Below are 84,700 nucleotides of genomic sequence, written 5' to 3' on the forward strand. Positions count from 1 at the left end.
GTCGCAGCCTGCGCGCTGTTATCCACCGCACCAGAAACATTTACACCAGAAACATACCCTTTGCTGCCAACAACAAGCGTACCTTCCTTGTCCCCAGTAATCTTAATTTTGGCAAGTTCAAATGTGTGGACTTGCCTAACGGGTACTACGCAACAATTACTACACGAGACAAATTGTTGGCACAACATAAAACTTTATATTGATAGTATTATACTAACATAATTTATTGCTAAAATTAAGATTTAGGAAAGTTTAAAGTAATGGCAGATTCACCCATAGATTTTAAAACAATCAATGATGATGCAATCGCTACTGGAAGCGGTACATCATCTGACAGCACCGCAACCAGTTTCCATCATCATGATATGTCTTGGCGCTGGGTTGGCGGCGCCACAGGTGATTGGAACGATCCCGCTAACTGGACACTTTACGATGGCGCCAATAATCCAGTTACCACAGAAGGTTCCGTACCTCAGGCAGAACAAAATGCAGATGTTAGCCTGTCTCCGGCAAGTGGCGAAGATTCCGTTACAGTTATTGTGAATGCGCCCGATTACAATCAGATTCGCAGCCTGAGCGTTTGGCAGAATGCAACACTAAAAGTGACGGCTCAGGCTGGTTCCAGTATTGATGGCAATGTTTTTGCTACTGCTGGTTTCGAAAACGATGGTACAATTATTATCGATACCCCATCGAAGGTAGATTTCGGTGGCGTTACCATGAATCGCGATGATGGCACCATCACCATCATGAATAACCATGGCAACGTAATTTTTGATGACAGCAATCTGAATAGTGGCGGCACGGTTAACCTTATCAACGCGTCCTTGGGGTCTGCTGGACAGCCTGTGTGGGTGAGCGGTGGAACCGTTAATCTGCAACAGAATAGCAGCATCTTTATGAATTCGGCTGAATCTATTGCAACCATCAATGTTGATCCGGCAACAGTAAATACGCTTTACGTGCAGGATAATGGTTTTCTGCATGGCGGGGCTGGCGCGACCAATGCTCAGAATGTTGTTATCAACGGTATTTCTGAAAACACACGCTTCGGTATTTCTGGTCTGGCGTCTGCGCCTACATCTGCAACGTATGCAGAGAATAAGGATGGTTCTTATACGTTGACTGTTGATATGGCAGATGGCAGCAATCTGACATACAGCAACCTGCATATGGCAGATGGTTATACACCGCCTGCTACAGCCACTATTGTGCAGGATACAGCAGCTTCTGGCTGGGATATTGAAGATACATCATCTGCTTCTGCTACAGGTGCTTATACAGACAATACCTTGCACCAACAGCTAAGCGCCATTGCGACAAGCTCAACAAACGCTGGGGGAGATACCTCTCAGTATTCCAGTACGCCAACCAGCTATCACCAGCATGATATGTCTTGGCATTGGACGGGGACTACCAGTAGTGATTGGAATGATTCTTCCAATTGGGAGTTGCTTGATTCTAGCGGCAATAAAGTTGATACATCCGATGCAAGTGTCTGGACGAGCAACCCTGTTCCGCAGAGCCAACAGAATGCGGATGTGAATATCAGTTGGGAGGGTAATACCACTACGCCGCAAACTGTGGTGGACAATGCTCCAGATTACAACCAGATCCGTAGCCTGAGTGTTTGGCAAAACGGCACACTTAAAATTACGGCGCAAGGTGATTCTCAATATGTTGGGAATGTTTTTGCAACGGCTGGTTTTGAAAATAACGGAACGATTATCATTGATACTCCATCCAATGTAGAACTGGGTGGTGTTGCCATGAATCGCGATGATGGCACCATCACCATCATGAATAATCAAGGGCATGTAACCCTTGATAATGGTAAATTGGATAATGCTGGCACGCTTAATCTGATCAATGCCTCTCTGGGTACGACAGATCAACCTGTATGGGTGCAGGGCGGCACTGTAAACATGCAGCAGAATAGCACATTGTTTGCAGAACCGGGCATTAGCTACTCGGACAAAACCACCATTAACGTTGATCCAAATACTGTAAACACCATTTATATTGATGATAGTGGTGATAAAGGTGTTAAGGGCAACGTTCTGGTTAATGGTATTTCCAAAAACACGAATTTTGGTATTTCCGGTTTAACAGCAGAACCAACTTCTGCAATTTACACGAATAATGGCGATGGCTCTTATACGCTCAATGTTCAGTTGGCCGATGGGAATGTCGTTCAGTATGCAGATGTTGTGCCTGCCGATGGCTACGAACCCCCAGCGACAGCATCTATTGTGCAAGATGGAACAACTGGCTGGTTGGTTGAAGATGAGACCGTCTGTTTTCTGTCTGGCAGCATGATTCGCACAGCAAAAGGTGATGTTGCCGTAGAAGACGTTCAGATTGGTGATGAAGTTGTTGTCTTTGACTGGCAAAACAACCGTGAAATCAGCAGCCCAGTTGTTTGGGTTGGCAAGTCCCACGCCACGGTGCGTGCTGGCCTAGCAGATGATGAAGCGGGTTATCCCGTGCGTATTCTCAAGGATGCCATTGCCGATGGCGTTCCGTATAAGGATATGCTGATCACACCAGAACATTGCCTGTTCTTTGAGGACAGGTTTGTGCCGGTTCGTATGCTGGTAAATGGTGTTTCGATTTTCTTTGATAAATCCATCACATCTTACGATTACTACCACGTAGAAACGGTACAGCACTCTGTCGTTATCGCTGATGGCATGTTGACGGAAAGCTATCTGGATACCGGAAACCGTCGTTCCTTCCATCAGGTCGGCAAGGTTGCAACCCTGAATGGCATGACACGCACATGGGTAGACAATGCAGCAGCTCCGCTATGTGTTGATCGGGCTTTTGTTGAACCTTTGTTCCGCCAGTTGGAATTACGGGAAAATAGCGTGAGTGGTACCCATGTGAGGGAAGTTATTGTAGCACAAACGACAGATCCTGATCTGCACCTTGTCACCCAAACGGGTGCAAGCATTCGGCCGATGCGTGTGCAAGATGACAAATACAGCTTCATGCTGCCACCGGGCACGAAGTGTGTGCGGATTGTTTCTCGCGCCAGCCGCCCGGCTGATGTCATTGGTCCGTTTGTAGATGATCGCCGCTATCTGGGTGTTGCTGTAACCGATGTGTGCGTACAGACAGCTCGTAAGTTACAGATGATTACGGCTCATCTTCAAGCATCCAAGCCTGCTGGTTGGCATGATACGGATTGGAAAGATTGTGCATGGACAAATGGTGATGCCATTCTACCGTTGGACGGAAATATCACGCACAATGCAATGGCTATTCTCTCTATAACTATTCGTGCAGCAGGCCCTTATCTGGTTGGTAAAGACATGGAAAAGGCAGTGGCTCAGGCCATTTAAAATCCGTGAAGTATTTTAATAAACATCTTTAGTAGGTTTTATTGGTGCTGCTGAGTATTTCTCTACACTCAGCAGCACATACCGCATTGTTGGCATGTTAAAAATTAAATATTCTATAAATAATTATACACATTTTTGATGAAAATATAGAAAAATAATCATGATTTATTTTTATTAGCAATAATATTTGACAATAAATGGGAAAAAATTTCTGCACAAATCTCAGAATGTAGAAATAACTTTAAGGGATCGTAAATATGACTGACACGACTATTCCTGCTGGAATATCCTCACATGGTATCATTCTAAATGATGGTGATACACTGGATGTTTTCGGAACAGCAATATCTACTACCGCAAACGGTGGCAACATTACTGTTGAAAGTGGCGGCCTTGTTACATCTACATCATTGCCAGAAAATGATGATAGCTTTGCTGGTGCCATGTTGACCATTTCTGCTGGCGGCAGCGCAGTTGATACATCTGCCAGTATGGGCCAAATTGGGGTTATTGGTGGCACTGCTGATAATACCAACATTTCCGATGGTGCGGAGCTTTATGCTGCTAGCGGTGCAACACTTTCTGGCACGACCATTACCGATACAGCATCCGCCACAATCAATGCGGGTGCCAATGTTATAGATACCCTCGTTTCCACTACATCAACTGGGGGTAATACTACGGCTTTACTTGTAGAGAATGGCGCATCCGTTACCAGTACCACAGTAAGTGGTGAGGGTGAAATGATCGTGCACTCCGGTGCCATTGCGGTTGATACAACTGTGACAAGTGGAGTGATTCTGAACTCTGGCGTTCAGGAATCTGTGCGTGCAGAAAGTGGTGCTATACTCAGCAACACAGTTCTAAAAGCAGGAAGTTTAGATATTAGCGGTGGTGTTTCTGCAATATCCAATACGGTTACTGCTGGCGCTCATCTTAATGTTACAGGTGATAGTTCCGCTAAAGCTTTTGCGACGGATATTAAGATTAAAGCAAGGAACTCTTTTGTTTTTTCAGGAGTTTACGCTTTAATGAATATATCTAAATCGCACCGTAAAATAGGATATGCCCGCGTTAGCACGATAGGCCAGACTCTAGAACATCAAGTTAAAACCTTAAAGGAATACGGATGCCACCGGATTTATTGCGAAAAGGCAAGTGGAGCCGACACCAATCGGCTAGAACTACGCAAGCTCATTGAAAATCTGAGGGAAGGACAGTCCATTGTGGTCACACGCATTGATCGGCTGGCTCGCAGCACATTTGATCTATTCGCTATAGTTAAAAGTATTACCGATAAAAAAGCTCAGTTTTACTCTTTGGCTGAACCTTGGACCGACACAAGTACCAGCACCGGACGGCTTATGCTAGCTGTTCTCGGCGGTTTAGCTGATGTAGAAAGAGATCTCATCCGCACTCGCACCTCGGAAGGTCGTGCAAGAGCTATAGCTCAAGGAAAGAAAATGGGGCGCCCTCGGCGCATTACAGATATCCAACGCATAGAAATTATCCAAAAACGCAAAAATGGCGAAACGCTAGAAAAAATTGCAAAAACTTTTGGCATAAATTCAGGAACTGTTTCTCGTATCATATCTCACGCTAAAAAAAATAATCATCATCAAAATTTCCAGAACATGTCATCAGTTAATTTCAGTGATGGTTGAAACGGGTTGGTCGGCTGGCAAGGAATACTGATATGTTAGCCTGCCATAACACGCTGCGATGCCCGTAGACTGTTTGAACCCAACGAACAATCATCTTGCCCAATTGCTGCCAAACCCGTTGGATCTCAAACGCGCAACTGGTCACCGTGATCTGAAGTCACTGGATATTCTACTATCAGCCCATTTCTGAGGAAATTAATCGGCAGATCGAAAAAGCAGAACGTGTGCAAAACATGCTTTGCGCCGATGATGCCAGCAGCCCATAATCGTTGCTTCCATGCTGCGATCCGTCAATGCCTCCAAAAAACGCAACACGCTCTTCCAGAAGCATTGATGCAAGAAAAGCGAGACTGGCCCCAGCATGAGTGCATCTTACTGGAAAAAACTCTCATAAGTCTTTACATTTAGGCCCTATTGCTTCTTTCCACACTCCAAGCGACACTCAGCAACAGAAGCGTGCCAACACAACATAATACAAGTGATGGCAGCGTCTTCCCCAAGCCAAGAAAAATAAAGAAGCCCAGTAATATTGGCATTGTCCATTGTGCCGCACGCGCTATGTAGAGCCCGGATGCCATGATTGTTTCAGCTAACGCCACCATGACAAAAAGCTGACATCGTTCAACCAAATGACTGCCTAAAATTCGTATATGACCGCCCCAGAATGCGTTTATAACTGAGGAGCAGGCATGATTTGCAGGTAATTTGGCAACCACAAAGACTGGTCGCCCCATCTGCATCACTGCATAGCAGATCGGACAGGCTGAGGCGGTTGTGCTGCATCTTCTGCCAGCGCTTTGCTTTCTGTAACACCCAATCCCACAGATACACCCAAAGCAACAGCCACGCGCAGGCCCTTACCTTGTGAACTCGGGTGAGACAAATCTGATCGACTCATTTGCCGCACTCTTGGTGAACCCTAGCTTCTGCTCCACCTTAATGAGATAATAGGGACGAAACGTATAATTGATAATAATGCTTATATTCAGAAGCAAATGATTACCAAATCGTATGGGTGTGTGTTTGCTGCAACAGACTGTTACAGTGACCAAAAATATCTATGAACTAAAATTTGTAAAATAAATTTTAATTTTTCAATCTGTTAGCCAGATATCACTGTTTACATAAAGACATTTAACCATCTGAATCATACAGACACTTTGCAAAATATTAGGACATTCACGCTCAGATGATAGTGATTCTCACTTGCGTATTTGTGGGCGCTTTGTTATTTGCTGTTTGAGATATGCCGCGCGTGAGAAAGCATAGGGCACCTTTTTCTAATTACACCATTGGTTGTTCCCTATAGGTTCTTCCGCGCGTCGCTTCATTATCTGTATTTGCGAAAGCACTTGGTATCTTATGCCCTTATCAGAATCATCTAATCAGATTCCGCTTTCTTTCTCTCCATGGGAGATGTTCCTGAACGCAGGCTCTGTCGTGCAATGTGTCATGATACTTCTGGCTCTTGCCTCGCTTCTGACATGGACCATTTTTATCGCCAAATCTGTTGAGTTTTTAAGTGTTCGCAGAAAGCTAAAAACAGCAGAAAAAACGCTGGAAGAAGCTGGCACATTGGCTTTGGGAGAAAGAAGCACACGCCCAAACAGTATTGCCCACACACTGGTTATGGCTGCGGAAACTGAAAAAGCTGTTTCTTACGATATTCCCAATGATAACGAAGGACTTAAGGAACGTATTGTTTTACATTTAGAGCGTCTGGAAGCTGCTGAAGGGCGCCGCCTGATGCGCGGCACAGGCTTATTGGCCACCATTGGTGCAACATCACCCTTTATTGGACTATTTGGCACTGTGTGGGGCATTATGACATCTTTTACAGGCATTGCCGCCAGTAAAGCCACCAGCCTTGCTGTGGTCGCCCCAGGTATTGCAGAAGCCCTATTGGCCACTGCACTTGGGCTTGTAGCCGCCATTCCTGCCGTGGTGATCTACAACCATCTTGCACGCCAATCTGCATCCTGCAGGGCACAAGTGGCAGATCTGACATCCCTTGTAATGCGCTTGGTTTCTCGTGATCTTGGCCGCACGCACAAACTTGCAACAAGCGCCCAGATTACTCCCTTTGATATCAACCGTATGGTTGGAGAATAAACTATATGCGCCGTATCCAGCATGCTGATGAAAACCCGCATGAAGCAAGCGAGATCAATGTAACGCCTTTCATTGATGTCATGTTGGTGCTTTTGGTAATTTTCATGGTAACAGCCCCCCTCACCACAGTAAACGTGCCTGTAGATCTTCCTTCATCAACGGGAAAACCAGCTCCACGCCCGGAAAATCCAGTTTTTTTAACTGTAAATGCAGATCATGCACTGACACTTGGTGAAGAGAGTATCTCAACCGACAACTTGCCAAAAGCGTTAGAAATAGCAACCAGGAGCAACAAGGATGAACGCATTTTCCTGCGTGCAGACAAAACGATAGATTACGGCACACTGATGAGTGTGATGGATAAGCTTCGTTCTGCTGGTTATCTCAAGGTTGCTCTTGTTAATTTGCAAGGTCAGGCAGATGGCTCTGCTCCAGCCGCAAAGACCGAACAATGAGCGCAACAACATCTTTTTCCAATTGGAAAATTCACCAAACACGCAGAACCAGAAAAGAAGATACTTTCCGTTGGGGCATGTCTTTTTTGATTGTTATATCATCAGCAGGAATTGCCACTTTATCTTTCCTGCACATACCTCATACAATTCCGCCTATACCGGAGGCCCCGCCAGCGGCTATTGCTATTGATATGGCGCCAGAACCTGTTGCAATCCCTTCTCCACCCACAGATACACCACCTACCCCTCACCAAACAATTTCGGAATCAGCTCCTTCTCCTGTTGGTCCCGCTAAACTGGAGGCTCCTCCCGCACCTGCTCCACATCCACCCCTTCCAGTTCCCAAACCCGAAAAACTGCGTAAAATTATAAAAAAACACAAACCTACCGTAAATCTTAAAAAACCAAATTCTGACAAAACACTACCGGCGGAAAAAACAACAGTTCCCCCATCCTCCAAAGCGCCACCAAACCGAACACAGGCAGCGCCTATTGATGGGTCATCTTCTTCTCATGTTTCCCAAAGTCCAGCCACATGGCAAGGGGCTTTGCTGGCGCGGCTAGAGAAATATAAACGTTACCCTGCAGAAGCTATGTCTGCTCATCAGGAAGGTGCGCCCAGGCTACATTTTACCATGGACCGAAAAGGACATGTACTTTCGGCGCATATTGAAAAAAGCTCTGGCCATTCATTATTGGATAGCGAAGCCTTGGCATTAGTGCATCGTGCAGAGCCGTTACCTAGCCCACCCGAAAGCGTGGCAGGCGATTCCATTACCCTCACCGTGCCAATAGAATTTTATATGGAACACATACAGGATTAAAAATCACTTCTTTAATAATCATCTTTCAATACCTGTTCAGTGCGTTAAGAAAATACGCTCCTTATCCTATTTTCTGGCGCAAGAGCGCCCATTCTGCCTCTACGCTATCTGCAATGCGCCGTGCCACGGCAGATAAAGGGCGCGCACGATCATGCGCAAGCGCCAACCGCAAAGGAGAAACATGCGCCCCTGCCAGCGGGGTAAAGGCCATGTCTCCATTTTGAACCTCATCCATCACATCCAGATAACTGAGGATAGTAATCCCCAGTCCAGCCTTAACCAAAGACTTTATCATCTGCACATTATTTGCCCCGGAAATCACATTCGGGTTCACCAAAGTATCTGCCTCCAGTTTTCTAAAAACAGACGAAAGGGCCAATGGTTCTTCTGGCACAATCACTGGATATTCTGCACAAACTGAAAACCGAGTTGAAGAGTGCTGAGTGACTGGATGCTACGGCAGGCTTACCACTCCAAGTGGAAAAGAAAGCATTGAACGCACCTGCAAGTCTCGCAAATCTGCGGGGTCTAACAAAAATGCTAGATCTCCTTCTCCTGCAAAAAGACGTTCCCCCAATTCTGCATTATCATGGATATGGATGTTCAGAACAATTCCGGGATATTGTTCTTTTAGGCGCGCAGCAATGCTGGGCAAAAATACGCGCGCCAAAGCCTCTGGGGCCAAAATATCTATACGTCCACGGCGCATACCCTTTAAATCATCAATCTGGCGGTTCAGGCTTTCAAAATCCTTCGTCCACCGGCTGGCATGCGCATAAAATAACTCCCCCACCGCAGTTAAACGCATACCGGAAGAAAGGCGCTCAAATAACGGTGTGTGAAGGGCCTGCTCTCCCAAAAGGATATGTCTATCAATTGCAGAGGCTGCAATATGCAGATCTTCCGATGCTTTACGTATGGAGCCATGCCGTGCCACAGCCAAAAAATAGATCAGAAAGCGCGAAAAGGGATTCATTGACCTGTTCTCAATTTGAGAATGGATACTGCATGAAATAGATATATCCGATAATATACGCTTAATGAAACACTGTCTCCTAAAGGAACGGGAAACATTCCCTATTCAGGAGATTAAGCTGTGACATCCCCAGCCTGCGCCCGCCCCGCCGACACCAAACTCCCCCGCGAGCTCAGTTTTGATGCTGATGACTGGCTTATTCTGGCCTCATACTGGCATCCCATTGCCCTTGTGCGTGAACTGGAAGACAAGCCCTTAGGCATAACGCTACTTGATGCACCTTTGGTTGTTTATCGGGCTGGAGAAGAAATTGTTGTGGCAGATGACCTGTGCCCGCATCGTGGCGTGCCACTCAGCATGGGTAAGGGTAACGGCCAAACAGTTGCTTGCGCCTATCATGGCTTCCAATTTGGCCATCAAGGCCGATGTGTACGTGTTCCCGCCCACCCGAATAACGCCATTCCTTCCCGCCTGAACCTGCGGACTTATCCTGTGGTAGAAAGATATGGCTTGATCTGGACGTGCCTACGTCCCCAGGAAAATGCAGAGATATCTCTTCCGTCCATGCCACATTGGGATGAAGCAGGTTTCCAACACATCAACTGCCCTTGGATAGACATTGCCGGTTTTGCAGGGCGGCAGGTTGAGGGCTTTATAGACGTTGCTCATTTTGCATTTGTGCATACAGAAACTTTTGCTGACCCAGACAACCCTATAGTACCAGCATACATGCCCAAAATGACGCCCTATGGATTTGAGGCAGAATACCGCAGCAATGTCGACAACTACCCTATTGGACAATCAGAACGTGGCCGACCAGATTTTGAATGGCTGCGCCATTTTCGGGTGCATGTTCCTTTTACGGCACGCTGGAAATTCATTTTCCCGATAACGGCAGGCTGGTCATCATGAATGCAGCGTCCCCTGTTTCTGCCAAGAAAACGCGCATGTTTGCACCTATGTGTCGTAACTTTGATACCGACCTACCTTTGCAGGATGTTTATGATTTCAACCTGAAAGTTTTTGAGGAAGACCGCGCCTTGGTAGAAGCCCAGAAACCCGAAAACCTACCGCTTGACCCTTCTTTGGAAGTACATGTGGTGGCAGATCGCAGTTCCATTGCTTACCGGCGCGCCTTACGCACCATTGGCTTGAGCCAGCTCTTTACCGCATGAAAGGATAAGATCATGGCTCCTTCTTCCTCCGTGAAGATGAAGGTTATTCTGGTATTGACCTACCATTTTCATGTGAACACAGGAGCCAGATTGCCCAATGCAGCCTCAGCACGCACAGCCCCTTACCCACACTGAATGTCTAACATTCACAATAAAAATATGGTCAAACCCCGTATCATTACATCCATGTAATTATACCTCTATAATCTAGGACTTTATGCCTGAATATTCACCTTCCACATTGTTTACGCCTAGAAAACTCAAGAAAAAGAGATATACCCTCTCTTCCCAAACGATATAAACACGCGTTACCCTACGTGAGTCTGCGCGTATATTCTTGATATAACACTATATATTCCATCAGGATGCACCACAGGCACAAAAACAAGAACAGAAAGATTTTTAGGCGTGCTTCCATCATCTGCTCCCCTTTCCAGTTCACACCAACGCTTCCTTTACCTTCAGGTTCTGGTGGCTGTGGGTGCAGGCATTGCCGTAGGGGCAATGTTCCCCTCTGTTGCCACCGCACTTAAACCGCTGGGAGATGGGTTTGTTAAACTTATCAAAATGGTCATTGCACCTGTTATTTTTCTAACAGTGTGCACAGGCATTGCTGGCATGGCGGATCTTAAGCAAACTGGCCGCGTAGCTGGCAAAGCCATGCTGTATTTTTTGTGTTTTTCTACTTTGGCACTCGCCATTGGCATGCTTGTGGCTAACGTTCTGCAACCCGGTGCTGGGCTGCACATTCGCCCCGAAAGCCTTGATACAAGTTCTGTTACACAGTTTGTAAGTGCTGCCGCGCAGCATCATTCCTTTGCAGATTTTTTGTTGCAGATCATTCCTTCCACAACCGCCGGAGCATTTACATCGGGTGAAATTCTGCAGGTTCTGCTGGTTGCCATCCTGTTTGGCATCAGTCTGGCCAAAATGGGTAAAGCGGGGGAAGCCGTCCTTAATCTGTTTTACAGCCTGACAGAACTTGTTTTTGGGGTTGTACGTTTGGTGATGTATCTGGCACCTGTTGGGGCTTTTGGTGCCATGGCTTTTACCGTAGGTAAGTTTGGCCTGCATTCCATTCTGCACCTACTTGCCTTGGTGCTAACATTCTATCTTACAGCCATTCTGTTTGTAGGCGTTGTTCTGGGTGTTGTGGCACGATTGGCTGGTTTTAGCATTCTGCGGCTCTTGGTCTTTCTAAAAGAAGAGCTGTTGATTGTGTTGGGCACCAGTTCTTCTGAATCCGCCCTACCCGGTTTGATTGCCAAATTGGAAAGGGCTGGCTGCTCCCAAGGGATTGTAGGGTTAGTTGTACCCATGGGCTATTCTTTTAATCTGGATGGCACCAATATTTACATGACTCTTGCTGCGCTGTTTATTGCGCAGGCAACTGATGTGCACCTAAGCTTTCAGGAACAACTTGCCCTGCTGCTAGTTGCTATGGTGAGTTCCAAAGGTGCTGCTGGTGTAACAGGCGCTGGTTTTATTACTCTGGCTGCCACACTTTCTGTTGTACCCAGCGTGCCTGTGGGTGGCATGGCCCTTATTCTGGGTATTGATCGTTTTATGTCTGAATGTCGTTCCCTTACCAATCTGGTTGGTAATGCTGTTGCTGCTATTGTTGTCTCACGCTGGGAAAATGCGTTGGATGATACACAACTTCATGATGCCTTGCACACGCAACCACAAATTACAAAAACACCTTCCGTCTGATACCTCTTTTCCGTAGGTAGCTCCTCTGGCTGCCTACGGATTTCTTGTATTTGTAATTGAGAATAAACCTTGTTGTAACAGTGTAATTTTGTAAACTTTTTCTTGAGTATTCGTTATAACAGAAAAAAATCCTTGAATCTTTTTGATTGTAATTTAATTTCCATAATACGCGATAATAAAAACAAAAAGAAACGTGAGATCTGAAAAATGTTTGCTAAAATTACAAAATCTACTTTTTAAAGAGAAAGCACCCAGCCACCTTTCCCTTTAATCTTTGTATTTCTTTCCCCTTGTTTCAGAGATGCTCCGTTGCTGCATTCCACTTGTACGCAATGGTCGTTCTTGCGCCATGAGGATCGGACAATGCCCTCAACTTATATCATTTCAAATTCAGAACAAAAAACATCACGCTACCAGCAAGAGTGTTTGTCCGTTCTTCGCTTGCTTTATATCGGGACAGTTCTTTTCACATTTGATATTGCTTTTCACGCTACCTCTGCGCGCGCTCAACAGAATGAAACCACCAAGTCTTTTGAGAAACCTGAATTTTCTTCAAAACCTATCGTTAACGCCGAGATACCAAAAAAACACAAACGCCCGATAGCTGAAGAACGTCTGGACGCCCTGTTTGATACTGAAAGCCTTTCCTATCTGTTAAACCATAATAATACAGCGTTACGCAGGCAGGATATCAGTGCGGGGTATTTTGTTGCTGAACAGGCCTTTGGCAATCTGGCTCCGGGCCTTAAACCTTGGCGTGACAGATTAAGCGAACGCGGCTTTACCTTTGAGTTAACATATAAAGGTGAAGGTATAGCCAATCTTGCTGGCGGTCTTTCAAAAGGTATGGATTACACGCATGAAATTCGTGCCAGCATGTTGTTTGATCTCGGCAAGCTTACCGGTTGGAATCCGCTACAAGGGTGGTACCTGCATGGTATTGTTATGAACCGTGAAGGCCGACAAGTCGGCTGGGATCATGTTGGGGAAAGAAATGTACTTCTTACAGAAGTATGGAGTATTCACGGCCCCGCAGCAGCCCGCCTTGCCGATCTGTATCTAGAAAAATCTTTTCTCCACAACCGTATCAATATCAATGTCGGACGCATTTCACTTACACATACCTATTCTACTTCTATTTTACTGTGCACATTCATGACCATGTGCTCTGCACCCATGGCTATACGAGAACCGGCAGGTTGGAGCGTTTACCCCAAAACATCATGGGGAGGCACAGTGCGCTTTCGGCCAACGCATGATCTTATCCTGCGCACTGGTATTTATCGCATAGGCCCCAAAGCACGTGACAATACAGGTTGGGCATGGGGCGATGAGCCTTATACAGGTATTCAAACTCCCATTGAGTTAACGTGGGAACCGTTTTTTGGCACGCGCAAGCTTCCGGGCCATTACAAAATCGGTTTTGGGCATGACACGTCTCCTTACCCCGATATGGTTGGCACCATTCCCGCTGCTTTTGCGGGCTCTGTGCATCCGCACAAACTCAAACCGCGTGATACATTTTATATAGAGGCAGACCAGATGGTGTATCGCAGCCATGGCGAACATCAGATGGCTGGCGGATATGTGCTAGCTGGCTTCATTCATAACACGCCAAGTAACTCCACATTCTCAAACGAGTTCTACGCAGGGGCCTCCCTTTTGGGTATTATCCCCCACCGGCCTTTGGATCGTCTGGGCGTCATGTATTCCTATTACCAACTCAGCCCACGCTTGGCCTATGGGCAGCGTATGCAGGAAGCTGCGGGCGTTCCCCTTGGCCCCTATATCAATGGGCCACAAACACATTCTGCAATTCTGGAAGCATATTACGGCATTCCTGTCACACCGGGCTTGGTTATTACATCCGAGTTTGAGTACATGATGCGCCCCGGAGAAACCTCGGTTATTCCCAATGCTATTCTGGCAGGGCTTAAGGTTATTGCTGCCCTGTAAGGCAAAGCGAGGCGCAAAAACATCTCACCTGCCCTGCTTTTCTCATACTGGCACCAAACCTGCTTATTGCTAGAATATATATTCGAACAGATGGATGGTGCTGCGCAAGCGGCTTGAAAGGGAATGCCGTGTACGGATTTCTGCCTTAAATTGAAGCAGAATCTTTATAGTCGGCAGCTGCTCCCACAACTGTAAGGGGAGGTTTGACCTGCTGCCGGTCACGGCTAGCCACTGGCCGATAAACACGGCTGGGAAGGCAAAAGGTCTAACATACCATATCCCCAAGCCAGGAGACCTGCCTCCATCAGGCACATCATACCGGGCGGGATGAACCGGCAGCGGCAAAACAGGCAGTAACATGCATAAACATGCCTTTAGCTCATTTTTAACAGCACTGCTTCTTGCATGGAGCAATATACCCTCCAACGCTCATGCAGAAAGCGCCTCTATACCAGCCATAACCGGACAATGGATTACGGAAGACGGTAAAGGCGTATTCAATATCCACACCTGTGGCGATAAAATGTGTGGGAACCTTGTAGGGTTAAACCTAACGCAAGATGAAGAAGCTTCTGGCCGTAGAAAAACAGAATGTAACCTTCAGATGCTCAAAGGCTTCCATCCCATGGAAGACCGGCATGACCACTGGAAAGGTCATATCTTTGATCCTCAGAGCAAAAATACTTACGATGCCATTATATGGATAGCGGATGATGGTGCCCTGAAACTGCATGGTTTTTTAGGTTTGGAGCTCTTTGGTAGAACAGATACCTGGCAGCCGTTTCATGGCCGTATAGGCAACAACTGCCACATTAACCCCTAAGCATACCTGCTTCAACGAAGCATGAAATAACCTATTATTCCATTACAACAGCTTGCAAGCTCAGGCCGTCCCTATAAAACTACCCGTAATTTTGAACTCGATATTCTCCGCAATGTTTCATTCTGACAAGGCGGAGCCCGGTTTTGTAGGGAGAATCCGAAGAATGAGACAAACGCACGAGGGGCAGCCTGTGGCGGAGTGGTGTTCATCTCCTAACGCCATGCGCCTGAATAAACTGTTGCGCATGTCCCGTCGGGATGTGCTTTTAGGTGGTATTGGTCTTTCTGTTGCAGGCACAACAGGTGCGGCGCTTGCTAATACCGCGCCTGCTACACCAAACACTGAAGACCTCTCTCGCTTTATGCAGATATCCCAGCGACTGACAGATAGAGATACGCTAAACCCCCAGATTGGTGCGGCCCTATATGCCAATATCGTGCATGCCAATGCCGATCGACAGGATAAACTTAACGCCCTACATACTCTACTAGAGCGAGAAAAATTTACGACGGCATCTGCCTTTGCTCATGCAGCAGAAAAATCTGATCCCAAACTTAAAGATGTCATCCACGAAATTCTAACCGGCTGGTACCGAGGTATTGCGGATGGCAAAGTGGTGGTTTACCGCTCCGCCCTGATGTTCGACATCACCAAGGATGCCGTTTACCCCAAAACCTATGCAACAGGCGGCCCATTCTACTGGACAAGCAAGCCACCAGAAGTTGCACGCCCAAAAGGGCACCCTGCACTTTCTGCTTCCGCCCTTGTTATCGAACCGACCTGATCTTACGGGATACCCCGCTTTATGCCCTCCGAAGAAAATCTTTCAGCCGACGTTGTGATCGTAGGATCAGGCGTTGCAGGTAGTTCTATTGCCAACGAACTGGCGCGCGCCGGTATTTCCGCCATTGTGCTGGAAGCTGGCCCACGTGTTGACCGCCAGCATTTTGTAGAAAACTTCCGCAATCTGGAAAACAAACCCTCTTATCAGGGGCCATTTCCGGCTGTGCCTTGGGCACGGCATCCGCCTGATCAGCAAACCCCTAACGAGTATCTGCATACCTCCGGCCCAAATGCCGAAGCCTATCAGCAGGTTTACTTACGTATGATGGGCGGCACCACATGGCACTGGGCTGGGTGCGCATGGCGTTACCTACCATCAGACTTTGAACTCAAAACACGTTACGGTCAGGGCCGCGATTGGGCTTTGACTTACGATGATCTGGAACCCTTTTACTATCAGGCAGAAGTCATGATGGGGGTTTGCGGGCCAGATCCTGCGGTAGAAGATCTTGGGTCTCCTCGCAGGCAGCCATATCCTATGGATGCACTGCCCATTTCCTACGCTGCACAACAATTCCGCAAACTGATTCAGGAAAAAACGCCGTGGCGCGTGGTGCACGAACCACAAGCACGTAACACCCGCCCGTATGATAGCCGCCCAACATGTGAAGGGCATAATAACTGCATGCCCATCTGCCCTATTGGGGCCATGTATAACGGTAGCTATTCCGTTTACCATGCAGAAGCTGCCGGGGCTAAGTTTATCCCCAACGCTGTGGTGTATAAGATTGAGCGAGACAGCGCGAACAAGCGCGTAACCGCCGTGCATTACTTTGACCCCGACAAAGGGTCACACCGCGTTACGGGCAAATATTTTGTTATTGCTGCGCACTGCATTGAAACAGCTAAACTGCTGCTGCTTTCTGCTGATGAACAAAGCCCGGATGGTGTTGCCAACAGTTCCGGCCATGTAGGCCGCAACATGATGGATCATACCGGTGTACAGGTTACCTTCATTAGTGGCGATCAAGCCTTATGGCCGGGCCGTGGGCCGCTGGAAACCAACGTGATCGACAATTTCCGTGATGGAAACTGGCGCTCAGACCGTGGGGCCTACCTTGTGCACATGGTGGATGATAACCAAGTGGATCTGGCTACCCAGTTAGCTATTTCCAAAGGGTACGTTGGCCGGGAACTGGAAGAACAGATCCGTTACCTAGCTTCACACACTGTGCGGCTGTTCAGCCATAACGAAGCCCTGCCAGATCCCAACAACCGTCTGACACTCAGCAAAGATCATAAGGACATTCTGGGGATTCCGCACCCAGAAGTGTACTATAAGCTGCCCGAATACACTGTGCGCAGTTGTGAACACACACGCTATGTTTTCCGCGACCTAATCAAACTGATGCACGGTACGGATGAACAGTGGACACCGGGCTACTTCCCGCAGGATCATCCCGCAGGCAGCACCATTATGGGCACAGATCCCAAGGATTCCGTGGTGGATGGCCATTGCCGAACGCATGATCATGACAATCTGTTTATTGCCAGTTCCTCGGTTTTCTCAACCGTTGGCACCGGCAACATCACCCTGACTGTAGCTGCCTTGGCGCTACGCGTTGCCGATACGCTGAAAAAAGAACTTGCTCATGCCTGATTTTTCCAAAACCTTGCGCACCCTTCTTTCGGTAGGCACGGTGCTTGGTGTTTGCGCTCTTACCCAGCCACCTGTCCATGCAGAAGATGCAGCCCCGGATCAGGATGTTCTGAGCCGTGGTGCTTATATTGCCACTGCATCAGATTGTATTGCCTGTCACACCAAGCCCGGTTCGCAGCCATTTGCTGGTGGTCTAAAAATTGCAACACCTATGGGTGATGTGATTTCCACCAACATTACGCCAGATCCAGACCACGGCATTGGCAAATACACAGAGCAAGACCTTGAACAGGCCGTACGCCACGGTGTGCGCAAAGATGGCGCTTACCTGTACCCTGTTATGCCTTACGTTTCTTACGCAGGCATGACAGATCAGGATGTGCATGCACTTTATATGTGGTTCATGCACAGCGTAAAACCAGTTGCCAGTACCCCGGCAGAAACAACGCTGGTGTTTCCTGCCAATATGCGCAGCGCAATGGCGGCATGGAACTTTGTAACCACCAAGGAAGAGCCAGAAAGCGGAGATTCCAGCACATATGATCCGCTACGCCGCGGCAAGTATCTTACCAATGCGCTGGAACATTGCGGCACCTGCCATACGCCACGTAACTTCATGCTGAGTGAAAAGCAGGACAGATATCTGGCTGGCACGTCGCTTGATGGGTGGTACGCACCCAACATCACCACCAGCAAAACCGGCGGTATAGGCAACTGGAGCGAAGATGATATTGTTGCCTACCTGAAAACAGGCCATGCCAATGGTCATGCTCAAGCCGCAGGCCCCATGGCAGAAGCTGTGGAACACAGCACCAGCCACCTGACAGATCAGGATCTGCACGCCATAGCTACTTATATTCACCAAGTTCCAGCTATGGACGATGATATGGAACATCAGGCACGAGATAGCTTTGGCCAAGCTATAGAAGCACTGGATATCCGCCAGAGTGCCCCAACCCGAATTGATGATCTGACCGAAATGGACGGACAGCACGCATACGATGCCAACTGCGCGGCCTGCCATGGCCAGACTGGTACGGGCACGAAGGATCAATACGCACCTTCATTGTTCCATAACTCAACCGTGGGCAGCGCACGGCCAGATAACCTGATCATGACCATTCTGCACGGGGTGCAACGCAAAACCGAAGCAGGCGATGTATCTATGCCAGACTTTAGCGGTCATTCAGACGTGCAGCGTCTGAGCGATGCTGAAATTGCAAAGATCGTGAATTATGTGATGGCAACCTTTGGCAGCGGAGACCAGCACGTAACAGCAGATCAGGTTGCACAGTTCCATAAAGACAAATAACAGCCACACCACATATAGGCTGGTGAGACCACACACCAAAAAGGGCGGAGAGGTTTAAACCCCTCCGCCCTTTTTTACATGATCTTCAGGAAAAAACTGAAGCGTTAGAAAGAAGGCTTTTCGTGAAGAGCGGATACCAGACGTGTAATGGTATGTGCCTTCAAAGCTTCTGGCCCACCTTCCGTGCCATAACCAGAATCTTTCATGCCACCAAACGGCACTTCTGGCACGCCAATACCATGGTGATTGACAGCAACCATACCGGCTTCCAGCTTTTCGCCCAGCAGGCGCTCCGTGCGTTCACAACGCGTGTAAACATAAGCCGCCAAGCCATATGGTAGACGGTTGGCTTCCTTTACGGCGTCCGCCAGATCAGAATACTCATCCATAATGGCAATCGGGCCAAAGGGCTCTTCCTGCATAACCCGCATTTCCAGCGTTGGCTTCAGCACCAATGTGGGTGGGAAGAAGCACCCATTATTCGGCATGGAAATATCAGGCTGCCAAAGTTCAGCGCCTTTCTGGCGGGCATCATCCACCAGTTCGGTCAATGCTTTTACGCGGCGCTCATTCACCAATGGCCCCATGGTAACGCCTTCATCCAGACCATTGCCAATCTTAAGCGCGCTCATCTGGGCTTTGAACTTTTCAATAAAGGGCGCTGCAATTTCCTTGTGTAAAAGGAAACGTGTGGGAGCAATACACACCTGCCCGGCATTACGGAACTTGGCGGCTGCCAAACGTTCGGCTGCGGCATCCAGATCTGCATCCGGGCACACAATAACCGGGCCATGGCCACCCAGTTCCATAGTGACCGGCTTCATCTGCGCGCCAGCCAATGCGGCCAGATGCTTGCCGACAGGCGTAGACCCCGTAAAGGAAATCTTGCGCACAACCGGATGCGCAATCAGATACTCAGAAATTTCCGCTGGCACACCATACACCAGAGAAACCGCACCTGCCGGAATACCGGCATCACAAAAACACCGGATCAGTTCTGCCGGAGACGCTGGCGTATCTTCCGGAGCCTTTACAATAACCCCACACCCGGCTCCCAAGGCAGCACCCAACTTGCGTGCAATCTGGTTGATGGGAAAGTTCCACGGCGTAAAGGCAGCCACAACACCTACAGGGCGGTGCAGTACACGCTGTTCTACATAAGGGGCGCGCGGGGGCACCAATTCATCATTTAGGCGACGGCCTTCTTCACCAAAATATTCAATAACACCAGCCGCACCCTGAATTTCAATAATCGCTTGAGCAAGGGGCTTGCCCTGCTCTTCGCTCATAATACGGCCAATCTGCTCTGCCCGTTCACGCAGCAGATCTGCCGCCTTGCGCATAATCACAAAGCGATCCCACGCAGTAAGGTTACGCCATGCTTCGTAACCCGCCTGCGCACCCGCAACCACTTTTTCCAGATCAGTTTTGGAGGCATGAGCAACCTGCCCAATAATCTGGCCCGTAGCCGGATTGGTTACCGGAATGGTGCGACCATCTGCCGCATCTTGCCATTTCCCGGCCACCAACAGCTGCGTGCGTATTTCTTTTTCTGACATCTACATCTCTCAAGCAGAACGGGCAGACATCCACCATGGTGCCTTTGTCCGGATTTTTTTTGCTGACACCATTTTATGTACTGCCATGCAAGAAAAAAGAGGTCTATACACCCCAGCGCATAATGGCCTCCTACCCGGTTCAGTTCCATACCGGCAGGGCTATTATCCTTCAAACCCTCAGTTGTATCAGTAGAAAGCCCATGCTTTTCAAAACCCTGTCCGGTCAGACAATAATCGGGCTGTGCGCCTTATTTGCCGCCACTTTTACGGCCATTACCAGCGAAGTTGCCCCTGTAGGGTTGCTGATAGATATGGCGAATTCCTTCCATATTACGGAAGGTAAAGCTGGTCTGGCCGTAAGCGCATATGCGCTGGTTGTGGCACTGGCGGCGGTGCCGCTTACCATTCTTACAGCCAGAATCAACCGCAAGACACTCATGCTTTGGGCTCTGATTGGTTATATCGCCTCTAATCTGATTGCCGCTTTGGCTCCTACCTTTGCCATTTTATGCTTGGGCCGTGCCGTGGGCGGGGCTGCCCATGCGCTTATGATGTCCATTGTTTCTGCCTATGCTGCGCATCTGGTACCCCCTCGCATGACAGGACGCGCCATTTCGTTTGTGTTTGGTGGCACATCATTGGGGTCTGTTCTGGGGGTTCCCGGCACTGCTGCCATTGGGCAATTGGCAGGCTGGCGGGTTTCCATGATGGTGGTTACGGGTTTAGCCGCCATTCTAACCGTGTGCATCGCATTTTTTCTGCCCAAGGTGAATGCTTCCTCCAGCTCCGTGCATCTCCCTTCATTTCGCACCCCCGGTGTTGCTCGGGTTTTTGCGGTAGTGATTACCGTAAATACATTGTTCTTTTTGGGGCATAACCTTCTGTACACCTATGTTTCACCTCTGCTCATGTCTCATGGGTTGCCAGAAAGCGCGCTCAGCATTGCCCTGCTGGTTACAGGTGGCGTGAGTATTCTTGGGCTATGGGCTGCCGGACAGATAGTGGATTCCAAACCGGCACTTGGGCTACTGGTAGCTGGCCTGATTACCGCATGTGGCATGGGTGCACTCTGCGGTTCTCTCCTTAGCGGATGGAGCGCGGTTGCGGCTGTTGGCCTATGGTGTGCCGGTTATGCCGCCCTTATCCCGGTTATTATGTCTGGCGCTATCCGTAGCCGCGCCACAACGGCTGATATTGCCGGTGCGGCCGTAAACGCCAGCAGCAATGTTGGTATTTTGTTTGGCTCTGCCGCAGGCGGAATGATTCTGAACACAGCTGGACTTTCTGTTTTACCGCCCATGGCTGTTGGTATTGTTATAATGGCTACAGCATTAGGACTATGCAGCCCCGTTGCCTTCCCCCGCGTGTTGCATGATCATTCAGAATCTGAAAGCTGACACATAGCTGACAGTTATAAAGCTTTCCCTTTAAGCACCAGTGGCAGCCCGGCTGCCACAAAAACAACTTGCCCTGCCTGCGCCGCTATCCGCTGGTGCAGGCGCCCTGCCTCATCCCTAAAACGACGGGCCAAAGCGTTTTCCGGAACAATCCCCAACCCAACTTCATTGCCTACAAGAATGGTGGGGGCCAAGCGCTCCGGCAACACCTCCAGCAGATAGTGTGTTGCCTCCTCAATATTTTGGTCATCCAGCAACATATTGGTCACCCACAAGGTCAGGCAATCTACCAACACAGGCAGATGTGCATAGGTTTTTAACACCCATGCAATATCCAGCGGTTCCTCAACCGTTTGCCAACCCTGCTCTGTTCGGCTGGCCTTGTGGTGTTCAATACGCTCCTGCATTTCTGCATCAAATGCCCGACCAGTCGCCAGATAGATCCAAGGAGAAGGCAAGGCTGTCAGCATTGCTTCGGCTAAACCACTTTTTCCTGAACGTGCGCCCCCCAAAATCAGAACAGTGCCCTGCGCCCCTATTTCTGTTGGATTGAGAGATAGGACACTCATGGTATATGCGCCTCACTATTTTTGTTTGCTTACATCCTTATAACAGCACAAAATCAACGGCATGCCATCATCTCCTTCTTTTTCTAACGCGCCACTCTGCCTTGGTTCCATGCAGGAGCTCAGAAGCCTGTGTAGCAACTTGCCGCAGACAGATAAGATGGCCCAAAACGCCATTGCCCAGCGCGAACAGCAACTTACCAAGCCAGAAGGTAGCCTCGGCCGCCTTGAAGAACTTACAAGCTGGCTAGGGGGGTGGCAGAAACGTGCCTCACCAAAGCTGGAAAATGTGCAGGTTTTGGTTTTTGCAGGAAACCACGGCGTAACGCAGCAAGGAATCTCCCTCTGGCCTTCTGATGTTACAGCTCAAATGGTCAGCAATTTCCGTAACGGAGGGGCTGCCATCAACCAGATAGCCAAAACAGTTGGCGCATCCTTACACGTTATTCCTGTGCATGATCTGCAACCTACGGCCGATTTTACGCATGAAGCAGCCATGACAGAGCAGAATTTTTTGCAAGCTGTCACACTTGGCTACAACGCCGTGTCATCTCACTGCGATCTCTTGTGCTTGGGCGAAATGGGTATTGGAAACACCACTGCCGCAGCCACTTTGGCAGCAGCCTTGTTTGAGGAAAGCGGCATCATCTGGGCCGGACGCGGCACCGGTGCGGATGATGCCGGATTGAAACGTAAAGCCGCAGTTATTGACGCAGCACTTAGCCTGCATCGGCAAGCATGTTCTGATCCATTAGAAGCTGCACGCTGTGTTGGCGGATACGAACTGGCGGCTACACTGGGCGCCACATTGGCTGCCAGGCATAAGAGCGTACCGGTTCTGTTAGATGGCTTTGTTTGCACGGCTGCGGCCGCACCTCTTGCACGCTTGCACGCTGATGGGCTGGCCCATACCTGCCTTTCACATTGCGCGACCATAACAGGACAAACACATCGCCTTGCCTCTTATGTGAATCTAGAACCTCTTTTGGGATTGGGCCTCAGGTTAGGAGAAGGTTCTGGCGCAGCGCTTGCAGTTTCTATCATACGGGCAGCGCTTGCCTGCCACACAGGTATGGCTACTTTTGCAGAAGCCGCGGTAAGCCAGAAAACATGACCTCTTCTGGCCGCCTTTCTATACCAGATACATTACGTTTACATCTGGCCTGTGGTGTTGGGCTTCTTACGCGCATACCTGTTGGCTGGCTGTTGCCATCTGCTTACAAAAACAGTTCCGCTTCTTGGCCCTTGGCACAATCCATCTGGTGCTGGCCTCTTATTGGTGCAGGCATTGGAATATGTACCGGTGGCCTGTCCGCAGTATTACAATGTCGCCATATTCCGCCTCTGGCAGCCGCAGGCATAGCTTTAGGGATGCAAATTCTTGTAACAGGCGGTCTTCATGAAGATGGCTTGGCCGATACCGCGGATAGTTCTGGCGGCATGACACCTGAACGCAAGCTGGAAATTATGCGTGACAGCCGTATTGGAAGTTACGGTGTTCTGGCTTTATGTTTGGCAATCTTAATACGCGCGGGCGTGCTTTCATCTATACATTCCATCGCACTGGCTTGCCTGATATGTGGCATTGCTGGCTGTCTGGCACGTGGCGCATTTTTGGTTGTTACAAAAACAATTCCACCGGCCCGGCCTGATGGTCTGGCACGATCCCTTTACCCTTTGGCACAGCGTAATCTCACAATTGCTTTGGCTGGAATAATCTGTCTTTGCATTTTACTGACAGTATTTTTAATGCCAGCACCGCTTACGGTAGCATGTTTGCTAACATTTATAGTTTTTCCTATTCTACTGGCTTTGGCGGTAGCTTTGCTGATAGCCCGATATGCACAACGCAAACTTGGTGGCTACACAGGTGATATTCTGGGTGCCTGCGCCGTTATAACCGAATGCACGATCATGACAGCATTATCTGCGCTTTTTTATTAAAGCGTATGCCAAGCCTGCAAAGCTGCTTCTAACCTGCGCCATTGCACCTCGGAAGCTGGTAGCCCCATACGCAGCCAGTGCGCATTATAAGGAAAAATCCGGGTTACGATGCCTTGCTGACAAAGATGCTGCCATAACTCTGCTGCATGTTCACATTCAATTAACTCAAACAAAACAGCTTGGCCTTTATGGCTTAAGCCCGCTTTAGTCAGCAATTTTTTTAGGCGTGAACTGGCAGCATACAGTTTGGTTGATGTCTGTTTTAACCATTCCTTATCCTGCAAGGCTTGGCACCCAACTGCCAGCGCAATGGTGCTAACGGGCCATGACCCTAACAAATCTCGCGCATATGCAGCCACACTGGGTTGAGCCAACAAAAACCCAAGCCGTACCCCGGGCAATCCATAAGTTTTTCCAAAAGAGCGTAAAACCAGTAAAGCTGGATGCGGCAGGGCAGATGCAACGCTCTGGCCAGTAATATCTGCAAAAGCCTCGTCCACCACCAACCAGCTTCCCGCTGCCTGACAGATATTGGCCAGATCCAGCAAGTGCAAGGCCCCTATCAAACGCCCATCAGGATTATTGGGATTACAGATAATACATACCGTATTTTTTTGCTGTGCCGCCAACTGTAGCTGAGCGAAATCAGGCACCTCGGATACCGGAATACCGTTCTTTTTCCATGCTTGCATATGTCCAGAATAAGTGGAGCCTAATATGCACGCTCGTTCTGCCTTCAGCACCCGTGGCAACAAAGCAATCAAGCTCTGGCTTCCTCCACCTGCAACCGCCATGCTGGGGTCAGAAACACCATATGCTGTCGCAGCCGCCATCTGTAGCGCAGCTTCTTCTGCCTCCTCCGGTAATGTATGCAAAGCAGATAGATCAGGCAGTTTGGCCGGATAAGCAAAAGGGCTGATGCCTGTAGAAAGGTCTACAAATGGTTGCGGTGCGTTTGCAAACATCTGCATAACTTTTTGCACCTGCCCCCCATGTGCAGGAATATGGCTTGATGCTGATGAAGATTTTGAAGGCATCACAGAAACCGCAGGTGCCTGTTGCGGCGGATACCCCTTGCCTTCTTGCCGCTTTTCCCGCACGCCTGCATCTGCCATGCTGCTTTATCCTTTTTCTATAACCCTGCCCGTTGCCGCCATGGCTGCGGGGCTGGAAGCCTTGTGCGGATATCCTGCACCGCTGTTTGCTGCAATAAGCCACCCTGTTGTGTGGATTGGCTTCTTGATAAACAGGCTGGAGCGGACGTTCAACAGGCCAGAGTGGTCAGAGACAGCACGCCGGATATCCGGTTTTTTCGCGCTGTTGCTGCTTGTCGGTATTCCCGTCGGGCTTACGATATTTATACTCCATATCGGTTATATGTTTTTGCCGCCGCTTTTCATGCTTGGTGTACAGGCTGTTACGGCCTGTACACTGGTTGCCCAGAAATCTTTGTGGGTGCATGTCAAAGCAGTTGCCTCAGCGCTTCAACAGGTCGGATTAGAAGGTGGCCGCACAGCTGTAAGCCAAATTGTGGGGCGAGATACATCCGTACTGGATGAAACTGGCGTTGTGCGTGCCGCGCTTGAAAGTCTGGCAGAAAACTTCTCCGACGGCATTGTTGCGCCCTTATTTTGGACTGCACTGCTCGGCTTACCCGGAACTGTATTTTACAAAGCCATCAACACGGCAGACAGCATGATCGGCCATCTTAACCCACGTTATGCTGCATTTGGCATGGCTGCTGCCAAAATGGATGATCTCATTAACCTGCCAGCTTCCCGCTTGGCCGCTTTGTGTATCCTGCTATCCACACGCCCCACACAGTGGCGCACGATTTGCTCCACCGTGTGGCGAGATGCCAGCCGCCATCGCTCTCCTAATGCTGGATGGCCTGAAACAGCTCTGGCCACTGCCCTTGGCGTAAAGTTTGGGGGCCCCCGCAATTATGCAGGAACTGTAGTTGATGATGGGTGGATTGGAGAAGGCACCACAACGGCCACCCTACATGATCTGGAGCGCGGCCTTATCCTTTACCGCAGGGCTTGTGGTATTCTGATAGGTGGGTTGCTGCTGGCCGCTATTGGCTGCATGATAAAGGCATGACAGCACCTTTTTTCTCACCTTCTTTTCAGAACCAATTAGAGCAACTGCTTATATGGCGGCGGGATGTGCGGCATTTTCGTACAACACCTGTGCCAACACCTGTATTGGATGAACTACTGGAAACAGCCTGCTTGGCACCCTCAGTCGGGCTAAGCGAGCCATGGCGCTTTGTGCTGGTAAATGATTCCAACCGCCGCGATGCCATCCGCAAGAACTTTATGCGCAGCAATACGCAAGAACTGGAGGGGCGAGAAGGAAAAGACGCCCAGCGTTATGCGCGGCTAAAACTTGCCGGGCTGGATGATGCCCCTCACCATATAGCCGTATTTTGTGAGACCAATCCTCAACAGGGACGTGGGCTTGGACGGGCTACTATGCCACAAACCACCACATGGTCTGCCGTTATGGCCATTCACACTTTTTGGTTGGCGGCTACGGCCCACGGCGTTGGGGTAGGATGGGTTTCCATCCTTAATCCACAGGAAGCACATGCAGCTTTAAGCGTAGAGCCCAACTGGCAGTTTCTGGCTTACCTATGTGTTGGCTTTCCGGAACAACATGCCAACACACCAGAGCTTGAACGCCGAGGGTGGGAAAAACGTAACCCGGCAAGAAGACAGTGGATTCAGCGTTAAAGTAGTTGTCGTTTTTTAAATACCAGCCGGTACAGTAGCCAACTGCAACAAGACATCTAGATCAATGTGCTGTTCCAGATGGTTTGCCAACGCATCCAGCGCTTGTTCTACACTCTGATCATGCTGCGCTGGTAAATCTGCCCCGGCAGCATACCATATGCCATCTGGTTGAAATGCGGCCCCACCTACGCGCGCAAGCAAAGCCATACGCGCAGCCCTGTGGTTAAAAATGCCATGCAGATAAGTGCCCCATACACGCCCATTTGCAGAAACGGCACCTTCCGGATGGTTATCCATGTATATCAAAGGGCTTTGGCAATCAGCCCCTGTTGTTTGGCCCACATGCATTTCGTATCCAGCAACTTTACTGCCTTCTGCCGCTAGGTTTCCTTCCTTGTGTTCTAGACTTTTATCTCGGCTTAAAACTGTATCAATTTTTAACAGCCCCAACCCTGCCGTCTGTCCTATAGCGCCTTCTGTTCCATAAGGATCAGCCACCGTAGCACCCAACATCTGATAGCCACCACAAATACCCATCACATAACCACCATTGGCAGCATGTTCTGCAATCTGCTTGTCCCATTTCTGTTCTTTCAAACAAGCAAGGTCAGATAATGTCGCTTTCGATCCGGGCAATATAATCAGATCGCATTCTGGCAAAGGCTCGCCACGTTTAACCAAGATAAGGTGCACACCGGGTTCTGCATACAGTGGATCCAGATCATCAAAATTGGCGATCATCGGCAAATGAGGCACAACAACACGTAGCGGCGCATTCTGATCTAAGTTTGCTTTTGAGTGCCTTACTGCATGCGCAAGTTTTTCATCCAGATCTGCGGCATCTTCTGCTGGCAGGGTTCTCACCTCTGGCAAATCCGGCACAAGCCCTAACGGCTGCCACCCTGTACGTTCGGCAATAAACTGCATGCCATCAGCAAACAGTGTTGGATCACCCCGCATACGGTTTACAATAAACCCTTTGATCCGTTGGGCATCTTTCTGACTTATAACAACTTGTGTACCCACAAGGCTGGCAATCACTCCGCCTCTATCTATATCTCCCACAAGCACAACCGGAGCATTTACAGCTTCTGCAAACCCCATATTGGCAATATCATGCGCTCGTAAATTTACTTCAGAAGCAGACCCAGCACCTTCTACCAAAACCAAGTCTGCCTTTGCGGCAAGTGTTACAAAGCTTTGCAAAACGGCTGGCATCAGAAGTAATTTTCGGTTCTGATAATCCCGCGCTTGCACTGTTTCTTCAATCCGCCCCCGCACAACAAGCTGTGCGCCTGTCTCACCCTGTGGTTTGAGCAAAACTGGGTTCATATCAACGCTTGCAGGTACCCCACAGGCACGCGCCTGCAAAGCTTGAGCACGCCCAATTTCACCACCATCCCATGTTACAGCGGCATTATTGGACATATTCTGCGGTTTAAACGGCAAAACCCGCAGCCCTCGCCGGGTAAAGGCACGCGCAAGGCCTGCAACGAGTGTTGATTTTCCGACACTAGACCCTGTGCCCTGCACCATCAGAACACGGGTGCTCAAAACTCTATGCCTTCCTGCGCTTTTACACCCGCTTTGAAATGATGTTTCACCACTGTCATTTCAGTTACCAAATCAGCCGCTTCCAGCATGGCTTCCTTGGCATTGCGGCCTGTTACGGCAACATGCAAGCTTGCCGGGCGTGCTGCAATATCTGCAAGAACTTGCTCCATAGGTAGGTAATCATACCTTAATGCAATGTTCAGTTCATCCAAGATCACCAACCCAACATCTGGGTTTGCCAACGCTTGTTGAGCAACATGCCATGCACGTTGGCATGCAGCAATATCCCGCGCCTTATCCTGCGTTTCCCACGTAAAACCTTCACCCAACGCGTGCCATTCTACCAAATCCTCAAAGCGTTCTAGCGCCTTGCGTTCTCCCGTATGCCATGCCCCTTTGATAAACTGCACCACAACAACACGCCGGCCATACCCCAACATCCGCAAAGCCAGACCAAACGCCGCAGTAGATTTTCCTTTTCCGGAACCTGTATTTACAATCAACAAGCCTTTTTCCACTGTTTTGCTGGCAACTTCTTTATCCTGCACAGCTTTGCGTTTTTGCATTTTGGTACGATGATGCTCTACATCCTGTAATAATGCTGGCTTTTGCGGATCTATCATACCTAGCACGGCTCTTCCTTTTTATGATGTGTCAAAAAATCTCTTTGATTTGAAGCAAGTTCGTTCTTTTCTCCCACCATAAACAGGCGCGCAAAACCTTGCGGCATGGAAGGTGCGAGAAGGTACGGTTTATACCCACCGGCAAAAGCGCTCAAAAGCCGCAATGGCCCTCCATGCGATAATACACACACATTTTCTTCACGTTGGCGCACTTCGCGCCAGAAACTCTGAATCCTCTGGTACAGGTCTTGCCCGCTTTCACCTTCTGGCGGTGCAAAACCTTCTGGATTTTGGGCCCATTCATCCAGCAATGTGCGATCTATGTCCTGCCAACGCACACCTTCCCACCGGCCAAAATTCAATTCCGCCAATCGGTGATCCACGCGTAGTTCCATGCCTGCACTTTGCGCCAAACGCTGCGCCATCTGCCAGCACCTTTGCGCAGGAGAGCTATATAACACCTGGCAAACAGCACCCTTAGCCAGAACAGAAAGCCCAGAAACAATACTCTCCCACCCTGGGCTAAGGGCAACATCCTGCCTGCCGTAACAAATGCCCTGCGCAACCTGAACAGGAGCATGCCTTACCAGCAACACGGGAAAAGATCGCATTTCAATATCTCCTTCTCACCGCCTGCCCCGGCTTTATCAGGACGGCAGAACACTTTGTGCATACCTTGTTATCACACAACTTTCCGCGTTCGTTTTTGCATATGCTCTTTTCATAAAGAGGAAGAGTTCAAAATATTCTGATTGGAACACCGTGCCAGAACATGAAAGAATGACCCAGAAACTAAGCCACGCTGGCCACCACATGCACCAAGGGGCGTACCATCCCCTGCTGCCAGATCTGCCAATGGCGCGTCCTCACCTTTATCCATAACCGTTGCATAATGGAATTCGTGCCCGCGTAAACGTGTGCCTGTGTGGCCCAAAACATTATCTGCCAGCAACGTGGCCTCACGATAGCCTAAATGCAATTTTCGATGCGCGAAGGACGTTACATGTCCTAGCAAACCTGCCATAGCATGTGTCTGCCCCTGCGCATCTTCCAATGCACGGCCCAAAACCATGTAGCCTCCGCACTCCCCATGTACAGGGTTCTTAAGCGCAAAATCCTGCAAGCCTTTTTTAAAATGCTCTGCTTGCGCAATCTGGCCTGCATAAAGTTCTGGATACCCCCCAGGTAACCAACAGGCATCGCAAGAGGTATCTGGCGCCTGATCGGCCAGTGGAGAAAACGGAACCAACTCCGCACCCACTTTTCTCCAAAACAAAGAAAGATGCCCATATAAAAACGAAAAAGCAGCATCATCCGCCACGGCAATACGTTGGCCCGGAGGCGGAATACATGCTTCTGCCAGAGATACTGGATCAGCCTTCTGTTCCGCCAGAGGAGCTGCTGCTTCCAGAATAGCATCCAGATCCAGTTCACGTTCTGCCTTATCCGCAAGGTCTGATAACCACCCTGCCAGATTGCCGTGCTCACGCGCTTGCACTAATCCTAAATGCCGCTCTGGCAGTACCTCACCCTTTTGGCGCATAAGCGCCCCACAAACAGGCAGGTCTGCCATGGCCACGGCAGAGCGCGCCAAACGCTCATGCCGTTCGGATGCAACACGGTTGATGACAACACCACGCACCTGCACAGTATCAGACCATCTCGCAAAGCCCTGTGCAATCGGCCCAACAGATTGCCCTTGCCCAGAAACATCCAGCACCAGCAAAACAGGAATCCCAAATAGAGCTGCAATATCAGAAGGCGCACCGCGTGCATTTTTTGGGGCCATTAATCCATCAAACAACCCCATTGCAGATTCCACCACAACCACGTCAACATCTTTGGCAGCGGCATTCATGATACCAGCCAGCAAATTTACAGGCATGCACCAGCTATCCAAATTAAGAGGTGACCGATGTGTGATAGCTGCATGAAAAGCGGGATCTATATAATCTGGGCCAGTTTTAACGGCCCCTACCCGTAATCCTCGGCGTTGAAAAGCCGCCAGCAATGCGAGTGTAACCGTTGTTTTGCCACCGCCAGAACGAGGAGCGGCAACCATAATAATACGAGGGGCTGTCATGCCTCATTTTCCTCATCCAGAACACAGGCCACACTATTCCCCTGTGGGTGCCACAAACCTCGCCGCCATACATCGGCAAACCGTGCACGCATAGCTTCCCGCGCTGCTGGGTTTTCCTGTTTTAAAAATGCATCACACGCGGCATTTCCCAATGTTTGAGCAAAAACCAGATCGAATTGCCGATCAAACCGTTGGGGCAATGTGGCTGCAAATCCGTGTAATGCATCTAACCCGCGCGCCATTTCTGCCGCACCCGCGTATCCGTGCTGCTGCATACCTTCAATCCATTGCGGGTTAGCCAACCGTCCGCGCACAATACGCGCCACTTCCTGCGCTGCTGTTCGCAACCGTGGCATATCTGGCCGAGATGTATCACCATGTAATATGGTTGGTGTTGCGCCCAATGTAGCGGCCGCAGCAGAAAGGCCACCTTCATGCGCAGCTATATCCGGGCTTTCCAAAATATCGGTTTCAGCATTGTCTTGCACATGCAGCACAGCTTCTGCTTGCCCCACCAAATTGGAAAGAGCCTGCATATCCTGCTGTCCATCTCGCCCACCACCATATGTCCATGATGAACCTTCCAGCCAAGCTGTTCCAAGTTCCTGCGTATGAGCCCAAGATCCCGCATTCAGGCGTTCCTCAATGCCTGTGCCGTAATTACCAACCGCAGCACCAAAAATACGAGCCGTAGCCCGCTTTCGGGCCTCTCCTTTCAGCCCTTTGGCAGATGCCGCCAAAGGATTCCATTCGGCAGGTTCATTCCGTTCCGCAACAGCCGCTACAGCCTGATCAAACAGGGCAATCTGATCTGCAAAAGCATCACGAAATAGGCCAGAAACACGCAACGTTACATCCACTCTTGGCCGGTTCAGCACTGGCAAAGGAATAATTTCAAACCCACAAACATGCCCTGTGCCAGCGGTGCGCTGTACCTCTACTCCCATAAGACGCAAGGCAAGGGCCATATCCTCTCCGCCGGTGCGCAAACTGGCAGAACCCCACATATCCATAATCATATGTGTTAGATGTTCACCCTGTTCCTGCAAATGCCTTGTCAGCAAAAGCTTTTCCATTTTCTCGGCCAACACCATGGCAGAAGGTGTAGGCAATGCGCGAGGGTCCACGGTAAACAGATTGCGCCCTGTAGGCAGCACATCCACCCGTCCACGGGTTGGCGCACCGGCTGGGCCGGGTGCTATAAAACGTCCATCTAATGCAGCAAGCAGGGCGTGTGCCTCTGCTTGCCCGCTTTGCATGATTTTATGCGCCACTTCAGACATGAAAACAGTATCCGCCTGCCGCCCGCATGCCTGTGCAATAATCTGCACCAGTTTTTTGGATTGTACGGCTGGTTTGCCAAAAACATGCAAACCATCACGAATTTGCAGATCTTTTACATCGCACAAATAGGCATCAAGCCGCGCAAGCGCTTCTGCCTCATCCATTTCTCCGGGGCGCACGCCGCTTTCAGCCAACACACCCGTACGCACAGCTTTTTCTAAAATATCAGCACGTAGCAAAGCGCCTCGACGGGGGTCCAGACCGTCTGCTTCAGCGTATTCATCAATCAGCCGTTCGAGTTCCTGCGCATCTACTGAAAGTTCCGCCTGCATGACAGGAGGCGTCATATGGCCGATAATAACAGCACCCAAACGCCGACGCGCAGCTGCGGCCTCACCCGGATTATTGACAATAAACGGATAAATAACCGGCACATCACCCGTCAGCACAACTGGCCCACAGGATGGAGACAACGCCACAGCCTTACCGGGCAACCATTCCAGCGTGCCGTGCGTGCCCAAATGCACCATGACATCCAGTTTTTTTACATGTTGCAACCACAAGTAAAATGCAACGTATGCATGGCATGGAGGTGTGTCTGGATCATGATACAGCGCTTTACGGTCCGCTACTGCCCCTCTATCTGGCTGCACTGCCAGAGAAATATTGCCCAACTGGATGTAACGCTGACAAAACACGCCATCTTTTACATTGGCATCGTGTTCGGGATCACCCCATGCAGCAAAAACAGATTTTACAAAATCCGGATCTAAATATGCCAAAAACTGACGATACAGCTTTGTATCAAGAACAGGCTTTGAACTGCCACCAACAAGTGCTGCGGCAAGGGCTTTTGCATCAGGAACATTTTCTGCTCCTGTATGATAACCTGCCTTATGCAAGATCGTGAGAATGGAAGATGTAGATGCAAAACCATCTAACCCCACAGCATGCGCTATATGGGCCCCAGATTTTTCGAGCCCTGCACCTGGGTAGTCAGATAGAATAATAGATATTTTTTTGTCTGATTGCGCCATTTTCCGCAATTTAGCCCATGCAATTGCACGGCCTGCCACCAACTTTATACCCGGTTTATAAGGTTCTCTAAATGCAGGCTGTCCGGGCTGTGCATCTTTTCTAAAAGAAATTGGAAATGTTGCAATTGTGCCGTCCAGTTCTGGCAATACCACTTGCATGGCCATATCCGCCCGCGCCAGACCTCGTGGGCTTTCTTGCCACAAAGCCTGCGTGCACCCCGGCTGCAGAAGCTGCAAAATAGGCGCATCGGCCACATCCAATGGTGAAAAACCATTCTGGCTTCGTGCAGAAAAACATGTTGCGTCCAGAACAACATCAGGTTTTACACGTTGTAGATAATAGCTTACATCATCAGAAACGTTAGGATCTTTCAAAGATGTAACATATACAATATCTACAGCACAGCCACGTTGCGCCAGTTCTTCTGCCAAACATTCCGGCCCTGCCACGTCTCCTACCAACAAATGCGCGCGATAAAGAAGTATCACTGCTTTTATCTGCACCTGAACTGGCATGACGGTAGAAGGATAAGAACGATATACGCCCCATGCAGGCAATGCTTTAGGATGTGTCCCTTTATCTTCCTGCATCCCTGCCAGTGCAGACATAACTTCCAATGCTGCGCAGATGTTATCCGGCCCTCCTTGTTGGAAAAAACCGTTTAACCGCGCGTAATGTTCTGCGGAAATAGTGGAAAGTTCTGCCAGCCGTCCATCATCTCCGGTATGTACTGCCTGTTCCCGCACATCAGAAACAGAACTTTGTGATGTATCACCGGGTAACAAAGCCAGCGGCACGCCTGTTTCACGGCTCCATGCCGCCAGTTCTTCTGCCCCATAACGCCAGTAATCCAAACCACCCAACAGCCGCACCACAACACAGCGCGCTTTTTGCAATGTGGTTTCAATGTACAAATCGATCGACATAGGATGGCGTAATCTTGCCAGGCTTGTGACCTGCAAGGTGGGAAGCACTATGCCTTCTTCAGTTTGAGCACGTAGCAAGGCTTCTGCATGGCGCAGGGCCAGAAGATCACTTTCTGTAAAAGAAAGTACAACAAGATCAGCAGAGGGAAGATTAAGATCCTCTGCCATTTCCTGTTCATCGAGCGTCCGGTTTTCCCGCACCAAAAGATGCATAAGCCTACTCCGTCCTTAATCAGGCCGTTACCAAGGTGCCGCCAAGAGCCTTGGCTATGGATGCAGCATCCAGCCCCTTTTGCCCGATCACGACAATGCGGCCTTCTCGTTTTTCGTTAGCGGAAAGAGGACGATCAAATTCGTGCCGGAAACGCACCCCCACCCCCTGCACAGCCAAACGCATAGTCTTGCCTGCTACCGCTGCAAAACCTTTCATGCGCAGTACATCATAACGGCGCGCCGTATCCTGCAAGAGCGTTAAAAACTGCTCGACGCTGTGCTGCTCAGGCACGCGCACGACAAAACTTTCAAAGTCATCATGTTCGTGTTCGCCATCCTCTGCATCATGATGAGAAGGACGCGCAGCCAAGTCTGCTTCTGCCGCTGCCCCAATCCCAAGCAATATGGCTGGATCCACCTTGCCTTCTGTGGCACGCACAATCTGAACTGGGCGTGGTGCCGTGTGGCGGATTTCATCTTCAACACGTGTCAGCGCATCTGCATCCAGCAGATCTGTCTTGTTCAACACCACAAGATCTGCGGCATTAATCTGATCTTCAAAAACTTCTGCTAATGGGTTGTCATGATCCAAGGAAGGATCTGCCGCACGCTGCTGGGCAATAGCTTCAGGATCATCTGCAAAACGGCCTGCTGCCACTGCTGGTGCATCTACTACCGTTATCACGCCATCAACTGTCATGCGGTTACGCACTGTTGGCCAACCAAAAGCCTTGAGCAATGGTTTAGGCAGTGCCAAACCAGATGTTTCAATAACCACATGTTCCGGTGGATCAGCCCGATCTAGCAGAGCTTCCATGGTTGGCAGAAAATCATCTGCTACCGTGCAGCACAAGCAACCGTTGGTCAGCTCTACAATGTCATCTTCCTTGCAGCCTTCCACTCCGCATCCGCGCAGGATTTCCCCATCAATGCCAAGGGAACCAAATTCGTTCACCACCACGGCAATACGGTGCCCTGCAGCACGCTGAAGCAGATTACGCAAAAGGGTTGTTTTACCTGCCCCTAAAAAACCAGTGATAATGGTTACAGGCACGCGAGATGCGATTGTCATGAAGGCTCCTGTTCATCATAAAGTTGTGCGGGAACACGCCCCAACACCATATTGGAAAGAGATGCCGGACGGCGCGAAGGCATGACTGTTCCCCGCGCAGACTTTGCATAGAGTTGGGCATAAGCCAGCAGATCTTCTGCTTTTTCTGTACCCAGATGTCCTAATAACCATGTCCAACGCTCTGGCATAGCAATGGCTGCAGTGCATCCGCGATCGCAGGCTGCCAAACACTGAACCTGACGCAGCAGAACGGGAGCTTCCTGCCCAGTAGCTTCTGCTTCCTGCACCAAGGCCTGTAAACGTGCATATAGCTGGGCACCCGGCGGTTGATCCATAGCAGGCCCACCGCGCCGACACGTGACACACACATGCAAAACAGGACGATTCTGAAGTGATTTTTGAGAAGAATCGGGAGCTTCGGCCATGCTGTATCCCTGAAATAACCGCCATTCTCAAAGAACAGCCGCTTGACGGGGTGCAGACACCCGGCGCCTCTACCTCAGAGATAAGCAGAGGAAATATACCCTATGGTACATCTATGCCTGCCGGGCACCCCGCCAGCAGCAACGCCAGAACTTAATAATAACTAAGGCCCACCAACATGCTTACGCATACTGGCACCAATGGCAGGTTTCCTGGCTTGTACCCACATAATACCCCAGCCATAGGCCAGAACATAAAACGGCGCTCCCTACCTTCCCAGCCTGCATGCAGACCAGTGGTTGAGGCCCGAAAGCCCTTACGGAACACCATGGGTAACTTACAGTTGCGGGGGCAGCGACGGCCTTGCACCGTTCTTCCCTTTTCATCCCATAAAGGACACCATTAGCCGGTGCACAATGCGCATAAGCGGCCTTTGCTTTCAACCCGCAGTTTTATGACCTCACAACTTTAAGCTCTACCATCCGAAACAGGAGTGAGGCTTCACGCTAATGTTCCTGTGCTTTGTAGCTTTATTTCCATTATTGACGCGCAAAACAGCTATGTTATATTCGTATGAATATACTTTATATATCAAATATTCTTTTGCTAACAAATGAGGATTCCATGACTTCTCCACGCGTTCTGCCCACACTGGATGAAACGCGTTTTTCAGACATGGCGCTTACCTTCCGTATTATGCGGTTAGCCACAGTCTGGCGCACGCAACTGGACAGGGCCTTGCGCCCCCATGGCATGACATTAGCCAGTATGCGCCCGATGGCTTATTTGATGATGATGCCCGATGGAGCCACGCAAAGTGATCTTGCAGCCGCCATGAACGTGGATTGTTCTGCACTGGTGCGTATTCTGGATTTGCTGGAAAAACAAAAGCTGATCACACGCCAACAGGATATGCAGGACCGGCGCGCCAAAAAGCTTGTGCTCACACCTGCAGGGCAAGAAAGATGTGTGCTGTTTCACACTATTTCTGCACAGCTTGAACAGAATGTCCGCCAGAACCTCACGGAAGACCAAGTGCGTAGCTTAATTCATGATCTTTCCTGCATGCTGGAAACACATCATGAACGCTAGATCCGAGCAAAGCAGTAACACACTATCTTCCTTTAACGCTGTGTTCTCCCACTGCTTACCTGCCCTTTTTTCTGATGAAGCCCAGTGGAATGCCTTTAAGGCTACCGCAGGCTATTCTGCCCGCGTCTTTTTATGCATTGGCATTGCCGTTTTTCTGGCGTTCATGTTCCAGCTTCACTCTCCCCTCAGTGCAGCCACAACTGTTCTTATTGTGGCAAATCCAACTGTAGGGGCTATGGTTTCCAAAAGCGTATGGCGTGTTATCGGCACAGTTATTGGTGCCGTTATCAGCATTGGCATTATGGCTGTATTTGTGCAGTCCCCTGTTCTGTATTTTGCGGCTCTTTCTGTTTTTGTAGGAATAGCCTGCATGGTCGCCACGTTCCTGCGCTTTTTTCGCGCCTATGCTGCTGTACTAACCGGTTATACAATTGTTATTATTGCGGCACCTGCTTTTGCGGACCCAGACAATATTTTTCTTTCTGCAATGGGGCGACTTTCTGCCGTAGTAACCGGTGTGGTGGTAACGGCTTGTGTATTTATGGTAACAAGCCCCCGTAAACCCAGTGCTGTGATGGAAAAACTGGGCAACGCCTTTCGTGACACCATTCTCCACGCAAAAAACTTTCATGCACAGGAAGGTATTTCTTCTCACCCAGAAGAAAATACGGAAAAAGAAAACAATCCTTCCGAAATAACAGATACTACAACCACAGGCACAGCATTCCGTAGCCTGCCGCAACCTCTTTATGATAGCCGCAGCCGCCTTCTGGCGGGTATGGCAGGATTAACACCAGCCATAGAATTTGCCGCAGCAGATGACCCCGACATGCAGGCCCGTATTTCCAATCTGCGTTTGGCACTTAACCGTTTAACCGGGCTTATTGTCAGCTATCATCCTTATTGGCTCAATCTCTCTTTGGTAGATGCGCAATCACGCCCTGTGCATCAGTATGTTGCCGAAACATTAGAGCAGATTCTGCACCTTACAGAACAACCCGGCTGGCTGGAAAACCCCGCCCCGGTTTCTGCCTGCCTGCATGAATGCCTGAAAAATCTGGAACAACTTTCACGCAACAATCCGGCACCCAGTTTGCTGGCCACATTGGATAATACGCGTGATATTTTGGTACAGATAGATCTTGCCCTATACGATCTTACAAGCCTGCGCCGCGATCGTGAATCTTTCCACACACGCCAATATCTGGAATGGCCTGTAGCCTTGCGCAATGGTGTGCGCGGCATGTTCATTGCACTTCTGGCTGGCATGCTGTGGTATGTGTTCCACTGGAGCGCAGGCCCTATGCTGATTTTGTATGTAGTCGCCGCATCAAGCCTGCTGTCAACAGCTCCCTCCGCCGGTAAAGCAAGCCCCATGATGGCAACAGGCACCATGTTGGCTGTGCCTATGGGTTTTTTATGCCATTCCCTGTTTCTGCCTCGTATAGATGGCTACCCGCTTTTATGGCTAACTCTCTGCCTGTTTCTACTACCTGGTGTATGGTTGCAATTTCACCCGCGCTACAGCATTGGTGCATTTGGATATGCAGTGTTTTTCACCATGCTGCTCTCTATTAACAACCCTATTATTTATAATGATCTCGCACTCACCAATAACTGGATAACCATGGTAGCAGCCTGCATACTTCTGGTGCTGGTTTTCCGGGTTATTCTGCCGCCAGACCATCGGTTGGATGCTGCGCGGCTGGTTTCTTCCCTTACACGCAGCCTGCAACAACTCGCTCTTTCCCACAGTAACAAGCCCGTGCAATGGATTGCATGGGAAGGTCTCCAACTTCAAAAAATCACGCGGCTGATGATGCGTCTTTCCTTTATTCCTTCCGGAATAGACCGGCAGGGCTATACAGATGCGGCCTTTGCAACACTTTCTCTAGGTCGGCTAATTTTACGCCTGCGCTGGAATGCAGAACATACCAAGCTTGATGCGCAAGCTCACGCTGCTCTTGAAAATGCATTAAAAGCCTTTGCCCTATTGCGGCATACCCCACTGGCTACGGCAGATGCTCTGGAGCAGGCTGCTGCAATTCTCCATACCACCGCCACAGATCAGAATGGCGCCTCCCTTATGCGGGATAGAACCATCTCCTGCCTCGTACAAGCGGCGGGCATTATCCGCGCCATTCCCGGGTTTTATGGCAAATACGGCCCCATCCATCGCTCTGTGGATGAGGTGGGGGCAAATGCCTCTGTTTCTACACTTATGGAGTCTACTTCTGTGGGGTGAAATAAAGAAAAAAGTTTCCTAAAATAAAAGTCATGATGATGAATTTAATTTTATCTAAATTTTCTTTTTATAGAGAACTTCTGCCCTGCCATTTACTTAATGCTTAAGTCATCACTCATAACAAGAAGTATCTGGCATGGCATATTCCGACACCTCGCCTCCGGTGACATACCGAAGAGCCAACCCAGCCCCATTAGGCTTAATGGGTTTTGGGTTAACAACCGTTCTTCTCAATTTACATAATGCAGATCTGGTACCTATGGGTTCTGCCATTCTGGCCATGGGGCTAACATTTGGGGGTGTTGCCCAAATTCTGGCGGGAATGCTGGAATATGGCAATGGCAATACCTTTGGCATGACAGCTTTTAGCGCCTACGGTGCTTTCTGGCTTTCGTTCGTGGCACTTATTGGCCTACCTCATACTGGCATTGTGGATGCTAGCAGCCCTAACCTTGTAGGAAGCTACCTACTCGCGTGGGGATTGTTCACATTTATCATGTTTATTGCCACGCTGCGTGCCTCACGGGCGCATCAGATTATTTTTCTAAGCCTGACAGTTCTATTCGCTCTCCTTGCCGCGGGTGATATGCTGGCTATGCCAGTTGTTACACAGTTTGCTGGGTATGAAGGATTGTTCTGCGGTTTTTCCGCCATCTATCTCGCTGCTGCTGAAATTCTGGAGGACGCCTTTGGATATGCAGTACTGCCGATTGGCAAACCTGCACCGGCTTCCATCGCTTTCCGAACTGCAGCCGCCTAAACACCCCAAAAACATTATGCCCCGCAGCACAAAATGCTCCGGGGCGACATGTTTGCATTACTTCTCAAAACAATTTTGAGCTTCCTGCTTATTCACTTCCGCCAAAGTTGGCGGCATCCACACAGGCTGGTTATCTTTATCAATCAAACGTGCCCGAATTCCCTCTACAAAATCTGGCCGGGCCACCATATGGCGCACCATATTTTCCTCCAGCACAAAAGCTGCATGTAACGAGGAAGCAGCACGTGCCTGGTGCCATCCATACCATGCTACCTGCACAGAAAACGGACAAGCACGTGATAAAGCTTCAAGATCCTCTTGCGCCTCTTCTGATCCGTCCGCTTTCAATTTTTCAATAACCTGCAAGATATCTGGCGCATCATAACAGGAATCCAGATTTTGCACGTCCAGACTTTCAGGCTGGGAATGAAGGCGGCTGAATACATGCTCTGCACTTTCAACGCTCAACGTTTCTCTTAAATCTGTAAGAGAGTCCGATGAAACCAGAACATCTGCAAACCCCATGGCTATGGCCTCTGCTCCGTTCATACGCCCACCGGTAACAGCACGCCGTAAACCAGAAAAACCTGGCGCACGGGCTAACAACCAGCTTCCTCCCGCATCGGGGGCCAAACCAATAGCCGTTTCCGGCATAGCCAGCACAGATGCTTCCGTAACTACCCGATACCGCACATGGCCACCTAAGCCGATACCGCCCCCCATAGCTACGCCATCTAAAAAGGAAACAATGGGTTTTTTGTAATCTGCCAACAACAGCATCACATCATATACGCGCTTCATCAGTTCATATGCCGCCAATGCCCCTTGGGCTTTCAGACGATCATAAATGGCGCGTAGGTCTCCCCCTGCGCAAAAGGCACGCGGGCTGCTGCTTTCCAGAAGAATGGTATGGACGGAAGGATCATGCCGCCACATTTCCAAAGCGGCTTTTACGCCGTTGGCCATACTGATATCAACGGCATTCAACCGTTTGGGACGGTCTAAAATAATACGTCCCAGATGCCCTTCCTGCTGCATTGTTACGCCAGATACGGCGGAAAGAATTTGCTCTGTCATTGCTTTCCTCTTTATTTCGTGCACAAACACGTACGAACCATCTTTGATTGATTTAAGGAGAGCAGATGTTGGCTCCGGAGACCAGCGCCTACCGCGATGCCATGGCCCGACTTGGCGCAGCTGTGAACATTGTTACAACAGGAACGCTGGAAAACCCCGTTGGTTTTACAGCCTCCGCAGTGTGTTCCGTAACAGATACCCCACCTACGCTCTTGGTCTGCCTGAACCGTGGAAGCCGTGCCAGACAGGCTTTTCATGAAGGTAGCGCATTATGCGTAAACGTGCTGGCATCTACCCAGCAGCATCTCTCCAACCTTTTTGCCAGCCCCAACTCCATGCAGGAGCGATTTGCCACTGGGCATTGGAGCGCCTTGGCAACAGGCGCACCTGTACTGGAAGAAGCTGTGGCCTCGTTTGACTGCAAGATCAGCCAGATTGTAGAAGTTGGCACACACAGCGTAATGTTTGGTATTGTGCAAGCGTTACGCACCCATGCAACCGCACATGGGCTTGTTTATTTTAATAGAATGTATCACGCTCTGCCCCATACTCCAGCCCTAAAGCCCTAAGGGCTTTAGGCATACAATCAAGGTGTTGAAACATGTCACAGGATTATCATGATGATTATCCAGTAAAAGGGGATGATGATTATATCCCGTTTATTACTGTCAAAGCCCTGATTATCATGCATGTTGTGCTGCTAGCAGTCGTAGCTTTATGGTCTTGGCTGGATTGGTCCTTGCCGCAGTAACAAGAGCTAGCCAGATTTTTTAGCCGCCCCGCAAGCGGCAAAACAGACTGGCGGTTATAAATACACCGCCACCTAACGCTGCAATCCAAAATGCTGTAGGGCAATTGGTGTACCAAGCCAACACCAAACCCAACCAAGCTTCCAGCAACGCAAGTAACGTTGCAATGCCCATTCCCAATAAGGGTGAAAAACCCATACGCAAACTTGCTGCAGCAGGCGCAATCATAAGCGTAAATACCAGCAAAACACCTGTGATCTGGGCACATTGCGCTGTAGCTACAGCAACAATCATGAGAAAAAGAATATCAAGCAGGCGCATATTCACACCCCGCGCCTCTGCCTGCTCTGGCTGAAGCGATGCAAAAAGAAGCGGCCTTGCCACAAATGCCAGCGCTATCAAACAAGCTACGGAAAGAACACCCAGCCAGCCTAACATAGAAGACCCGATACCCAGAATATCACCAAAAAGCAGTGCTGTGGCTGAACTGGCAGAATGGGTTAGAAAATGCAGGCACAGCGCCCCAAAACCCATGGCGACAGAAAGCACTAGTCCGATTGTTACGTCTCGGCCTACCAGCCTATCTCCCACCAGCCCTATGGCAACACCGCCACCAACAGCACCAAGCCCAAGTCCAAGCAAAGCGGGCTGACCTAACAGAAGGGCTGCAGCGGCTCCGGCAAAGCCTACGTGCGAAAGCGCATGACTGGCAAAGCTTTGCCCACGCAAGACAAGAAACCACCCCACAGGCCCACACACCAGCGCCGCCAAAAACGCCGCCAGAAAAGCGGTGCGCATAAATTCATACTCAAGCATCAAGCACTATGCCCCACGCACATACAGGACTGAAGTGATGCCCCACCACCTTCTGCCACAACAAATAATCTGTTTCCCGCCTTAATCACCTCAACCGGTGCGCCGTAAAGTGCACTGAGTGTTTGGGTTGTCATCACATCTTCCACGCGCCCCAGCACTGCCTTGCCATGCGCCATGTAAAGAACATGATCCATCAACCCCATAAGAGGGTTGATATCATGGGTAGACATGAGCACCGTTATATTCCTGTCTCGTGCCAGTGTATGAATACGTTCTGCTGTTTCACGCATACGAGCAGGATCTAGGCTGGCCAAAGGCTCATCAAGCAACAAGATATGTGGATTATCCAGCAATGCCTGCGCCAACATGAGCCGCTGCCTTTCTCCTCCGGAAAGGGAGCCTACCGGTCGCCGCGCCAGATCCTGCGCATCTACTGCGGCCAAAGCTGCATCAATATCCGCTCTAGCCTGTTTGCCGTAAAATGGCAGGCCCCATTTCCAGCCCTGCTGCGCTGCGGCAACTGTGCTCCAGCCGCTAAGTTGTGCAGCCACCATAGCGCGCACCTGAGGCATATACCCTATAGGCATACGGCCCTTTTGCACCGGCTGGCCTTCTATCCATATTTGGCCAGCCGAAAGTTTTTCCAACCCCAGAAGAGTTCTAAACAGGGTTGTCTTTCCAGCCCCATTTCCACCCAAAACAGCTACAAAACTGCCTGCAGGAATTGTAAAACTGATATTATCCAGCACTGTTTTTTTCTGGCGTAACAAAGTTACGCCAGCCACTTGCACAGCAGAAGATGACATTACGGCGCGACACCAAGCAAATGCGCAATTTGCGTAAGAGTTGAACTGATCCATATTTGCCAATGCGTATCCTGCGGCATAATTTCCGCTAGCGGCAGAATAGGCACATCTGCTTTATGGGCCAGATCTATCAAACGTTTGCTGGCTGGTTCTTCCACCTGCACATTATAGGCAAGTAGCCGTAGTTTTTTTTGAGCAAGATCTTGCTCAAATGCAGCAACAGCAACAGGTGGAGGTTCAACATCATTCATGATTGCAATCTGAAAGGCATTTTCCTTCATGTCCAAACCAAGGTAACTGGCCAGCGGGGTAAATAGAGGTTCTGTTGCGGCCACAGCCATACCTTGCACATGCGAGCGTAATGCTGCGGCCTGGGCCTGTACGCTGGCAATATCAGCCCCCAACTTCCGAGCCCGCTCAGCATATGCTTTTGCGTGTGCTGGATCTGCTTGCTCGCACGCTTTTCCAAATCTTTGAGCAAAATCTGCCACAGCGTTCAAATCATACCATAAATGGGCATTCCCGCCCTCGTGCCACCCAGACCATGTATCTGCACGCACATACCGCGCCTGCGGCAAAGCAGAAGCCTGCACCAAATGATCCATCCATGCATCGTATCCCGCACCATTGGCTACAACCAACGTAGCATCCGCCACACGCCGCGCATCATCCGGTGTAGGAGCATATAAATGCGGATCAACAGCAGGTGATACAAGTATAGATGTCACGTGCATGTCTGGCTCAGCAATCTGCGCAGCCAAGTCCCCCCATGTATTTTCTGCCGCCACAACAGACAAAGGACGCGCGGTCGCACTACCTGCTGTGCCCATGGTTGCAAAACCAAGCACAGCCACCATGCCCAACAACATCCGGCGTGAAGTGCCTTTTGTTTTCATCAATTCCATACGCGTTATCCTACCATGCTTGAATGCAATGTAATATTATTACATTTTATCAGCTGCACGTCACCTCCTCACCCGCGCAAATTTGGTCTTCACCTCTCAGATCAGTTACGCTAAGAAATACAGAGAACGGATGATGAACATGCCCCACCCTACGTCTTCTTCCACAGCAACCTCAGCTCATGCCTTTCCTGCGCATATTGAGCATCAACTCGATAAAGCTACTGCTCTATGCACCCAACAAGGTGCGCGAATGACGGCCCAGCGCCGTGATGTGCTCGGGCTTATTCTTATGCATGCGCGTCCAGTTGGGGCATATGATCTGCTGGAAGAACTTAAAACAGCAGAACGGCGCCCCGCCCCTCCTACAGTATATCGGGCACTCGATTTTCTACTTGAACACGGCCTGATCCACCGTATTGAACGCTTGTCTGCTTTTATTCCCTGCACCAATCTGCGCCATTGTTCTCATACGCATGAGCACTCGGAAGCCTGCTTGCATACGGCCCAGTTTCTCATCTGCCGCAACTGCAAAACCGTAACGGAAATAGCGGATACAACTGTTCTGGAAACCCTGAAACACATTTGTAAAAACGAAGACTTTGTAATGCAGAGCACCTCGGTTGAAGTGGAAGGGCTATGTGCAGAGTGTGCATCAAAACGGCCCACAAAAGAGATCCCTCATCAAGGTGCATAATGGGTAATCATCACCTGTTGTCATTACAGAATACATTACCGGGGCTGCCTCTGCCTTTTGCGAAAGAAAGACAACGTACAACCAACTCAAAACCACATCATGTTCAACAGAAGCACCGAACCGACGCGAAAGAAACGCAAACGGACTTATTCTCACTTCCGCTTCTTCCACCCTTACGCACACATTTTTTGCCAGATGAGATCCGTCTGACACGCATACCTTCCTTGGCAGCCACGCACGCCAAGGAAGCAGGCAATTTTCTGTATCATATTACTGATGCCCCCGTAGCATCTCTGTTGTTACAAAACGGGCTTCCCCTAAATAAGCGGCACCCTCTTATGCTAACAGAGCAGAACGGCATTAGTGCGTGGTTGGCAAAGATATCGGAATATCTACACGGCGATGCTTCCGAAAAAGCCGTTATCCTACGGTTGCGCCGTGTTATGGTAGAAGATGCACTTGAACCTGATCTTGACCATACGGCAGAATTTGCAAGCAACTGCTATCTGCTAAGCGGCAACTTTAATCGTACGATTAGCTAAAAAGGGAATTCTATTTTCGCATGCCATCTGCATATCTTCACAGATAGATCCAGAATATTTAATTAAAAAAAAAGCCCACCCCGTTTTACCGGAATGGGCTCTTTTTAAAACAACATTATTTTACTGATAAATCTCTAAACCAGATAAAATACCGTTATATTTAGGATGCCCGGGTGCGACGGGTTGTTTTAGCCTTTGTCTTCCGTGCTGCGGGTGCCTTTGCCGAAGTTTTTTCAGCCTCTGCTGCTGCCAAACGTTCATACCGTTTACGGCGACGTTCTTCCTGCACAATACGCAGCTTTTCCACGGCAGAAAGCTTCTTTTTAGCTGCGGGTTCTACAACACGCACAGTCCGCTTACGGGTTGCTGGAACTGCTGGTTTTGCAACCTTGCTGGCTGCTGTTGCTTTTGGGGTACGTGTAGCACGCACAGGTTTGGCTGCCTCAACCTTAGTAGCTGACTTTGCAGTTTTACGCGTTGATGCAGTGACCGGAGCTTTAGCAGCACGTGTTGCTTTGGTTGCACGCACTGGCTTTTCCACAACGTCTTCCGCTTTGGCTTTAGTGCGCCGCGTTGGCTTGGGGGCAACCTTGCTCTCGGCCTTAGCTGCTACTGTTTTTTTACGTGCCGTTGTTTTAGGCGCTACTGTTTTTTCTTCAGCAGGCTTACGGGCAGCAGCTTTACGCACATAAGAACGGCGTGGCTTAGGAGCTTCTGGCTCTGCTTCAAAATCAAAAAGTTCTTCTACTTCGACAACTTTTGCGCGAGATGTGCGCTTTTTGGGGGTTGCGGCGGCAACTTTACGCTTAGAAACCGTTTTACCCGCAGCAGGTTTTCGGCGGGTTCTTGTCTCACTCATTTTAACTCCCTCTCAACCTCCTTTAAAAATAAGGAGATATATAAACAAAATTTTTAAACTTCAAAACTTCTCTAACTGAAGCACATACCTACAAGAACAGGTATAGCCTTAGATTTTCATTCTACATAACAAATGCTATAGAAAATGCAAAAAAATACTTTCAGATTTAAAGATATATTTCATTCTTCTGATCTATTTACCTTAAAAATGTTCTAAATACGTTCTCAAAAATTTCATGTGCTTGTACCCTGTTGCCCAAAACAGGTAATCATCCTTATATCCTAAACGCAGACCTCTCCTTCTCACGGAACATGCTTCATGAAAATCAATGGCACCTCTTTCCGCAGTGTATGGGTTGATGAAAAAGACCTGTGGTCTATTCATATTTTCGATCAGACACGCCTTCCCTTTTCACTGGACATCCTGCGGCTTACAACTGTTCAGGATGTAGCCCATGCCATTACCAGTATGCAGGTACGTGGTGCTCCGCTTATTGGTGCTGTTGCCGCATATGGTCTGGCATTGGCATTACGCACAGACAGCAGCGATACCAGTCTTGAACAAAACGCAGCCATGCTTGCAGCAACACGCCCTACCGCCATAAATTTGCGTTGGGCGCTTGAAAGAATGCTAAATACTCTCCGGCCTATCCCACCAGAAAGCCGGGTATCCGCTGCTTATGCAGAAGCCCTGCGTATTTGCAATGAAGATGCAGCCCAAAATGAAGCTATTGGCAAGCATGGCCTTAAACTTTTGCAGGATATTGCCGCCAAAAAAGAAAAAGGCCAGCGCCTGAACATTTTAACCCACTGTAATGCTGGATGGATTGCCACAGTGGATTGGGGGACAGCCTTGGCCCCTATTTACATGGCGCATGATCTGGGCCTGAACGTGCATGTGTGGGTAGATGAAACACGCCCACGCAACCAGGGCGCTGCCCTTACTGCATGGGAACTCGGCAGCCACGGTGTTCCGCATACTGTTATTACAGATAATGCAGGAGGCCATATGATGCAGCATGGCCAAGTTGATATTGTTATTGTTGGAACAGACCGCGTAACACGCAATGGAGATGTTGCGAACAAAATAGGCACTTATCTGAAAGCTCTAGCTGCGCAGGACAATAAAATACCATTCTGGGTTGCATTACCTTCTACAACCATAGATTGGCGTATTGCCGATGGTATCCGTGATATTCCTATTGAAGAACGTGCAGCATCCGAAGTTACGCACGTGCAGGGGCGTATGACAGACGGAAAAATAGGTTCCGTGCAAATCACTCCAGATCATAGCCCTGCAGCTAACCCCGCCTTTGATGTCACACCCTCCAGACTTGTAACTGGGCTGATTACAGAAAAAGGCTGCTGCCCTGCTACAGAAAGCGGTCTCCTCGGCCTGTTCCCCAACCATACGTAAAGACCATTCTGCATACCGCCATGTTGCATGGCGGTATGCAGCCTCCATGACTTGACGCTAAGAGTAACTATTGAATAAGCGGAACCATGTGCATGCCTTGCAAAAGGCACAATGCTTCATGGATTTTCCAGAAAGGGCTACCATGTCAGAAACCATTGAAACACCAACAACGCAGTTTCTGACTGCTCATGGCGTTGCCTTTACCCTGCATGATTATGATTATGTATCAGACCCCGGAAAAATTGGCCTACATGCCGCTGCTGGTATTGGTATCGACCAAAACAAGGTTTTTAAAACCCTAATGGTTGAAATTGATAAAAAGCAAATTGTTTGCGTGGCCATTCCTGTTCATAAAAAAATGGACCTGAAAAAAGTAGCCGCCCTGTTTGGGGGACGCAACGCGCGGATGCTGGGTGCAGAAAAAGCCGAAGCCCTAACTGGGTTTAAGGTAGGTGGCATCAGCCCCTTTGGCGCACGCACGCAAGTACCGGTTGTATTGGACGAAAGTGTTCTCAAACTGGATACACTTTATATTAATGGCGGCGGCAGAGGTTTGGTGGTGGCACTTAAACCGGCAGACGCCATCCAGTGCGTCAATGCCCGCATGGCAGATGTAACCGTGCCTGACGCCTGATAACACAGGCGCAAAAAAGAAACAGACGCCGCACAAAAACACAAACCCTCTTCCACCCAGAACAACAGGCGCTTATTGCTATATCATTCAGACTTCCGACCAATGGTTGTCTCGCGCTCCGGATCTGCCGGAGAGTTGTTCTGGTATGGAGACGAGATTGTCACGCAAGCTTACCGTTGCCCTGCTGGCCCCTTTGTGTCTGGCAGCATGTGCCACCCAGCAACCACAGCCAGGTGCACGCCCCACCCCAAGCGCTGCTTCCAGCACCAACGCTTGGAACACAGCCAGTGGTGGCTACGGCTATGGTGGCCATGTGCCGGATTTTGCTACCCGCAATTTTGAGCCCTTTAACCGGCAGGATGTTGTTGGAATTGCCATGCGTGAATGGCGCCTGTTTGGAAGCCCGGTGAATGATGATGACCCGGAACAGCGCCCAGAACCACAAGTGGCCTCTGTTAAGCCAGAACGCGCCCCCGGCCTGTGGGAACGCGTAGGAGAATACTGGTGGATTGGTATGGACCCGGACATGACCGAAACATCATGGACCGGTAAACACGATGCCAACGGCCGACTAACCGACTTTGTGCATGATGGATCTTATGCGTGGTCCGCTGCTTTTATTTCCTACGTTATGCGCGTAGCCGGGGCCAACAGCCGTTTCCCCTATTCTCCCAATCATTCTACTTACATCAACGCAGCAGCTTCTGGGCAATCTCCCATTTTGCGGGCGCAAGACCCTGCAAATTACACCCCAAAACCCGGTGATCTGATCTGCGTTGCACGGGGCCGTAGCAAAGACACTATCCGATTTTCCAGCCTACCAACATCTTACGGGTTTCCTGCCCATTGCGGCTTTGTTGTAGCAGTTGGCCAGAATGGGCAGCCTTTTGGTCGGCAGATCAGCATTATCGGCGGCAATATTGATGATGCCGTGGCCCTGACACATGTACCAACAGACACCCAAGGGCGCCTCACCTCCCCCGATGGTCAGAGCTATGATTCACGCTATCCGTGGGCGGCGGTGCTGGAAGTGCTGTACGATGCTGAACAGGAACCAACAGCTGGCCAATAAAAAAACTGCACAAGCTGCCATGTTCCATCTGTTTGCCCTTGGGGCAGAATTTTCAGGTGGGGCATGATAGTCTGATCAACGCATTATAACGTGACAGCATAAGGTGTAACCAAATGACTGAAAATGCCATTTCCACCCCTCATCCCGGCTGGACCACACTTTCTGCCGACATGCCGGGTGCTGTGGGCGGAACCCCACTGGTACGCCTGCGCAAAGCGTCTGAAGCCACGGGGTGTGATATTTACGGCAAGGCCGAATTCATGAATCCGGGCGGTTCCGTCAAGGATCGTGCAGCGCTGGCTATTATTGAAGATGCAGAACGCCGTGGCGTGCTAAAACCCGGAGGCACCATTGTTGAAGGTACGGCAGGCAACACAGGCATCGGCCTCACACTGGTTGCCAATGCGCGCGGGTATAAATGCGTTATTGTCATGCCCGAAACTCAGAGTCAGGAAAAAATCGGCTTCCTACGTATGATTGGGGCAGACCTTCGCCTTGTACCTGCCAAGCCTTACCGTGATCCGGGCAATTATGTACACGTTTCACGCCGTCTTTCCGAAGAAAACGGATGGGTGTGGGCCAACCAGTTTGACAACATTGCCAACCGTGAAGGCCACCGCGCCACTACCGCACCAGAAATCTGGCAGCAGATGGGCGGCAAGGTAGATGCCTTTACCTGCGCTTGCGGCACAGGCGGCACGCTGGCTGGCGTAGCCTTGGGCCTGCACGATGCAGCCAAACGCGATGGCGTAGCTGCCCCCCGTATTGTGCTGGCAGACCCAGAAGGTTCTGGCCTGTATGGCTGGGTGAAAAGCAATGACCTATCTGTTTCTGGTTCTTCCATTACAGAAGGCATTGGCCAGTCCCGTGTAACGGGCAATCTGGAAGGCGCACCTATTAATGATGCCGAGCGGATTCCAGACCCGGAAGCCCTAGGCATTATTTATAGCCTGCTAGGTGAAGAAGGCCTTTCCGTTGGTGGATCTTCTGGCATTAACGTGGCTTCTGCAATCCGCACCGCACGCAAACTTGGCCCGGGGCATCGAATTGTCACCATTCTTTGCGATGGTGGTGCCCGTTATGAATCCAAACTGTTCAACCCTGAATTTTTACGAGCAAAAAATTTGCCAATCGCACCTTGGTTGAACAAGTAAGATATTTGGCAAGGAACCAATAAAAAAGGCCGGGGGCTTTACAGCCACCCGGCCTTTTTTACGATGGGAAACTTATTCCCACTCAATCGTGCCCGGCGGCTTGGATGTGATATCATACGTAACGCGGTTGATCCCGCGCACTTCGTTTACAATGCGTCCAGCAACACGGGTGAGGAAGCCCATGTCAAACGGATAAACATCTGCTGTCATGCCATCTGTGCTGGTTACGGCACGCAGAGCGCAGGCTTGATCATACGTGCGACCATCGCCCATCACACCAACAGTGCGCACAGGCAACAACACAGTAAAAGCCTGCCAAATGGCATCATACAACCCGGCAGCACGAATTTCTTCCAGAAACACGGAATCGACCTTACGCAGCAGATCCAGTTTTTCCCGCGTGATATTGCCTGGAATACGAATAGCCAGACCCGGCCCCGGAAACGGATGACGCCCGACAATAATTTCAGGAATATCCAGTTCACGCCCCAGATCGCGCACTTCATCCTTGAACAGTTCACGCAGCGGTTCAACCAGCTTCATGTTCATACGGTCTGGCAAGCCACCAACGTTATGGTGCGACTTAATGGTAACGGAAGGACCACCCGTAAAGCTGACGCTTTCAATCACATCCGGATAAAGCGTGCCCTGAGCAAGGAACTGCGCACCACCCAGCTTGGTTGCTTCTTCTTCAAACACTTCCACAAACAGGCGGCCGATGGTTTTCCGCTTGATTTCTGGATCTGTGACACCCTCCAGCGCTTTCAGGAAGATGTCTGAGGCATCACGGTGCACAAGCTGAATGTTGAACTGGCCGCGGAATGTCTTGATAACATCATCCGCTTCCCCAGCACGCAGCATACCGTGATCAACAAAAATACAAGTCAACTGATCGCCAATGGCTTCATGGATCAGTACTGCAGCCACGGAAGAATCCACGCCGCCAGAAAGACCACAGATAACCTTGCCATCACCCACTTGCTCACGAATCCGGGCAATTTCCATTTCACGGAAACCTGCCATCGTCCACGTACCGGAACAGCCCGCTACGTTATGGGTGAAGTTCTTAAGCAATGCTGCGCCATGCGGTGTGTGCACCACTTCCGGGTGGAACTGCACACCATATAAGCGGCGTCCTTCATCTGCGATAACTGCAAACGGTGCACCTTCGCTTACAGCAACTGTGCGGAAACCGGGGGGAAGTTCCACGACACGGTCACCGTGGCTCATCCACACCTGCTCACGCCCACCGCGTGCCCATGCACCACGGAAAAGCGCACAATCTTCTACAATATCAACAAAGGCACGACCGAATTCACGGTGGTCTCCGCTTTCAACCTGTCCGCCAAGCTGTTTGCACATAGCCTGCTGGCCATAGCAAATACCCAGTACAGGCACGGCCATTTCAAACACCACATCTGGCACGCGCGGAGCATCCGGATTGTTCACACTGGCAGGGCCACCAGAAAGAATAATACCACGGGGTGAAAACTGACGAATCCGTTCGGCATCTGCCGTAAACGGCCAGATTTCACAATACACACCACTTTCGCGCACGCGGCGAGCAATAAGCTGCGTAACCTGACTTCCGAAATCCAGAATCAGAATACGGTCATGGTGCAAGGATTCATCCAGCTTGGAAGGCGAAACAGGCGGGGTGGCATCAACAGACATGAACTGCAGGTCTTTCTGATTTCAGTGCCAGAACTGGCTTTTCCTAAGGATGTGTAACCACATATAGGGCTACACGGGCTCTCTTACAGGCGGATATAAAGCCATGCTGTCATGGCGTCACCCTAAAAACCAGAAAGGTGCGCACCTATCCTGCCTGATACCTGCCTTGCCTGTGCCATACACAAGGTACAGATTGCCAACGAAATCAGGAGTTTTTGCATGAAGCACACACGTTTTTCCTGTTGGATGGAATATGGCGCACTGGCTTTGGCTGGCATTGGCTTTTTTTGCACATCGGCACAAGCAGCCAAACAACCTGCCTCTGCCGCAGATGACCCATATGGGGAATGGATTGGCACACTGGTGCAGGATCAAGGCGAAAACTGCCCCGTTAACGGCACATCACTTATGCAGATTGAACCTAAACGCATGATTTTTGTGCCGGAAATGGGCACGCTTATCCTGCGAGGCACGCCTGATAAGAACAAACAGCACTATCATGCCCAGCTTATTCTAAAAGATGCCAAAAACCAGCCGCTTCCCATGGTGTTTGAAGCCCATCCGGCTGGCGAGACGTTTGAAGGCACATACGGAACGCCAGAATGTCGGGCGCATGTTACGCTCCACCGCCCGGCAGACCGAAGCTGGAAAAACTTTCTTGGGAATGACTGACAAAAAAATTTCACTTTTTTACATTTTAGGGGTTGCCGACCTCACCGCCCTCGGCTAAATACCCGCTCACGGCGCACCCGTAGCTCAACTGGATAGAGCACCAGACTACGAATCTGGGGGTTAGAGGTTCGAGTCCTTTCGGGTGCGCCAGAATTTTCCAAGAAAATCTAAATTTCTTTCTGTGCAAGATTTTGCATACGAATTTGCGCTCTTGCCCTTTTAGAATGGACGCATTTTGTCTGCGTCCATTCCTATGCTTTGGTTCAAGAAACCCCGATATTCCGCAGTTTTTTGCCAGACATCAGATTCTGCTCAATTTGTTCCAAGCTGATACCTTTGGTTTCTGGCACAAACAAATATGTCAGCCCTAAAAAGCAGGCATTCAATATGGCAATCATTCCAAAGGTGGCAGAACCACCCAGCAATGCCAGCACACTTAGAAAAGAAGCACCAACAATCATGTTGGCAATCCAGTTTGTAAGCGTGGAAAGCATAATGCCCAGATCCCTACCCTGCATCGGCTGAATTTCCGAACACAGCACCCACACAATCGGCCCGGCGGACATGGCATGCGCTACAATAAAAACCATAATCATAAACACACATGCCATGCGGGATGCCTGATCCACCATACTGCCATGCAGCAGAAGAGATAAGCACGCCATGCTCAGCACCATAATGGCAAAGCCACAATACAGAACTGGCCTGCGCCCCCACTTATCAACCAAACTAATAGCTAGGAATGTTGCCATCACATTCACCAGCCCGATCATGGCAGTACACCACATCTGTGCAGTGCCGACAAAACCTGCGAGCTGAAAAATACGCGGGGCGTAATACATCACCACATTAATACCCGCGAACTGCTGCATAATTTGCAGCAACATACCCAAACCAACCGAACGGCGAAAATTGCTGTTTGCTCGCAATAAGCTCCAGCCATTTTGCTGTGCCTGTAACTGGTTATGAATGGCTTTTATTTCCGCTCGTGCTTCCTGCGGTGTCGCGCGCAGGCTGGTTAGCACTTCCAGCGCTTCGTCCCTACGGCCACGCATCATCAGCCAACGCGGGCTATAAGGCAGAAACAAAACACCAATAACGTAAACAACACCGGGGATGGCAATAACGCCAAACATCCACCGCCATTGTCCGTGGTAGCTGAAAAACGTATCGCTTAAAAACGCCAGAAAAATACCTATCGTAATCATAAGCTGATAGGTGGAAATCATGGCGCCACGGCTGGATTGGTCTGATACCTCCGAAAGATAAAGAGGCGCAGCAAAAGCAGCCACGCCGATGGCCAGCCCCATAAGCAAACGCCCGACTATAAGCACAGGCACAGACCACGCCAAAGCGCAGAGTAAGGAGCCGGCAATAAAAACGCCGCCCCCAAAAACCAAAGACCATTTGCGCCCGGTATGTCGGGTAATCCACCCAGCACATACAGCCCCTACGGCAGCGCCTGCCATCATGGCGCTGACAATCCATTCCTGCGCCAGGGTAGAGGCATGAAAATCCTGCGCCAGAAAATCTAACGCTCCGGAAATAACACCAATATCCAAACCGGACATTAAACCAGCTGTTGCAGCCAGAACACCAACAACCACAACCTTTATGGGAAAAGTACTTTCTGTTCCCTTATCAGGCATTGCTGCGTTTTCCATTTATTGTTCCACTTTGTTTTTCTGGAAGACGCAGTGGCTTTACAGGTAATTGGATCAAAAGGGAAAAGACTTTCCTTCCGCTACCCTCCGCGCACCTCAATACACGGCAAAGAACGTGCCCGTAGCACCTGACAAACATCTGCCGGGCCAGTATTTTGGGCCGTAATAAACTGCGCCCGATAATAAGACCGCCCCGCCACGGAAGCCTGTGTAACAGTAGGGCGCACAGATAAAGCATGCGCTGTTAACAGACGGCGTACCGAGTCTAGCGTGCGCTGGGCCTCGGCATAGGATGCAAAAGCCCCAACCTGTACCGCGCCGGATGATCTTCCATGCAAAGGTGATGAAGGCAGTGTGAGAACATGCGCAGGGGTGGAAGAAGCATAATGCCTTTGTGCTGAAGGTAAATTGTAAGCCGCAGTTTGCACTGGTGTAATACGAGGCGCTACCGCAAGCGGGGTAGCTATTACCGCCTGATCTGAAATGCTAACCGGTTGGGCCTGTGCAACTTCTACAGGAGCTGCCTCTTCAACCGGTTGCGGATCAGGATGCGGCGTATCTCTATCCATCAAACAAGGGGTTGAGGGATCATACGCTGCATTAGGATCACGCAAGCAGCCATCGGCTGTGCGCGCAAGATCCGCTCGTGCATATTCTGCCACAGGAGCAGCTGCCACAGATGAACCTACGCTGGCTACCATGACAGAAGCAGAGGACGGAGCAAAACTGCCTGTTGGTGCCGTTGTTGTGCCTAAATGTGGCGTAATGGATGCAACATAATTCACCGTTTCATCCGGCAAAGGCCGCCCGGATGTTAAGTAATCATCCACGCGCTGCGGGCCTGCATTGTAGGCTGCCAAAAATCCTGGTGCGCCATAATGATCATACATCTGGCGGATATAACCTGCGCCTGCCATGATATTATCATGCGGGTTATACGGATCTCCCCCCAGATTGAACTGGCTTTGCATATCCGCATAAGTAGCAGGCATAAGCTGCATTAGCCCCATTGCGCCAGCAGATGACGTTGTAAGCTGACCATCCAGATACTGATGCCCGCCCGATTCCTGCTGCATCACAGCGCGTATCCAGCTTTCCGGTATGGAAAAACGCTGCGATGCTTCTTTTATGTATGGCCCCCAAGGATCTTCTGCCGAACCTACAGGCCTATAGGCAGCTGGGTTGGCTTCTGATCTTTCATATGCGGCCTGATAATACGCCTGAGAGGAGGCATATCCCCCGGGTCTGACGGCAGGTGTCGCGCACCCCGCCAACCCCAGCATGAGCGCAGCATATACTATTTGCCGTTGCTGAACCCGAAAAGACACCCGCTGTCCCCTTCCGTATGAACTTCTGCCATAAGGCTTGTCCCATAAACTTGCGACAAAAAGCACGGATTACGGGACACCCCCACATCTATTACCAATATGTCATTTTCATGGAAGGTGGCTGTTAAGCGGCCTTATCTAAAAGTTCCCTCATCACAACATATTGTTATAACGACATTTTTTCTTGCATCACGCCGCAACCGCCCGCTTAAGATTGCTTTATCCCCCACATAAGAAGGGGAATAACGCCTATTCAGGAACTGCCATGTTCATACAGCCACTTGTTCCGGCGGGGCACAGCCTTGTGCTGTCATTTCTGCTCGCGGCCTCACCTATTATCGTGACACTCTTTGTTATGGGTATTCTACGCCGTCCGGCATGGCAGGCCACCCTGGGCGGCTTAATTGTCGGGTTGCTTGTTGCCATCACCATCTGGGGGCTACCAGCCAAACTGGCAGTCGCCAGCATCAGCAACGGCGTTGTATTTTCTCTTCTGCCAGTTATGTGGATCGCACTTTCTGCACTCTTTCTGTTCAATGTGGCCGTGCAAAATGGGCGGTTTGATGCCTTCCGAGACTGGATTATCCAACACGTTCCCAATGATAGGCGCATCATGCTGGTGGTGCTGGGCTTCTGCTTTAGTGCTGCATTGGAAGGCGTGGCTGGATTTGGCACACCTGTAGCCATTACCAGCGCTTTACTGATCATGCTGGGTTTTCCGGCACTGGATGCCCTTACTTATGTGCTGATCTTTAACTCCGCACCGGTAGCCTTTGGTGGCTTGGGTATTCCTGTTACCGTTCTGGGCTCTATTACAGGCTTACCAGCAGATGTGCTGGGGGCAACCATTGGGCGGCAGCTTACTCCCTTTGCTCTGCTTATTCCCTTTTACGTTATGGCGCTTTACGGCGGGTGGCGTTCCGTCCGGCAGACATGGCCTGTGCTGCTGGTAGCCGGTGGCAGCTTTGCCCTGACACTACTGGTTATCTCTGGTGCCGGACTTTACAGCCTCAGCAACGTGCTTTCTTCCAGCGTAGCGCTTGTTGCTACCATTGGCTTCCTGCGTTTTTGGAAACCAGCATCAGACCCACAATACGCTATTGATCTCAGCGGCTTGAACAGTCAGCAAGCTGGCGCGGCTCCTGCTGTTCCCCGCTGGCAAGGATGGATTCCTTGGATCACGGTTATTGCTGTGGTGATTGCGTGGGATGCCCTGCATATTGCCAAAATTGGCACGCTGCCCATTCATTGGCCTGGGCTGGATAATGCGGTGTTTATCTCTCTTTACAAAACGCCTTATGCCGCTGTGTGGAAGTTTGAACCATTGGGCACAGGCACGGCCATTTTGGTTGCTACCATTCTAACAGCCCTGTTCACCCGCACCACGTTGCAACAATTTGGCACGGCTGCCCGCACCACACTCAAGCAGGGTTGGCTGGCTGTCGTAACTGTTGCACTCACAATTGGGCTGGCGTTTTTGATGAACTATTCCGGCATGACCTATACTTTAGGGTATGCGGTTTCCTCCGCTGGTATGGTCTTTCCGCTGGTTTCTGTTTTCCTAGGCTGGATTGCCGTGTTCCTGACAGGAAGTGATACCTCTGGCAATGCGCTTTTCGGCAACTTGCAGGTGGCCGCAGCGCATCAGCTTTCGCTAGACCCGGTGCTGTTTGCTTCTGCAAACTCGTCCGGCGGTGTCATGGGCAAAATGATCTCCCCCCAGAACATCACTACCGGCGTATCTGTAACATCCTTGAAAGGTCAGGAAGGCACTGTGCTGGCGCGCACCTTTAAGCACAGCCTGTTTTTAACCTTCTGTATCGGACTGGTGGTTGTTTTCCAGCAGTTTGTGCTGCGATAGCAGCCTTATTTTACTCGGTAACCCAAAACAAAAACGGCCCCATACAAGTGGGGCCGTTTTTTTATGCAGATTTCAGCGTATGCGTTCAGGCACCGGGCAAAGGCTGCAAAATATGAAGCTGAATTGGCTTTTCCAACAGCGGGCTAATTTCTGCTGCAAGTGTTTTAAAATGCGGTGTTTCCATATGATCCTGCAATGCCTTACGGCTTGCCCAACGTTCTACAAAAACAAATGTCTGCGGATCATCCAGATCACGGTTGGGCACGTACTGGCTGTTGGTGCTTTCTGCACGAGATGGCTTGATGCACGCCACCATAGCCCGCGCCACTTTTTCCTCTGTGCCCGGCTTTACCTTTAAAAAAGCAACAACTGTAATTTCTTCGCTCATGCTACGGGCCTCTTTCCTGATAAATTGCAATTACGCGTAAATAGTAGGCAATATATTGCGCTCTGACTACGGGATGAAACACCACCTCTGAACACATCAGGCATTTGACAGCTTGGAGTGTGCGAAGCCGCCCATTATACTCCCGCACCATGATAGTAATTACAGGGGGAGCCGGTTTTATCGGCTCATGCCTACAGGCAGCATTGGCCGCCAGAGGGCTGGAAACCATAATTGTTGATTGGCTTGGGCAGGAAGGCAAATGGCGCAATGTGTCCCAACATGCACCAACACGCCTGATTGCCCCAGAAAACCTGGAAGATTTTCTGGCGACCACCCCCAAAATAGACACCATCTTCCATATGGGCGCTATTAGTGAGACCACCGCAACAGATGGTGATCTGGTGTGGCGCACCAATGTCGAACTCTCGCAAACACTATGGGACTGGTGCACACGCAACCGCGCAAGATTTATTTATGCGTCTTCCGCCGCCACATATGGCGCAGCGGATAAACCCGAACTTTTTAATGATGATCCGGGGCATCTCTCACAACTGCGGCCACTCAATTTGTACGGCTGGTCCAAACACGTGTTTGATCAACACGTTACCACCACGCTGGATCAGCACACACCGCGCCCGCCACAATGGGCCGGACTAAAGTTCTTTAACGTTTACGGGCCGAACGAATACCACAAAGGCAAAATGATCTCTGTGGTGAAAGTGAAGTATGATGAGGTTAAATCTGGCCAACCCGCCCGTTTGTTCCGGTCTGATAGGCCAGACATTGCAGATGGCATGCAGGCCCGTGACTTCATATGGGTGGGTGATGTCGTAAACGTTATGCTCTGGCTGTATGATAACCCGGAGGTATCAGACCTGTTTAACTGCGGCACCGGCACAGCACGCACGTATCTGGATCTGGCCCATGCCGTGTGCGATGCCATTGGCTGCGAGCGCCAGATAGAATTTATTGATATGCCCCAAAGCTTGCGCGGGCAGTATCAATCCTACACACAAGCAGATCTTTCCCGCCTGCGGGCCGCTGGTTACACTGGCCAGTTCACATCCCTGGAAGAGGGCGTTAAACGCTACGTGCAAGATTATCTTGCCACGGATAATCCCTATCTCTGACCCAGCCATACCGGATCACCCATCATGCTTCCTGTTCTGATGTTTCCTCAGTTTAACCCGGTGCTGGTGCATGTCGGGCCATTTGCCATACGGTGGTATGCGCTCTCCTATATCATCGGCATTGTGCTGGGTATTACGCTGCTGCGGCGCTTGGTTAATCTTCCTCCGCGTGCTGGCACGCCAGAACTGGCGGATGACTTTCTGGCTTGGGTAACCCTTGGTATTCTAATGGGTGGGCGGCTAGGATACGTGCTGTTTTACCAACCCGGCTATTACATCACGCACCCTCTGGCCATGCTGGAAGTATGGCATGGGGGTATGTCCTTCCATGGCGGCGCGCTTGGCGTCATTATCGCCATGATGCTGTTTACATGGCGCCATAAGTTGAACTTTCTGGCCTTTGCAGACCGCGTTACCATTGCCGTGCCTATTGGCTTAGGGCTGGGCCGCATAGCCAACTTTATCAATGGGGAATTATGGGGACGAGAAGCTCCACCCTCTCTGCCGTGGGCCATGATCTTTCCCGATGGCGGGCCAATCCCGCGGCATCCCTCACAACTTTATGAGGCACTAACAGAAGGGCTGCTGCTTTTTCTGGTTATGTTTGCAGCATCTCGCAAGCTCTCTATCCGTGAACGCCCCGGTTTTCTTGCAGGTCTGTTTTTGGCTGGTTATGCCTGCGCACGCAGTTTTTGCGAGTTTTTCCGGGAACCGGATTCATTCCTTGGGTTTCTGCCTGGCGGCATTACCATGGGGCAACTGCTGTGCTGCCCTATGCTGGCAGCAGGCATTGCGCTTATGGTGTATGCCAACCGCCACCCGGTTTACGAAGGCATTCCCCCAGAAGCAGAAGCCAAGCCATAATTACGCGCATGCCTTCCTCTTTGCCTCCACAAGCTGAAAGGCTGGATGTATTTATGGCGCGTGCCAATGCCCGCTATTATGCTACCACGCCTTTGCTTTCAGACTTTATTACCGCACCCGAAATCTCTCAGGTTTTTGGCGAACTTCTAGGGGCTTGGGCCGCTACGGTCTGGCAGAGTATGGGTTGCCCTGCACACGTTATCCTTGCAGAAGCCGGGCCGGGGCGTGGCACACTTATGGCAGACGCGCTACGGCTAATTACACGCTGTGCACCAGATTTTGCGCGTGCGCTTGATGTGCATCTGATAGAAATCTCTCCCCTTATGCGGCAGGCGCAAAAGCAAGCCCTTGCACCTTACATGGTGCCCACATGGCATAACCGGATAGAAGACCTTCCCTCTGGCCCGCTTATCCTGCTGGGAAATGAATTTCTGGATGCCCTGCCCATTCGCCAGTTTATGCAAACGCCTTCTGGCTGGCACGAACGCTACGTAATGGATCAGACATTTCATCTTGTTCCATGTGCCGCACCAACATTGCCAGACGACAGAAAACTGGAAGCAAACACCATTGTAGAACTTTGCGAACCCGCGCTGGAGGTTGCACGCCATCTAGGGCAACGTTTCGCAGCTCAACCGGGTGTGGCGCTGTTTATTGATTACGGCCACCATTCCACCCTAACGGGAGATTCTCTTCAGGCACTACGCCATGCACGCTCAACACATCCGTTGGAAGCTGCCGGAGAAGCTGATCTGACAGCGCATGTTGATTTCACGGCCTTTGGCGCTACGGCCCAACAGGCTGGGGCCTGTGTTTATGGTGCAGAAACGCAAGGTGCATTTTTGCGTGCATTAGGCCTTATGGAGCGCACCGAACAACTGGCCACGCGCGCAACAGCAGAAGATGCCGCCATCCTGCGCAGCGCCGCACATCGGCTGGCCGCCCCAGAGAAAATGGGGCATCTGTTCCGTGTTATGGCTCTTGCCTCTCCCAGCTTGCCCTCACCTCCCGGCTTCATGAAAGGAGCGGACGTATGACTACAACGCTCTCACCTCTCACCAGCCCTTTACTTGGGCATACACGCCACGGATTTTTCACGCGGGAAGGCGGTGTTTCCACCGGCCCTTACGCCAGCCTCAACTGCTCTACAAAATCTGGCGACACCCCACAGAATCTGGCTGAAAATCGCAGACGGGTTGCAACGCATCTGGGTGTGCAGGCAAGCCATTTGCTAGGTGTCACACAAGTGCATGGCCGCGCTGTGATAACCGCCACAGCCCCTTGGCCACCCGGCACAGGCGCGCCGGCTGATGCGCTTGTAACCAATCGGCCAGATATTGCCATTGGCGTTATTACCGCAGATTGCGCACCCGTTTTGTTTGCCAATGCAGAAGGCACCATTGTTGGCGCCGCCCATGCAGGCTGGCGCGGTGCTTTGGCTGGGATTTTGGAATCCACACTGGAAGCCATGAAGGCCCTTGGCGCTAACATGGAAAGTATTAGCGCTGTTGTTGGGCCCTGCATTGCTCAGGAAAGCTACGAAACAGCCGAAGATATGCATACGGCCATCACTACGGCAGATAAACAGGCGGCTCGCTTTTTTGCTCCGGGCACACGCGCTGGCCATTATCAGTTTGATCTGGCGGGTTGGTGCGTTTTTCGGCTGCAACAAGCCGGAGTGCGTAATGCTGCCGCATTAGGCGTTGATACACTCTCTGACGAAAAACGCTTTTTTAGCCATCGCCGCCGCACTCTGGCTGGTGGTGGACAGATTGGACACCAGATTTCAGCGATTGCTACGGGACTTCAGAACGGATGAACCGCCTTTTACGCCATGCTGCCTTGCCGCTTTCCTCTCTACTGCTCTTGGCAGGGTGTTTGGATGTGCCGCATCCGTTTTCCAACCCCGGCAAAGCTGGGTCAAAACTTGCAGCCAATGCGCCGCCATCCCGGTTAGATATTCCCACGCCTACAGATTCTTTGCTGTCTGATGCCTCTGCCCAGATATGGGCCAAAGATGTTGCATCGGAACTTCTACAGCAAACCATTCCAGCCATTGCCCAACCCACAAGGCCTGGAGACTGGTGGCTGAAAATGCGAGCAGAACTGCGAGGCGATCAGGTTGTACCAATTTACACAATCATGACGCCTAAAAACCAAATTCGCGCTACGCAGGAAGGGCAAGCTGTACCCGCGGCCCAGTGGTCTGCCGGAGATGCACCTTTCTTTACACTGGTTGCGCAGGATGCCGCACCACGTATTTCATCTGTGCTAACGGGTATTCAGGCGGATGATATGGAAAAAGACCCACACAGTCTCAAGCATCGTGCTGCACGGGTTTATTTTACAGGTGTAACCGGCGCACCGGGTGACGGCAATGTGTCTTTGGCCCGTGCCTTCACAGCCTCTTTCCGAGACAGTGAAGATACAATCCAGAACTCAAAAGAAAATGCTGATTTCACGGTTCATTCCACCGTTAAACTGACGCCCGGCCCAGTAGGCACGCTGGGGCATCCGCAACAGCATATCGAAATTGTCTGGAGCGTTGTGGACAAGGAAGGCAAGGAAGCCGGTGCGGCAACACAGCTCCATGATATTGATGCACACTCCCTAGATAATTATTGGGGGGATGTTGCCGTTGCTGCTGCGCAAGAAGCTGCCGCAGCCGTTAAACAAATTATCGGTCGCTATTCTGGGCGAGATAATGCACCATTAGGTGCGCCCGGTGCACCCCAGCCAGCACAGGCACAGGCACAGGCACAGGCACAGGCAGCTCAAGCGGCTATTACCACAAACGGCAATACAAGTGGCCCGACACGGCAAAACCAACCTGTGGCCCCGGCTCTACCATAAGAAAAATGGATATATTTTTGTGCCTATATCACTTAATAGGCACAAAAATCAGGAACGCGAACCGGGGGAAATCACCACGCAGCCACTTAGCTTGCGGCAAGCATCCAATGCTTCTTCGTGCGAAAGATTGGTCAGCCTAGCTCGATACAATTTGCCCGTTTTGGCCTGAACACTCGCAATTTGCGCACGTGCGCCAGAAAGGGCTGCCCGGTTGCGCGCTTGCCCGGTTGCACTTTGCGCCATGGATTGCGTGCCAAACGCACCCACCTGAATAGCCCATGTTTTGGACTCATCGCCACGTGTACGATGTGTCAGTAATGGCGCAGGTTCTGCGTGTGCAGCAGAAAACATCTGTATGCGCCGTTGAGACGTGCTCCCCAACACAAGGCGGGAAGGTGCTGTAGGTTGTTCTGGCGGGTTAGGAATAGGATCAGACGCATCTGCCACCTGCACTGGCGCAGTTGAGGCCGCTGTTTCGGAAGATCCTAGCCGCTGCGCCCAAGCTGCACGCACATCTGCCGGGCTTTCTGTCAGCCCGCTAATGCGGCCTTTACGGGCAACAGGCTGCCATTCTGGTGTATAGGATGTGGTTGCGGCATCTCCATCATTCCCCACCACTTCAGCCAGTTGCACCGGTTGTGCACCACTATTGCCGCTCCGCTGCGCCCAAGCAGATTTAACGGAGTTCACTTCCCCTACAGATTGAATAGGCTGGTAGGACTGGGCCATGCTATCATGGCTGGCAACCAACAAATCTGCCTGAGAGCGATTGGTCGGAGAAATCCCGACAATCCTGCGCCCGATAGAGGCTACATAATTCCGGGTTTCACGCGGGAGCGTACGGTTGCGCGTCAGAAAATCTTCCAGCCTTCCGGGGCCTGCATTGTAAGCCGCCAAAAAACCCGGAGAACCATACACATCATACAACTGGCGAATATAACCCGTGCCCGCCATAATATTATCATGCGGGTCAAACGCATCATCACCCAAGCTATAGGCTTGGCGCATTTCATCATATGTGGGAGGCATGAGCTGCATCAGCCCCATAGCCCCCGGCCCGGATGTGACAAGCTGCCCATTATGAAAAAGCCTGCCGCCCGATTCTTGCTGAATAACCGCGCGTATCCATGCATCCGGCACATCAAACCGCTTTGATGCTTCCTGAATATACGGCCCCCAAGGATCTTGCGCTGTGCCAGGTGGTGCGTAATAGGAACGCGCATGCGCCCGATACCGTGCGGCTTCTTCCGCCACAGGCATGGTAATATCATCCCCACTGGGCTGATTTGCACAGGCAGAAAGTAACGCCAAAAGCCCCAGAATAACTGAACCTTTAGTAGCGCGGGCCAATCTTTTGCCTCGCCATGCCACAGAACACCGCTTATGCTGGCTGACCTGTTTGGATGTCATGCTGTCTGGTCATCCCATTCATGGAAGGCAAGGCACCGGCTTGTCGGGAAGCTTTCCTGACGATCTGGCATAAAACTCATGCTGGTATTTATACCTCGGAGGTTTCTCATGCAAGAAATCGCTGTTGTTGTTCTTTGCCCATTATACTGCCTGTTGCAGAGACCGAATTGATCGGATAGGCCATAAAGCATGACGGCCACATCTGGTTCTTCCGCGCAGTTTTCTGGATCTGGGTTACCCACACACCCTAGCCAACCTTCGCGCTCCCGCCTTGTTTCTGCCTGCAATGATATTGCGGGCGGGCTACGCCTGTGGCGACTGGCCCTTTCGTTGGGCTGGCTAGATATCCGGCTGCAATTCAACGGGTCACGCATTGGCCCCTTCTGGCTTACACTTACTACCGGTGTCATGGTTGGCTCCATGGGGCTGATCTATTCTCAGCTCTTCCATCTGGTTCTGCACGATTACCTCCCATACCTGGCAATTTCGCTTATTCTATGGCAGGCGGGGCTTTCCTCTCTTATTCAAGAAAGCTGTTCTACCTTTACGCGGGCGGCAGAAACCCTGCGTTCGGTTAACATGCCGTATTCCGTGCAGGCGTTCCGTACCATGGTTCGGTGTGGGATTATGTTTGGTTACAACATCATCGTGCCTATTGTGGTATTTTTGGTGTTGGGCGTATGGCCGGGCCTTACCATGCTTTTAGCCATACCGGCCATTGCAGTGTGGTTAGCCAACAACGTAGCACTCTGCCTGTTATTGGGCAGTGCTTGCGCCCGTTTTAGAGATATTCCGCCTATTGTAGGCAGTATTCTCCAGATTATGTTTTACATTACCCCTGTTATTTGGGAGCCTAAACAGCTCGGAAACACAACATTCTGGCTGTATTTCAATCCATTTTATGCACTGCTAGAAATTGTCCGCCGCCCGTTTCTGGGGCAGGCTCCGGAACTCACATTATGGATGATTGCCGGAGGTTTCAGCCTCACTTTATGGATTCTGGCGTTATTCACCTTCTCCCGCTCCCGTAGCAGACTGGCGTTCTGGATATGACAGATTCTTCTACGCTTGCGAGAGCAAAAACCACCACTGAATCAGCCTCCATCAGCATTAAAGATCTTTCGCTTAGCTTTCCCATTTTTCATGGAGGGGCGCGTTCACTTAAAAAAATGCTCCTTAAGCGCGGTAAGTCTCTGCTAGCCAGTGCGCGCGGGCTTCAAACTGGAGGCGCTGTTACCCTTGGGCAAGGTGAAACAGGCACAGTTTACGTAGAAGCACTCCGAGATGTTTCTCTGAGTATCAAGGCTGGAGAACGCGTGGGGCTTATTGGGCATAACGGTGCAGGTAAATCCACTCTGCTGCGTGTTATGGCGGGCATCTACATGCCGGAAGCGCCAAACGTGCATATTCATGGCAAAGTGGCCCCGTTGCTGGATCTGCTTTCTGGCATGAACCCACAGTTGACGGGGCGGGAAAACATCAGCCTGTTTGGCCACCAGAAAGGCTTTCATTCCGCACAGATCAGCCAACTTGAAAAAGACGTAGAAGCTTTTGCTCAGCTAGATGACTTTTTGGATTTACCCGTAAGGCTTTATTCCACTGGTATGACCATTCGGCTGGGTTTTGGCCTTGCAACTTCCATTACCCCACAAATCCTGCTGATGGATGAATGGTTTATGGCTGGAGATTTCCACTTTCAGGAACGCGCAGAAAAGCGCTTGGCCTCTGTAGTGGATTCTACGGATATTCTGGTCATTACTTCACATGCGCTGGGTGTGCTGGAAAAATGGTGCACCCGGCTTATCTGGATGGAACATGGGCAGATACGGATGGATGGCTCGGTAAAATCTGTCATGGACGCATACCGTGCAGAGTCTGAACAAAGCACCCAGAAAGACCATTCCTGAATCATGAATGCACTTGTTTTTCTGCTGCGTTCTTTCGGTATCTATCTTCTTGCCGGTTTTGCCGAAATTGCAGGCTGCTTTGCCGTCTGGCTCTGGATAAAGGAAGGTCGCTCAGGTTGGCTGACTGTCCCCGGACTGATCAGCCTCTGCATATTTGCCTTTCTGCTCACACGTATAGATGAAGAAAGCGCAAGCCGGGCCTATGCTGCTTATGGTGGTGTTTATATTACGGCATCACTTATATGGATGCGCTGTGTAGAAGGCCGGACACCGGATAAATGGGAAATGACCGGCGCGTTAATCTGCTTACTGGGTGCTGGCGTTATTCTGTTAGCCCCACGGCACGGATAAAAGCTTAAAGCAGTTTTGTCAGCTTCAGCACAAACCATGTGCCAAGCATGATACCAAAGCACAGAATACCGGCAATAACCGTATCCCACGCACCGCCGGACAAAAACATACCGCCAGTGTTCATGCCGAAAAACCCGGTTACAAACGTGGCTGGCAGCATCAATGTTGTGCCAACAGAAACGATATACAGCCGACGGTTGGTTTCTTCCGCCTGATTAGATGTGAGTTCATCCTGCAAAGAGCGCGCCCTGTCCTGCAAGGCCAAAAGGTCATCCAGCGCTGCATGAACCTGCCGTTGGGAGCGATCTCGCAAATCATCCTCAGCCCATTCAGGCAGTTCCAGTTCCTCATCACGAAAAATACGATCTACCGGTGCCAGAACACGTCGCAATTCTGTAGAGCGACGCCGGGCGACACCCAGCAAGCCACTCATGCGGCCCAGATCTGTATCTCGATCCAGCATCAATAGCACATCTTCTGCACGATCCAACTGATCATCCAACCGTGCAAAATCACGCCGCAATGTATCTGCAAATTCCAGCAACGCCCGATCTACCACCTTGGCAGGAGAACGGGGAACAAGCCCACGCTGTAACTCGTGATACACCACACCCAATGCAGGAATAGGGTGCCTGCGCGTGGTGAGCAGCAGGTCTGGTTCCAGAGCAAACCGCCACGTGCTAACATTTCTTTCATCATCAGTGGATGTGTCATCAAACGCTGGCAGGGCACCAAAAACAATATCGCCCTCACTTTCCAGCCGCGTGCTGCGCTCCAGATTGGTCAGAACCTGACGTACCTCTTCTGGTAACGAAGGTATACTTTCAATCTGCGCGCGAGAAAGAGTATGGACAATATCAAAATGGAACCAAGCCCACCCATCCTCTTTCATGAGTTCTGGGGGGAAGCTTCCAGTTGTTAGGCGTTGCGTTACAACATCCCGCCCCAGTTCCACCGGCTCCTTACCCGGACGGCAGAAAATGGCCCACACCAAGCCATCACGCAGCAGGGTACCGCCTTCAGAAAGAAGATCAGGCAGGGCTCCGGCTGATGGTAGGTTGGGCATCACTGGTCTCCCTGCTTTCTTACGGGCATATCCCTAAGCGGGCTGCGTAATAAAACCTGTTTTTGGCGCCAGCGCCAGTCAGGTTGCATAGCATGGGCCAAACATTGGCAAAAGGCAGGCAAACCACCTTTTGCCAACACTTAAACTTATGATCGCACCCGCAAACCGCCGGAACGACGGCCAGAACTATCCCCTGCAGGGCGAGCAGAGCGCGCACCATCTTGCTGCTTGCGTGCAGCTTTAAGAACAGGTGCCGCTGTAAGCTCGGCTTCTAGCTGAGCAATACGCTTACGTATGCTTTCCTTAAGCGCCGGAGAGGTATGAGCCTTCATTGCCCCCAGCGTTTCCTTCAGATCGCGCAGCTGCTTCTGTTTTTCTGGCAGAGAACGACGAATAGGCTGGTTGTCAGACATCTGGCCACGATAAGCACGCATGAGCTGAACCTCATTACAACAAAAGAAGGCACGGCCAGCATTATGGCCGCGCTGCCTGCACAGTGCAGAAGTGACCTATTGAAACCTGCGCCAAACGCACATAGCCGGTCACCCACCGCAAAAAACGGCAGGCAAGCCCCCTATACGCGCAAAGAAAGCAGACTTTTAAGGTCTGATTATAGCGAATTGCTGCACAGAATATCCCGCAGCGTTGAAAGCAAGCTTTCACACTGCTGATCTGTGCCGACCGTAATGCGCAACCACGCAGCGGTGCGCTCACCCCTTAAGTGCCTAACAATAATGGCACGCTCTCTGAGTTGGGTGGCCAGTTCTGCTGCGTTCCGGTTCGGATGTCGAGTGTAAACAAAATTGGCTTTGGACGGCAAGACATCAAAGCCGAGTTTTTGCAGCCCATTTGCCAACGCCGTTCTGCTGGCAATCACCTTCTGCACGCTGGAAGCAAACCATGCCTCATCTTCCACCGCAGCCGTTGCACCCACCTGCGCCAGACGATCCAGCGGGTAGGAATTAAAACTATCCTTAATCCGCACCAGCCCTTCAATAAGTTCAGGCTGCCCAAACGCAAAACCAACCCGCAAGCCAGCAAGTGCACGGGATTTAGAAAAAGTCTGTACCACCAAGAGGTTGGGGTATTCCTTAATTAAGGAAACAGCACTTTCAGCGCCAAAATCCACATAGGCTTCATCAATCAGCACAACACGGTCTGGCTGAAGCTCCAGAAGTTTACGCACCTCCGCCAGACTAAGGGTAATTCCCGTTGGTGCGTTGGGGTTGGCAACCACCACACCACTGCATGGGCCTGCATAATCTGCAATATTTACCTGCATATCATCCGTAAGTGGAACCGTACGGAAAGGTAGGGAATAAAGGCCGCAATACACATGGTAAAAGCTGTAGGTTACATCTGGAAACAACAACGGTGCGCCATGCGCAAAGAATGCCTGAAAAGCATGTGCCAGAACCTCGTCCGAACCATTGCCAACAAACACATATTCCGGCCCCAACCCAACACGGGCACCTAAAGCTGTGCGCAAAGCCAAGGCTTCAGGATCTGGATACAGGCGCAACGTATCATTATCCGCTGCCTGAATGGCCTCCAACACGCGCGGAGACGGACCATAAGGCGATTCGTTGGTATTCAACTTGATCAGATCGGTCATTTTGGGCTGCTCACCGGGAACATACGGTGTCAGCTTATGAACAAGCGGGCTCCAGAAACGACTCATGCTACCTACTATCCAAAAAAACAAAAGCAGCCTGATGTTCAGGCCGCCTTATCCCTTCTTATCTGAAGGTGTAAAACCAAAATAATCTGCCAATCCCTTTATTCAGGAAAGGCTGGCAGCCACTGCTTTCAGTGCTTCTTCAAGAGCGGGTTTGCCTTGCCGGTGGGCCAGATCAATAGCGTTTAAACCTTCGCCATCACGCAATGTCGGGTTGGCCCCAGCTTTCAGCAACAGCAGAGCCATATCATCCCGCCCAAACATCACGGCAAAGATCAGTGGCGTGCGCCCAACAGCATTGGGAATATCCACCGCAGCCCCAGCTTTCAGCAACATGTTAGCAATAGGCATATCGCCTTTAAACGCCACACCTGCCAGCGCCGTGGCTCCTTTTTCATCCTGCAAATCAGGCTTTGCACCATGCGCTAAAAGTACGCTTACGGCATCCTTATGCCCATTGTAAGAAGCCAGAATAAGCGGCGTATATCCTTTTTCAGCCCGCAGATTCGGATCCATACCGGCCTGCAAAAAGCGGGCCAGCATATCTGCATCCCCTTCCCGCGCAGCGTTTAGAAAAAGTGCTTCAATCTGCTCACGCGTAAAGCCCTGTGCGCTACCACCGGTTGCCGGGGTGGCTGTTCCCTGCTCGGACGGAGTCCGGGAAGAAACTTCTGTCATGACTGACCTCCGGAAAAGAATGGTTTTGCAACAACGGTTATCTTACGCTGCCGCGTTATTTAGAAAAAGAACCATATCAGCCCCTTTGTCCATACCACAAACGCACAAGTGGCACGCCTGCTCCCTACCTTGGCAAAAAGAGCATTTCAGGCCCAAAATCACAGAGTTATGACAGCAGACCTGTTCAACATAAAAAGCTGCCTGCACGTCATCATCTCTTGCCGAAAAACGCCTAACCGTGGAATTGTGCGGAACTCTTATAAGGCACACCGCTTAGGGTGCTCATAACTTTCCGGCCATAATTCGTAATTACGGCCCAGTCTGGAGGATAGGTCTGCATGCGCGTTTCTCTTCCCACCCCTGTTCGCGCACCTGCACAAACGCAGGGCAGTGGCGCATCCAGCCTTGATACGCTGTGCATCAACACCATTCGCGCACTTGTCATGGACACTGTGCAGAAGGCCAATTCTGGCCATCCGGGAGCGGCCATGTCCATGGCACCGCTGACCTATACTCTATGGCAAAACCTTTTAAACTATGATCCAACCAACCCGCTGTGGCCTAATCGGGATCGGTTTGTACTGTCCATCGGACATGCCTCTGCCCTGCTGTACTCTATGATCCATCTATCTGGCATCCGGCAGGTTACAAACGGCAAGATCACCAATGCTCCTGCTCTTACAACGGCTGATTTAGAGCAGTTCCGCCAGCTTGGCTCCAAAACACCGGGCCACCCGGAACATGGACATACAACCGGCGTGGAAACCACAACCGGGCCGCTAGGCGCTGGCTGTGGGAATTCTGTTGGCATGGCCATAGCAGAAAAGTGGCTGGCCGCACGCTTCAATAAACCGGGTTTTGACCTGTTTAACCACCATATTTACACCCTGTGTGGTGATGGTGACATGATGGAAGGCGTAAGCAGTGAAGCGGCTTCCCTCGCTGGTCATCTCCAGCTTGGCAACCTGATCTGGATTTACGATTCCAACCGTATTTCTATTGAAGGCGGCACCAACATTGCGTTTACAGAAAATGTGGCAGAACGCTTTGCGGCCTATGGCTGGCAGGTTCTGGAACTGAAGGATGCAAACGATACCGCAGCTTTCACCCAACTAATTGCCAAAGCCAAGGCTGAAACCAGCCGCCCAAGCATTATTATCGCACATTCGGTTATCGCATGGGGTGCGCCCAATAAAGCTGGTATGGCTTCCGCTCATGGGGAACCTTTGGGCGCAGAGGAAGTGCGTGAAACCAAAAAGTTTTTCGACTGGCCAGAAGATAGCAGCTTCTTTGTGCCAAAAGTAGCGCTACAACATATGCAGGATGGCTTGGGTGCCCGTGGGGCCGCTGCCAGCGCCGCATGGAACAAACTGTTTGCCAATTACCATTCCTCACACCCAGCCCTGGCCGCAGAGCTAGATGCCATTTTCAATGGCACGCTACCAGAAGGCTGGGATGCAGATATTCCAGTGTACGAAGCCAGCGCCAAAGGTGAGGCCTCCCGCTCCAGCTCTGGCGCGGTGTTAAACGCTGTAGCAGGCCGGTTGCCTTGGCTGCTGGGTGGTTCTGCCGATCTGGCGCCTTCCACCAAAACGCTACTAAAAGGCGAAAAAAGCTTTCAGCCCGCACAATGGGGCGGAAGCTATGCTGGGCGCAATTTCCACTTTGGGGTGCGAGAACATGCCATGGGAGCCATTGCAAATGGTATGGCCCTGTATGGCCTGCGCCCTTATGCGGCTGGCTTTCTGATTTTCTCGGATTACATGAAGGCCCCTATCCGCCTTTCCTCTATTATGGGCGTGCCTGTTACCTATATCTTCACCCATGACTCCATTGGTGTGGGTGAAGATGGCCCAACACATCAGCCTATCGAACAGCTTGTGCAATTGCGCGCTACGCCGGGCCTGATAACGCTGCGCCCAGCTGATGCCAACGAAGTGGCAGAAGCATGGCGTTTTCTGATCCAGCACCGCACCGGCCCCAGCGCCCTTGCCCTGAGCCGCCAGAACCTGCCCACGCTTGATCGCACCCGCTATGCACCGGCTTCTGGCCTCAGCAAAGGTGCTTACATTCTTGCAAGCAGTGAGCAGACACCAAAGGTCATCCTAATTGCATCGGGCAGCGAAGTTTCTTTGGCTGTCGGCGCGTATGAAGCCCTGAGCGCAGAAGGTATTCCGGCCCGCGTTGTTTCCATGCCCAGTTGGGAACTTTTTGAAGCCCAGCCACAATCTTACCGTGAGAGCGTGCTACCCGCCGCTGTAACAGGACGTGTGGTTATAGAAGCAGGCTCACCCATCGGGTGGGATCGCTATGCTGGGCCAACGGGTGAAATCATTGCCATGCGCGGCTTTGGTGCCTCAGCTCCAGCGGGCAAACTGCTTGAAAAATTTGGTTTTACGCCAGAAGCCGTATTGGCAGCAGCCAAACGGCAGGCAGGCTGAACAAACCAGATATTTCACCGCGCGTTATATTACATCGGCCTGCCCGGTTTTTAATCGGGCAGGATGGAGAAAGGATAACCACCAATGACATCCTCCGCCACGCCAAGCGCCAATCCATTACGGGCACTCGCAAAAGCCCATCAGTCCCCCTGGCTGGACTTCATCCGTCGCTCCTTTGTGGAGGATGGTTCACTGGCGCGCCTTGTGCAGGATGATGACATTCGTGGTGTCACCTCCAATCCTGCCATCTTCCAAAAAGCGATGGGAGAAGGCACGGAATATGATGCCCAGATGCGTGACATTCTGGCGCACGAAATTGTTTCCCCCGGAGTGCTCTACGAAAAACTGGCCGTTACAGACATTAAGGCAGCCGCCCGTGTTCTGGCCCCGGTGTATGAGCAGGCTCGTGGCAAGGATGGCTTTGTAAGCCTAGAGGTTTCTCCGTATCTGGCACGAGATCTGGCAGGCACAACGCATGAAGCCGCCCGCTTGTGGGCGGATGTGGCTGAGCCCAACCTGATGGTCAAAATTCCCGCAACGCCTGAAAGCATTCCGGCTATCCGAGCCAGCATTGCCGCGGGCATTAACGTTAACGTCACGCTTATTTTCTCTCTGAATGCTTACAAAGATGTTGTTGATGCGTGGTTGAGTGGTCTGGAAGACCGGAAAGCCAAGGGCGGAGATCTCTCCCACGTTGCCTCCGTTGCCTCCTTCTTTGTCAGCCGGATTGACAGCAAGATTGATGCAGAAATTGATCGGCGCGTTGCTGCTGGGGATAAAGATGCCGCAGCCCTGAAGGCTCTACGCGGCAAAGTTGCCATTGCGAATGCCAAGATGGCCTATGTTTACTGGCAGGAAATGATGCAAACGCCGCGCTGGAAAGCACTGGAAGATGCAGGTGCGCAAACTCAGCGCCTTCTGTGGGCCTCTACCGGCACTAAAGATAAAGCCTATAGCGATGTGCTGTATGTTGATAGCCTGATCGGCCCGCAAACCGTTAACACTCTGCCGCCTGCGACTATGGATGCCTTCCGTGACCACGGCACTGTGGCTGAAACACTTGGCACAGATATCGCCAATGCCCGACAGGTGATGGAAGATACCCAGCGCCTTGGTCTGGATCTGGAAGGAATTACCAAAACCCTTGTAGATGAAGGCGTGCTATCCTTTGCAGATGCCTTTGATGGGCTACTGGGCTCTGTTGCTGCCAAACAGGCCACCCTTTTGGGCGATAAACTCACCACCCTGAAAACAAGCCTGCCAGCCGATTTTCAGGAAGCAGTTAACAAAGGCCTCACCGCCTGGCGCAAATCTGGCTCTATCCGCCACATCTGGGCCAAAGATGCTGCGGTATGGACCAATGGGCCAGAAGCCAAATGGCTAAACTGGCTGAATACGGTAGACGACCGCCTGCACCATATTGGGGATCTGGAAGCTTTTCAGGCTGAAGTGAAGGCCCGCGGTTTCCATCAGGTTCTGCTGATGGGCATGGGGGGGTCCAGCCTTGGGCCAGAAGTGCTGGCCATGACCTTTGGCAAGCACGAAGGCTTTGGCCACCTTTACGTGCTGGACAGCACGGACCCGCAGCAGGTTGCCGCTTTTGAAAAGAAGATAGATCCGCACCACACGCTGTTTATTGTGGCCTCCAAATCCGGCAGCACGCTGGAGCCCAATATCATGCTGGCCTATTTTCAGGATCTGGCCAAACGGGCACTGAAAGAAAAAGCGGGTTCACATTTTGTAGCCATTACAGACCCGGGCTCTAAGCTGGAAGCCTTTGCCAAGGCCGAGGGATTCTGGAAGATTTTTGCCGGTGACCCACAGATTGGTGGTCGTTACTCTGTTCTTTCTAACTTTGGCATGGTGCCTGCTGCGGCAGCCGGTGTACCTCTACGCTTGTTCCTTGAAGATGCACTGCGGGGTGTACGCATGTGCGATGGCAGCGTGCCACCCGTGTCCAACCCCGGCGTTTTGCTTGGCACCATTATGGGCGTTGCCGCCACACAGTTTGGCCGCGATAAGCTGACGATTATCGCCACGCCACAAATCATGGATTTTGGCGCGTGGATGGAACAGCTTATTGCTGAATCCACCGGCAAACATGGCAAGGGCATCATCCCCATTGACGATGAAACACTGGGTGGGCCCAAGCGCTACGGCACAGACAGGCTGTTTGTTTATCTGCGCCTCGCCACCGAACATCGGCATGAGCAGGACGAAGCCATTTCAACCCTGATTGATGCCGGGCAGCCTGTCATCACCATCAACTTCCATAACAGACGCCAGATCGCGCAGGAGTTCTTCCGTTGGGAGATTGCAACCGCTGTTGCAGGTGCTTTCCTGAACATTGATCCGTTTGATCAGCCAGATGTTGAATCCACCAAGATTGAAACACGCAAGCTGATGGAAGCTTACGAAAAAACCGGCAAACTGCCTGCAGAAGAACCTTTTGCACAGCACGGCCCGCTGGTATTTTTTGCAGATCAAGCAAATGCGAACGCCCTTAAGGGAGATACAGCAACAGCTATCCTGAAAGCACACTTTGACCGCGTAAAAGCCGGAGATTACGTGGGGCTTCTGGCTTACATTGAACGCAACCGTGAAACACTGGAATGGATCCAGCATGTGCGCTTGCATGTGCGAGATGCCAAAACCATTGCCACGGCAGCAGAATTTGGCCCACGCTTTCTACACTCCACCGGTCAGGCTTACAAAGGTGGACCCAACACGGGTGTTTTCCTGCAAATTACTGCGGATGATGCGCGAGACCTCCCCGTGCCGGGCACAGGTTATTCCTTTGGTGTTGTCAAAGCCGCTCAGGCACGTGGAGATTTTGACGTGCTAGCCGAACGCAAACGCCGTGCCCTGCGCGTGCATATTAAAGGAAATCTAAAAGAAGGCCTTGCAGCGCTTGCTTCCGCCCTGCATGACGCCCTGTAAAATATCAGACAGGAGAACATTATGCAGATTGGCATTGTTGGACTGGGCAGAATGGGCGGCAACATTGCCGTCCGCCTGACACGGCACGGGCACGACGTTGTTGTTTATGACCGCGATACCGCAATGGTGGAAAAAACCGTTGCCCGCGCAGAATCCGGTCGTGCTGTTGCCGCCAGCAACCTTGCCGATGTGGTGGAAAAACTGAACGGACCCAAAAGAATTGTGTGGTCCATGCTTCCGGCTGGCACCATTACGGAAGAAACCGTAATGGCTTTGGCTGGCCTGATGCAAAAAGGCGATATCGTTATTGATGGTGGCAACACCTATTACAAAGATGATATCCGCCGCGCCAAAATGCTGGCTGAGAAGGGCATTGATTACATTGATGTCGGCACATCTGGCGGTGTGTGGGGCTTAGACCGTGGCTACTGCATGATGTATGGCGGCCCGCGTGAAGCCGCCGATCATATTGATCCTATTCTGGCCTCTCTGGCACCGGGCATTGGAGATATCCCACGCACGCCAGGTCGTGATCACGCAGACCTCGACCCCCGTGCGGAACAAGGCTACCTTTACTGCGGCCCTGCCGGATCAGGCCATTTTGTTAAAATGGTTCATAACGGTATTGAATACGGCATGATGCAAGCCTTTGCCGAAGGCTTTGACGTGATGTACCGCAAGGACTCACCACTTCTGGCAGCAGATGAACGTTTCTCTCTCAACATGGCAGATATTGCCGAAGTCTGGCGCCGTGGCAGCGTGGTATCTTCTTGGTTGCTAGACCTTACGGCTCAGGCTCTGGCCCAAAATGGTGAACTTTCTGAATTCAGCGGTGAAGTGAGTGATTCGGGTGAAGGCCGGTGGACAATCGAAGCCGCTATTGAAGAATCTGTGCCCGTGCCGGTTATGACAGCCGCACTGTTCACGCGCTTCCGTTCACGCAGTGGCAATACATTTGCAGAAAAAGTGCTATCTGCCATGCGTTTTGGCTTTGGTGGCCACGTAGAAAACAAGAACTAACATAACATTTTAAACGCAGTGCAGGAGTCGGGAAGTATGACAGATAACGGACAGAACGGACTCAACCCGGGCCGTCCGCCTGCTTCCCGCATCCGCCTTGTTGTGTCTGACATGGATGGCACGCTGCTTACGCCGGAAAAACAGGTTACCCGGCATAGTATTGCCGCTATCCAGGCTCTTCAGCAGGCCGGTGTGCCTGTTTGTCTTGTTAGCAGCCGCCCTCCGGGTGGGATGGAAATGTATTTTGATGTGCTGGGCCTGCACACGCCTTATGGCGCGCTGAATGGCGGCACCATTTTTAATGCAGACCGCACAATCCGCTCTCGCCTCTCACTAGACCCCGAAGCTGTTCAGGAAACCTTGGATATGCTGAAGGTGCATGACATTGATGCCTGGCTCTTCCGTGGGCATGAGTGGTTGGTAACCAATGCAACCGGCGCATATGTAGACCCCGAAGCAAAAGCCGTGCGCATGACCCCTACAGCGGTGCCATCGTTTGATGATTACCAGCAGGATGTTGGCAAGGTGACTGGATCTTCTGCCGATTATGAAGCCTTGATGCGTCAGGAGCTGGAAATCGGGCAGTTGCTAGAAGGCCGCGCCAGTGTAGCCCGCTCCTGCCAATGCTTTTTAGATATCACCCCCAAAGATGCCAACAAGGGCTACGCCCTGCGCCAATTGGCCAATTTGTACAACGTACCCATAGAAGAAGTGGCCTGCATTGGGGATATGAACAACGATGTGCCCATGCTCTCCATCGGTGGGCTTTCTATTGCGATGGGGCAGTCAAAACCCGAAGTGGCGGAAACAGCTCATTTTGTAACGGCCCCGAATTCAGAAGATGGCTGGGCCAAGGCTATAGAACAGTTTGTATTGCCCCGCGTGGCTCCTCTTTCAGACACGGCAGGAAAGACAGTATCGTGACAGAACAGAATACCGCCACCGGTGCCCTGCACATTTCTGCAACACGAGACAGCCTGATGGATGATCTGGCTGACTGGCTTGTTAAACAGACGCTCCAGCGCCCGGAAGCTCCCTTCCGCATTGCGCTAAGTGGAGGCAGCACGCCGCAACATCTCTACCGCCTGATGACAGAAGAACCCTATGTCAGCCGCTTTCCGTGGCAGCGCATGCAGTTTTTTCTGGGAGATGACAGGTTTGTGCCGCACGACCATGCAGATAGCAATTATGGCATGATGCGCCGCCTGCTGTTTTCCCGCGTGCCTGTGCCCGCAGAAAACATCTTTCCCATGCCGGATAAAGGTACTGCGGAGCAAGCTGCCAAGGACTATGAAGCCACCCTGAAACAGATCTATCACGGAGATGCCCTTCAGGCAGGCAAACCCCTTTTTGACGTAAACCTACTGGGCTTAGGCACGGATGGGCACACGGCCTCGCTTTTCCCCGGTCAGCCGGTGTTACAGGAACGCACCGCATGGGTTGCCCCTTGCGTGCCGCCTGTTGCCCCCCACACGCGACTGACACTGACATACCCGGCTATTCATGCCAGCCGACACGTTATTTTTCTGGTAGAAGGGGCAGACAAGAAAGAAGCTGTTACCCGCGTAAGAGCGCAGGATCCTGCCTGCCCCGCCAGCGCCATTACCAGTGCAGGAAATCTGATCTGGTTTTTAGATCAGCCCGCCGCTCCCGCACCGCAGAACTAACAGGATACAAACAGGCATGACCGCAACACCGCCCGATCCCGCTGCAGCCTTCAAACAGCAGGCTGCCATTAAAGCTGCATCTCTTGTGCAAGATGGCATGGCCGTTGGCCTTGGCACGGGTTCTACCGCCAAATTTGTTGTTGCTGAACTTGGCCGCCGTGTGCGGGAAGAAGGGCTGCGTATCCGCGCCATTCCTACATCCAGTGTCACAGAAAAACAGGCCAGAGAAGAAGGTATCCCCCTCACCACTTTTGGGGAACAGCCAGAACTTGATATCGCCATAGACGGGGCGGATGAAATTGAACCATGCACCCTCAACCTCATCAAAGGTTTGGGTGGCGCTCTGTTATGGGAAAAAATAGTGGCCTCTGCCGCCAAGCAGTTTGTGGTGGTGGCCGATGCCACCAAATATGTAGACCATCTGGGTGCAAAATGCCCCCTGCCAGTAGAAGTTATTCCTTTTGGCTGGGAAAATGTTGCACGCCAACTGGGGGCACTGGGCGCACATGTTACACCACGCCGTAACCGTGATGCCTCTTTCTATCTGACAGATGAGAAGAACCTGATCATGGATTGCGTGTTTGGCCCCATGATGGAACCTGAAAAGCTGGGCCGCTCCATTCTGGAAATTGTTGGTGTGGTTGAACACGGGTTGTTCCTGCATATGGCGCGCCAAACCATTACTGCTGGGCCAGAAGGCATACGCATCCTCACCCCACAGCAGGATTAAAACATCACCCATGCCACAGAATGCTTCTGCCCACCCTACAGACAGCACACTCCCTGCCCAACCAGCAGCACGGGGTATTACCCGGCACCTACTGGTTATTATGGGTGTATGCGGGTCTGGCAAAAGCACTGTGGCTGAAGGGTTGCATAATGAATTGGGGTGGCCCTGGCTGGATGCAGATAGCCTGCATGCTGCCTCCAGCATTGAAAAAATGGCCCACGGCGTTCCACTGACAGATGAAGACCGCCAAGGCTGGTTGGCCCGTTGCCATGCCTGGTTGGCAGAAAAACAAAAAGCCGGAACGGGCGGTATCCTTGCCTGTTCCGCCCTCCGCCGCGTTTATCGTGATCGACTTCAGCAAGATGGCGTAAAGCCTATATTTATCTATTTAAGCGCAGATACATCTGTGCTGGCACAAAGGTTAAAAACCCGGGCCGACCACTTTATGCCTGCCTCTTTATTACCTAGCCAGTTGGAAACGCTGGAACCGCCACAAGCGGATGAGGAAGCGCTTACTTTTTCCGTGCTCCCAGAACCAGCAGAAATTATCGCAGAAATTCTAACACGCTTGAGAACTCTTCCCTTAAACATGTAAACGCTACGGGAGAAGCTAGTGGGACACAATTACGCCAAACCCCTTACATCCGGGCAAAAAATGGAACGCCTGTTGGCACGTATTCCCCCGGGTTGGCACATTGCGTTGGAGCGTCAGACTGGTGAGGCCACATGGCGTGCCCTTACACATGCCCCGGATAAAGAAGGAAGCTGGAGCGCACCTTATGCTGATCCAGCAGATGCATTGGAAGAAGCATGGCGCAACAATCGTTCAGTGCTTGTCTAATTTTTGCATGAAGCTGGGCCGCTACCGCCCTGCTTTTTCCGATGTCACCTTACGGTAGGGTTTGCCGGTTAGACTATTTATTCTAACCTTACGGGGGCGCTTGGGCGTTTCATCTGGCACAACGTGACACGGTACACCTTCAGCCTGCCGTGCTTTTGCAAAGCGTTGCGCATGTGAAAGTTGAGATGCCTGATAAAGCAGCTTGTCCCCCAGCATAACCTTGTGCTTACGCACGATAATTTTCCTCCAAGAGTTCACCATATCCGCACTAACATGGTGCTTGTGGCGCATCTATCTGTATCCTATCGTATATAAAAACAGGATACGCTCCATGCCTTCATTGCTGACACGCCTTTGTTGTTCCTCCCTGCTGATTGCGGGATTGGGCTCTTTTGTTGCTTCCTCCGCCATAGCACGCAGCGTTACGGATATGAGTGGCCATATCGTTGAGATCAAGGACGACCACCCAGCCATTGCAGACCTCTGGTTTGCCCATAATGAAATTTCCGTCATGCTGGGGGCCGCAGACCGTATCCGGGTTTCTGCCGAAAATCCGGTGGATAGCCCGTGGCTGTTCAAGGTGGCGCCTATCATGAAAAACGCCCATACGGGCGTGCGGCCTGATATCGCCAGCGCAGAAAATTTACTGGCCCTCAATATCGGTCTGGCTTTTGTGCCAACATCTGCAAAGGCAGAAGAACTACGCAGAATGGGCGTGCCCACTTTGTGCGCAGAATATACAACTCTGCCACAGATGCTAAAATCTATGGATATGACAGCCCAAGCGCTGGACACACCGGAAGCCACTCGGGTTGCTCAGTCTTACAAAGAGGACACGGAAGCAACGCTTAAGCAATTAAGCACCCGGTTGGCCAATCTGCCCGCCGCAGAACGCCCTCGCGTTTTGCATATTGCGCGCCTGAACCCATTGCAGATTGATGGTACAGACACACTGATAGATGCCTGGATACAAACTGCTGGCGGGCACAATGCTGCGACGGTCAGCGGCAACCATCGCCCTGTTTCCTTTGAACAAATTGCTGTGTGGAATCCGGATGTCATTATTATCGGAGCCTCCGCAGGTATGCCGGACGCGGCCTCCCCTCTAAGGTCTCTGGCTGCTTTCAAAAACGGGCGGGCATGGATAAACCCACGAGGCGTATTTGCATGGGACAGATACGGCGCGGAGGAGCTACTTCAACTTCAATGGGTTGCGCAAAAACTGCACCCAGATCTTTTTGCAGATACGAATATGCACAAGGCCACACAGGCCTTTTACCGCAAGTTCTTCCATTATCCTTTAACAGATCAGGAAGCTGACCTTATTCTGGCTGGAAAACCACCTGCTCCATAACCAGCATGCATCATATTTCATAAAAGTGCATGACACTTATGTGATGTGTTGGACGTTGGTCAGCCGTCCTGTTATGTCCGATTCATGACAGGACTGCTAGACCACCTGCGCACTCATAAAACACCTGCACGCCTTTTGCTAACCTTACGTGCCTTGGTGCGCACGGATTCTCTGTGGCTTGTTGCTCTGGCGGTTCTTATTGGTCTGCTGGCTGGCGGTGCGGTCAGCCTTATGACCAAAGCAACCTTTCTGGTTCACCAGATTCTGGCTCCCGGTCATTCTCGGCTTTCTGGCCTTCAACATATTACACCCCTGCATGCCCTGCTGGTTCCAACCTGTGGGGGATTGTTGCTGGGATTATGGAACCTTGCCCTTACCCGCCAGCGCCATCGGCCTGTAGACCCTATAGAAGCCAATGCCCTGCATGGTGGCCGCATGAACCTGAAAGACAGCCTGATTGTTGCAGGGCAAACTGTTCTTTCAAACGGTTGCGGTGCTTCTATTGGGCTGGAAGCCGGTTTCAGCCAGATTGGAGCCGCGTTTGGCTCTCGCATTGGGCGCAACCTCAGCATGCACCGTGCAGATATACGCCTGTTGGTAGGGTGTGGTGCGGCAGGCGCTATTGGTGCTGCGTTTGATGCCCCACTGGCAGGAGCTTTTTACGCATTTGAACTGGTTATTGGTTCCTATGCCTTTCCCCTACTGGCACCTGTGGCCTGTGCATCTCTCTGTGCTTTGGCTGTTGTTCATCTTGCAGGAGCTAATCTGCCAGAACTTTCTCTTACGCTGCCACAAACCATTCCTTCACTGGCATATCCGTTCCTCATACTGCTTGGCATTGCCACAGCCTTTATTGGCGTTGGGCTGATGAAAAGCGTAACGCTTACGGAATCCCTTTTCCGTCGTATTCTGCCAGCCCTTTGGCTGCGCCCGGCAGTAGGGGGGGTACTGGTTGGGTTACTGGCCCTCGTTTCCCCATCTGTGCTGTCTTCTGGGCATATGGCCATGCGGGAGGGGTTGATGATGCCTCCGGCATTGTGGCTGGCCATAGGGCTGCTCCTGCTTAAGGCCTTGGCCTCTACTATCTCTATTGGAAGTGGATTTCGTGGTGGGCTCTTTTTTGCATCTCTCTATTTGGGGGTTCTAACAGGTGCAGCCTTTACGGGGCTTACAGCACCTCTTCTGCCTCTGCCCATTACACTTTGCACCGTTGCCGGTATGTGCGCACTGGCAACAACCATTATTGGAGGGCCCTTCACCATGATTCTGTTGGCACTGGAAACAACGCACAGCGCCAACATGACGGCAGCAGTGGCACTGGCAGCCATTACATCCTCACTCACCACACGGCGTATTTTTGGCTATTCCTTCACCACCTGGCGCTTTCACCTCCGTGGGGAAAACATTCGTTCTGGTGTGGATGTAGGCTGGATGCGTACGCTGACTGTAGGGCAAATGATGCGCACGCAGGTTGATACCCTACCCGCTGAAACGTCTGTAGCCCAAGCACGCACGGCATTTACGGGCCGTGCGCCTCGTTACATCGTTGTGCTGGATAAGCAGCACCACTGCATGGGGTTGGTGGAATATACGCAAATCCAATCCATGATAACGCCTTCCGACCATCCCGTACAAAACCTTCTGCCACCGAACAGCATGGTTCTGGCTCCGGAAGACAATCTCTCCCGCGCTTTAGCTGCATTTGAACGCACAGGCTTGCCTGCCTTGGCTGTGACAGACACAGACCACAATGTGCTTGGCATACTGAGTGAACGCTATGTTTTGCGCCGCTATGCAGAAGAACTGGAACGCACCCGCCGAGAACTCGCCGGAGAAAAACACCGGCGCTAGCACATCACAAACCAGAGAAAACTGTTAATTATAGCGTGGACGTGAAGTTGCATACGTTATCCATACGGTATGCAGCCACGTTAAATGCTTTTGGTTAACCACTACAGACGGCGGAATTATCTATGCCTGCTCCTACCCTTCTGCCTTCCACCATGAAAGCCATCTGCTTTACGCAGGCAGGCGCACCCGATGTCCTGCACCTGGAAACCATTCAGGTTCCGCAACCTGGCCGAGGAGAAGTGCTGGTGCGCGTGATGGCTGCTGGCGTAAACCGGCCGGATATCATGCAGCGCAAAGGGCTTTATCCACCTCCGCCCGGAGCCAGCCCAAGGTTAGGGTTGGAAATAGCCGGGGAAGTTGTCGCACACGGCCTGCCACAAGATGGTGTCACAATGCCTGCCATAGGGAGCCGCGTATGCGCGTTGGCAAATGGGGGCGGCTATGCAGAATATTGCCTTGTACCTGCCGGGCAATGTTTACCTTGGCCAGAAGGCTTTAATGCCATAGAAGCCGCCGCCCTACCGGAAACTTTTTTTACCGTGTGGTCCAACCTTTTTATGCCCACCATGCTGCCCAAAGATGCACGGGTATTGATTCATGGTGGTAGCAGCGGCATTGGCACAACGGCTATACAGCTTGTTAAGGCTTTTGGCGGCACGCCCTTTGCAACAGCCGGAACGGATGAAAAATGCGCTCTGTGCGAACAACTGGGTGCACAGGCCATTAACTACAAGACGGAAGATTTTGCCGAACGCATTACTGAGCTCACCAAAGGCGAGGGCGTAAACGTTATTCTTGATATGGTGGGTGGCCCTTATTTTGAGCGAAATCTCAAAAGCCTCGCCTTTGATGGCAAGCTCATCATTATCGCACTGCAAGGTGGCGCAAAGGCCGAACAGGCCAATCTGGTGCGGATTATGACACACCGGCTTATTGTAACAGGCAGCACATTGCGCCCACGCGATAGCGCCAGCAAAGCCCGCATTGCACAGGATCTAAAAGAAAAAGTCTGGCCTTTGCTGACAAACCGCACAATACGCCCTTTTATCCATCAAACTTTTCCATTGGCACAAGCTGCGGCGGCGCATCAGGCAATGGAAGATGGACACCATTTGGGTAAAATTATCCTAACAGTCGATTCTCTTGCAGTATAAATTTGGTTTTATACTAAGGTACCCCTCAGGCGCTTTAAGCCAAGACCTTCTAGGCTCAGGACCTATTAATTTATTGAACTGAGCGAGACGTTGTGATTCACAGGCTTACCAATGGAGGTGAGGCTGTGAGTGAGTTG

At 51.0% G+C, this 84,700-nt stretch carries 76 protein-coding genes, 1 tRNA gene, 2 pseudogenes and 2 riboswitches; of the genes and pseudogenes, 52 read left to right on the forward strand and 27 right to left on the reverse strand.

Annotated features, from left to right (window positions below; genetic code table 11):
* From FKW31_RS16410 to FKW31_RS08265, 3 genes are all read left to right on the forward strand, one after another.
* Positions 1-203: hypothetical protein (locus tag FKW31_RS16410; protein ID WP_238332781.1), on the forward strand; the 203-nt coding region annotated here is incomplete at its 5' end.
* A 57-nt stretch (positions 204-260) separates the two neighbouring features.
* Entirely contained in the window at positions 261-3,347 is a 3,087-nt protein-coding gene (locus tag FKW31_RS08260) for a Hint domain-containing protein (RefSeq protein WP_150178280.1), read from the forward strand.
* A 1,031-nt stretch (positions 3,348-4,378) separates the two neighbouring features.
* Positions 4,379-5,011, forward strand: coding sequence for a recombinase family protein (locus FKW31_RS08265; RefSeq protein ID WP_150178334.1), 633 nt, complete (start codon positions 4,379-4,381; stop codon positions 5,009-5,011).
* Positions 5,012-5,750: 739 nt separating this feature from the next.
* Here FKW31_RS08265 and FKW31_RS16040 read toward each other — a convergent pair.
* Entirely contained in the window at positions 5,751-5,909 is a 159-nt protein-coding gene (locus FKW31_RS16040; RefSeq protein WP_156100433.1) for a hypothetical protein, read from the reverse strand.
* Positions 5,910-6,373: 464 nt separating this feature from the next.
* On the opposite strand from FKW31_RS16040, the gene exbB reads away from it, so the two are divergent.
* Genes exbB through FKW31_RS08285 form a run of 3 tightly spaced genes read left to right on the forward strand, consistent with a single transcriptional unit; the run spans position 6,374 to position 8,402 of the window.
* On the forward strand, positions 6,374-7,123 hold the full coding sequence (exbB, locus tag FKW31_RS08275) for a tonB-system energizer ExbB (RefSeq protein ID WP_035352329.1): 750 nt from the start codon (positions 6,374-6,376) through the stop codon (positions 7,121-7,123).
* Between the two features lie 5 nt (positions 7,124-7,128).
* Positions 7,129-7,578, forward strand: a complete 450-nt coding sequence (exbD, locus tag FKW31_RS08280) for a TonB system transport protein ExbD (RefSeq protein WP_150178282.1) — start codon at positions 7,129-7,131, stop codon at positions 7,576-7,578.
* Positions 7,575-8,402, forward strand: coding sequence for an energy transducer TonB (locus tag FKW31_RS08285; protein WP_150178283.1), 828 nt, complete (start codon positions 7,575-7,577; stop codon positions 8,400-8,402). The genes exbD and FKW31_RS08285 overlap by 4 nt, the downstream gene beginning before the upstream one ends.
* A 61-nt stretch (positions 8,403-8,463) precedes the next feature.
* Here FKW31_RS08285 and FKW31_RS08290 read toward each other — a convergent pair.
* Positions 8,464-9,378 (reverse strand): annotated as a pseudogene (locus FKW31_RS08290) (LysR family transcriptional regulator).
* A gap of 120 nt (positions 9,379-9,498) precedes the next feature.
* On the opposite strand from FKW31_RS08290, the pseudogene FKW31_RS08295 reads away from it, so the two are divergent.
* From FKW31_RS08295 to FKW31_RS08325, 8 genes and pseudogenes are all read left to right on the forward strand, one after another.
* A pseudogene (locus FKW31_RS08295) lies at positions 9,499-10,553 on the forward strand (Rieske 2Fe-2S domain-containing protein).
* A gap of 12 nt (positions 10,554-10,565) precedes the next feature.
* Positions 10,566-10,688, forward strand: coding sequence for a hypothetical protein (locus FKW31_RS16560; RefSeq protein ID WP_255448230.1), 123 nt, complete (start codon positions 10,566-10,568; stop codon positions 10,686-10,688).
* 273 nt (positions 10,689-10,961) lie between these two features.
* A complete protein-coding gene (gene dctA / locus FKW31_RS08300) occupies positions 10,962-12,266 on the forward strand; it encodes a C4-dicarboxylate transporter DctA (protein WP_150178284.1) in 1,305 nt (434 codons plus the stop codon).
* A 363-nt stretch (positions 12,267-12,629) separates the two neighbouring features.
* On the forward strand, positions 12,630-14,222 hold the full coding sequence (locus tag FKW31_RS08305; RefSeq protein WP_150178285.1) for a carbohydrate porin: 1,593 nt from the start codon (positions 12,630-12,632) through the stop codon (positions 14,220-14,222).
* A 78-nt stretch (positions 14,223-14,300) separates the two neighbouring features.
* Positions 14,301-14,540: riboswitch (cobalamin riboswitch) on the forward strand.
* A 40-nt stretch (positions 14,541-14,580) separates the two neighbouring features.
* The gene (locus tag FKW31_RS08310; RefSeq protein WP_150178286.1) at positions 14,581-15,045 is read left to right on the forward strand and encodes a DUF2147 domain-containing protein; all 465 of its coding nucleotides are present in this window, start codon (positions 14,581-14,583) and stop codon (positions 15,043-15,045) included.
* A 112-nt stretch (positions 15,046-15,157) separates the two neighbouring features.
* A complete protein-coding gene (locus FKW31_RS08315) occupies positions 15,158-15,829 on the forward strand; it encodes a sorbitol dehydrogenase family protein (protein ID WP_150178287.1) in 672 nt (223 codons plus the stop codon).
* Between the two features lie 21 nt (positions 15,830-15,850).
* Complete coding sequence (locus FKW31_RS08320; RefSeq protein ID WP_150178288.1) at positions 15,851-17,488, forward strand: GMC family oxidoreductase; 1,638 nt, start codon at positions 15,851-15,853, stop codon at positions 17,486-17,488.
* On the forward strand, positions 17,481-18,800 hold the full coding sequence (locus FKW31_RS08325) for a cytochrome c (protein ID WP_150178289.1): 1,320 nt from the start codon (positions 17,481-17,483) through the stop codon (positions 18,798-18,800). Before FKW31_RS08320 ends, FKW31_RS08325 begins: the two co-directional genes overlap by 8 nt.
* A gap of 104 nt (positions 18,801-18,904) precedes the next feature.
* On the opposite strand, the gene FKW31_RS08330 is transcribed toward FKW31_RS08325, so the two are convergent.
* Positions 18,905-20,359, reverse strand: coding sequence for an NAD-dependent succinate-semialdehyde dehydrogenase (locus tag FKW31_RS08330; RefSeq protein ID WP_150178290.1), 1,455 nt, complete (start codon positions 20,357-20,359; stop codon positions 18,905-18,907).
* Positions 20,360-20,559: 200 nt separating this feature from the next.
* Here FKW31_RS08330 and FKW31_RS08335 point away from each other — a divergent pair, with 200 nt between their 5' ends.
* Positions 20,560-21,756 (forward strand): MFS transporter, encoded by a 1,197-nt coding sequence (locus FKW31_RS08335; RefSeq protein ID WP_150178291.1) that lies wholly within the window; start codon positions 20,560-20,562, stop codon positions 21,754-21,756.
* 14 nt (positions 21,757-21,770) lie between these two features.
* Here FKW31_RS08335 and cobU read toward each other — a convergent pair whose 3' ends face one another.
* Positions 21,771-22,325, reverse strand: coding sequence for a bifunctional adenosylcobinamide kinase/adenosylcobinamide-phosphate guanylyltransferase (cobU, locus tag FKW31_RS08340; RefSeq protein WP_150178292.1), 555 nt, complete (start codon positions 22,323-22,325; stop codon positions 21,771-21,773).
* 61 nt (positions 22,326-22,386) lie between these two features.
* Between cobU and cobT the strand changes: the two genes are divergently transcribed.
* Together cobT and cobS are read left to right on the forward strand one after the other, a co-directional pair.
* Positions 22,387-23,436: a nicotinate-nucleotide--dimethylbenzimidazole phosphoribosyltransferase gene (cobT, locus tag FKW31_RS08345; protein WP_150178293.1), complete on the forward strand. Its 1,050-nt coding sequence runs from the start codon at positions 22,387-22,389 to the stop codon at positions 23,434-23,436.
* Entirely contained in the window at positions 23,433-24,266 is an 834-nt protein-coding gene (cobS, locus tag FKW31_RS08350; protein WP_150178294.1) for an adenosylcobinamide-GDP ribazoletransferase, read from the forward strand. The genes cobT and cobS overlap by 4 nt, the downstream gene beginning before the upstream one ends.
* On the opposite strand, the gene cobD is transcribed toward cobS, so the two are convergent.
* Positions 24,263-25,381 carry a threonine-phosphate decarboxylase CobD gene (gene cobD, locus FKW31_RS08355; protein ID WP_150178295.1) on the reverse strand — a complete coding sequence of 373 codons (1,119 nt, stop codon included), beginning with the start codon at positions 25,379-25,381 and terminating at the stop codon, positions 24,263-24,265. The two genes, cobS and cobD, sit on opposite strands and share 4 nt — an antisense overlap.
* On the opposite strand from cobD, the gene cbiB reads away from it, so the two are divergent.
* Together cbiB and bluB are read left to right on the forward strand one after the other, a co-directional pair.
* Positions 25,380-26,369: an adenosylcobinamide-phosphate synthase CbiB gene (gene cbiB / locus FKW31_RS08360; RefSeq protein WP_150178296.1), complete on the forward strand. Its 990-nt coding sequence runs from the start codon at positions 25,380-25,382 to the stop codon at positions 26,367-26,369. The genes cobD and cbiB overlap by 2 nt on opposite strands.
* The gene (bluB, locus tag FKW31_RS08365) at positions 26,366-27,004 is read left to right on the forward strand and encodes a 5,6-dimethylbenzimidazole synthase (protein WP_035352339.1); all 639 of its coding nucleotides are present in this window, start codon (positions 26,366-26,368) and stop codon (positions 27,002-27,004) included. Before cbiB ends, bluB begins: the two co-directional genes overlap by 4 nt.
* A 15-nt stretch (positions 27,005-27,019) precedes the next feature.
* Here bluB and FKW31_RS08370 read toward each other — a convergent pair whose 3' ends face one another.
* From FKW31_RS08370 to FKW31_RS08400, 7 genes are all read right to left on the reverse strand, one after another.
* The gene (locus FKW31_RS08370) at positions 27,020-28,540 is read right to left on the reverse strand and encodes a cobyric acid synthase (protein WP_150178335.1); all 1,521 of its coding nucleotides are present in this window, start codon (positions 28,538-28,540) and stop codon (positions 27,020-27,022) included.
* Between the two features lie 14 nt (positions 28,541-28,554).
* On the reverse strand, positions 28,555-29,181 hold the full coding sequence (gene cobO / locus FKW31_RS08375; RefSeq protein WP_150178336.1) for a cob(I)yrinic acid a,c-diamide adenosyltransferase: 627 nt from the start codon (positions 29,179-29,181) through the stop codon (positions 28,555-28,557).
* Positions 29,182-29,183: 2 nt separating this feature from the next.
* The gene (locus FKW31_RS08380; RefSeq protein WP_150178297.1) at positions 29,184-29,792 is read right to left on the reverse strand and encodes a histidine phosphatase family protein; all 609 of its coding nucleotides are present in this window, start codon (positions 29,790-29,792) and stop codon (positions 29,184-29,186) included.
* 110 nt (positions 29,793-29,902) lie between these two features.
* Complete coding sequence (locus tag FKW31_RS08385; RefSeq protein WP_150178298.1) at positions 29,903-31,264, reverse strand: cobyrinate a,c-diamide synthase; 1,362 nt, start codon at positions 31,262-31,264, stop codon at positions 29,903-29,905.
* Positions 31,261-34,725 carry a cobaltochelatase subunit CobN gene (gene cobN / locus FKW31_RS08390; RefSeq protein WP_150178299.1) on the reverse strand — a complete coding sequence of 1,155 codons (3,465 nt, stop codon included), beginning with the start codon at positions 34,723-34,725 and terminating at the stop codon, positions 31,261-31,263. Before cobN ends, FKW31_RS08385 begins: the two co-directional genes overlap by 4 nt.
* A 19-nt stretch (positions 34,726-34,744) precedes the next feature.
* Positions 34,745-35,797, reverse strand: a complete 1,053-nt coding sequence (gene cobW, locus FKW31_RS08395) for a cobalamin biosynthesis protein CobW (RefSeq protein ID WP_150178300.1) — start codon at positions 35,795-35,797, stop codon at positions 34,745-34,747.
* Complete coding sequence (locus tag FKW31_RS08400; protein WP_150178301.1) at positions 35,794-36,222, reverse strand: DUF1636 domain-containing protein; 429 nt, start codon at positions 36,220-36,222, stop codon at positions 35,794-35,796. Before FKW31_RS08400 ends, cobW begins: the two co-directional genes overlap by 4 nt.
* A gap of 182 nt (positions 36,223-36,404) precedes the next feature.
* Positions 36,405-36,639: riboswitch (cobalamin riboswitch) on the reverse strand.
* A gap of 154 nt (positions 36,640-36,793) precedes the next feature.
* Between FKW31_RS08400 and FKW31_RS08405 the strand changes: the two genes are divergently transcribed.
* The 3 genes from FKW31_RS08405 to FKW31_RS08415 all read left to right on the forward strand — a co-directional run bounded on the left by FKW31_RS08405 (position 36,794) and on the right by FKW31_RS08415 (position 40,317).
* A complete protein-coding gene (locus FKW31_RS08405) occupies positions 36,794-37,312 on the forward strand; it encodes a MarR family winged helix-turn-helix transcriptional regulator (RefSeq protein ID WP_150178302.1) in 519 nt (172 codons plus the stop codon).
* Positions 37,302-39,557: an FUSC family protein gene (locus FKW31_RS08410; RefSeq protein ID WP_193562060.1), complete on the forward strand. Its 2,256-nt coding sequence runs from the start codon at positions 37,302-37,304 to the stop codon at positions 39,555-39,557. The genes FKW31_RS08405 and FKW31_RS08410 overlap by 11 nt, the downstream gene beginning before the upstream one ends.
* Before the next feature lie 136 nt (positions 39,558-39,693).
* Positions 39,694-40,317, forward strand: a complete 624-nt coding sequence (locus tag FKW31_RS08415) for an acetate uptake transporter (protein ID WP_150178303.1) — start codon at positions 39,694-39,696, stop codon at positions 40,315-40,317.
* A 57-nt stretch (positions 40,318-40,374) separates the two neighbouring features.
* On the opposite strand, the gene FKW31_RS08420 is transcribed toward FKW31_RS08415, so the two are convergent.
* Positions 40,375-41,394, reverse strand: a complete 1,020-nt coding sequence (locus tag FKW31_RS08420) for an enoyl-CoA hydratase/isomerase family protein (protein WP_150178304.1) — start codon at positions 41,392-41,394, stop codon at positions 40,375-40,377.
* Positions 41,395-41,459: 65 nt separating this feature from the next.
* On the opposite strand from FKW31_RS08420, the gene FKW31_RS08425 reads away from it, so the two are divergent.
* Together FKW31_RS08425 and FKW31_RS16045 are read left to right on the forward strand one after the other, a co-directional pair.
* Positions 41,460-41,963, forward strand: a complete 504-nt coding sequence (locus tag FKW31_RS08425) for a flavin reductase (protein ID WP_006117307.1) — start codon at positions 41,460-41,462, stop codon at positions 41,961-41,963.
* Between the two features lie 32 nt (positions 41,964-41,995).
* On the forward strand, positions 41,996-42,145 hold the full coding sequence (locus FKW31_RS16045; RefSeq protein ID WP_162853393.1) for a hypothetical protein: 150 nt from the start codon (positions 41,996-41,998) through the stop codon (positions 42,143-42,145).
* 19 nt (positions 42,146-42,164) lie between these two features.
* Here FKW31_RS16045 and FKW31_RS08430 read toward each other — a convergent pair whose 3' ends face one another.
* Genes FKW31_RS08430 through FKW31_RS08440 form a run of 3 tightly spaced genes read right to left on the reverse strand, consistent with a single transcriptional unit; the run spans position 42,165 to position 44,670 of the window.
* Entirely contained in the window at positions 42,165-42,959 is a 795-nt protein-coding gene (locus FKW31_RS08430; protein WP_150178305.1) for a metal ABC transporter permease, read from the reverse strand.
* Positions 42,959-43,765: a metal ABC transporter ATP-binding protein gene (locus tag FKW31_RS08435; RefSeq protein WP_150178306.1), complete on the reverse strand. Its 807-nt coding sequence runs from the start codon at positions 43,763-43,765 to the stop codon at positions 42,959-42,961. The genes FKW31_RS08430 and FKW31_RS08435 overlap by 1 nt, the downstream gene beginning before the upstream one ends.
* On the reverse strand, positions 43,765-44,670 hold the full coding sequence (locus FKW31_RS08440) for a metal ABC transporter solute-binding protein, Zn/Mn family (RefSeq protein WP_150178307.1): 906 nt from the start codon (positions 44,668-44,670) through the stop codon (positions 43,765-43,767). The genes FKW31_RS08435 and FKW31_RS08440 overlap by 1 nt, the downstream gene beginning before the upstream one ends.
* A gap of 130 nt (positions 44,671-44,800) precedes the next feature.
* Between FKW31_RS08440 and FKW31_RS08445 the strand changes: the two genes are divergently transcribed.
* Entirely contained in the window at positions 44,801-45,364 is a 564-nt protein-coding gene (locus FKW31_RS08445) for a Fur family transcriptional regulator (RefSeq protein ID WP_150178308.1), read from the forward strand.
* A gap of 188 nt (positions 45,365-45,552) precedes the next feature.
* Positions 45,553-45,906, forward strand: coding sequence for a hypothetical protein (locus tag FKW31_RS16415; RefSeq protein WP_150178309.1), 354 nt, complete (start codon positions 45,553-45,555; stop codon positions 45,904-45,906).
* Between the two features lie 160 nt (positions 45,907-46,066).
* Here the strand turns inward: FKW31_RS16415 and FKW31_RS08455 are convergent, their stop codons facing one another.
* Positions 46,067-46,765: a histone gene (locus tag FKW31_RS08455; RefSeq protein WP_089179550.1), complete on the reverse strand. Its 699-nt coding sequence runs from the start codon at positions 46,763-46,765 to the stop codon at positions 46,067-46,069.
* A 318-nt stretch (positions 46,766-47,083) separates the two neighbouring features.
* Here FKW31_RS08455 and mtnA point away from each other — a divergent pair, with 318 nt between their 5' ends.
* The 4 genes from mtnA to FKW31_RS08475 all read left to right on the forward strand — a co-directional run bounded on the left by mtnA (position 47,084) and on the right by FKW31_RS08475 (position 51,041).
* A complete protein-coding gene (mtnA, locus tag FKW31_RS08460) occupies positions 47,084-48,181 on the forward strand; it encodes an S-methyl-5-thioribose-1-phosphate isomerase (RefSeq protein ID WP_150178310.1) in 1,098 nt (365 codons plus the stop codon).
* A 118-nt stretch (positions 48,182-48,299) separates the two neighbouring features.
* Positions 48,300-48,815, forward strand: coding sequence for a Cys-tRNA(Pro) deacylase (ybaK, locus tag FKW31_RS08465; protein WP_150178311.1), 516 nt, complete (start codon positions 48,300-48,302; stop codon positions 48,813-48,815).
* 145 nt (positions 48,816-48,960) lie between these two features.
* Positions 48,961-49,887: a DUF2272 domain-containing protein gene (locus tag FKW31_RS08470; RefSeq protein WP_035352356.1), complete on the forward strand. Its 927-nt coding sequence runs from the start codon at positions 48,961-48,963 to the stop codon at positions 49,885-49,887.
* 113 nt (positions 49,888-50,000) lie between these two features.
* Positions 50,001-51,041 (forward strand): cysteine synthase A, encoded by a 1,041-nt coding sequence (locus FKW31_RS08475; RefSeq protein WP_150178312.1) that lies wholly within the window; start codon positions 50,001-50,003, stop codon positions 51,039-51,041.
* A gap of 72 nt (positions 51,042-51,113) precedes the next feature.
* Here FKW31_RS08475 and guaA read toward each other — a convergent pair whose 3' ends face one another.
* On the reverse strand, positions 51,114-52,715 hold the full coding sequence (gene guaA, locus FKW31_RS08480; RefSeq protein WP_150178313.1) for a glutamine-hydrolyzing GMP synthase: 1,602 nt from the start codon (positions 52,713-52,715) through the stop codon (positions 51,114-51,116).
* A 219-nt stretch (positions 52,716-52,934) separates the two neighbouring features.
* Here guaA and FKW31_RS08485 point away from each other — a divergent pair, with 219 nt between their 5' ends.
* Together FKW31_RS08485 and FKW31_RS08490 are read left to right on the forward strand one after the other, a co-directional pair.
* Complete coding sequence (locus tag FKW31_RS08485; RefSeq protein WP_150178314.1) at positions 52,935-53,387, forward strand: hypothetical protein; 453 nt, start codon at positions 52,935-52,937, stop codon at positions 53,385-53,387.
* Between the two features lie 73 nt (positions 53,388-53,460).
* Positions 53,461-53,537: transfer RNA gene (locus FKW31_RS08490), tRNA-Arg, on the forward strand.
* 113 nt (positions 53,538-53,650) lie between these two features.
* On the opposite strand, the gene FKW31_RS08495 is transcribed toward FKW31_RS08490, so the two are convergent.
* Together FKW31_RS08495 and FKW31_RS08500 are read right to left on the reverse strand one after the other, a co-directional pair.
* A complete protein-coding gene (locus FKW31_RS08495; RefSeq protein WP_150178315.1) occupies positions 53,651-55,051 on the reverse strand; it encodes a sugar porter family MFS transporter in 1,401 nt (466 codons plus the stop codon).
* An 80-nt stretch (positions 55,052-55,131) separates the two neighbouring features.
* Positions 55,132-56,379, reverse strand: coding sequence for a lytic transglycosylase domain-containing protein (locus tag FKW31_RS08500; RefSeq protein ID WP_150178316.1), 1,248 nt, complete (start codon positions 56,377-56,379; stop codon positions 55,132-55,134).
* A 265-nt stretch (positions 56,380-56,644) separates the two neighbouring features.
* On the opposite strand from FKW31_RS08500, the gene FKW31_RS08505 reads away from it, so the two are divergent.
* Positions 56,645-58,240 (forward strand): L-lactate permease, encoded by a 1,596-nt coding sequence (locus FKW31_RS08505; RefSeq protein ID WP_150178317.1) that lies wholly within the window; start codon positions 56,645-56,647, stop codon positions 58,238-58,240.
* Positions 58,241-58,325: 85 nt separating this feature from the next.
* Here FKW31_RS08505 and FKW31_RS08510 read toward each other — a convergent pair whose 3' ends face one another.
* Positions 58,326-58,628, reverse strand: a complete 303-nt coding sequence (locus tag FKW31_RS08510; protein ID WP_035353687.1) for a putative quinol monooxygenase — start codon at positions 58,626-58,628, stop codon at positions 58,326-58,328.
* A gap of 149 nt (positions 58,629-58,777) precedes the next feature.
* Between FKW31_RS08510 and rfaD the strand changes: the two genes are divergently transcribed.
* Genes rfaD through FKW31_RS08535 form a run of 5 tightly spaced genes read left to right on the forward strand, consistent with a single transcriptional unit; the run spans position 58,778 to position 63,475 of the window.
* The gene (rfaD, locus tag FKW31_RS08515) at positions 58,778-59,758 is read left to right on the forward strand and encodes an ADP-glyceromanno-heptose 6-epimerase (RefSeq protein WP_089179563.1); all 981 of its coding nucleotides are present in this window, start codon (positions 58,778-58,780) and stop codon (positions 59,756-59,758) included.
* Positions 59,759-59,782: 24 nt separating this feature from the next.
* Positions 59,783-60,622 (forward strand): prolipoprotein diacylglyceryl transferase, encoded by an 840-nt coding sequence (gene lgt, locus FKW31_RS08520; RefSeq protein ID WP_150178318.1) that lies wholly within the window; start codon positions 59,783-59,785, stop codon positions 60,620-60,622.
* 8 nt (positions 60,623-60,630) lie between these two features.
* Positions 60,631-61,659 carry a class I SAM-dependent methyltransferase gene (locus FKW31_RS08525; RefSeq protein WP_150178319.1) on the forward strand — a complete coding sequence of 343 codons (1,029 nt, stop codon included), beginning with the start codon at positions 60,631-60,633 and terminating at the stop codon, positions 61,657-61,659.
* Positions 61,656-62,441, forward strand: a complete 786-nt coding sequence (gene pgeF / locus FKW31_RS08530) for a peptidoglycan editing factor PgeF (protein WP_150178320.1) — start codon at positions 61,656-61,658, stop codon at positions 62,439-62,441. Before FKW31_RS08525 ends, pgeF begins: the two co-directional genes overlap by 4 nt.
* Complete coding sequence (locus FKW31_RS08535) at positions 62,438-63,475, forward strand: hypothetical protein (RefSeq protein ID WP_150178321.1); 1,038 nt, start codon at positions 62,438-62,440, stop codon at positions 63,473-63,475. The genes pgeF and FKW31_RS08535 overlap by 4 nt, the downstream gene beginning before the upstream one ends.
* Positions 63,476-63,523: 48 nt before the next feature.
* Here the strand turns inward: FKW31_RS08535 and FKW31_RS08540 are convergent, their stop codons facing one another.
* Entirely contained in the window at positions 63,524-64,885 is a 1,362-nt protein-coding gene (locus tag FKW31_RS08540) for a transglycosylase SLT domain-containing protein (RefSeq protein WP_089179566.1), read from the reverse strand.
* Positions 64,886-65,074: 189 nt separating this feature from the next.
* Between FKW31_RS08540 and FKW31_RS08545 the strand changes: the two genes are divergently transcribed.
* From FKW31_RS08545 to FKW31_RS08555, 3 genes are read left to right on the forward strand one after another with little or no spacing between them, the layout of a single operon-like run.
* Positions 65,075-65,938, forward strand: coding sequence for an ABC transporter permease (locus FKW31_RS08545; protein ID WP_006115842.1), 864 nt, complete (start codon positions 65,075-65,077; stop codon positions 65,936-65,938).
* Positions 65,935-66,792, forward strand: coding sequence for an ABC transporter ATP-binding protein (locus FKW31_RS08550; protein WP_063354610.1), 858 nt, complete (start codon positions 65,935-65,937; stop codon positions 66,790-66,792). The genes FKW31_RS08545 and FKW31_RS08550 overlap by 4 nt, the downstream gene beginning before the upstream one ends.
* Complete coding sequence (locus FKW31_RS08555; RefSeq protein WP_081461423.1) at positions 66,793-67,143, forward strand: YnfA family protein; 351 nt, start codon at positions 66,793-66,795, stop codon at positions 67,141-67,143. It begins immediately after the preceding gene.
* A 4-nt stretch (positions 67,144-67,147) separates the two neighbouring features.
* Here FKW31_RS08555 and FKW31_RS08560 read toward each other — a convergent pair whose 3' ends face one another.
* The 4 genes from FKW31_RS08560 to FKW31_RS08575 all read right to left on the reverse strand — a co-directional run bounded on the left by FKW31_RS08560 (position 67,148) and on the right by FKW31_RS08575 (position 70,565).
* On the reverse strand, positions 67,148-68,209 hold the full coding sequence (locus FKW31_RS08560) for a transporter (protein WP_035353675.1): 1,062 nt from the start codon (positions 68,207-68,209) through the stop codon (positions 67,148-67,150).
* Between the two features lie 146 nt (positions 68,210-68,355).
* On the reverse strand, positions 68,356-68,643 hold the full coding sequence (locus FKW31_RS08565; RefSeq protein WP_150178322.1) for a hypothetical protein: 288 nt from the start codon (positions 68,641-68,643) through the stop codon (positions 68,356-68,358).
* A gap of 176 nt (positions 68,644-68,819) precedes the next feature.
* A complete protein-coding gene (hisC, locus tag FKW31_RS08570; protein ID WP_150178323.1) occupies positions 68,820-69,890 on the reverse strand; it encodes a histidinol-phosphate transaminase in 1,071 nt (356 codons plus the stop codon).
* A gap of 102 nt (positions 69,891-69,992) precedes the next feature.
* Positions 69,993-70,565 carry an ankyrin repeat domain-containing protein gene (locus tag FKW31_RS08575; protein ID WP_063354613.1) on the reverse strand — a complete coding sequence of 191 codons (573 nt, stop codon included), beginning with the start codon at positions 70,563-70,565 and terminating at the stop codon, positions 69,993-69,995.
* 338 nt (positions 70,566-70,903) lie between these two features.
* On the opposite strand from FKW31_RS08575, the gene tkt reads away from it, so the two are divergent.
* From tkt to FKW31_RS08615, 8 genes are all read left to right on the forward strand, one after another.
* The gene (tkt, locus tag FKW31_RS08580; protein WP_150178324.1) at positions 70,904-73,006 is read left to right on the forward strand and encodes a transketolase; all 2,103 of its coding nucleotides are present in this window, start codon (positions 70,904-70,906) and stop codon (positions 73,004-73,006) included.
* 84 nt (positions 73,007-73,090) lie between these two features.
* The gene (locus FKW31_RS08585) at positions 73,091-75,946 is read left to right on the forward strand and encodes a bifunctional transaldolase/phosoglucose isomerase (RefSeq protein WP_150178325.1); all 2,856 of its coding nucleotides are present in this window, start codon (positions 73,091-73,093) and stop codon (positions 75,944-75,946) included.
* Positions 75,947-75,967: 21 nt separating this feature from the next.
* Positions 75,968-76,966: a phosphogluconate dehydrogenase (NAD(+)-dependent, decarboxylating) gene (gene gnd, locus FKW31_RS08590; protein ID WP_150178326.1), complete on the forward strand. Its 999-nt coding sequence runs from the start codon at positions 75,968-75,970 to the stop codon at positions 76,964-76,966.
* A 36-nt stretch (positions 76,967-77,002) separates the two neighbouring features.
* Complete coding sequence (locus tag FKW31_RS08595; protein WP_150178327.1) at positions 77,003-77,890, forward strand: HAD family hydrolase; 888 nt, start codon at positions 77,003-77,005, stop codon at positions 77,888-77,890.
* Positions 77,887-78,633 carry a 6-phosphogluconolactonase gene (gene pgl / locus FKW31_RS08600; RefSeq protein WP_150178328.1) on the forward strand — a complete coding sequence of 249 codons (747 nt, stop codon included), beginning with the start codon at positions 77,887-77,889 and terminating at the stop codon, positions 78,631-78,633. The genes FKW31_RS08595 and pgl overlap by 4 nt, the downstream gene beginning before the upstream one ends.
* 16 nt (positions 78,634-78,649) lie before the next feature.
* Complete coding sequence (gene rpiA, locus FKW31_RS08605) at positions 78,650-79,363, forward strand: ribose-5-phosphate isomerase RpiA (protein WP_150178329.1); 714 nt, start codon at positions 78,650-78,652, stop codon at positions 79,361-79,363.
* A 10-nt stretch (positions 79,364-79,373) separates the two neighbouring features.
* Positions 79,374-79,958, forward strand: coding sequence for a gluconokinase (locus tag FKW31_RS08610; RefSeq protein WP_150178330.1), 585 nt, complete (start codon positions 79,374-79,376; stop codon positions 79,956-79,958).
* Positions 79,959-79,976: 18 nt separating this feature from the next.
* Entirely contained in the window at positions 79,977-80,204 is a 228-nt protein-coding gene (locus tag FKW31_RS08615; protein ID WP_006115827.1) for a hypothetical protein, read from the forward strand.
* A 21-nt stretch (positions 80,205-80,225) separates the two neighbouring features.
* Here FKW31_RS08615 and FKW31_RS08620 read toward each other — a convergent pair whose 3' ends face one another.
* On the reverse strand, positions 80,226-80,438 hold the full coding sequence (locus FKW31_RS08620) for a hypothetical protein (RefSeq protein ID WP_170315295.1): 213 nt from the start codon (positions 80,436-80,438) through the stop codon (positions 80,226-80,228).
* 97 nt (positions 80,439-80,535) lie between these two features.
* Between FKW31_RS08620 and FKW31_RS08625 the strand changes: the two genes are divergently transcribed.
* The 3 genes from FKW31_RS08625 to FKW31_RS08635 all read left to right on the forward strand — a co-directional run bounded on the left by FKW31_RS08625 (position 80,536) and on the right by FKW31_RS08635 (position 84,563).
* Positions 80,536-81,558 carry an ABC transporter substrate-binding protein gene (locus tag FKW31_RS08625; RefSeq protein WP_150178331.1) on the forward strand — a complete coding sequence of 341 codons (1,023 nt, stop codon included), beginning with the start codon at positions 80,536-80,538 and terminating at the stop codon, positions 81,556-81,558.
* 84 nt (positions 81,559-81,642) lie between these two features.
* Complete coding sequence (locus tag FKW31_RS08630) at positions 81,643-83,409, forward strand: chloride channel protein (protein WP_150178332.1); 1,767 nt, start codon at positions 81,643-81,645, stop codon at positions 83,407-83,409.
* Between the two features lie 122 nt (positions 83,410-83,531).
* Complete coding sequence (locus FKW31_RS08635; RefSeq protein WP_150178333.1) at positions 83,532-84,563, forward strand: NAD(P)H-quinone oxidoreductase; 1,032 nt, start codon at positions 83,532-83,534, stop codon at positions 84,561-84,563.
* Positions 84,564-84,700: the final 137 nt, after the last annotated feature.

The sequence above is a fragment of the Acetobacter sp. DmW_136 genome (assembly GCF_008690365.1).
GTDB lineage: Bacteria > Pseudomonadota > Alphaproteobacteria > Acetobacterales > Acetobacteraceae > Acetobacter > Acetobacter oryzifermentans.

Coding starts and splice junctions, on each gene's coding strand:
- FKW31_RS08260 (WP_150178280.1), top strand. CDS start 261: ATGGCAGATTCACCCATAGATTTTAAAACAATCAATGATGATGCAATC.
- FKW31_RS08265 (WP_150178334.1), top strand. CDS start 4,379: ATGAATATATCTAAATCGCACCGTAAAATAGGATATGCCCGCGTTAGC.
- FKW31_RS16040 (WP_156100433.1), bottom strand. CDS start 5,909: ATGAGTCGATCAGATTTGTCTCACCCGAGTTCACAAGGTAAGGGCCTG.
- exbB (WP_035352329.1), top strand. CDS start 6,374: ATGCCCTTATCAGAATCATCTAATCAGATTCCGCTTTCTTTCTCTCCA.
- exbD (WP_150178282.1), top strand. CDS start 7,129: ATGCGCCGTATCCAGCATGCTGATGAAAACCCGCATGAAGCAAGCGAG.
- FKW31_RS08285 (WP_150178283.1), top strand. CDS start 7,575: ATGAGCGCAACAACATCTTTTTCCAATTGGAAAATTCACCAAACACGC.
- FKW31_RS16560 (WP_255448230.1), top strand. CDS start 10,566: ATGGCTCCTTCTTCCTCCGTGAAGATGAAGGTTATTCTGGTATTGACC.
- FKW31_RS08305 (WP_150178285.1), top strand. CDS start 12,630: ATGCCCTCAACTTATATCATTTCAAATTCAGAACAAAAAACATCACGC.
- FKW31_RS08310 (WP_150178286.1), top strand. CDS start 14,581: ATGCATAAACATGCCTTTAGCTCATTTTTAACAGCACTGCTTCTTGCA.
- FKW31_RS08315 (WP_150178287.1), top strand. CDS start 15,158: ATGTTTCATTCTGACAAGGCGGAGCCCGGTTTTGTAGGGAGAATCCGA.
- FKW31_RS08320 (WP_150178288.1), top strand. CDS start 15,851: ATGCCCTCCGAAGAAAATCTTTCAGCCGACGTTGTGATCGTAGGATCA.
- FKW31_RS08325 (WP_150178289.1), top strand. CDS start 17,481: ATGCCTGATTTTTCCAAAACCTTGCGCACCCTTCTTTCGGTAGGCACG.
- FKW31_RS08330 (WP_150178290.1), bottom strand. CDS start 20,359: ATGTCAGAAAAAGAAATACGCACGCAGCTGTTGGTGGCCGGGAAATGG.
- FKW31_RS08335 (WP_150178291.1), top strand. CDS start 20,560: ATGCTTTTCAAAACCCTGTCCGGTCAGACAATAATCGGGCTGTGCGCC.
- cobU (WP_150178292.1), bottom strand. CDS start 22,325: ATGAGTGTCCTATCTCTCAATCCAACAGAAATAGGGGCGCAGGGCACT.
- cobT (WP_150178293.1), top strand. CDS start 22,387: ATGCCATCATCTCCTTCTTTTTCTAACGCGCCACTCTGCCTTGGTTCC.
- cobS (WP_150178294.1), top strand. CDS start 23,433: ATGACCTCTTCTGGCCGCCTTTCTATACCAGATACATTACGTTTACAT.
- cbiB (WP_150178296.1), top strand. CDS start 25,380: ATGCTGCTTTATCCTTTTTCTATAACCCTGCCCGTTGCCGCCATGGCT.
- cobD (WP_150178295.1), bottom strand. CDS start 25,381: ATGGCAGATGCAGGCGTGCGGGAAAAGCGGCAAGAAGGCAAGGGGTAT.
- bluB (WP_035352339.1), top strand. CDS start 26,366: ATGACAGCACCTTTTTTCTCACCTTCTTTTCAGAACCAATTAGAGCAA.
- FKW31_RS08370 (WP_150178335.1), bottom strand. CDS start 28,540: ATGGTGCAGGGCACAGGGTCTAGTGTCGGAAAATCAACACTCGTTGCA.
- cobO (WP_150178336.1), bottom strand. CDS start 29,181: ATGATAGATCCGCAAAAGCCAGCATTATTACAGGATGTAGAGCATCAT.
- FKW31_RS08380 (WP_150178297.1), bottom strand. CDS start 29,792: ATGCGATCTTTTCCCGTGTTGCTGGTAAGGCATGCTCCTGTTCAGGTT.
- FKW31_RS08385 (WP_150178298.1), bottom strand. CDS start 31,264: ATGACAGCCCCTCGTATTATTATGGTTGCCGCTCCTCGTTCTGGCGGT.
- cobN (WP_150178299.1), bottom strand. CDS start 34,725: ATGCATCTTTTGGTGCGGGAAAACCGGACGCTCGATGAACAGGAAATG.
- cobW (WP_150178300.1), bottom strand. CDS start 35,797: ATGACAATCGCATCTCGCGTGCCTGTAACCATTATCACTGGTTTTTTA.
- FKW31_RS08400 (WP_150178301.1), bottom strand. CDS start 36,222: ATGGCCGAAGCTCCCGATTCTTCTCAAAAATCACTTCAGAATCGTCCT.
- FKW31_RS08405 (WP_150178302.1), top strand. CDS start 36,794: ATGAATATACTTTATATATCAAATATTCTTTTGCTAACAAATGAGGAT.
- FKW31_RS08410 (WP_193562060.1), top strand. CDS start 37,302: ATGAACGCTAGATCCGAGCAAAGCAGTAACACACTATCTTCCTTTAAC.
- FKW31_RS08415 (WP_150178303.1), top strand. CDS start 39,694: ATGGCATATTCCGACACCTCGCCTCCGGTGACATACCGAAGAGCCAAC.
- FKW31_RS08420 (WP_150178304.1), bottom strand. CDS start 41,394: ATGACAGAGCAAATTCTTTCCGCCGTATCTGGCGTAACAATGCAGCAG.
- FKW31_RS08425 (WP_006117307.1), top strand. CDS start 41,460: ATGTTGGCTCCGGAGACCAGCGCCTACCGCGATGCCATGGCCCGACTT.
- FKW31_RS16045 (WP_162853393.1), top strand. CDS start 41,996: ATGTCACAGGATTATCATGATGATTATCCAGTAAAAGGGGATGATGAT.
- FKW31_RS08430 (WP_150178305.1), bottom strand. CDS start 42,959: ATGCTTGAGTATGAATTTATGCGCACCGCTTTTCTGGCGGCGTTTTTG.
- FKW31_RS08435 (WP_150178306.1), bottom strand. CDS start 43,765: ATGTCATCTTCTGCTGTGCAAGTGGCTGGCGTAACTTTGTTACGCCAG.
- FKW31_RS08440 (WP_150178307.1), bottom strand. CDS start 44,670: ATGGAATTGATGAAAACAAAAGGCACTTCACGCCGGATGTTGTTGGGC.
- FKW31_RS08445 (WP_150178308.1), top strand. CDS start 44,801: ATGATGAACATGCCCCACCCTACGTCTTCTTCCACAGCAACCTCAGCT.
- FKW31_RS08455 (WP_089179550.1), bottom strand. CDS start 46,765: ATGAGTGAGACAAGAACCCGCCGAAAACCTGCTGCGGGTAAAACGGTT.
- mtnA (WP_150178310.1), top strand. CDS start 47,084: ATGAAAATCAATGGCACCTCTTTCCGCAGTGTATGGGTTGATGAAAAA.
- ybaK (WP_150178311.1), top strand. CDS start 48,300: ATGGATTTTCCAGAAAGGGCTACCATGTCAGAAACCATTGAAACACCA.
- FKW31_RS08470 (WP_035352356.1), top strand. CDS start 48,961: ATGGAGACGAGATTGTCACGCAAGCTTACCGTTGCCCTGCTGGCCCCT.
- FKW31_RS08475 (WP_150178312.1), top strand. CDS start 50,001: ATGACTGAAAATGCCATTTCCACCCCTCATCCCGGCTGGACCACACTT.
- guaA (WP_150178313.1), bottom strand. CDS start 52,715: ATGTCTGTTGATGCCACCCCGCCTGTTTCGCCTTCCAAGCTGGATGAA.
- FKW31_RS08485 (WP_150178314.1), top strand. CDS start 52,935: ATGAAGCACACACGTTTTTCCTGTTGGATGGAATATGGCGCACTGGCT.
- FKW31_RS08495 (WP_150178315.1), bottom strand. CDS start 55,051: ATGGAAAACGCAGCAATGCCTGATAAGGGAACAGAAAGTACTTTTCCC.
- FKW31_RS08505 (WP_150178317.1), top strand. CDS start 56,645: ATGTTCATACAGCCACTTGTTCCGGCGGGGCACAGCCTTGTGCTGTCA.
- FKW31_RS08510 (WP_035353687.1), bottom strand. CDS start 58,628: ATGAGCGAAGAAATTACAGTTGTTGCTTTTTTAAAGGTAAAGCCGGGC.
- rfaD (WP_089179563.1), top strand. CDS start 58,778: ATGATAGTAATTACAGGGGGAGCCGGTTTTATCGGCTCATGCCTACAG.
- lgt (WP_150178318.1), top strand. CDS start 59,783: ATGCTTCCTGTTCTGATGTTTCCTCAGTTTAACCCGGTGCTGGTGCAT.
- FKW31_RS08525 (WP_150178319.1), top strand. CDS start 60,631: ATGCCTTCCTCTTTGCCTCCACAAGCTGAAAGGCTGGATGTATTTATG.
- pgeF (WP_150178320.1), top strand. CDS start 61,656: ATGACTACAACGCTCTCACCTCTCACCAGCCCTTTACTTGGGCATACA.
- FKW31_RS08535 (WP_150178321.1), top strand. CDS start 62,438: ATGAACCGCCTTTTACGCCATGCTGCCTTGCCGCTTTCCTCTCTACTG.
- FKW31_RS08540 (WP_089179566.1), bottom strand. CDS start 64,885: ATGACATCCAAACAGGTCAGCCAGCATAAGCGGTGTTCTGTGGCATGG.
- FKW31_RS08545 (WP_006115842.1), top strand. CDS start 65,075: ATGACGGCCACATCTGGTTCTTCCGCGCAGTTTTCTGGATCTGGGTTA.
- FKW31_RS08550 (WP_063354610.1), top strand. CDS start 65,935: ATGACAGATTCTTCTACGCTTGCGAGAGCAAAAACCACCACTGAATCA.
- FKW31_RS08560 (WP_035353675.1), bottom strand. CDS start 68,209: ATGCCCAACCTACCATCAGCCGGAGCCCTGCCTGATCTTCTTTCTGAA.
- FKW31_RS08565 (WP_150178322.1), bottom strand. CDS start 68,643: ATGCGTGCTTATCGTGGCCAGATGTCTGACAACCAGCCTATTCGTCGT.
- hisC (WP_150178323.1), bottom strand. CDS start 69,890: ATGAGTCGTTTCTGGAGCCCGCTTGTTCATAAGCTGACACCGTATGTT.
- FKW31_RS08575 (WP_063354613.1), bottom strand. CDS start 70,565: ATGACAGAAGTTTCTTCCCGGACTCCGTCCGAGCAGGGAACAGCCACC.
- tkt (WP_150178324.1), top strand. CDS start 70,904: ATGCGCGTTTCTCTTCCCACCCCTGTTCGCGCACCTGCACAAACGCAG.
- FKW31_RS08585 (WP_150178325.1), top strand. CDS start 73,091: ATGACATCCTCCGCCACGCCAAGCGCCAATCCATTACGGGCACTCGCA.
- gnd (WP_150178326.1), top strand. CDS start 75,968: ATGCAGATTGGCATTGTTGGACTGGGCAGAATGGGCGGCAACATTGCC.
- FKW31_RS08595 (WP_150178327.1), top strand. CDS start 77,003: ATGACAGATAACGGACAGAACGGACTCAACCCGGGCCGTCCGCCTGCT.
- rpiA (WP_150178329.1), top strand. CDS start 78,650: ATGACCGCAACACCGCCCGATCCCGCTGCAGCCTTCAAACAGCAGGCT.
- FKW31_RS08610 (WP_150178330.1), top strand. CDS start 79,374: ATGCCACAGAATGCTTCTGCCCACCCTACAGACAGCACACTCCCTGCC.
- FKW31_RS08625 (WP_150178331.1), top strand. CDS start 80,536: ATGCCTTCATTGCTGACACGCCTTTGTTGTTCCTCCCTGCTGATTGCG.
- FKW31_RS08630 (WP_150178332.1), top strand. CDS start 81,643: ATGACAGGACTGCTAGACCACCTGCGCACTCATAAAACACCTGCACGC.
- FKW31_RS08635 (WP_150178333.1), top strand. CDS start 83,532: ATGCCTGCTCCTACCCTTCTGCCTTCCACCATGAAAGCCATCTGCTTT.